The sequence below is a fragment of the Sporichthyaceae bacterium genome (genome assembly GCA_036493475.1).
In the GTDB taxonomy this organism is placed as follows: Bacteria; Actinomycetota; Actinomycetes; order Sporichthyales; family Sporichthyaceae; genus DASQPJ01.
This window is the reverse complement of record DASXPS010000147.1, coordinates 1-93,131: the sequence shown is the minus strand read 5'-3', so window position 1 is coordinate 93,131 and position 93,131 is coordinate 1. Positions and strand designations below refer to the sequence as shown.

Sequence of the window (93,131 nt, the reverse complement as noted above, 5' to 3'; positions counted from 1 at the left end):
GCGCCTGTGGGTGCGGCTGCGGTTGCTGCTGCTCCGGCGGCTGCTGCTGCGGTGGCTCCGGCGGCGCCGGCTGTTGGGGTGAAGGCGGCCAAGGCGGTGACCGCGGTCAAGGCCGCGAGCAAGGCGAGCAAGGCGGTCCCGGTGGCCAAGGCGGTCCGGGCGGGGGCGCAGGCCGGTGGCAGTGGGGATGGGGTGGGCGCGGCGGCTGCGGATAGCTCCGCGGAGAACCAGAAGATCTATGACGACAAGCAGGGTGCCACCGATGTCGGTGTGACCAAGGATGAGATCAAGCTGGGCTCGGTGAACATGCACGGCATGGCGCTGGGCAACTTGATCACCGCCCCGTTGGTGCGCGGTAACCAGGCCTCAGCGGCGGCGATCAACGACCGCGGTGGGGTGCTGGGTCGCCGGATCGTGATTCAGGACTGTGATGACGGTCCCGGTGAGGTTTCCCGGGCGAAGGCGTGCATCAAGAAGTTGGTCGGTCAGGACCACATCTTCTCCATGATCACCGGCATCGACTGGGCCACCGCCTCGATCCACGATGACCTCGCGCAGTACCACCTGCCCTATGTGGGGGCCTGGGCCTACTCCCAGACCGAGTGGCAGGACCCGTACATGTTCCCCACCCACATGTCGATGATCCACGAGGCGATGGCCGGGGCGCACTGGGCGGCGAACACCATCAAGCCGACCACCTACGGCCTGATCTGCCTGACCTCCCCGGAGATGCAGCTGGCCTGCAACACGGTGGAGAAGATCATGGACGCCGCCGGGTCGAAGCTGGTCAAACGCGCCGACGTGTCGATCTCGGAAACCTCGATGTCGGCCTACGTGCTCGCCTTCCGCGCCGCGGCCCCCGAGCACATCATTCACTACGTGATCAACCCCGCGACCATGGCCAAATTCATGGTCGAGTCCCAACAGCAGGGCTACTACCCACCCAAGGGCATCTCCGGTAACCACCTGGCCGGTGAGGTACTGGGTTCCCTGTTCGGCAAGTGGCCGGCCACCCGCTACTGGACGAATACCACCTACAAACTGTGGGGCGCGGAGTTCATGGCCACCATGAACAAATACGCCCGGGCCAACCGCGGCGGTAACCACCACATCGTGCAGTCCGGCTACGTGGGCATGAACATCTTCGCCCAGGCCGCCAGGGCCATCGGACCCAACCTGACCCGCGACCGACTCATGTCCGAACTGGACAACGGCACCGTGTGGAAGGCCGATGCCTCCCTGGACCAACGCTTCGCCTACGTCACCACCGAACGCACCGGTGACAACTGGAACCACGACAACGGCCAGGGCCGGGAATTCATGTACAAGTACAACAGCGAGAACACCGCCTCCAACCCCGACGGATCACCCAACGGCTGGACCCCCGACCCCGGCCAATTCGTCATCTACACCTGGCAATAACACCCAGGGTTCTGACGCCACGTCACAACCAACCCGCGGCCCCCGGCCCACTGGCCGGGGGCCGCGGCGTTCCCTAGATTGAGCGCCATGACGAACGTCCGGTCCAGCACGGTCGATGACATCCTGCGCCGCTCGGCCCTCCGGCAGCCCGATCGCACTGCGCTGATCTACGAGGACCGGGAGTGGACCTATCGGGACCTGGACGATGCGGTCACTCGTACCGCCGCGGTGCTGCTGGACCGCGGGCTGCGCAAGGGTGACCGGGTCGCCGCCTATGGCCAGAACAGCGACGCTTACCTGATCGCCTTCCTCGGCGCATGCCGGGCCGGGCTGGTTCACGTGCCGATCAACTACGCACTCACCGGCGAGGAACTCGCCTACCTGATCGAGCAATCCGGTGCCACGCTGGTACTGGCCGACCCGCACCTGGCACCCAACCTCGGCAAGCTCGCCCGGGTGCCCACCAGCATGCTGCTACACGGCGGCCCGGACGCACTGTTGGATGCCATGCGCAGCGGCCCCGTCCCGGTGGTCGATGTCGAGGTCAGCGACACCGACCTGTGCCAATTGATCTATACCTCCGGCACCACCTCACGCGCCAAGGGCGCGATGATGACCCACCGCGCCTATGTGCTCCACTACGCCTCGGTGATCATCGCGCTGGACGCCAAGGAGGACGACGCACCGCTGCACGCGATGCCGCTGTACCACACCGCGCAGATGCATGCGTTCATGCTGCCGTGGCTCGCGGTGGGTGCCCGCAACCGGCTGCTCACCAGCCCGGACATCCCGACGATGCTGGAGTTGGTGGAGCGGGACAAGACCCGCGCGCTGTTCCTGGCGCCCACCGTCTGGGTGCCGCTGTCCCAACACCCCGACTTCGCCACCCGCGACCTGTCCAGCCTGCGCAAGGCCTACTACGGCGCCTCGGTCATGCCGGGGCCGGTGCGCGAACGCATTGCCCAGGCACTGCCGGAACTCGGTTGGTACAACTGTTTCGGCCAGACCGAGATCGCTCCGCTGGCTACCGTGCTGCGGCCGGAGGAGCACGCGGCACGACCGGAGTCCTGCGGGCGGCCGGTGCTGTTCGTGGAGATGCAGGTGATCAACCCGGACGGCACCGCCGTGGCGGCGGGCGAGGTCGGGGAGTGCGTCTACCGCTCACCGCAGCTGTGCGAGGGCTACTGGGACAAGCCGGAGGAGACCGCCGAGGCGTTCGAGGGCGGCTGGTTCCACTCCGGCGATCTGGTGCGCATCGATGAAGAGGGCTACATCACCGTCGTCGACCGGATCAAGGACGTGATCAACACCGGCGGCGTGCTGGTGGCCTCGCGCGAGGTGGAGGACTGCATCTACTCCCACCCGGCGGTGGCCGAGGTCGCGGTGATCTCCACCCCGGACCCGAAATGGATCGAGGTGGTGACCGCGGTGGTCGTGCTGCGGCCGGGGCAGACCGCCACGGCGGAGGAGCTGATCGCCTACAGCAAGGAGCGGCTGGCCAAGTACAAGGTGCCCAAGATGGTGCACTTCACCGACGAGCTACCGCGCAACGCCTCCGGCAAGTTGCTCAAGCGGGTACTGCGGGAAAAGTTAAGCTGACGGATCGTCAGTAGAATGTGTAGTAGCCCTGCGCGATGCGGAAGCCGTGATCGGTGCGGGCATTACGGCAGGTGATGCCGTCCTGTTTGCTGACGCAGATCAGATCCTGGTCCTCAATCCGCTTGCCGTAGGGCAGTGTCTTCGTGGCCACGATCGCGTCGGTGGCGCAGACGAACGTCGGCTTCTTGGTCTCCAGTTCGACCGTCGAGCCCCACACGCCGTTGCCCTTGCACTGGTCCTTCTCGATCGGCTTGTAGGAGAAAATCGGCAGCTGGCAGGAGACACCGCGTGGCGCATCGGAGATCGAGCAGTTGATGTCGTGCGCCGGCGAGGTGAAGCTGACCAGGCCCGCCTCGTCGGTATAGGGCACCTCGTCCTGCAGCGTGCTGCCGAGGAAGTCGGCGTCCGGCTGGCTGCTCGGCGCCGCGGTGGACAACTCGGCGGCGGGCACCGGCTGGGGGGTGACCCGGGCTTTCGAACCGCCCCCGCCGCCGCAGCCCGCGAGGACCACCGTGGCCAGCAAAATCCCCACCCATCCACGGATCTGACGCATACTCAGGCCCCGAGCGTGGTACCCGCCGAACGTAAGGCCTGGCAGGCCTCGACCACCCGAGCCGCCATGGACCCCTCGGCCGCCTTGCCCCAGGCACGCGGGTCGTAGCTCTTCTTCGAGCCGACCTCACCGTCGACCTTGAGCACGCCGTCATAGTTGCTGAACATGTGCCCGGCCACCGCGCGGGTGTAGGCGTACTGGGTGTCGGTGTCCACGTTCATCTTGACCACACCGAAGTCCAGCGCCTCGTGGATCTCCGAGAGCAGCGAGCCGGACCCACCGTGGAAGACGAGGTCGAAGGGTTGGTCCTTGCCGACCTTGGCCCCGACCGCGTCCTGAATCTCCTTGAGGATGACCGGGCGCAGCTTCACGTTGCCGGGCTTGTAGACCCCGTGCACATTGCCGAAAGTGGCGGCCAGCATGTAGCGCCCGCTCTCCCCGGTGCCCAGCGCCTCGGCGGTGGCCAGGGCATCCTCGGGGGTCGTGTACAGCTTGTCGCCGCCGCCGCCCTCGACGCCGTCCTCCTCGCCGCCGACGACGCCGATCTCGGCCTCCATCACGACCTTGGCCGCCTTGCACGCGGCCAGCAGTTCCTGCGCGATCTGCAGGTTCTCGCCCAGCGGCACGGCGGAGCCGTCCCACATGTGCGACTGGAACAGCGGCTCCTCGCCGCGAGCCACTCGCTCGGCGGAGATGGCGACCAGCGGACGCATGAAGCCGTCCAGCTTGTCCTTCGGACAGTGGTCGGTGTGCAGCGCGATCTGCACCGGGTACTGCTTGGCTACCTCGTGCGCGTAGAGCGCGAAGGCCACCGAACCGGTGACCATGTGCTTCTGCGTCGGGCCGGACAGGTACTCCGCGCCGCCGGTGGAGACCTGGATGATGCCGTCGCTACCCGCCTCGGCGAAGCCGGCCAGTGCCGCGTTCAACGTCTGCGAGGACGAGACGTTGATCGCCGGGTAGGCGAAGGCGCCGGCCTTCGCGCGGTCCAACATCTGCGCGTAGACCTCGACGGTCGCGATGGGCATGAGCGCGCCTCCCTGACGTGGACGGCCGGACCCGTCGCAGTATTCCGCACCCGGCCGGCGGTCCATATCTCGGACTGGGCGGGGCCCACGGGCGCGACCTACGGTCTGCGCACAACGACGACGGAGGCAAGCGATGACCATCACGACACCGGCCACCGAGGCCGACCAAGCCCTGAAGGACCGGCACCGCACGATGTGGGCGCTGGGCGACTACCCGGCGCTGGCCGACGAGGTGATCACCGGTCTGGGCGCGCGACTGGTCGAGGCGGCCGGCGTGCACGCCGGGCAGCAGGTGCTGGATGTGGCGGCGGGCTCGGGCAACGCCTCGATCCCTGCCGCGCTGACCGGCGCCTCGGTGATCGCCTCGGACCTCACCCCGGACCTGCTCGCCGCCGGCCGCGCCCGAGCGGCCGCGCGCGGCGCACACCTGGACTGGCAGGCCGCTGACGCCGAGGCACTGCCGTGGCCGGCCCGCTCGTTCGACGTGGTGCTGTCCTGTCTGGGGGTCATGTTCGCCCCGCACCACGAGGTGGCCGCTGCCGAACTGGCCCGGGTGTGCCGCCCGGGCGGGCGGATCGCACTGCTCAGCTGGACCCCGTCCGGATTCGTCGGGCGCATGTTCGCCACCATGAAGCCCTACGCCCCGCCCCCGTCGCCCGGCGCGCAGCCCCCGCCGCTATGGGGCGACGAGCAGCACGTGCGCGGGCTGTTTGGCGAGGCGGTCGAGGTGACTCGGGTTATCTCCGAGTCGGTGCGGGTGGACTGCTTCGACGAGCCGGTGGATTTCCGGGAGTACTTCAAGGCGCGCTACGGGCCGACGATCGCCGTGTACCGGAACCTGGCCGACGACCCGGCCCGCGCCGCGGCGCTGGATGCCGGGCTGGACGCGCTGGCCGCCGACGCGGATTGCGGCGCGGACCGCTTCGTCATGAACTGGGAGTACCAGATCCTGATTGCGCAGCGTCGGTGAGTCATCCGCGCGGCGGCACCAGCGCGGCCAGCCCACCCAGCATGAGGTCCAGGCCGAACAGAAAGCGCTCAGCGGGCATCCCGGCGGTCAACTGCTCGACGTGCGCGAGGGTGGCCGGGAACTGCTCGGCGGGCAGGCTGCGGAAGTAGGCCTGCAACGAGCCGACCAACTCCTCGGGGTCGCCGACCATTGACTGCGGCCACAGCGTGGCCTCGTACGCGTCGGCGCTGACGTAGAGCGCGATGCGGTCCAGGAACCACGCGGCGGGCTGCGCGGGCACCCCACCCGCGGCCAGGATCTGCAGCAGCGCCTCGGTGACGCGCAGCGCGTTCGGACCGGTGGGGATGTTGGCCAGGGCGGCGCGGGCGATGTCGGAGTGCGCGCTCAACGTGCGGTGCATGGTGACCATCAGCTCGCGGGCCTGTTCCCGCCACCGCGCGGCGTCCGGCGGGCCGGGCAGCTCGACCTCGTCCATCACCCGGTCGTACATCAGGTCGAGCAGTTCCTGTTTGTTGGCCACATGGGCGTAGAGCGAAGCCGGGCCGGTGTCCAGCTCCTGGGCCACCCGCCGCATGCTCACCGCGTCCAGGTTCTCCGCGTCCAGCACGCGTAGCGCCGCGCCGACGATCGCGTCCTGGGTGATGGGCACCCGCGCTAGCACGGTCTTCGGGGGCGTCCGCCACGGTGGAACCGGAACCTCGACCAATGGAACCTCCGAACACTGTCCTTGCGTCGAACAACGTTAACATGTAGAACAGTGTTCGTTGCCTGGAACGCCGTTCCAGAAGCTGGCAGTCGGGGGATGCACGTGGACGAGGTCACTACCGGTTACGACAAGCGCTGGGCGGCGCTGTTCGTGATCCTGGGCATGGAGATCATGGATCTGCTCGATGCCCTGGTCACCACCGTTGCCGCCCCGACCATCCGGGGCGATCTTGGGGCCGGCGAGACGCTGGTGCAGTGGTTGGGCGCGGCGTACACCCTGGCCATGGCGGTCGGTTTGCTGATCGGCGGCCGGCTGGGCGACATGTTCGGCCGCAAGCGCATGTTCCTGATCGGCACCGCCGGGTTCACCACCGCCTCGCTGCTGTGCGCGGTCGCGCAGTCCCCGTCGATGCTGATCAGCGCGCGGGTGTTGCAGGGGCTGCTCGGCGCCATGGTGCTGCCGCAGGGCCTGGGCATGATCAAGGAGATGTTCCCGCCCGCGGAGACCGCGAAGGCCTTCGGTGCGTTCGGCCCGATCATGGGGCTGTCCGCGGTGGGCGGCCCGATTCTCGGTGGCTGGCTGGTTGACGTCGACCTGTTCGGCGCCGGCTGGCGGGCCATCTTCGCGATCAACATCCCGATCGGTGTGGTCACCGTGCTGGCCGCGCTGCGCTTCCTGCCGGCCGGCCGACGCGCGGAGGGGATGCGTCTGGACCTGTTCGGTGCGGCGCTCGGCGCGGTGGGTGCGGGCCTGGTGATCTACCCGCTGGTGCAGGGGCGCGAGCTGGGCTGGCCGGCCTGGACGTTCGCGATGATGGGCGCCTCGGTGCTCACCTTCGCCGCCTTCGCCTCCCACGAGCGGCGCACCGCGGTCGCCGGGCGGACCCCGTTGGTGGAGCCGAGCCTGTTTCACAAGCCTGCTTTCTCCGGCGGCATCGTGGTGGCGTTGGCGATCTTCTCCGCGATGATCGGCTCCGCGTTGGTCAGCACACTGTGGATGCAGCTGGGTCTGGGCTGGTCGCCGACCAAGTCGGCGTTGGCCTCCGCGCCGAGCGCGCTGGGCATGGTCGTCGGTTTCATCGTCGCGGGCGCGGGCCTGGCCGCGCGGTTGGGCCGGCGGCTGATGCACGCGGGTCTGACCGCGATGGCCGCGGGCATGCTGCTGCTGCTCGTCGTGATCCAGGTACTGGGGCACCAGGTCAGTTCGTGGACGTTGGCGCCCGCGCTGCTGCTGGGCGGGGTGGGCACCGGGCTCACCATGGCGCCGATGTTCGACATCGTGCTGGCCGGTGTCTCGGCCCGGGAGGTCGGTTCGGCCGGTGGCGTGCTCACCGCGATCCAGCAGCTGGGCGGTGCGGTCGGCATCGCGGTGCTGGGCACGGTGTTCTTCTCCGCCGGCCCGGCGGGCGGCTTCGGTGACCTCGACCACGCCTTCGCCCTCGCGCTCGGCGTGGAGATTGCGCTGATCGCGCTGGCCTTCGGCCTGACGTTCCTGCTGCCGGGTCGACCCCGCGCCGAGGGCGGCCTGCACGGCGCGCCGGCGATCGTCGAACCGCTCCCCGCCGCCGCGTAAACCTGCGCTTCTCTCCCGAGTGTGTAGTTGTGCAGGCTTTGCGGGCCGTTCTGGCTGCGCAACTACACACTCGGGGGAGTTAGGCAGCTCAGCTGCGGGCGGCGGTGGCGGCTTGGCGGGCGGCGACGGTGACCGGGTCGAAGGTCGGGGAGAACGGCGGGGCGTAGGACAGGTCGACGTGGGCCAGTTCGTCGGCGGTCAGTCCGGCCCAGATCGCGGTGGCGAAGGTGTCGATACGTTTGCCGGCGCCCGGGCCGTTGCCGACGATCTGCGCGCCGAGCAGCCGGCCACTGCCCTTCTCCGCGATCACCTTGCAGGTGATGTCGCCCGCGTCGGGCAGGTAGCCCGCGTGGGTGGTGGACTCGATGGTCGCGGTGACGACGTCAAACCCGGCCTGGGTCGCGGCCTTCTCCCCCAGCCCGGTGCGACCGATTTCCAGGTGGCACACCTTGCTGATCGCGGTGCCGATGACGCCGGGGAACGTGGTGTCCCGCCCGCCGAGGTTGGTGCCGATGACCCGGCCCTGCCGGTTGGCGTGGGTGCCCAGCGCGACCGTCAGGTATTGCCCGGAGATCCGGTCACGCACCTCAACGCAGTCGCCGCCGGCCCAGATGTTGTCGGTGTGCAGCACCCGTTGGTGGTCGTCGGTGCGCAGGCCACCGTGCTCCCCGATGGTCAGGCCCGCGTCCGTGGCCAGCGCCACCTCGGGGCGCACCCCGATGCCGAGCACCACCAGGTCGGCCGGTTCTTCACCGGTGTCCGTGGTCACCGCCCGCACCCGCCCGTCGTCGCCGGTCAAGAAGCCGGTGACCCTGGTGCCGGTGCGCACGGTCATGCCCATGCCGGCCATGGCCTTGGCCACCATCGCGCCGAGTTCGGGGTCCAGCGTGCTCATCGGTTGCGGCGCGCCCTCCAGCACGGTCACCACCTGCAATCCGCGGCGCACCATCGCCTCGGCCATCTCGATGCCGATGTAGCCGGCACCGACCACCACCGCGCGCTTCGCGCCGCGGTCCAGTTCGGCCTGGATGGCGATCGCGTCGGCGAGGGTCTGCACACCCAGCACACCGGGCACATCCACGCCGGGCAGGTCGGGACGCACCGGCCGGGCACCGGTGGTGATCACCAGGTGGTCGTAGCCGACCCGCAGATCGGTGCCGACGGTCAGATCACGCACCGCGACCTCACCGCGGGCGCGGTCGATGCCCTCGACCACGTGACGCATCCTCAGGTCAATGCCGTTGGCGCGGTGCTGCTCGGGAGAGCGCGCGATCAGCTCGTCGCGGTCGCCGACGTCGCCGGCGATCCAATACGGGATGCCGCAGGCGGAGTAGGAGCTGAACTCGCCGCGCTCGAACGCGATCACCTCGACGTCGTCACCGAGCATGCGCTTGACCGTCGAGGCGGCGCTCATCCCCGCGCCGTCGGCACCGATCACCACGATCCGGGTGGTCATGACTGCGTCCTTTCCGCGCTCTGCTCGAAGACATGCCGACGGATCCACCCGTGCATGGCGATGGCCGCCGCGGCGCCCGCGTTGATGGAGCGCGTCGAGCCGTACTGCGCGATGGACAACACGTGCGTGCACACCGCGCGGACCTCGGCGGACAGCCCGGGGCCCTCCTGCCCGAACACCAGCACGCAGTCCCGCGGCAGGTCGAAGGTCTCCAGCGGCACCGAGCCGGGCAGGTTGTCGATGCCGATCAGGGGCAGCCCGGCGGTGTCGGCCCAGGCCACCAGCGCGGCGGCGTCGGGGTGGTGGCGGACGTGCTGGTAGCGGTCGGTGACCATGGCGCCGCGCCGGTTCCACCGGCGCAGGCCGACGATGTGCACCTCCGCGGCCAGGAAGGCGTTGGCGGTGCGCACCACCGAACCGATGTTGAAGTCGTGCTGCCAGTTCTCGATGGCCACGTGGAACGGGTGGCGGCGGGTGTCCAGGTCCGCGACTACGGCATCGCGACGCCAGTACCGGTAGCGATCCACCACGTTGCGCCGGTCACCGTGCTCGAGCAACGCGGGGTCGAAGCGCTCGCCGGTGGGCCAGGGCTGGGGGTGCGGCCCGACGCCGACGTCGGACCACGACAGGTCCTCGGTCGGGGAGTCCACCCGGTCAATCTAAGCGGGCCGAGGCCGCCCGAACGCGTCGCGCGTGCCGGTGTGCGCCGATCGCCTCGTAACCGTCTGCCGCCTCGGCCAGGTTGCCACCGTCGAGGCGGATCCGTTCCTCAGCGAGGAAGGCGGCGTAGGTGCGCGCCTGAACCTCGTCGGCGAGGCCCTCAGCGGCAGACAACGCGGCCGCCGCCACCTCCCGGTCGGCCTCGCCCGCGGCGCTCTGCCGCCATATGCGGGCCCGTACCAATTGGACGTAGCACTCGACCACCTGCGCCCCCTGGGTGCGGGCTGCCACCAGTGCCTCCTGCGCGGTGGCGCGCGCTTGGGCCACCTCACCGCAGCCGAGCTGTGCCTGAGCCAGATATGCCAGCATGCCCGGTTCTTCGCACACCGCGGCCCGATGCTTGCGCAATATTTCCAGGCCGTCCTCCAACTGGCCGCACGCCTGCGCGTACTGCCCACGCAGCACGGACACGATGCCCCAGGCCTGCATGGCCCGCACCCGGCCCAGCGCGCTGCCCGCGTCCTCGGCCAGCCGCAACATCTCCTCGGTACCGACGTCTGCATCGAGGTCCGATGCCAGGCCGGTGGCTTCCGCGAGCGGTGCGAACAGCGCCAGCGTCCACACCTGCCAGTCCGCCATCGGCCGGATCCGGAAGGCGCCCAGCGCGGCCTGCAAGCCGGACCGGGCCGCGTCGAGCATCCCGGCGGGGATGCAGAACGACGCCCGCAGGAACAGCCCGGTGTCGAGCACGCTGTACCCGTAACCCATCCCCACTCGCGGATCACCCGCGCACAGTGTCACCCCGTGGTCCAGCCGCTGCAGTCCCGCCTGCAGTGGGCCGGTGTAGGCGAACGGTGCGGACCCCGAGGTGTAGGCCCAGGCACGCACCTCGACGTCGTCACTGAGGTCGGCCTGTCGCGCGGCCTCCACCATCGCATGTCGACCCTCGCCGGTGCTGACCGCGAACATCCGGTACACGCCGTTCGCCATCGACAGGGCCGCCGCCAGCACAGGAGCGTCGAGCTGTTGGACGGCGGCGTGCGCCTCCGCGTAAATCCGGTCGGCGTCCGCCGGATCCAGCCCGAGACGCGCACCGATCCGCAACAGCTGCACCCGGCCGCGTACCCCGAGGGCACTGACCTCCGGGGTCTGCGGGGCATCGGCAAGATGGCCGACCCCCGCCTGTAAGCGGCGGATCGCCTCGTTCAGGTCCGTCCGAGCGGCGGTGGTCGCAGCCCGGATCTGCCAGCGGGCCGCCTCCACGCGATCGGCCGCTGCCTCGAAGTGGCCGGCCACGACCGCTGCCAGTTCATCGTGCCGGGTGGCGTCGGTATCCAGCAGGGCGTGCGCCGTCGCGCGGTGGTGACGACGGCGGGTGGCGCTGAGCAGGCTGGCGTAAGCGACCTCCTGGGTGAGGGGGTGCCAGAACCGGTAATCCCCGTCCTCGGTCTGCTGCAGCAGTTCGGCCGAGCACAGCGCGTACAACGCGTCGTCGACACGTGGGGCACCGGCGACGGCGGCCAGCAGATCCGCGGGGAACGAACGGCCGATAACCGCGGCGGTCTGCACGAGCGCCTTCTCGGTGGCCGATAACCGATCGATGCGTCCGGCGAGAACAGAGTGGACCGACGCGGGTACCCGCACTGCCTCCGCCGGGCGCGCCAGGCAATATCCGCCGGGCATGCCGGCCAGCGTGCCGTCCTCGATCCAGGAGCGCACGATCTCTTCGACGAAAAACGGGTTCCCGCCGGAGCGTTCGGCAACGTCCTCGGCCAACGCAGTCAAGGACCGATGGGTGCCCAGGAGATCAGCCAGCAGCGCACGCACGTCGTCCAGGCCCAGGCCGGACAGCGGCAACTGCCGGTAGTAGGAGCGGCTCGCCCACGGCGGGCGGAACTCGGGCCGGAAGTTGGTGACGATCAGCGTGCGGGTGCCGGGGAAAGAGGGCAGCCACTCATCGAGGAACGCGAGACTGTGTTCGTCGAACCAGTGCAGGTCCTCGAAGAGGAATACGAAAGCGGCGCGTTCGCTGCGCCGCCGCGTCATCCGACGGATGACCTCCAGGACGCGGCGCCGCCGTGCGTCGGGCCCCAGGTTGGGAGCGGGCCGATCCGGATCGGGCACCTCAAGGAAGTCGAAGATCAACGGCAGATCGTCAGCGAGGAACGGGTCGAGGTCGAGCGCCCGGGCGGCAACCTTCGTTCGAACATCGGCGGCAGAATCGCTGTCGGAGATCGCGAAGTAGTCGGCGAGCAACGCGCGGATCGGCAACAGCGGCGCGGACGTGGCGTGCGAGACACCGGCCGTGCGTCGAACGCCCATGCCGAGTTGTGTCGCGCGCGCGGCGAGTTCCTCGCACAACCGGCTCTTGCCCGCGCCGGCCTCGCCGACGATGCCGATCACCTGAGCCTGCCCACGGTCCGCCGCGGCCAGCGCGGCCTCGATCGCATCCCACTCCGCCTGGCGGCCCACCAGGCGCGCAGTGCCGGCGCGGCTGCGGGTACGGCCGGTCGCCGCATCGAGTTCATAGGCATGCATCGGCTCGGCCGCGCCGGCGATCTGCACCACGCCGAGATCCCGCAACCGGAACGCGTCGCCCACCAATCGCGCGGTGCGCTCGGTAAGTCGGACGCTGCCGGGGTTCGCACCGGACTCCATGCGTTGCGCCAGTCCCACGGCGTGCCCCACCGCGGTGAACCCCGAACTCGCGACGTCCCCGGCAACCACCTCACCGGAGTTCAGTCCGACCCGTACCGCCAGCTCCACGCGGTGCTCGGCTTGCACTACCGCGGCGTATTCGGTCGCGGCGGTGATCAAAGCGAGCGCGGCGTGGCAGCCGCGGGCGGCGTGGTCCTCCTGCGCGACCGGAGCGCCGAAGACCGCCATCAGGCCGTCGCCGGTGAACTTGTCGACGGTGCCGCCGAATCGGGTGACGGCGTCCGCGGCCACCCGGAACAGACCGGTGATGATGGAGGTCCACTCGTCGGCATCGAATCGCTCGGCCAGGTCCATGGACCGGGCGACATCCGCGAACAGCACAGTGACCTGCTTGCGTTCACCCTCTGGCCCACCGTCAGTTGGCACGGCCAAGGCGGTTTCCGCCGGAGGCCGTAGGTCCTGCCCACACTCGCCGCAGAATTTCTGGCTCGCGGGGACCGGCGACGCGCACCGTGAGCACACCGCGGACAGCGAACTCCCGCACTCAATGCAGAACTTGGCCGTGGCGTCGTTGTGCTGACCGCACGCGGAGCAAGGACGGCCCGTCACGGCAGGAAGCGAATCGGTAAATGACCGTCGGCGTCAATGCCCACCGCTGTCACCCGGACGGCGTAGTGCGGCTGGAACGCCGACGGGGCCGCATTTACGTTGCAGGCACGGCTCCGCGGTCATCGACGCAGGGCTTTGCAACGGGGGATCAACAGCCTCCGGGGCCGGTGGGGGGACTCAGTTTTCCCAATCCCGCGGCCCCGGTGCCGGTGGCCGACTTCTGACCCGCAGTCGCCACCGCAAGGCGCGGTCGCCCCGCCGGCGACCCCGGCGGGGCGACCGCAGCTGGTCCCTCAACTTGAATAGAGCGCGTCGATTCGATCCGAGTAAGCGCACAGGGTTTCGTCGTCGAGCGTGGCCCACTGGCCGCGGCGGTGCGCGCTCATCGGAATCCCCTGTCAGGTCAGACCGAGATCCGCCAATTCGTAGGCCGCGACGTACGGCAGTCCCTCGGCCTCAATCGCCGACCGGGCACCGCGTTCCACGATGACCGCCACGCCCACCACCTCGGCGCCCGCCTCGCGCAGGGCCTGAACTGCGGTGAGCACGGAGCCGCCGGTCGTCGAGGTGTCCTCGACGGCGAGCACCCGGCGCCCGGCCACGTCCGGACCCTCGATGCGCCGCTGCAGGCCGTGGGCCTTACCCTCCTTGCGCACCACGAACGCGTCCAGCACCCGGCCCTGCGTGGCGGCGGCGTGCAGCATCGCGGCGGCGACCGGGTCGGCGCCCAATGTCAGGCCGCCGACGGCCTCGTAGTCCAGATGCGCGGTGGCCTCCAGCATGACGTGGCCGACCAGCGGCGCGGCCTGCCCGTCCAGCGTGATCCGGCGCAGGTCGACGTAGTAGTCGGCCTCCCGGCCGGAGGACAGCACCACCTTGCCGTGCACCACGGCGCGTTCGGTGATCAGCTTCTGCAGTTCGTCACGGGCGCTCACTGGCGCTCCTTCCGGGAGAATCCCCGTCCGCTCATGGCGTGGGGGCTATCAAACGCGCGGGATGGCCCCACACGCCATGAGAGGTTGAGAAAACGGGTCAGCAGGCGAGCAGGTCGACGACGAAGATCAGCGTCTCGCCCGGCTTGATCGCGCCGCCCGCGCCGCGGTCGCCATAGGCCAGGTGCGGCGGGATCACCAATTTCCGCCGCCCGCCGACCTTCATGCCGGCCACGCCCTGGTCCCAGCCGGAGATGACCTGGCCGGCGCCGAGGCGGAAGTTCAGCGGTTTGCCGCGGTTGTAGCTGGCGTCGAATTCCTCGCCGGTGGAGAAGGCAACGCCGACATAGTGCACCGAGACAGTGGCGCCGGACGTGGCCTCCGCGCCGTCGCCCACCTTGAGGTCGGTGATCACCAGATCCGCGGGCGGTTCGCCACCGGGGAAATCGATCTCGGGCCGGTCGTCAAAGCTCATGCTCTCTCCCGGAGGGCCAGCGCGGCAGTGCGCGCGTCGTCGGAGTAGGAGTCCTCAACGAACTCGGGCAGCCTGGTCCGGAACAACGCGCGATTGACCGCAGCGTACGCGGCCAGAATCCGGGCCCTGGTCTGCGGCCGGAGGAACTGGTTGCCCGCGGGTGGGCCGGGAAAGTTCTCGGCGACGAACTCGCGCACCAGCACCCGCTCCTCGGGTCGGATGTGCGCGTTCAGCGCACGGGCCACCCGTACGCCACGGGCGGAAAACGTCGGCGGGGTGGGCACGGGCGCAGTGGCTGCCGGCTCGGCCATGCCGGCCAGCGCCAGCAGGTCCGCGGCGAGCAATTCCGGCCGGGCGCGGAAGGACTCCACCGGACGCACCAGCACCTCGGCCACGCCCGGCACCGCGGCCACCCGGTCGGCCAGGTCCTGCCAGTCCAACACCGGCTCGTAGGCCCGCGGGAACTGCTCGGCGAACGGCACCACGCTGCCGCCGCGCACCGCGTGCAGGTGGGCGTGCTCCATCAATCGGTCCTGCCGTCGGGCGTCCAGCACCACCAACGCCTTGCCCGCACCGAGGGAGGCCAGCGCCGCCGCCACCGCGTCGGCGGCACCGGGGCGCAGGCACTCGGCGTCCTGCGGGCCCAGCAGGTCGTCACCCAACAGGTGCGGCCCGGACAGCAGCGGCACCGCCGCCGGCGGGTTGAGCGCGGCGAGGATCTCCGCGATCTGCTCCGATCCGGTCGCGGGCATCGTCAGGTGCAGCACCGCGTCGAAGTTCATGCGCTGCCCACCAGGTCCTCGTAGTCCTCGCGGTAGTGCTCCCACAAGGCGGTGCGCCGCTCCTCGCCGAGCAGCACCGGCCGCGGGAAGTCCACGTTGGAGAAGTGAGTCTGCAGGAACCCGCGCAACGCTCGCCGTTCCGCGCCGGTGGCCAGGTGTTGGTTGGCGGCCAACGCCATTTGCAGGCCGCGCTCGGAGATGGATCGGTTGCGTGCCTCGGGATAGTGGATCTCCACATCCCACTGCGGATCGATCCGGTGCAGCAGGTGGCGCAGATAGGCCTCCTGGCCGTGGGAGATCCGTCGGAAATCCACCACCTCGACACGGTCGGGACCGAAGGTCCGCTGCAGCGCGGAAACGATCGGTCGCCAGGACAGCGCGTCCAGATCCACCCGGGCCAGCCAGTCCTCGAAGGGCTCGTCGCGGCCCTGATGCACGGTCTGCAGGTAGTAGGACTCCAGGAAGTCCGGCTGCGGGCGCACGGTGAGCAGGATCTTGCAGCCGCTGCCGCGCAGCGCCGCACCCAGCGCCGCGGCGTTGCGACTCACCTGCGGGTACAGCCGGCCGTCGCCACCCCGCGGGAACGGACGGCCCATCAGGTTCTCGTTGGATCCGATGAGCACGCGGAACCGCGGATCGACGCGAAACTTGCGCAACCGGGCCCGCAGCGGTGCGGGATCCTCGGCCAGCCGCTCACCCCAGCCGGCGTAGCGGGCCAACTCCGAGCGCCGCAGGTAGTACACGCCGCGGCGGCGCAGCTCGGCCTCGTGCTCGGCCAGGTATTTCTGCAGCACGGTGGTCCCGGTCTTGTGGGCGCCGACGTGCAGCGCCGCGACCTTGCCGTGCAGGTGCATGCTGTGCAATTTACTCCGGCTGACCGGGCGTCAGACCACCGGCGCGACGGCGTCCGCAGTGCTGTCAGGAACTACACAGCCGCCGCGTCGCAGTCGCTCGCGCCAGGCCCCGGCGGAGTGTTCCGCGGCAGGTGTGCTGGTCATGAAATCGGTGAGGACCTGCAGGAAACGCACGGGGTCCGCGCGGTGCGGGAAATGACCGGTGCCGGGGAACAACTCCAGCCGAGCGGCCGGCATGGCCACCGAGGCGGCGTGCGCGTGCGCCACCGGCAGCACCGGGTCGCACTCGCCCCACACGATCATGGTGGGCACCGCCTCGGCCAGGTAGCAGTATTCGAGCAGGCTGGCGGCCTGCCCGGACATGTCACAGCTGGCGCGCAGCGTGCGGCAGAACGCGGCCCGCTTGCCCGCGGTGGTCATGGCGTCCAACGTTTCCAGCATTTGGTCGGCATCGGTGGTCAGTCCGCCGACCGGGCCGCGCAGCGCACGCAGCGCGAGGCGGGTCATGCGCCGCCCCAGCGGGTTGTTGAGCAGCGGCAACACCTGCTCGGCGCCGGGCAGCGCGGCCAGCCGCAGCGCGGGGTGCAGCTCGCGGGCCACGCCGCCGGCGGCCTCCAACACCAGTCGTTCGACCAACTCCGGGTGCTGGTAGGTCAGTTGGGCGGCGATCGCGCCACCGAGGGAATGCCCGACCACGGTGGCCCGCTCCACGCCGAGCAGGGCGAGCAGGTCCCGAACACCGCAGGCGTAGGCGGCCACCGAGTAGTCCGCGCGGGGGGCATCCGAGGCGCCGTGCCCGAGGAGGTCGGGCGCGATCACGGTGAACCGCTCGGTGAGCATCGGAATCAACCCCGACCAGGTCGCCGAGCTCGCGCCGATACCGTGCAGCAGCACCAGCGCGGGTCCGTTGCCCGCTTTGATGAAGGCTCTTCGATGACCGTGCACCGTGAGGTGCTGCACCGCGAACGTGCTCGCCCAGTCGTCCTCGACGGCGCGCAACCTGGCCTCTGGCATCGTCCCGGCCCCCCGTTCATTGCCGACGGCACCGTCCCCCACGGTCACCTGCCGGCTCCTTGGTTGTAGCGGTTTTGCCAGTGTGTGCACACCCCGTTCTGCGCGCATGAGCGTTTCGGATGCGGTATACCCGGCCTTTCGGTTGATATGTCGAATGACGCCCGTCACCGCGTAGCGTGTGACCGTGTCCCGCCGCGTGCGTCTCGCCATCGGCCTGCTGCTGACCGCGCTGCCGGTGTTCATCGTGTCTGGCCCGGCGCCCGCCGCTCACGCCGATGTGCTGCAGCACCTGCTACGGATCAGCCTCGGCTCGGTCGAGGCGAACGACGCCAGCTTCACCCCGGCGGTGTCCGCCGACGGGCGTTGGGTGGCGTTCGGCTCCGACGCCTCCAACCTGGTGCCGGGCGACTACAACCACGCCCGCGACATCTTTCTGCGCGACACCCAGACCGGCCACATCCGCCGCATCAGCGTGAGCAACACCGGGCAGCAGGGCAACGCCGACAGCTACAACCCGACGATCAGCGGCGACGGCCGCTACGTCGTCTACGACTCCTACGCGTCCAACCTGGTGGCGGGTGACACCAACCGGCAGGGCGACGTGTTCCTCTACGACCGGGACAACCGCAGCACCACCCGCGTATCGGTGAGCTACGACGGGTCGCAGACCGACGCCGAGAGCGGGTTCGGGGTGATCAGCAAGGACGGCAACGTCGTTGGCTTCGAGTCCCGGGCAACCAACATCATGAAGGGCGTCAAGAGCGCCGCCACCCAGCTATACGCCGTTGACCGCATGAAGAAGACCACGGACCTGGTCACCGCGGCGTTCTTCGGCGGGCCGGCGAGCAGCGGCAGCGGCGCGCTGTCGCTGAGCGACGACGGCCGCTACCTCGCCTTCTCCTCCAGCTCCACCGACCTGGTGCCGTATGACGTCAATCAGCACGACGACATCTTCGTCCGCGACCGTCAGACCAACACCACCCGCCGGGTGAGCGTGAACAGCGTCGGCGGGGAGTCCAACGGCACCAGCGCGGAACCGGCGATCAGCGGCGACGGCCGCTACGTCGCCTTCGAGTCCGAGGCGACGAACCTGTTGGGCATCGACCCGACGTTCCAGGACGACCCGAAGAGCATCATCAACCCCGAGGGGAAGCTGGACACCGGCGACACCAATGGCGTGCCCGACGTGTTCCTGCACGACATGCAGACCGGATCCACCGAGCGGGTCAGCGTCTCCGCCACCGGCGAGCAGTCCAACGCGGACTCCTACGCCGCCTCGGTCAGCGAGGACGGTCGGTACGTGGCGTTCGTGTCACTGGCAACGAACCTGGTGCTGGGCGACACCAACAACGTGCGCGAGGTGTTCGTGCGCGACCGGACGAAGAACACCACGATCCGTGTCGCGATGTCCGACGCCGGTTTGCAGGGCAACAAGCTGTCGGTGATGCCGGCGATCAGCCGGGACGGTTCGGTGGTGGTGTTCGCCTCGGACGCCTCGAACCTGGTGCTCGGCGACACCAACCATGACACCGACATCTTCCTGCGCCACCTCTGAGGCCGTTCAACTAGAGGTGGCCCGGCGGGCCAGCGCATTGCGCAGTTGTTCGCCGGAGATGCGGGCCGACGCGGGCCCCGCCGGGTTGATCTCCAGCGCATGACCGACCGGCCAGGCTGCGGCCAACTCGTGGCCGAAGCGGCGTTGCCAGCCGGTGATGTCCTCCGGGGTGTGCTCGGAGGGCCGGTCCCGGGTGGCCGCCTCGGCGTGCTCCTGCGAGCTGAACGCGTGGATCACCCAGCCGCCGCGTTCATCGGGCACGCTGAGCAGGCCGGGCCGCTCGGAGGACTGCAGCCACAGCTCGGTGATCAATACCGCGTCGACCACCTCGGTGTCGTCGGCCAACTTGTAGGCGGCGCGTTGCAGTACCTCGTCCAGCGCATCGGTGGGCGGCGGCAACCGCAGCGCCCCGGCCGAGGGCACGTAGTCCGGGTTGTGCCGGAACTCCCCGGTGAGCCGGCCCAGGCCGTCCACCCGCCAGGCGCCGATGATCCCCTGCCGGGGGACGGCACCGGCGCCCTCGTGCTCGGGGTCGATCGCGTAGACCCAACCGCCGGGCCGCTTGCGCGCGGCCTCGCGGATCTCCTCGGTCAACGGCGGCAGCGGCCGGCTGTGGTCAACCACCGTGCGCCTCCATGCCGAGAGTCTGACGCATGCCGATCAGCCGCGCAGCCGTGGCGCAGGCGAAAGCTCACCCCTTGGTGGTGATCTCCAGCGAATCGCCGTCCGGTTGGCGGTCCACCACCACGGTGCTGCCGTCGCGGATCTCGCCGGCGAGCACCTTGCGGGCCAGGTGATCGCCGATCGCGGTCTGGATCAACCGGCGCAGTGGCCGGGCGCCGTAGATCGGGTCGAATCCGCTCAACGCCAGCCATTCCGCCGCGGCCGGCGTTAGTTCCAGCGTGATACGCCGATCGGCCAATCGCTTGGCCAGTCGCGCCACCTGGATGGTCACGATCCTGGTCAGGTCCTCGGTGCTCAGCGCGCTGAACACCACGATGTCGTCCAACCGGTTGACGAACTCCGGCTTGAACTCCGCGCGCACCGCGGCCAGCACGGCGTCACGTCGGGTGTTTTCGTCCAGCGTCGGGTCGACCAGGAACTGCGAACCCAGGTTGGAGGTGAGCACCAGGATCACGTTGCGGAAGTCCACCGTACGGCCCTGACCATCCGTCAGTCGCCCGTCGTCGAGCACCTGCAACAGGATGTCGAACACCTCCGGGTGGGCCTTCTCCACCTCGTCGAGCAGCACCACGGTGTACGGCCGACGACGCACCGCCTCGGTGAGCTGACCGCCCTCGTCGTAACCGACGTAACCGGGCGGGGCACCGACCAGGCGGGACACCGAGTGCTTCTCGGAGTACTCGCTCATGTCGATGCGCACCATCGCGCGCTCGTCGTCGAACAGGAAGTCGGCCAACGCCTTGGCCAGTTCGGTCTTGCCGACACCGGTCGGGCCCAGGAACAGGAACGAGCCGACGGGCCGGTCCGGGTCGGAGATGCCCGCGCGGGAACGACGCACCGCGTCGGAGACCGCGCGCACCGCCTCGGTCTGCCCGATCAGCCGCTTGCCGAGCTCCTCCTCCATGCGCAGCAGCTTGGCGGTCTCGCCCTCCAGCAACCGCCCGACCGGAATCCCGGTCCACGCCGCGACCACCTCGGCCACGTCGTCCGGACCGACGTACTCGGAGACCATGACCGAACGGTCGGTGTCGCTCTCCTCCGCGGAGGCCTCGGCCAGCTCCTTCTCCAGCGTGGGGATGTCCGCATAGAGCAGCCGGGAGGCGCTCTCCAGGTCCCCGTCGCGCTGCAGCCGTTCGGCCTGCCCACGCACGTCGTCCAGCCGCTGCTTGAGCTCCCCGACCCGGTTCAGGCCGGACTTCTCCTGCTCCCAACGCGCGGTCAGCGCATCCAGCTGTTCCTGACGGTCCGCCAGTTCCTTGCGCAGCAGGGTCAATCGCTCCATCGAGGCGGGGTCGTCGGCCCGGGCCAGGGCCATCTCCTCCATCCGCATGCGGTCCACGCCGCGGCGCAGCGTGTCCAACTCCACCGGGGAGGAGTCGATCTCCATGCGCAGCCGCGAGGCGGCCTCGTCGACCAGGTCGATCGCCTTGTCCGGCAGGAACCGCCCGGTGATGTAGCGATCGGACAGAGTGGCCGCCGCGACCAACGCGGCGTCGGCGATGGCCACCTTGTGGTGCGCCTCGTAGCGCTCCTGCAGGCCGCGCAGAATGCCGATGGTGTCCTCCACGCTCGGCTCGCCGACCAGCACCTGCTGGAAGCGGCGCTCCAGCGCCGGATCCTTCTCGATCCGCTCGCGGTACTCGTCCAGCGTGGTCGCGCCGACCAGGCGCAGCTCCCCGCGGGCCAGCATCGGTTTGAGCATGTTGCCCGCGTCCATCGAGCCCTCGGCGTTGCCGGCCCCGACCAGCGTGTGCAGCTCGTCGATGAACGTGACGATCTGTCCCTCGGAGTTCTTGATCTCCGCCAGCACCGCCTTCAGCCGCTCCTCGAACTCCCCGCGGTACTTCGCGCCGGCCACCATCGCCGCCAGGTCCAGGGAGATCAATCGCTTGCCGCGCAGGGATTCCGGCACGTCGCCGGCCACGATGCGTTGCGCCAGGCCCTCCACCACCGCGGTCTTGCCGACGCCGGGCTCCCCGATCAACACCGGGTTGTTCTTGGTGCGTCGGGCCAGCACCTGGACCACGCGGCGGATCTCGGCGTCCCGGCCGATCACCGGGTCCAGCTTGCCGTCCCGGGCAGCGGCGGTCAGGTCGACGCCGTACTTCTCCAACGCTTGGTAGGTGGCCTCCGGGTCCGGGCTGGTCACCTTGGCGTTGCCACGGATCGCGCCGAAGGCGTCCAACAGCTGCTGCGGGGAGATCTGATGCTGCTTCAACAGCTCCGCGACGTCGGAGCCTCCGGACGCCAGGCCGACCAGCAGATGCTCGGTGGACACGTACGCATCGCCGAGCTTCTCCGCGGCCTCGGCCGCGGCCTGCAACGCGAGGTAGGTCGGCCGGGCCACGCCCGGCGAGGCGACCGTGGCGCCACTGGCGGCCGGCAGTCGCTCGAGCATCGCCTCGGCCGCGGTGTTGATCGCGGCCGGGTCGGCGCCCGCGGCGGTGAGCAGCGGGCGGACCGTGCCGTCCGGCTGGGCCAGCAGGGCGAGCAACAGGTGCACCGGCTCCACCTGGCTGTGCCCGGCGGTAGCTGCCCGGCGCACTGCGGTGGAGAAGGCCTCTTGGCTGCGGGTGGTGAGTTTCTCGGCGTCCATGTCCTCGGTTCTCCTCGAAGTGCGACCGACATGGCTGGGTGCGGTGTCGGAACGGCGCCATCTCCGTTGCGCATGACATGCGCAGGAACGGGGGGCGTCAGCGGGGCGGGCGGGGCTTGTTCGTGGGGTGCCAGACGACGACGGTGGAGGGCGGCGGCTCGTAGACGGCGGGCAGGTTGATCCGGCGGTAGATCGGCGAGGTGGCCTCGGACTGCTTCTCGCGCAGCGCGGCCACGACATAGTTCAGTTCGGCCTCGAGTTGGGCGACCCGTTCGTGCAGGGCGTCGGCCGTGCGCTCCAGGTCCAGGATCCGTTTGATCCCGGCCAAGTTCACGCCCTCCTCCTGGGAGAGTCGGGCCACCTCGCGCAGGCGCAGGATGTCCCGGCCGGAGTAGCGCCGGCCGCGGCCGGAGGTGCGGCCGGGCGAGACCAGGCCGAGCCGGTCGTACTGCCGCAGGGTCTGCGGATGCAGTCCCGACAGCTCCGCGGCCACCGAGATCACGTAAACCCCGATCTCGAAGTCCTCGTGCGGGTTCATCGCGCCTCCTCCTCTCCAAAACCCTCCGGGTGTCCGAACAACGGTGAGCTATAGGTCACGGTTGTTCGGACGCCTGCGTGGTTGCGGCGGCCATCAGGTCGGCGCGCGGGTCACCCGGCGTGGCGGCAGCGAAGGCCTCCAGGGCTTCGGTCGCCTCCGGGCTGAGCGATTTCGGCACCACCACGTTCACGGTGACCAACAGGTCACCCCGGCTGCCGTCCTTGCGTGCGGCGCCGCGTCCGCGCACCCGCATGGTGCGTCCGTTCGCGGTGCCCGCCGCCAGCCGCAGCGTGACCGGTGCCGCGTTCAGCGTGGGCACCTTCACCTCCGCGCCCAGCGCTGCCTCGGCGAAGGTCACCGGCAGGGTGACCGTCAGGTGTTCCCCGCGGCGGCCGAAGACCGGGTGCGGGCGCACGTGCACGGTGACGAACAGATCGCCGGCCGGGCCGCCCCGCTCGCCGGGCGCGCCCTTGCCTTTCAGTCGGATCTTCTGACCATCACTCACCCCGGCCGGGATGCGGGTGTTCATCGTCCGGGTGCTGGTTCCGCGTCCACTGCCGCGGCAGGTCGGACACGGGTCGTCCACCACCATGCCCCGGCCACGACAGGCCTGGCACGGCTCGGACATGGCGAACCCACCCATGTTGCGACTGGTGTGCCCGCTCCCCCCGCAGTGCGGGCAGAGCGTCGGCGTGGTGCCCGCCCGCGCCCCGGTGCCCGCGCAGGAGGAACACGCAGCCTCGCTGCTCAACCGCAGCGGCACGGTGGCGCCCTCGACCGCGTCGGCGAAGTTCAGCGTCACCTCTGTCTCCATGTCGGCACCGCGCCGGGCCCCCGTGCCCCGGCCCCGGCCTTGACCCCGGTTGAAGATGTCGCCGAGCACGTCGCCCAGCCCACCGTCGCCGAAGGAGAAATCGAAGTTCGCCCCGCCCGGCGCGCCCCCGCCACCACCGCGGCGCGGGCCGAAGCCGTTGTTGAAGCCGGCGGAGCCGTACAGTTCCCGGCCCTCGTCGTACTCCTTGCGTCGCTCGGCGTCGCCGAGCACGGAGTAGGCCTCGGAGACCTCCTTGAACCGCTCCTCGGCCTCCGCGTTGTTCTTGTTCTGGTCCGGGTGCAGTTCCCGGGCCAGCTTCCGGTAGGCCTTCTTGACCTCGGCGGCCGCAGCGCCCTTCTTCAGGCCGAGGACGGCATACAGGTCCTTGTCGAGGTACTCGCGCGTGCTGTTACTCATGCCGTCCCCCTCTCATGACGCTTCGTCAGTTCTCCTCGGGCTCAGCAACCCGTACCCGGGCCGCCCGGATGACCCGCTCGCCCACCTTGTAGCCGGGCTGGAACACCTCCACGCAGGTCGGTTCGCTGACCTCGGTGGAGAACTCGTGCAACAGCGCCTCGTGCACCTTGGGGTCGAACGGGTCACCCACCTCGCCGTAGGGCACCAGCCCGAGCTTGCCGAGCGCGGCCTCCAGGGATTCCGCGACGACCTTGAAGCCGCCGACGAGCTCCCCGTGCGCCCGCGCCCGCCCGACGTCGTCGAGCACCGGCAACAGTTCGTTCAGTGCAGCGATCACGGCGAGTTCGCGTACCGCCTCGCGGTCCCGTTCCACCCGACGGCGGTAGTTCATGTACTCCGCCTGCAGACGTTGCAGGTCCGCGGTGCGCTCGGCCAGTTCGGCCGCGCTGCCATCCCCTGGAGGAGATGGAACAGGCGACGCTGCCTCGACGACCGGGCCGGCGGCCGCGGCCGGGGGCACGATGGCCCCCGGCCGCAGCTCACCGGTGACCGGATCGAGGCGCCGCTTGTCCCGGATCACCGGTTCTTCGCGCTCGGTTTCACCTGTGTTCTTTCCGAAGAGGTCGCTTCGCTCCGTCACTTGCCGTCCTCATCGATGATCTCGGCGTCCACCACATCCTCGTCGGCGTGGGTGTGGTCACCGGTCGGCCCGGCCTCCGCGGTCGGGGCGGCACCGGCGTACATGCCCGCGCCGAGGGTCTGGCTGGCTGCGGCGACCTTTTGCGTGGCGGTCTTGACCGCCTCGTCGTCGTTGCCCTCCAGGGCCTTCTTCAGCTCGGCGACGGCCGATTCGACCTCGGCCCGGTTGGCCGCGCTCGGCCCCTCGGCGAGGGAGTCCGCGTTGTCCGCGATGAACTTCTCGGTCTGGTAGACCAACGCCTCCGCGGTGTTGCGGTTCTCCACCGCCTCGCGCCGCTTGCGGTCGTCCTCGGCGTACTGCTCGGCGTCGCGGACCATCTTGTCGATGTCCTCACGCGGCAGCGCGGAGCCACCGGTGACAGTCATCGACTGCTCCTTGCCGGTGCCCAGGTCCTTGGCGTTGACGTGCACGATGCCGTTCGCGTCGATGTCGAAGGTGACCTCGATCTGCGGCACGTTGCGCGGCGCCGGGGGCAGGCCGGTCAGCTCGAAGTTGCCGAGCGACTTGTTGTCCCGGGCGAAGTCCCGCTCACCTTGGTAGACCTGGATCAGCACGGAGGGCTGGTTGTCCTCGGCCGTGGTGTAGGTGCGTGAACGCTTGGTCGGGATCGTGGTGTTGCGCTCGATCAGCTTGTCCAGCACGCCGCCCTTGGTCTCAATACCGAGGGACAGCGGGGTGACGTCGAGCAGCAGAACGTCCTTGACCTCGCCCTTGAGCACGCCGGCCTGCAGGGCCGCGCCGACCGCGACGACCTCGTCGGGGTTCACGCCCTTGTGCGGGTCCTTGCCACCGGTCAGTTCCTTGACCAGGTCGAAGACGGCGGGCATCCGGGTGGAGCCACCGACGAGCACGACGTGGTCGATGTCCTTGACCGAGACCGCGGCGTCCTTCATGACCGAGGCGAACGGCTTGCGGCAGCGGTCGAGTAGATCCGCGGTGATCTTCTGGAACTCCGCGCGGGACAGCGTCTCGTCCATGAACAGCGCGTTCTTCTCCGCGTCCTGCGTGATGTAGGGCAGGTTGATCGCGGTGGACTGGGCCGAGGAGAGCTCGATCTTCGCCTTCTCCGCGGCCTCCCGCACGCGCTGCATGGCCATCTTGTCCTTGGCCAGGTCGATGCCGTGCGCGGCGCGGAACTTCTGCACCAGGTGATCGATGATCCGCTCGTCCCAGTCGTCACCACCGAGGCGGTTGTCACCGCTGGTGGCCTTCACCTCGACCAGACCCTCGTCGATCTCCAACAGCGAGACGTCGAAGGTGCCACCGCCGAGGTCGAAGACCAGGATGCGGTGCTCGGAGGTGTCCTTGTCCAGCCGGTAGGCCAGCGCCGCCGAGGTCGGCTCGTTGATGATGCGCAGCACGTTGAGGCCCGCGATCTCACCGGCCTCCTTGGTGGCTTGGCGCTCGGCGTCGGAGAAGTACGCGGGCACGGTGATGACCGCGTCGGTAACGGTCTCGCCGAGGTAGGACTCGGCGTCCCGCTTGAGCTTCTGCAGCACGAACGCGGAGATCTGCTGCGGGGTGAAGGTCTTGCCGTCGATGTCCTTGGACCAGTTGGTGCCCATCTCGCGCTTCACCGAGCGGATGGTGCGGTCGATGTTGGTGACCGCCTGACGCTTGGCCACCTCACCGACCAATACCTCGCCGTTGCGCGCAAACGCGACCACCGACGGAGTGGTCCGGGCGCCCTCGGCGTTGGCGATAACGGTGGGCTCCCCACCTTCAAGAACGGCGACGACGGAGTTCGTCGTACCCAGGTCGATGCCGACCGCACGAGCCATCTTGTGTTCCTCCTGTTGAAGCTGAGCTGACTGCGCTCAAGGCTGCCAGATGGATGCTTCCATCGTCAATTCACTTGAGTCTGATTGGCTCAACTCTGCTCGACCGTCGAATGTTCCCGAGAGGGGGCCGCGGGCGAGTGTCGATCGGCATCCGAACACCGCCGGCTCGGTACCGTCGGGGAAGGTGTGACGAAAGGGGTCAAAGTGTCCGGTGGGAGTGCTCGCAAGCTGCGGCGGAAGGCACGACGCGCCGGGTCGCTACTGCTGTGTACCGGTCTGGCCCTGATCGGGGCGACCACGGCGGCGGACGCCGCCACCACCACCGCCACGGCCACCGCCCCGTTCCCGTGCCAAACCTCGAAGATCTACCTGGCGCAGGGCACGACCCCGCCGGGCAGCGTGCTGTACCAGAGCCTGGGCGGACCGGGGGCCGTCACGTTCAACCCGGTCGGCATGGCCGCAGGCGGCACCTACAACGCCATCGGGATGAATCCCGTGGAGAACCTGCTCTACGGCGTGGTCACCGCCACCCCCCGGGGCGGCCCGCTCGGACTGGGCCACCTGGTGCAGGTGGACGCCAACGGCGCGGTGGTCGACCGCGGCCCGTTGTCCGGGGAGAGCACCCCGCTGCAGCCGGGGACCGACGCCGGGGCGTTCGACGGCCTCGGGCACTACTACGTCTACGCCTCGGGCGGGGACAAAGTGCTGCACGCGATCAACGTCAACGACAACCCGGTCTCGGAGATCGCCGAGAAACAGCTGACCGGCACGCTGCCGGCCGACGTCACGTTCATCGGACCGATGTTGTGGGGCTACGCGGGGGAAAGCCTGGTGCGCATCGACCCCGCCACGGGGGTGGTGACCAACTTCCCAAAAGTACTGACCGGCAACATCACTGCCGGCGCGGCGTGGACCTACGGCAACGGCAACCTGGGCCTGCAGGACAACGCGACCGGGATCCTCTACCAGATCCACATCACTGACCCGGCGGGCGTGAAGCCGTACTTCACGCTGATCTCCAACGAGACGGGTCCGCTGCCACAGGGGCAGACCGACGGCGCCGCCTGCTCCGGTCAACCGGTCGACCTCGGCGTCACCACCGGCTCCAAGGTGATCGGCGGCACCATCACCTGGACGCTGAGCGTGCACAACGCCTCGACGACCGACAGTTCCGGGTTCACCCTCGCCGACGCGGTACCTGCAACGGTCACCGATCTGGACACCGACGCCGCGGGGTGCGACTTCACCGGGCAGACGCTGAGCTGCGTGCAGGGCACGTTGATGGCCGGGCACGACCAGACGATCACGTTCACCGGCGCCACGCCGGTCGACGGATCGGCGGTGACCACCAACCCCGTGGTGGTCGGCAACGAGTCCGACCGCAACCGGACCAACAACACCGCGACCGACACCACACCCCGACAGGGCGCGGACCTGTCGCTGATGGAGTCGTCCAATCCCGATCACGCCAAGGCGGGCGACCCGGTGACGTGGACACTGCGGGTGCACAACAGCGGGCCGGCCAACAGCCGGGGGTTCACCCTCACCGACCCACTGCCCGACGACGTCAGCCACCTGGCCACCACCACACCGGGGTGCGCGTTCGATCGGCAGACGTTGACCTGCAAGGAGGGTCGGCTGCCGATCAATCAGAACTTCACGATCACCTTCACCGGCACGGCGCCGGACCGGGGGCGCGTGGACAACACCGCGATCGTCACCGGCCTCGACCCGGACCCGAACCACACCAACGACAGCGCCACCGCACGCACGCACATCGTGTCCACCAAGCCGCACGGTGGAGTGCCGCGGGCCGAGGACTACATCCCGAAACAACCCGGCGAGCACGCCGGGCACGACCGGCGAGCACGCAACTGTTCGCGGCACGCCGGACACGGCTCCTGCCAGAGCGATGTGCCCGGCAAGGACGCCGGCCAGGGCGACGGGGCACCGAAGAAGGACAGCGGCCTGGGCGGGCTGATTCCCTCGACCACCCCGCCCGGTTCGATGTTGCTGCCGGTTACTTGGGCACGCCGCTCCTGGTGACGTGCGGGCCCGCCCCGCCGGCCGCGTAGGGCGTCACGGTGAACGTGTACTTCTTGCCCTTCTTCAGCCCGTGGAAGGTGGTGGAGCGCACCTTCGGGTCACGGGTGCGGCTGCCCGCGCTCGCCTCGTGGATCTTGTACTTCGTGATGCCGGTCGGCGTCGGGTAATACGGCTCGTCCCAGGCGACCTTGATGGCCTGCTTGCTCGCCGAGGCGGTGGCGTGCGCCACGCTGCTCGGTGTCTTGCCGCCACAGGTGAACCAGCGCACGTCGTCGACGGTCCAGCCGTCCACGGCGGTCTGCTTGTCACCGAAAATGCGCCAGCGGAAGTAGGCGTTCTTGCCGGCCAGGAAGTTGAGGTTCACCTTGCTGGACAGGTAACCGTGGCTGTCACCGCCCCAGCCGGTGTAGGCCGAACCGCCCGCCGGGGTGATCTTGTTGGTCGGGCCGTTCTGCCAGGACTTCGCGGACAGCGTGTGCCAGGTGGAATCCCCGGACACCCGGTACTCCACCCGCACCCCGTCGTAGTACGGGCCGTTGAACAAACCCGCGTCCAAGCGGTACTGGTGGGCGAAGCGCAGGTACGTGGTCACCCCGTGCGGCACCGAGATCGGCGTCTTGAGCGTCATCGAACTCGACGTGGCATGGTCGGGCTCCACACCGTAGACGCTGTACTTCCCGTTCTCCGCGTAGTCCGGGATCTTGATCCACTGCCCGCCCAGCGACCAGCGCTTGGTGGAGAGGTTCTCGAAGCTGTCGTAGAGGATCGTCGCCCGATGCTGCCCGCTCGGGCAGAGCGACGCCTCGGGCGCGGCCGCGTTGGGCACCACCGGCTGCTTGGCCATCTCGGTGGCCAGCACGGTCGCCTTCACCTGCGCGCAGGTGTTCGTGGTGAAAGCGTGATGCCCAATCAGATCGCTGCATGCCTGGTTCAGTGTGTTGCCCAGGTCGTTGTAGTCCGCGCCGGAGGTGAGCATGTTCTCCACGCGGAAGTACAACGTCGCGGTCTTGCCGTAGCCGATGCCGGAGATGGCTTGGCCGTTGAAGGTGGCGCCGTGCGCGATGAGGTAGGCGGCCTTGTTGCCCACCCCGCTGTTGTCGTGCACTGCGCCGTTGTCGGTGAAGGTCAGATCCGCTTTGTAGTACGAACTGGTCATCTTGTCCGGCTGGGCGTCGCCGAGGGTGGACGTCGGATCAGCCATGTTGCGCAACGGGACCGAGACCAGCGGCGCGTCCTCGCCGATCACCCATGGGGTCTGGATGCCGGTGCCGTCCCAGCCGTCGGTCAGGTCGGTGAGCTCACCGAAGACGTCGGACATTGATTCGTTGATTGCGCCGGACTGGTAGAGGTACAGCAGCTTGGAGGTGCGCTCGGTGACGCCGTGCGTCAGCTCGTGGGCGACCACATCGTCGCCGGCAGTCCAGCCGTTGCCGTAGTACATGCCGCGGCCGTTCCAGAACGCGTTGGACAGCAGCCCGCCGGACAGCGCGCAGGTGTCGTCGTCCGGGCAGAAGCGCACCGTGGACCGGATCTTCTTGCCGTCCCCGGCGTCCAGGCCGAGCAACGAGGTCAGGTCGGTGTCGACGTAGTTCTGGTAGAACGTCGCGGTCCGGGCGCCGTTGTCATAGGACTGATCGACCTCGGAGTTCTTGGTCGCGGTCTGCCCGGTGACCCGGACGTATTTGGCCTTCACGCAGTCCGGCCCGGTGAGGTTCTTGTCCGGCTTGTTGCTGCCGTCGCAGACCGCCTCCTGCAACGCGTCGTTGATCATGTTCCAGTGCAGCGGCACCCGGCCGGTCTGCGAGTCGACCAGCACGCTCTCGCGCACCGCGCCGCCGTCGGCGACCTCCAGGCGCCACACCGGACCGGCGAGCAGGTGCTCGGCCGCGGGCACGCCGATCAACGCGGGGTCGAACCACCACCGTTGCGGGGTGCTCGTGCGCAGCCAGGTGCGCGGGGTGTGCGGGTGGTCGCGGGCGACCAGGGCCAGCGCGATCTGCTTCGCCCGCGCCGCGGTCGTGGTCGCGGCGGGCGGGGGTGCGGCCGTCGGCAGCGTCTCCCCGGTGACCGACTTCAGCGCACCGGCCGGGTCCAGCACCACGGACAGTTCGCCGCCGAGCACCGGCAACGCACCGCGCAGCTGCTGGAAGCGCACGATCAGGTCCTCGTCGGGCCGGCTGGGCAGCCCGTCCGGGCGCGGCTCCAGAACCACGTCGTGGGTGACGTCGGTGAGCCCGAACAGCGGCGCAACCCGGGCCAGTTGGGCACGGGCCATGGCCTGCGGGCTGCTCACCGCCGCACCCGCGGGCAGCGCCAGCGGATGCAATGGAGACGTGCCGAACGTGTGGGCCAGCCCGCGGGCATCCCGGACAATGGTCAGCGGAGCGCCGGCCACGCCCTCCAGCACCCGTTGCGCGGCCAACGAGGCCGCGGACGGGGCGCCGACCGGGAGCAGCGATGTCGGGCTCTGCGCGGGCCCGGGATCGGCATGTACCACCTGATTACCCCAAGCCACCGCGGCGAGCACCGCGGTCACCGCGAGCAGCCGGCGTGGGTGCATCGGTGGTTCTCCTTGCCGGTCGCGTGGCGCATGAGCGTTTGCGGGGAGTTTGGCATGCGACCCGGGGCGAAAGGCAACGGTTAGGAGATTTCGGACATAACGCAGGCTTTCTGCGGGCGCCAGGGCTTGACCGCGAGCAGGGTTTTCCCGGGAAAAACCGCCGTTATCCTGCGGTTGTGCTGCGGACCATGCGCGCCTCGAGCGGTGGACCGGCGCTGCGCACGCGGGCGATCGCGTTGCTGACGGCGCTCGGCCTGCTGGTCGGAACCGCGCCGTTGTTGATCCCGATCGCCCGGTGGGTCTTCTCCGGCGTCATCTGATCGACAGCGTCATCGGATGGGGTGGCCGTCCTGCCACACCCCGGCGACCATCGCCACCCCCGGCCGGTAGGCCAGGTACCCCGCGTCGGGGGCGGCCAGCATCACCAGGTCCGCCCGCGCTCCCGGACGCAGCACGCCGATGTCGTCGCGGCGCAACGCGCGGGCCCCGCCGGCGGTGGCCGCATGCACCGCTTCGTCCGGGGTGAAGCCCATCTCCCGCACCGCCAGCGCGATACAGAACGGCATCGAGGTGGTGTACGAGGAGCCCGGGTTGCAGTCGGTGGCCAGCGCCACCGTGACGCCGGCGTCCAGCAGGCGCCGGGCGTTCGGGTAGGGCGCGCGGGTACTGAACTCCGCGCCCGGCAGCAGGGTGGCCACGGTGGTCGAGTGCGCGAGCGCGTCGACGTCGGCGTCGGTGAGGTGGGTGCAGTGATCGGCGCTGGCCGCGTCGAGTTCGACGGCCAGCAGCGCGCCGGGGCCGGGTTGGAGTTGGTTGACGTGCATGCGCAGGCCGAGCCCCGCCGCCTGTCCGGCCAGGGCCACCGCCCGGGCCTCCTCGACGTCGAACGCGCCGCGGTCGCAGAACACGTCGATCCAGCGAGCGTGCGGTCTCACCGCAGCCAGCATCGGACCGGTGACCAGGTCCAGGTAAGCCGCGCGGTCCTCGGCGTACTCGGCGGGCACCACGTGCGCACCGAGGAAGGTGGTCTCCTCGGTGAACTGTCCGGCCACGGCCAGACAGCGCGCCTCGTCGGCGACCGACAGCCCGTAGCCGGACTTGATCTCCACGGTGGTCACGCCGCTCGCCTGCAGTTCCCCGATCAGCCGCGCGGTGTGCGCGAGCAGCACCTCATCGGGGGCGGCGCGGGTGGCGGCCACCGTGGTGGCGATCCCGCCGGCTTCATACCGGCGGCCGCTCATCCGCGCGGTGAACTCGGCGAGCCGGTCGCCGGCGAATACCAGGTGGGTGTGCGAATCCACGAAACCGGGCAGCACCGCCCCGCCGGCGGCGGATAGCCGGGCGTCGCAGGCCGGGGCGCCGCGCGCGGGCCCCACCCACGCCACCTTCCCCGCGACCACGACCAGCGCCGCGACGGGTACCTCACCGAGCAGACCGGGCCCGGCGGCCGGGTCGTTGGTGACCAGCCTCGCGATGTCCGTCAGCAGCACCGAACTCATGGCGCCACCCGTTGCTCATTCATGATCTGGCGGAGTTCTGTCATACCCGGGGCGTCATGGAACCGGGGCAATTCGGGCACGGAAATGACGCCCCGCTCATGAATGAGCGAACGGGGGGCGCTCACCACAGGGGCTCGATAGCGGTGCGCAGGGCGGCGGGGACGTCGTCGAGCAGAGTGTGTCGGCCGTCGGCGACGATGACCCGGCCCGACGCGATCACGTGCCGCACATCGGCGGCGGTCGCGGCGAACACCGCGGTGCGGGCGTCCGGGGGGCCACCGGCGGTGCGTACCGAGTCCAACGCGACGCTGACCAGGTCCGCACGCGCGCCGACCTCCAGCCGGCCGGCGTCCGGCCAGCCCAGGCAGGCGTGCCCGGCCACGGTCGCGGCGCGCAGCAGCGCGTCGGCGTCGAGGTGGCCGCGGGTCCCGCTGACCAGGCGTTCGTGCATCTCCACCGCGCGGGCCTCCTCGAACACGTCGATCACCGCGTGGCTGTCCGAGCCCAGGGTCAGCGTGACGCCGGCGGCGTGCAGCGCGGCGGTCGGGCCGATGCCGTCGGCGAGGTCGCGTTCGGTGGTGGGGCACAGGCACACGGCTGACCCGTTCAACCCGAGCAGCTCGATGTCGCCGGCGGTGAGGTGCGTGCCGTGCACCGCGGTCAGGTTGCTGGCCAGCGCGCCGGCCCGATGCAGCACCTCGGTCGGGGTGCGGCCATACGCCGCGCGGCAGGCCTCGTTCTCCGCGGCTTGTTCGGAGACGTGTGCATGCAACGGGACGCCGCGGGCGGCCCATTCGGCGACCAGCTCGATGGCGTCCAGCGGCACCGCCCGCACCGAGTGCACCCCCGCACCCAGCCGGGCTCCGGCACCGGGGTTGAACCGGGACACGCGGTCCAGCCAGCTGTGAATATCGCCGTCGGAGAAGCGGAGCTGAGCTGGCGTCAGGTCCGCGCCGAAGCCACCGGACAGGTAGCAGGTGTCCAGTACGGTGATCCGGATGCCGGCCTCCCGCGCAGCCTGCGCGACCGCGTGGCCCATCGCGTTCGGGTCCACGTAGCGGTCCCCGTCGGACGCGTGGTGCAGGTAGTGGAACTCCCCGACACAGGTGACGCCGGCCAGTGCCAGCTCGGCGTACACCGCGCGGGCCAGCGCCAGGTAGGAGTCCGGGTCCAGGCGCTGGACGATGGCGTACATGCCGTCGCGCCAGCCGAAGAAGTCCGCGCCGCCGCCGCGGGCCCGCAACGCCCGGTGGAAGGCGTGGGAATGGGCGTCGGCCAGGCCGGGCAAACTCAGGCCGCGCAACACCGTCGCCCCGGCGGGCGCGGCCACCACGGGCTCGACGGCACTGAACCGCCCGTCGCTGATCTCCAGCAGCAGGCCGTGATGCACCACATCCGGCGGCGTCCACGCGTGCTCGCACCAGTAGTGATGGGGGGTCATCCGGCGAGCTCGCTGATGCAGGCGGCCAGCGCGGCGACCCCGGCCAGGCAGTCGTCCCGCTCGGCGTGCTCGGCGGGGGCGTGCGAGACGCCGGTGGGGTTGCGCACGAACAGCATCGCGGTCGGCACCCCGGCCGCGGCGAGCACCCCGGCGTCGTGCCCGGCGCCGGAGCCGAGCACCGGCACCCCGCCCAGTCGCGCTGCCAACCGACCGGCCAACCCGGGATCAAAGTGCACCGCGGGGGACCAGGACTCCTCGACCAGGTCGACGCTGATCCCGTCGAGCGTGGCGTGCGCCGCGACGCGGCCGACGACGTCGTCGACCACCGCCCGCACCGTGGCCTCGTCGCCTGCCCGGGCGTCCAGCCAGACCTCGACCAGCGACGGGATGACATTGGTGGCGTTGGGCACCACCCGGATGCGCCCGACGGTGGCCACCGCGTTGTGCCGCGTCGCCGCCTCGCGCACGTCCATGACGCACCGCGCCACCGTGAGCATCGGGTCCATCCGGTCGACCAGCGCCGTGGTGCCCGCATGGTCGGGTGCGCCGTGGAAGCTCAGCCGCCACCGTCCGTGCGGACGCAACCCGGAGGCGAGCCCGAGGGCATGCCCGGTGTGCACCAGTCCGCGGCCCTGCTCCACATGCAACTCGAGGTACGCGCCGATCCGCGCCAACCGTTGCGGGTCCGGCCCGGGGTTTCGCGCGCCGAGCGCGGCCCACACCTCGGCCAGCGCCGTCCCGTCCGCGTCCCGCCGGGCGAGTACCGCATCCGCGGGCAGGGCGCCGGTGAGCAAGCGGGACCCGAGGCAGGGCACACCGAAGCGAGCGCCCTCCTCCTCGGCGAACGCCGCGATCGCAAACGGCACGACGGGCAACGCGTCGCGAGCGGCGAGGGCGTCGAACGCGGCGAACGCGGCGATCACCCCGAGCGGACCGTCGTAGGCCCCGCCGTCGGGCACCGAGTCCAGGTGCGAGCCGGTGACGATCGCCCCGCCCGGCGCGTCGGGGGCGTGCCAGGCCCACAGGTTGGCGTTGCGGTCGGTCTCCACCACCAGGCCGCGCGCAGCGGCCTGCTCGTCGAACCATTCGCGGCAGGTCAGCTCCGCGGTGGTACCGGTGAACCGGTAGTAGCCACCTGACGTGGCATCACGTCCGACGTCGAGCAGGTCATCCCACAGCGCGTCGAACGACATCGACGGTTCAGTAGCCGGGCGTGGCCGGAACCGGCGGGACATAAGGCTCGGCGATGCGCGGCTGGATCTCCTTCAGCGCCGCCGACGGAGTCGCGTACAAGCCGGGCGGGACCAGTGAGCGGCCGAACGCGTCGATGATTCGGTCCAGCACCACCGCGAGCACGGCGACCAGGAAACCGCCGGTGGCCACCATGCCGTAGTCGTGCACATCGGGCTGCTGCCCATCGATGATCAGCCGACCCAGGCCCTTGGCGCCGGCGTACGCGGCCACCGCGGCCATCGACACGATCGCCACCGCGGCCCGGCGCACCCCGGCGATCAACTGGGGCATGGCCATCGGCAGTTCGATCTCCCGCAGCACGTGCATGGGCACCATGCCCGACGCGCGGGCAGACTCGATCACCGCACGGTCCAACAGACGCACTCCGGCGTAGCCCGCGGACATGATCGGCGCCATCCCCAGCAGCACCAACATGACGAACGCGGGCCCGGTGCCGGTCTCGGTCTTCATCGCGAAGTAGGCGAACACCCCGAGAGGCGGCAACAGTCGGCCGAGCACGCCGAACAGGATCGGCAGATCGTCACCCTTGCCGCTGTGCCCGACCGCGATGCCCAACGGCAGCGCGACGACAGTGGCGATCAGCAGCGCGCCGATGGACATCGCGACGTGCTCACCGAGCCGCTGCGCGATGCCGTCGGTGGCCTTCCAGTGATCCAGGTCGGAGATGTAATTCCACCAGAGGTTCATTGCTCACTCGCCTCCGGCTCACTCGCGTGGTTCACGAATCCCTCACCGCACCGGGGCCAGCGTCGACCAGGGCAGGAAGTAGCGCTGCGCCCGCACCAGCAGGTTCTCCGCCGCGACCGCGAGCACCACCACCGCGACCACCGAGGACAACACCTCGGGGTCCGAACCGGTCGAATAGCCCTCGGTGATCACCCGGCCCAAGCCGCCGACGCCGATCAGCGCAGCCAGCGTGACCAGGCTGATGCAGGACACCGCGGCGGTGCGCAGGCCCGCGATCACGCCGGGCATTGCCACCGGCAGATCCACCTGAAAGGCCCGGCGGAACGTGGAGAAACCCAGGCCCTCGGCGGTGGCACGCAATTCGTCCGGCACCGCGGCCACGGCCGCCGAGATGCACTGCGTCATCATCGCGAACACCACGAGGGTCAACCCGACGAGCACGTTGGTCCGCTCCGGCAGCGTGGTGTCGATGATCGCGGGCAGGAACACGAACCAGCTGAGCACCGGGATCGCCTCGAGCAGCACACACAAACCGAGCACCGCCGGCCGCCCCCAGCGCGCGCGGGCCAGGAACAGGCCCAGCGGCACCGCGAGCAGGAAGCCGATCAGCAGCGGCACCAACGCCAGATAGAGGTGCTCCCCCGTCATCCGCCCCAGAAAGCTGCGGTTCTCCCAGGCCCAGCTCACGTCTCCGCCTCGGAGCGCTCCGAGTCGGCGAGCTGAACCCACTCACCGGTCTCCGCGTTCCACTCCCACCGGCCGGCGGCGAAGTTCTGCGACGAGGTCGTGGTTCCGGCGGACGCGGTTTCCGCGGGCGCAGCCTCTGCCTCGGCCTCCGCGGGTTCGGTGCGGACCGCGACCGGCTCGGGGACGGGCGCCGGCGTCGCGGGCTTGGGCACCGGGGCCGGCCGCGTCTCCTTGACCACCGGCACGGGAGCGGTCTGGGTTGCCTTGCGGACGGGGCTGACCGGCCCGGCGGCCTCCTCGACGACGGGCAGCACCGCGGTGGCCGGCTCCTCGGCGGCGTCGTCCTCGAACTCCTCAGCCTCGACCTGCGCCTGCGCGGGCGGTGGTGCCGGGGGCGGTTCCGGCGCGGGCGGCGGTTCCGGAATCGGCGCGGGTGCTGGGATCGGGGCGGCGGCGGTGGCCGCGGGCCCACTGACCGGGAAGGGGTTGGACACCGGCACGGCGGGTCGCTGCCCGGTCAGGTACCGCGCGATCTCGGTGTGGCTGACCACGCCGAGGATGCGGCCGTCGTCACCCAGGCAGACGGCCAACCCGGCCGCGGACAGGATCGCTGCGTCCAGCGCGGCGAGCACCGATTCGTCGGCGTAAAACGTGCCACCGAGCGGGTGCACCACGGAGCCGGAGATGATCTCGTCCGGCCCGAGCACCGCGCTGTCCACCCAGCCACGCGGGCGACGTTCCGGGTCGAGCACCAGCAGCCACCGCTCCCGATGGGAGTCGGCGATGGCCCGGGCACGGAAACCGGTGGTGCCGGCCTGCACGGTGGCCGCCGGGGACAGCGGCAGCTCGCCGGCCGGCAGGAACGTCAGCTTGCGGATGCCGCGGTCACGGCCGAGCAGGTCGGCGACGAAGTCGCTGCCGGGGTGGGACAACAGCGTCTGCGGAGTGGCCAACTGCACCATGCGGCCCTCGGACATGACCGCGATCTGATCGCCGAGCTTGATGGCCTCGTCGATGTCCTGCGTGGTGAACAGGATGGTCTTCGGGGCGATGCGCTGCAGCTCCAAAAGGTCGTCCTGCAGGTCACCGCGCACCGCGGGGTCCAACCCGGCGAACGGGTTGTCCATCAACAGCACCGGGGGGTCCGCGGCCAGCGCACGGGCCAACCCGACCCGGGCCTGCTGGCCGGCGGAGAGCTGACCGGGGTACTTGTCGGCGAACACCGAGGACAGGCCGACCCGCTCGAGCAGGGCCAACGCGATCTGTCGCGAGGTGGACCGGTCGGCGCCGGCCAACAGCGGGACGGTCTCCACGTTGTGGGACACCGTGCGGTGCGGAAACAGGCCGCCCTGCACGAAGTAGCCGACGCCGCGACGCAGCTGCGAACGGCGCGCGGTGGTGTTCGGTGCGCCGTCCAACAACACCCGGCCGGCCGACGGATCCAGCATCCGGTTGACCATGCGCAGCAGCACAGTCTTACCGCTACCCGGCGGCCCGATCACCACGGTGGTGCGGCCTGCGGGCGCGACCAGGCTGAGATCCTCGACGGCGACGGTGCCGCCGGAAAAGACCTTCGTGACGCCTTCGAACTCGATCACCGGACAGACCACCGGAGGAATCGGACGGGGCGCCGGCGGGCCGGCGCACACATGACGGTCCCAACGTATCTCCGCCCGGCGTTCGGAAGGCCGCGGGCACGCGGACGAATCGCGCTCATCTTCACTGCAGGTCAGACGCCATCGGGATGGGCAGGCCGCGTTCGGTGGCCACCTCGCGGGCTCGCGGGTAGCCGGCGTCGACGTGCCGGATCACTCCGGTGGCTGGATCGTTGGTGAGCACTCGCTCCAGCTTCTCTGCGGCCAGCTCGGTGCCGTCGGCGACGATCACCTGCCCGGCATGGATGGAACGGCCCATGCCGACCCCGCCGCCGTGATGGATGGACACCCAGGTGGCCCCGGACGCCACGTTCACCATCGCGTTGAGCAGCGGCCAGTCGGCGATCGCATCGGAGCCGTCGGCCATGGCCTCGGTCTCCCGATACGGCGAGGCCACCGAGCCGCAGTCCAGGTGGTCGCGGCCTATGACGATCGGCGCCTGCAGTTTCCCGTCGGCCACCATCTGGTTGAACGCCAACCCGGCCCGGTCCCGCTCGCCGGCACCCAGCCAACAGATGCGCGCGGGCAGGCCCTGGAAGCGCACCTTCTGCCGGGCCTGCTCGATCCACCGGGTGATGCGGTCGTTGTCGGCGAACATCGCGCAGATGGCATCGTCGGTGGCCGCGATGTCGGCCGGGTCACCGGACAGCGCGACCCAGCGGAACGGCCCGCGGCCCTCGCAGAACATCGGCCGGATGTAGGCGGGCACGAAGCCGGGAAAGTCGAACGCGCGCCGGTAGCCGGCCGCCTGCGCCTCGGCGCGGATCGAGTTGCCGTAGTCGAACACCTCGGCGCCCGCGTCGGAGAACCCGACCATCGCCTCGACGTGCTCGGCCATCGACTGCCGGGCGCGGTCCGCGCACGCCCGCGGGTTCTCCGCGCGAAGCTTGGCCCACGACTCCAGCGTCAGGCCCACCGGCAGGTAGGCCAACGGGTCGTGCGCGGAGGTCTGGTCGGTGACGATGTCGATGCCCGGGCCGCGGCCGACCAGGTCGGGCAGCACCTCGGCGGCGTTGCCCAGAACCCCGATGGACAAGGGTTTTCGGGCTGCGCGGGCCTCTTCGGCCTGCCACAGCGCGTCGTCCAACGACGATGCGTACACGTCGAGGTATTGCTGTTCCAACCGTCGAGAGATGCGCGACGGGTCGCACTCCACGACGATCGCCACTCCGCCGTTCATGGTGACGGCCAGTGGCTGCGCGCCGCCCATGCCGCCCAGGCCGGCGGTCAACGTGACGGTGCCGGCCAGCGTGCCGCCGAAGCGTTTGGCGGCGACCGCGGCGAACGTCTCGTAGGTGCCCTGCAGGATGCCCTGCGAGCCGATGTAGATCCACGAGCCGGCGGTCATCTGCCCGAACATGGTCAGCCCGGCGGCTTCCAGTCGGCGGAACTCGTCCCAGTTGGCCCAGTCGGGGACCAGGTTGGAGTTGGCGATCAGTACCCGCGGTGCCCATTCGTGGGTGCGCAGCACCCCGACCGGACGGCCGGACTGCACCAGCAGGGTCTGGTCGGTTTCCAGATCGGTGAGGGTGCGGACCAACGCCCGGTAACTGGGCCAGTCCCGGGCGGCCTTGCCGCTGCCGCCGTAAACAATCAATTCCTCGGGGTGCTCGGCGACCTCAGGGTCCAGGTTGTTGTTGAGCATGCGCAGCGCGGCCTCGGTCTGCCAGCTGAGCGCAGTGCGCTCGCTACCGCGCGCCGCCCGTATCCCGCTCACTGCAGCTCCCCCACCACGGCCAGCAGGGTGCCCCGGCGCACCGCGGTTACCGCCGCCTCGATGTCCGCGGCCAGGTAGCGGTCCGGGCCGGGGCCGGGCACCACCCGGCGCAGCGCGTCGCGGGCGGCGCCGGTGCGCGGGGCGGGTGACAACGGCGCGCGCAGGTCCAGCGCACGGGCGGCGGTCAGCAACTCGATGGCCACCACCCGGGTCATCCCGTCCAGCCCGCGGCGCAGTTTGCGGCCCGCCGCCCACCCCATCGACACATGGTCCTCCTGCATCGCCGAGGACGGAATCGAGTCGACGCTCGCGGGCACCGCCAGCCGTTTGAGTTCGGCGACGATCCCGGCCTGCGTGTACTGGGCGATCATGTACCCGGAATCCACGCCGGGATCGTGGGCGAGGAACGCGGGCAGGCCGGCGGAGCGGTTGCGGTCCAGCATCCGGTCGGTACGGCGCTCGGACATCGAGGCCACGTCGGCGACCGCGATCGCCAGGAAGTCCAGCGCGTAGCCGACCGGGGCGCCGTGGAAGTTGCCGTTGGACTCGACACGGCCGTCCGGCAGCACCACCGGATTGTCGATGGCCGCGGCCAATTCCCGCTCGGCGACGGCGCGCGCGTGGTCCAGGGTGTCCCGGGCCGCCCCGTGCACCGCGGGCGCGCAGCGCAGCGAGTACGCGTCCTGCACCCGGGCGTCCTCGGCGCCGGCGTGCGAGGCCACGATCGGCGAGCCGACGAGCAGGTCGGACAGGTTGGCTGCGGACGCGGCCTGACCGGGGTGCGGGCGCAGCGCGGACAGGTCGTCGGCGAACACCCGGTCGGTGCCGAGCAGGGCCTCGGTGCTCATCGCGGCGGCCAGGTCCGCGTGGCGCAGCAACCCGAGCAGGTCGTGGCAGGCCAACGCGAGCATGCCGAGCATCCCGTCGGTGCCGTTGATCAGCGCCAGGCCTTCCTTCTCGGCCAGCGTGATCGGGTTCAGGCCGGCCGCGGCCAGCGCCTCGTCGGCAGGGAAGAGGTCCTCGGCTGCGTCGCGCACGGTGCCCTCACCGGTGAGCGCGAGCGCGACGTGGGCGAGCGGGGCGAGGTCCCCGGAGCAGCCCAGGCTGCCGTACTCCGGGACCACCGGGGTGAGCCCGGCGTTCAGCAACCCGGCCAACGCCAGCGCGGTCTCCGGGCGCACGCCGGTCCGGCCGGTGGCCAGGGTGCGCAGCCGGAGCAGCATCAGCGCGCGCACCACCTCCCGTTCCACCTCCGGCCCACTGCCCGCGGCGTGCGAACGGATCAGGCTGCGTTGCAGCGCGACCCGGTCGGCAGGCGGGATGTGCCGGGTGGCCAGCGCGCCGAAGCCGGTGGAGATGCCGTAGACGGGGGTGTCGGAAGCGGCCAGTTCCTCAACCCGGGCACGCGTCGCCGCGATCGCACTCAACGCCTCGGCGGTGAGGGCGACGGCGGCCTCGTCCCGGGCGACGGCCACCACCCGGGCGATCGGCAGTGCCCGCCCATCGATCTGGATGGCCTCCGGCACCTGCACATTCCAGCACCAGTGCATCGGTGCGGACCCGCTGACACCCGGGACGCGCGACGAACGTCCGGGTTAGCATGATTCGCGGCGTTTTTTGAGGCTCGCATCTGCCACGGGCGCACGCCCTTCTACGCACCCAATTGACCTGTCACAAGCCTCATAGAGGAGGGCACGTGCCCAGATTCGTTCCGCTCGCCCTGACCGCCGCATTGCTGTGTGCTGGCGGCGTCGCCGTCGCCCAGACCAGCGCGAATGCGTCCGCGGACGCGCACGGGGGCGCCGCCCGGGTCACCGGGCAGGTCCGCCACCCGTTGACGCTGACGCGGGCCGACCTCGCCAAATACAAGCAGCACACGGTGAAGGTCACCTACCTGGGCGGCATGCCCGCCGAGGTGCTCCGGCACCACACGTTCAGCGGCCCCCTGTTGCTCGACGTCCTGTCCAAGGCCGGGCCCAGGTTCAGCGCCGGAAAGAACGACGCGTTGGGCTGGGGGATCCTGGTAACCGGTTCCAACAACTACCGGGCGTTGATCGCCTGGGGCGAGATCATGCCCGAGTTGGCGAAGACACAGATCGTGCTGGCCATCAGTGAGGACGGCAAGCCGTTGACGACGCCCCGACTGGCGGTGCCGGGGGACAAGGGCGGCGGCCGGTACGTCGACGATGTCGAGACGATTCGGGTCACCGGACCCTGATCTGACGCCAGGTCAGCAGGGGCCCTGCTCCCCGGTTAGTTACTGACGAGTACTATTCGTCGGTCGCGCCGTCCTCGGCGAGAGTTCACCGAGCGATAGCGTCGCGGCAGTTCGGGCTGTGCGCCCGACAGTCGAGCCCGGATACAGGGAGTAGGCGCATGACGGCGACCCGCATCATCATCGGCCTGGGTATGACCCTGGCCGTACTCCCGATTGCCGGGCGGCGGTCGCTGTGGCTGTACCGGCTGGCGATGACCGGGCAGCCGGCCCCGGACCGGTTGACCAACATCGAGCGGCCGAAGATCGGTGCGGCGATCAAGCGTCAGATCGTCGAGGTGTTCGGGCAGCGCAAGCTGCTGAAGTGGTCGATCCCCGGTGCCGCGCACTTCGTCGTGTTCTGGGCGTTCGTGATCCTGGCGACGGTGTACCTGGAGGCCTACGGCTCCCTGTTCAAGGAGGCCTTCCACATCCCGCTCGTCGGGCACTGGGACGTCCTGGGCTTTGCGCAGGACACCATCGCGCTGCTCGCGCTGCTCGGCATCATCGTGTTCTCGATAATCCGGTGGAAGGACTCCCCGGCGCGGCTGGACCGCGAGTCCCGGTTCAAGGGCTCGCACACCGGCGGCGCCTGGCTGATCCTGTTCATGATCTTCAACGTCATCTGGACGATGTTCTTCTTCCGCGGCGCGTCCTACGCCAACGGCAATTTCCCTTACGGCAAGGGCGCCTATGCCTCACATGCGGCGAGCAAGATCTTCGACCACGCGAGCGGCGACACACTCGACGTCCTCGAGACCATCGGCCTGATGGCGCACATCGGGGTGATGCTGAGCTTCCTGGTGATCGTCGTCTACTCCAAGCACATGCACATCTTCATCGCGCCGCTGAACGTGGCGTTCGCGCGCAAGCCCGACGGCCTGGGGCCGCTGCTGCCGATGCAGTCCGCGGGCAAGGAACTGGACTTCGAGGAGGCCGACCCGGACGTCGACATCTTCGGTCGGGGGAAGATCGAGGACTTCACCTGGAAAGGATTCCTCGATTTCGCGACGTGTACCGAGTGCGGGCGGTGCCAGTCGCAGTGCCCGGCGTGGAACACCGGCAAGCCGCTGTCGCCGAAGATGCTCATCCTCGATCTGCGCGACCACGCGTTCGCCAAGGCGCCGTGGTTGTTGACCCCGGAGGAACAACGCGACTCGCTGCCGGACGCGGTGAAGGCCGAGGCGGAGCGGCCGCTGGTGGCCCCGCTGTCCGAGGGCGGGGTGATCGACCCGGACGTCCTGTGGTCGTGCACCAACTGCGGTGCCTGCGTGGAGCAGTGCCCGGTGGACATCGAGCACATCGACCACATCGTCGACATGCGCCGCTACCAGACGATGATCGAGTCCTCGTTCCCGGCCGAGGCCGGCGGGATGTTGAGGAACCTGGAGAAGGCCGGCAACCCGTGGGGCATGCCCGCGCGGATGCGCACCGAGTGGACCAAGGACCTCGGGTTCGACGTCCCGGTGCTCGGTGAGGACGTCGAGGACGCCTCCGAGCTGGACTACCTGTTCTGGGTCGGCTGCGCCGGAGCGTTGGACGACAAGGCGCAGAAGACCACCAAGGCCGTCGCCGAGCTGCTGAATATTGCCGGGGTGAAGTACGCGATCCTCGGGCAGGCCGAGACGTGCACCGGTGACCCGGCGCGGCGAATGGGCAACGAGTTCGTGTTCCAGATGCTCGCCCAGCAGAACGTGGAGACGCTGAACGAGGCCAAGGTCACCAAGATCGTGGCGACCTGCCCGCATTGCTTCAACACCATGGGCCGGGAGTACGAGCAGCTCGGCGGCAACTACGAGGTCGTGCACCACACCCAACTGCTCAACGACCTCGTTGCCGCGGGCAAGTTGGTGCCGCAGCAGCAGGTCACGTCGACCGCGACCTACCACGACCCGTGCTTCCTCGGTCGGCACAACAAGGTCTACTCCCCGCCGCGCGAGCTGATCGCGAAGGTCGGCGGGCTGCAGTACAAGGAGATGGAACGGTCGAAGGAGCGCTCCTTCTGCTGCGGCGCGGGCGGCGCGCGCATGTGGATGGAGGAGACCATCGGGCAGCGGATCAACGACAACCGCACCGAGGAGGCGCTGGCCCTGTCGCCGGACGCGATCATCACCGGTTGCCCGTTCTGCAAGACGATGATCTCCGACTCGGTGGCCGGCAAGCAGTCGTCGGGGGCCGCGCCCGCACACGTCGAGGTCATCGATGTGGCGCAGCTGATGGTGCGGGCGATGAAGCCGGTTAGGGTGGGCATGGCGGCTGACGGGCCGTCAGAGACTGATACCGCCGAACCCGCCGTCGTGGAGCCGACGGGTGCCACCGACGACGACCCGGGTGCGGGCACCGACGGGTGATCGGCGACCGGTGGGGGGTGAGCGACGCAGAGGTCGCTCGGCCTTACCCGTGCGACGCGTTCGCCTCGGGGCCGGCACCGGCCGCGTGGCGCGGTGTCACCGTGCGGGCCCCGGCGGCTGCGGTGTGGCCGTGGGTACGGCAGATCCGGCTGGCGCCGTACTCCTATGACTGGATCGACAACCTGGGGCGTCGCTCGCCGCGGGAGTTGAGGGACCTGCCCGACCCGGTGCCCGGCGACCGGCTCACTGCTTCCGCGGGGCGACCCATCGGACGGGTGCTGGCAGTGGAGCCGGGGGTGCACCTGACCGGCCGGATCATGGGCGCATTGATGTCCTGGGTTCTGGTGCCGGTCCGGGACGACGCGAGTCGGCTGTTGTTGAAGGTGGTGTTGCCGCCTCGCCGGGTGCAGGCGCAGCTGATCGCGGCTGGTGATCTGGTGATGTCGCGGCGCCAGTTGCTGAACCTTGCCCGGCTGGCCGAGGGCCGACCGGGCCCCTCCCCAACGCCTCAATCGAAGTGATCGATGATCAGCCCGCGGGGTTCCGGGGCGCGTGGCACCGGGCGTAGGAGCTCATACCTCGGTGCGGTGGAAGTTCTGGAAAGACCGGGACGCGGTGGGGCCGCGCTGACCCTGGTAGCGGGAGCCGTGCTTGGCCGAGCCGTACGGGTGCTCGCTCGGTGAGGACAGCTGGAAGAAGCACAGCTGGCCGATCTTCATACCCGGCCACAGCTTGATCGGCAGCGTGGCCACATTGGACAGCTCGAGGGTGACGTGCCCGGTGAAGCCGGGGTCGATGAACCCGGCGGTGGAGTGGGTGAGCAGGCCGAGCCGGCCGAGACTGGACTTGCCCTCCAGCCGCGCCGCGATGTCGTCGGGCAGCGTGACGCACTCGTAGGTGGAGGCCAGTACGAACTCGCCGGGGTGCAGGATGAACGGCTCGTCGGCGGCGGGCTCCACCATGCGGGTCAGCTCGGGCTGCTCATCGGCCGGGTCGATGTGCGGGTAGCGGTGGTTCTCGAACACCCTGAAGTAGCGGTCGAGACGGACATCCACGCTGGACGGCTGGATCATCGCTGCGTCGAACGGATCCAGCACCACCCGGTTGTTCTTGATCTGGTCGTGGATGTCGCGATCGGAGAGCAGCATGCGCCGAGGATATGCGGTGCGCCCCGTATCCCCGAAAGCGCAGAACGGTACGTCGAAAGGCGCCCGGAGGCGTACGGTTCTGCGCTTTCGGGAGAGGTGCTGCGACGTGTGGGAACGGTGGGACGGCGGCAAACGTACGGGCGATATCCACAGGCGCCGAGAACGCCTGCGCGGAGGCCATTGTTTGCGCCAACCTCCGCGCTGTGGATGACACTTCTCGCGCGCTGGACGGGCCGACGCTCACACCGACAGCCCGTGCCGGTGGCTTCACCCGTCGACGGTTGGAGAACCGTCGACGCAATCGCCAGGTCGCCCGGTCGCTATGGGTGCCCGCAAGCACACGGAATGACCTGGTCGAGCGCTGCCGCGCGCTGCGACTGTTGTTGCCCGACGATGCCGTTTTCAGCCACTACACCGCCGCCGAACTGCTGGGCATCACAGTCCCGGCCGATCCGCTGATCCACTTCTGCACGCAGCAGCTGATCGAACCCCGGATCGCGGGCGTCGTTGGTCATCGGATCGGCGGATACGGACCGCCGACGTGGCGCAACGATCTGCCGGTGACGACGCCCGCGCGGACCTACCTGGACCTTGCCTCGCGGTTGGACTTGATGGCGTTGGTGCAGGCCGGCGACGGCTTGGCCGCCCTGTGCCCGGGCCGCGTCGAGGAGTTGGAGCGCGGCCTGCGTCTGGGGCGCGGGCGACGCGGCGTCGTCCTCGCGCGCGAAGGCCTGAAGTGGCTCGATCCCGCATCGAAGTCACCGATGGAATCACGACTCCGCTTCCTATTGGTGTCGGCCGGCTTTCCCGAGCCGAAATCGAACGAGGCGGTCTACGACGAGGACGGTGAATGGCTGGCGGAACCGGATCTTCAGTGGGACTGGATCCGCATCGCCCACGAATACGAGAGCGAGCGCCATCGTGAGCGCCGCCAGTGGGAGCTCGACATCAAGCGGGACGAGGGGCTAATTCGCAACGACTGGATCCTGCTGAAATCGACGTCGACCGATCTATTGCAGCGACCGGCGACCGTGATCGAGCGCACCAGGGACGCCTTCGCCCGCCGCGGCGTCTACATCCCTCATTGAGCACGGGCACCACAAGCCCCGCGAGCAACACTCGTTCTCCCCGAAAGCGCAGAACCGTACGCGAATCCCGCGTCCTATCCGTACCGTTCTGCGCTTTCGGGGGTACTCCGCGGACCGCTCAGGTGCCGCAGAAGGTGCGGTAGGGGCCGAAGTTGTCGGGGGCCGGCTGGGCATAGGCGTCCAGGCCGGGACGGCGGTCGTAGGGGTGGGTGATGGCGTCGATGAGGTCGTGCAGTGGGGTGAGGTCGTCGGACTCGGCGGCGCTCAGCGCGGCCTCGACGAGGTGGTTGCGCGGGATGTAGAGCGGGTTGATCCGGTCCATCGCGGCGGCTGCGGCCTCGGGCACGATCCCGGCGCCGTCCAACGCGACGCGCCAGTCGGCCACCCAGGCGCGCACCGGGTCGGGGTGGAAGAACGACGCGTCGGGGTCCTCCCCACGCAGCACGTCGGCCAGGGCGCGGAACGAGCCGGTCCAATCCGCGCGCTGTCCGGCGAGCGTGCCGAGCAGGCCCTGCACCAGCGCCATGTCACCGCCGTCCGCCGGCAGGCCGATCTTGCCCAGCATGAGGCGGAGCCAACGCTCCTCGAAAAGCCCGGCGAAGCGCTCCAGTTCGGCCTTGGCGATCTCAATGTCCGCCCCGTCCTCGGCGAGCAGTGGCAGCAGCGCTTCGGCGAACCGGGTCAGGTTCCACAGGGTGATCGCGGGCTGGTTCTGGTAGGCGTAGCGGCCGCCGGAATCGATCGAGGAGAACACCGCGGCGGGATCGAAGCCGTCGAGGAACGCGCAGGGCCCGTAGTCGATGGTCTCGCCGGAGATCGTCACGTTGTCGGTGTTCATCACCCCGTGTACGAAGCCGACGCCCATCCACTGCGCGACCAGCGCGGCCTGCACCTCGATGACGCCGCGCAGCAGCGCGGCGTAGGGATTCGGGTCGGCGGTGGCAGCGGGGTGGTGGCGGATGATGGCGTGCAGCGCGAGACGACGCAGCAGGGTGTCATCCTCGGCGGCGCGGGCGTACTGGAAGCTGCCCACGCGCAGGTGGCTGGCCGCGACCCGGACCAGGACGGCGCCGGGCACCAGGCCGGTGTCTCTGGCGATGTGCTCGCCGCTGAAGACCACAGACAGCGCGCGGGTGGTCGGGATGCCCAGGGCGTGCATGCCCTCGCCGATGATGTATTCGCGCAGCATCGGGCCGAGCGCGGCGCGGCCGTCGGCGCCGCGGGAGTAGATGGTGCGTCCGCTGCCCTTCAGGTGCAGGTCACGGCGGTTGCCGTTGGTGTCGAGAATCTCGCCGAGCAAAAAGGCCCGCCCGTCGCCCAGCCGCGGGGAGTAGCCGCCGAACTGGTGTCCGGCGTAGGCCTGCGCGACGCTCGCCGCGCCGTCCGGCACCGTGTTGCCGGCCAGGATCTGCACGCCGTCGGGTGCGGCCAGCGCCGCGGGGTCGAGGCCGAGTTCGCGGGCCAGCGGCTCGTTGAGCACGATCAGGGCGGGCTCGGGCACTGCCTGCGGCTGCCAGGGGGTGAACAATCCCGGCAGGTCACGCACGAAGGAGTTGTCGAACTCGAACTGCACGCCCGTCGCGACACTCATGCCTTCGAGGCTAACCCGGCGACGGCACGGCATGCTGCGCGCGTGGGGTTCACCCGGGCGCAGCTGGAGTCATTCCGCGGCACGCGGTTGCCGGACCTGCTCGGGCCGTCGACGAAGCTGCTGTTCGTCGGGATCAACCCGGGGCTGCTGACCGCGGCGGTGCAGGCGCACTTCGCCCGGCCGGGCAATCGGTTCTATCCGGCGCTGTACCGGGCCGGCATCAGCGACCGGCTGATCGCGGCGGGCACCGGGTATCGGCCGGAGGACCTGGCGCACCTGCAGGACCGCGGGGTGGGGATCACCAACATCGTGCCGGTGGCCACCGCGCGGGCCGACGAGTTGAGCCGCGAGGAGTTGGTGGCCGGCGAGCGGGCGCTGCTGCGCCGGGTGCACCGGATCCGCCCGGTGGTGGTGGCGGTGCTCGGGGTGACGGCGTACCGCGTGGCGTTCGACCGGCCGCGGGCCCTCTCCGGCCGGCAGCCGGAGGACCTGGGTGGGGCGCAATTGTGGGTCGCGCCCAATCCCAGTGGGTTGAACGCGCACGCGCGGTTGGCGGATCTGGCCGCGGCGTACCGGCAGATCGCGGTGGCGGCGGGCATCGACGTCTACCCGCCGCCGTCGTGAATCAGCTCACCGGTGAACCACGACGCCCTCGAGGTCGTCGGTCCAGCCCAGATACCGCAGGTTCCACGCCTCGTCGAGCGCGCTGATCGTCACCTTCGTGACGTGACCGCGCGAGGGGTAGTCGCTGGTGAGCACCCAGCCATTACCCAGGGAGAGGGCCACGTGGCCGGGTCCGCCACCCGCCCAGAACACCGGGACCCCGGCCGGCGGCCGAGGATCCCCGCGGTGCTTGGACCGGGACTCATGCCAGGCGACGATTGCGCTGCGGTCGCGCGCGTCCAGCCCGTAGACCTTGCGCACGAACCGCAGGCACAGGCGCGACCACGGACCCGTGGTGCCCATGTAGTGCTGCGCGCGGCGCAGCGCCGCCAAGTCGAGCCCGGGCGCCTGCGGTGGCTCGAACCCCGGCGTGGTCTGCGCGGCACCGACCTTGGCGGGGGCCTTGAGCGCCAGCGGCGGTCGGCCCCATCCGCGGCTCGCCGGCTCGGGCATGACCCGCACGTCGGCCTGCGCGAGGGCCGGCGTTTGGTCCGGCGCAGCGGCCAACACCGGCGCCCGGGGGACGGTGCACGCCCCGGCGATCACGGCCAGCACCAGGCCCGCCCCCGCGGCGGTCCGGCGCAGCCCGACAGTTTTTGGCTTGCGGTGACCGCTTGTGCCGGCGGTCCTTGGCTTGCGATGGCCGCTTGTGCGCGCCAAAAAATCCACCTGCTCGTGCCCGTGAAACGAGCCACGAACAGACGCCGGCGTCGCTTCAACCTCGCCGAGCGCAACCCCTGACACTCGGCGTCCGAAAGGACCGGAGTGATTTGAACATCCGTCATGGCAGAAACCAAATCGGCGCGCCGTTAGGTTTCTCACAGGAATTGCCTACCGGTGAGCAACCTGATGTAGCGTCAGAATACATGTCAGTTCCGAGGGGCACTCCGGTTCGGTCACAGACACAGCGGCTTCTGCCCCGCTTCCCTCCCCCCGCAGGGGGAGCACGGGGATGAAATGTGAGGCGGACTATCGTCGCGGACCCCGCCACCGCCATAGCCTGTCCGTCATGTCCGCGCCGAGCGCATCGTCGGTTGCCACCGGGCAGCGCCCGGCGCTGCGACTGGTGCTCGTCGACGACCACGAAATGGTGCTGCACGGCCTGACGGCGATGCTGGCCCACTTCTCCGACCAGGTGGTGATCGCGGGCACCGCCACCACCTACGACGACGCGCTGGCCGTGGTCGCGGACACCCAGCCCGATGTCGTGCTCTGCGACGTCCGGCTGGGGCGGGCGAGCGGGATCGACCTGTGCCAGGCGATCACCACCCGCCATCCGAACATCTGTGTCGTGCTACTGACCGTCTACGACGACGAGCACTACCTGTTCCAAGCGCTACGGGTCGGCGCGTCCGGCTACATCCTCAAGCGGGTGGACGCCACCGAACTGGTCGGTCATCTGCGGCGCGCCCGGGACGGGGAGACCGTCGTGGATCCGGCGTTGGCCGGGCGGGTGGCGCTGTCCGCGGCGCGCATCTCCGCCGGGGAGTTCTGGCCAGGTGCGCACCTGGGCCTGACCCAACGCGAATCGGAGGTGCTTGCCCTGCTCGTGGCCGGCCACTCGAACAAGGCGATCGCGGGCACGCTGGTGATCAGCGAGGACACCGTCAAGACGCACTTGCGCGGTCTGTATCGCAAGCTCGAGGTGGCCGACCGGGCGGGTGCCGTCTCGGTCGCACTGCGCGAGGGTGTCTTTCGTTGATTGTGCGTCAGAACGCAGCCCCGCCTGACTGTGACTACCTGCTGGAGCATCTGTCCGCGGACAGCGTCGTGGTTTTCGCGGTGGACAGCGATGACCTGTTCGTCGCGGCCTGCGCACCCCGTGACGCGCGGATCGCGGAATCCCTGCGGATCCCGCTGGGTTTCGGCGTGACCGGTCAAGTGGCCCGAGACGGTCGACCGGTGCGCATAGTGCGGGACTCGCCGCGGAACCTGACTCATCGCCGCCTGGTGGGCATGGGGCCGGCCGACGCCATCAGCCGCATCTGCGCGCCCATCCCGGGACTGTATGGGGAAATCGTCGGTGTCCTCGCCGCCTACCGAAGTGCCGCGCGGCCGTTCACCGAGGACGAACTGAACCGGGCCATCGAACTGGCCGCACCGCTGGGCCTGCGCATGCACACCGAGCAGCTGTGGCAGGCCGTCGGGCGGCATCGCGCCGAACGCGATCGGCTGATCGCGGCGGCCATCTCTGCCCAGGAGGACGAACGCCGTCGGATCGCCTTCGACCTACACGACGGCGTGATCACGGTGCTTGCCTCGTTGGCCTTCCACCTCAACGCGGCGGATCTGGCGGTGCGGGATCTCGGGGCCGCCGCAGTGGCCCAGACGCAGATCGCGGCTGCCCAGCAGTTGGCCGACCTGGCCTATCACCAGACCCGGGCGGCCATCTCCGGACTGCACAGCCTGGTGCTGGAAGATCTCGGTCTGGTGGCCGCGCTGGAATCCCTGATCCAGTCCTCGACCCCGGCCGCCGGCACCGAGGTGGAACTGCTCACCGACCCGCCCGCGATGCTGGGCGAGGTCCCGGCACACGCCGCCGCCGCGCTGTACCGCATGGCGCAGGAGGCACTGAGCAACGCAATCCGGCACGCCGGCGCGGCACGCATCGTGGTGTCGCTGCGACGAGCGGGCGACGCGCTCGTGCTGGGCTGCACCGACGACGGCCAGGGGTTCGCGCTGCAGGAGGCGCGCACCACCCGGACAAAGCCCGAGGACCCGACCCGGCAGCACTTCGGGTTGTCCTCGATCGAGCAACGCGCCGCGCTGCTGGGCGCCGAACTGCGGTTGGAGAGCTCACCGGGACGCGGCACCCGGGTGTTCGTCGAACTTCCGGTGGACTGAGCGCAGGTCAGGCAGCCAATCGATGGCGGTGCTCCACCAGGCGCAGGATCATCGGGGTGAGGATCAGCTGCATCGCGAGCTCCATCTTTCCGCCGGGCGCGACGATCACGTTCGGCCGGGACATGAAGGAGTCGTGCAACATCGACAGCAGGTAGGGAAAGTCGATGCCGCGGGGCTCGCGGAACCGGATCACCAGGAAGCTCTCGTCGGCCGTGGGGATGTGCCGGGCGATGAATGGATTCGAGGTGTCCACCGTGGGCACCCGCTGGAAGTTGACGTGGGTGCGGGAGAACTGCGGACAGATGTAGTTGATGTAGTCCGGCATGCGCCGCAGGATCGTGTCGACCACCGCCTCACTGGAATATCCGCGGGCGGTGCGGTCCCGGTGCAGCTTCTGAATCCACTCCAGGTTGATGATGGGCACCACGCCGATCAGCAGGTCGACGTAGCGGGCGATGTCGACCTCGTCGGTGACCACGCCGGCGTGCAGGCCCTCGTAGAAGAGCAGGTCGGTGCCCGCGGGGATGTCCGCCCAGGCGGTGAACGTACCGGGCGGTTGGCCGAACGACGCGGCGTCGGCGTCGTCGTGCAGATAGCGTCGGACCAGTCCGGTGCCGGTCTCGCCGTAGCCCCGGAACAACGTCTGGAGTTCCGGGAGCAAATTGGCCTCCGGGCCGAAGTGGCAGAAATGACGGTTGCCGACCTCCTCCGCCTCGGCCATGGCGCCCTTCATCGCGGCGCGGTCGTAGCGATGGAAGGCATCGCCCTCGACCAGCGCTGCATCGATGCCCTCGCGGCGGAAGATGTGTTGCACCGTGCGGGTGACCGAACTGGTCCCCGCGCCCGAGGATCCGGTGATGGCCATTACCGGGTGCCGCGGCGACATCACCGCCCCCGGAACAGGGTGCGACTGTTGAACAACGGCGATTCCTCACGGCCGAACCGCTCCTCGCGGTGGTCGTTCCCCGCCATTGCCATCTCGACCAACCCGGAGCGGACGCACGCCGCTGCGGCGCGCGCGCAGTTCTCGGCCAGCCGCTGCTGCGCCGCGGCCACCGCAGCTGGATCACCCCGCCAGGTGCGCAGCGCGTCGCCGACCAGCGCCCGACCGAAGGAGAAGGTCAGAGCCCACGGCACCGCCGGGCCCGCCAATTCATTGATCGCCGCAAGATTGGCGCAGGCGCGTGCGTTCGATTGGCCGCCGGAGAGGAACGCGACGCCGGGCACGCCCGCGGGCACCTGCGCCTCGAGCACCTTGAGCGTGCGTCGGGCCACGTCCTCCGGTCCACAGCTGCGCTGGTGGCAACCCGTACCGGGAACGACCATGTTCGGCTTGAGCACGATGCCGGCCGGGTCGACACCCATGACGTCCAATTGCTCGAACAGCTCTCCAAGTACCGCGTGCGTCAGAACCTGACAGATTTCGATCTCGTGGCGGCCGTCCATGAGAATCTCCGGCTCCACGATGGGCACGATCTCGTGTTCCTGGCACAGCGCCGCGTAGCGCGCCAGTGCGTGCGCGTTGGCTCTGATCGTGCGGGTGCTGCTGCCCGTTGCCTCGAGCACGGCGCGCCACTTCGCGAAGGTCGCACCGAGCTCGCGATACTCCGCCAACCGACGGGCCAGGCCGTCGAGGCCCTCGGTTATCCGGCCGCCGGCGGTGAACGGCAGCGGCACCGCTCCGGTGTCGACCTTGACGCCCAGCTGGATGTCGAGGTCGCGCGCGGCCACCACGAACGGGGTGCCGTCGGGCAGGGTCTGCCGAAGCGTCTCGTCGCACAAAATCATGCCCGAAACCCAGCTGGACAGCTGACGGGTCGTCAGTAGGAGCGCGCGGTAATCCCTTCGGGTGGCCTCCGATGCCGGCACTCCGACGGCGTCCAGCCGGGCGGACATCGTGGCGATGCTCTCGTCTGCGGCGAGGATGCCGCGGCCGGGTCGCACCAGGCGGCGCGCGGTCGTCACGATGTCGGGCACGCGGGCACTCCTGCGGTCGGGGGGCGGGTGTCAATGGCGAGGCGCGCATCCCCGGGGAAGGGCCAACAACCCCGGAGATGCGCCCTCCGTCCCGGACGCTATGCGCTGTCGCGGCCGGGCTCCCTCACCCGCGCGGGCGATCTGCGGGGTGGACTGCGACCCGCTTCACGGGGTGTGGTCGACCGGCCCGGAAGGCCACCGCACCGGCCACCGTCGGGTCGCACACGTGGGTGAGGAACAGGCGGGTGGTGGGGTTGGGCAGCGGCCGGGCGACCACATGCCAGGGACGGGTGAGCGGGGTGCCCGGCGCGCTGATGGTAACCAATCGCCCGTCCTCCAGGAGGTGCGCCACCGCATCCGCGGACACCAACGTCACACCCAGGCCCTGCACCGCCGAGGCAACCACCGCCCCGTGCGAGCCGAGGGTGAGCGTGGGCGGCTGCAGTCCCCGCGACTGCAACCAGGTGAGCGCAGCATCGCGCGTGCCCGAGCCGGGTTCACGCAACAACCAGGTGGCGGTGCCGAGACCGGTGGTGCGTTCCGCGCCGACCACCACCAACGCATTGGGACGCCAGGCCCAGGTGCGCAACCCACTGCCGGTCGGTGGACGTCCACCGATGACCACGTCCACCGCGTGCTCCGCGATCCGGCGCAGCACGTGGTCCCGCGCGCCGATCTCCACCGACAGACGAACGGTGGGATGTGCCCGCCGGAACCCGGCGAGCAGGGGTGGCAGCAGGTACTCGCCCGCGGTGGTCACTGCGGCCAACCGCAAACCTCCCCGCTCGGGGTCGACGTCCTGACGGGTCGATTCGACCGCTTCGGAGATCAAGCCCAGGATGCGCCGCGCATAGCCCGCGAACACCAGGCCCGCGGGCGTCACCCGCAGCCCGCGCCCCTCCCGTTCGACGAGGGCGACGCCCAGGTCCTTGGTCAACGCGGCCAACGACGCGGAGACCGCCGACTCCGTCACATGCAACTGTGCGGCCGCCGACCGCGCCGAGCCGGCATCGACCACGGCCAGGAAGGTGCGCAACCGGGCGGGCGTCACGGGCGACCACAATACATGAGCTATTGCTCATGCTTTGCCGAAAACACTTGATAGACGGCGCAGGATTCCCGACCCAGGATGGGTTCAGGTCGACAACCGAGGAGGTGCCGTGGCCGACACGCGGAACGGTGAGCGGGAGCGGTGGGATCCGGGCGTGCACAGCTATGCCGCGATGGGGTACTACCAACCGGATTACATACCGAAGCCGACCGATGTGCTGGCGGTGTTCCGCATCACCCCGCAGCCGGGTGTCGCGCCGCACGAGGCAGCCGCGGCGGTGGCCGGGGAATCCTCCACCGCGACCTGGACCGTGGTCTGGACCGACCGCCTCACCGCCAACACGCATTACCAGGCAAAGGCCTATCGCGTGGAACCTGTGGCGGGCCGCGAGGGGGAATACCTGGCGTACGTGGCTTACGACCTCGATCTGTTCGAGGAGGGCTCGATCGCCAACCTCACCTCCTCCATCATCGGCAACGTCTTCGGGTTCAAACCGCTCAAAGCCCTGCGCCTGGAGGACATGCGCATCCCGGTCGCGTATGTGAAGACATTCCAGGGGCCGGCACACGGCATCGTCATGGAACGAGAACTGCTCAACAAGTACGGCCGGCCCCTGCTCGGCGCGACGGTCAAACCGAAGCTGGGTCTGTCCGCACGCAACTACGGACGCGTGGTGTACGAAGCGTGCCGGGGCGGACTGGACTTCACCAAGGACGACGAGAACATCAACTCGCAGCCGTTCATGCGCTGGCGGGATCGCTTCCTGTACTGCATGGAGGGGGTGAACCGCGCCGTTGCCGAGACCGGTGAGATCAAGGGCCACTACCTGAACATCACCGCGGCCACCGTCGAGGGAATGTATGAGCGCGCGGAGTTCGCCAAGGAGCTCGGCAGCGTCGTGGTGATGATGGATCTGACGGTTGGTTACTCGGCGATGCAGTCGATGGCCCGCTGGGCCCGGCGCAACTCCGTGCTGCTGCATCTGCACCGGGCCGGCCACTCCACCTACACCCGACAGAAGACCCACGGCGTCAGCTTCAGGGTGATCGCCAAGTGGTGCCGGCTGATCGGGGTGGACCACGTTCACGCCGGCACCGTGGTGGGCAAGCTCGAGGGCGACCTGGACACCACTCGCGGGTTCTACGACACCCTGCGCCGCGACCACATCCCGTTGAATCCCGGCCACGGCATCTACGTCGAGCAGGACTGGGCGAGCATGCCGGGCGTGCTGCCGGTGGCCTCGGGCGGCATCCACGCCGGCCAGATGCATCAACTGCTGGACTACCTCGGCGAGGACGTGGTGTTGCAGTTCGGCGGTGGCACGATCGGCCATCCGATGGGCATTGCCGCGGGCGCGGAGGCCAACCGGGTGGCGCTGGAGGCGATGGTGCAGGCCCGCAACCGCGGCGCCGATCTGCTGCGTGAGGGGCCGGACTTGCTGCGCGCGGCCGCGCGGCACTGTCCGGCGCTGGACGCCGCGCTGACCACCTGGGGCGACGTCACGTTCGACTACGCCTCCACCGACGCCCCCGACGTTCTCGCCGTCGCGACCGCCTAGGAGAGTCATGTACCTGCGCCACGGAACGTTCTCCTACCTGCCTGCGCTGCAGGAGGTGGAGATCGCCGAGCAGATTCGCTACGCGCTGGATCGGGGTTGGCCGCTGTCCGTCGAGTACACCGACGATCCGCACCCACGCAACGTGTACTGGGACATGTGGGGCCTCCCCCTGTTCGATCTCGATCAGCCGGACGGGGTGCTGCGGGAGATCGAGGCCTGTCGGGCGGCGTTCCCGCAGCACTACGTCCGCGTCATGGCCTACGACCCGAGCCTGGGACGGCAAACCACGGCGCTGAGCTTCCTGGTGCAACGCCCCGCGGAGGAGCCCGGCTTTCGCCTCGACCGCGTCGAGGTGCACGGCCGGGTGCAGCGCTACGGCGTGCACTCCTATGCCACGGAGCGCCCCGGTGGAGCCCGGTACGGCGAGGGCTGAGGCGTGGGCTTCGACATGCAGCGGCCCGGATCGACCCCGCCCGCCGCCGGCGACGAGGCCGTGGAGCCGACAGCGCTCACCGCCGAGGACCTGATCGACCTGCGCGCGGACCCGGCCCGCACCCGGGTCGACGACGTCCTCGCGACGCTGGACGCCGAGTTGGTCGGGCTGGCCGCGGTCAAACAACGCATCCGGGAGATCGCCGCGCAGCTCACCGTGGGCCGCGCCCGGACCCGATTCGGTCTGGCCGCCGGGCTTCCCTCGCTGCACATGAGCTTCACCGGTGCGCCCGGCACGGGTAAGACGACGGTGGCGTTGCGGATGGCGGAGATCCTGCACGCCCTGGGCTATCTCCGCGTGCCGCGGGTGCATGCCGTCACCCGGGAGGACCTGGTGGGCCAGTTCATCGGGCACACCGCACCGAAGACCAAGGAGGCGATTGCCCGCGCCGCGGGCGGGGTGCTGTTCATCGACGAGGCGTACTACCTGTACCGGCCGGACAACGAACGCGATTACGGGCAGGAGGCGATCGAGATTCTGTTGCAGGAGATGGAGGCGGCGCGCGGAGCCATGGCGGTGATCTTCGCCGGTTACCCGGATCGCATGGAGACCTTCTTCGCCTCGAATCCGGGGTTGAGCTCACGCGTCGCTCATCACGTCGAGTTCGCCGACTACTCCCCGGCGGAGTTGGCCGAGATCGCCGAGTTGATGTTGTCCCGTGATCAGTACGCCTTCGACGACGAAGCCCGGGCGACGTTCGCGGAGTACCTGCAGTTGCGGATGACCCAGCCCCGGTTCGCGCAGGCGCGCAGCGTGCGCAACGCCCTGGAGCGGGCCCGGCTACGCCAGGCGCATCGGCTGGTTTCCCTGGACACGGCGATCTCGCGCGGGGACCTGATGACCCTGACGGCTCCGGACATCCGGGCCAGTCGGGTGTTCCCGCGCCGCGAGGGCCTGCCGCCGGTGTAAGGATCGCGGTGGCGAACCCGCGCGAGCATTTGCCTCAAGCTCGGCGTGGCACGCCGGGGCGACGCGGGCCGGGCCGGTGCCCGGATGGTTTCCCTGTGTACCGGCGCCTTCGTGCTCGCTGCAGTGGGCCTGCTCGAACCGGGGAGCCTGTTTGTGTCGGGTACCGGCGGGCATCGCTATCACATGGGTTCGCCTCAGGCCGACGGCACCGCCGTGCCGACACGGTCGATGGAGTTCGACGAATGGTTCTCGGACGTGCCGAGGCACTACGCCGGCGATGGCGACGTCCTGATCAGTCACCTGTTCGCGGTGCAGTCGTCGGTGTTCCCCGAGGGAGAGGCCTATTTCATCCGGTCCGTACGGTCCGTGCGCTCCCGGATCACCGAATCCCGCCTCCAGGAGGCGGTCGACGGTTTCATCGGGCAAGAGTCGATGCACGGCCTTGAGCACCGAGCCTTCAACGAACACCTGGCGACGCTGGGATACCCGACGCGCCCGATCGACACCTACATCCGTGGGCTGACCCGGCTCCGAGAGCGGTTCCTGAGCGAGACAATGAATGTGGCCATCGTGGCCGCGCTCGAGCACTACACCGCGACGCTCGCCCGGACGGTGCTCGCCGACGCCGAGGCTCGAGCCGCCCTCGGACACCGGGCCGTCCGTTATCTCATGGTCTGGCACGCACTCGAAGAGCTGGAGCACAAGGCGGTCGCCTTCGACGTCTACCGGGCGCTCGAGGGCACCGAACGGATGCGGGTCACTGCGATGTGGCTCGTCCACGTGAACTTCGTGCTCGAGACGGGCATCTGGACCCTGGTGTCGCTTGCCCGGGATCCCTCCGTCCGACGGCACCCCGGCCGCCTGGCACGGAACCTCTGGGCATTGCGGCGCTCGCCGTTCATCTCCGTTGACGCCCTGCGGCGGCTGTCGAGCTATCACCGCAGGGGCTTCCACCCCGACGAATGTGACGACACCGAGTTGATCGGTGCTTGGCGGACGGAACTTTTCGGCGTCGATGGGGCACTTTTCGATCTGCGTCGGAGCTGAGGCCGAGCTACCCGACCGGAAGCGCGGGTAGGAGCGAGCCGGGAAGAAGGTAGGGACCTACTCCTGCGCTTCGGCCGCGATCGGCGTCTGCTGGAGATAGCGAAGTCCCGGAAGAATCCACGCAATGAGGCGATGGACATGTGCGATCACGAACCCCGATGCCCGAGTGTTGGCACCGCAGAGCAGAACGCGGCGCACCGCTGCGCTTCTCACCCCGAGCAGGGCTGGGCACTGCTGTGCAATGGCCTGATCCTCTTCGAGGACGGCGGGGCGATTCTGCCCACGGGTGATGCGGTCGCTCCCCCGGTGCGCCGCACGGCGATGCGGGCCCTCGCGGCCTGATCGCCGGGGCCAGTGCAGGCGGACCTAGGCATCGCGGGCAAAACAGCGGCACCAAGGGGGCAGACTCCGCGGACCGGACCGGCGGCGTGAGGATGGATACCCAATCCGGGGTTCCGTCGCGGGCGGCAGGTCCGGATGTGGCCGAGGAGGGCAGTACCCATGCACGTCGGGATGACGACGGTGTTCCAGGCCTTCGCCGGCACATTGAGCGATCGGGAGGTGTGGGCGGCAGATCTGGCGTTGGCTGATCTCGCCGAGCCGCTGGGTTTCGACTCCGTCTGGGGGCTGGAGCACCACTTCACGAACTACGCGATGTCCCCGGACGTCCTGCAGTTCCTGTCCTACCTGGCCGGGCGGACCACGACCGTGAAACTCGGATCGATGGTGATGGTGCTGCCCTGGCACGACCCCCTGCGCGCCGCCGAGCAGATCCTGCTGCTCGACCACATGTCCCGCGGCCGCGTGATCCTCGGCATCGGACGCGGCACCGGCAAGGTGGAGTTCGACGGACTGCGGGTACCGATGTCGGCCGCGCGGACCTCATTCAAGGAATCCGCGCTGGCCATCATGCAGGCGCTGGAGACCGGCGTCATGGAGTTCGACGGCGAGATCGTCAAGCAGCCGCGGGTCGAACTGCGACCGGGCCCGTACGCGTCGTTCAAGGACCGCATCTACTCCGCAACAATCTCCCCGGAGTCCGCGCAGATCATGGCGCAACTGGGCACCGGGGTGCTGATCATCCCGCAGAAGCCGTGGCACCTGGTTGCGGAGGATGTCGCGACGTACCGGCAGACCTACCTGCAGGCCATCGGGGCCGAGCCGCCGCCACCAATCGTGGGGCAGTGGGTGTTCGTCGACGAGAACGCCGAACGTGCCGAGCAGATGGCGCGAAAGTACATCGGCGCGTACTGGGCCTCGGTCGTCGACCATTACGAGTTCGACAAACCGCATCTGAAGGCCACGCCCGGCTATGAGTTCCACGGGCTGATGTATGACCGGCTCACCGCGCCCGGCGGCATGGAGCGGATGACCGACTTCTACATCGGGCTGCACGCCTGGGGCACGCCGGAGCAGGTCCTCGAGAAGATCGTGGCCTTTTCCGATCTCGTCGGATCCGACAGCGTCGTGGGAGTCTTCCGGTACGGCGGCATGCCACCGGAGGAGGCCGAGCGGAACATGCGCACCTTCGCCCGCGAGGTCATGCCGAGGCTGAAGTCCTTAGCGCCACGGGCACCCGGCCGCTCGGCGGCTGTTCCTGAGTGGAGCGGGTAGCGGGAATCGAACCCGCACTGTGTCGAGGGATGTTCTGACCAGCAATCATTTCCCCGTTCAAAGGCAATGCCTGCCGCCGGTACCGGCACGACCACCACATCTTCGGACGGGCCACGGCACGCTGAGGCGGCACTGAAGGACGCCAAGGCCGTTCGTGGTGTCGGAGAACCACCCCACCAGCAGCGCCGTCATTCACTCCGGACCGGCGGCGCACGGCGGGGGTGCTATCGGGTGCCGGTGACGGGCTCGTCCAGCGACCCTGGCGGCACCACCCACTCCACCGCCTGGCCGGTGACCGCGGCGATCCGCTCGAAGTCAGCGTCGTAGTGCAGCACGGTGACCCGGTGCCGGGCGCCGACCGCGGCGATCAGCAGGTCCGGCAACGGCACCGCCCGGTGATGCCCGGTCCGCGCGAGCTGCGCCTGCACATCGATCGCGGCAGCGAAGTCCTCATCCTCGGTCGCCAGCCACTCGTGAGCCCCCAAACCGTCACGGATGCGTTCGTGGTCGGGCCCGTTGCGCGCGGAGAACAACAACTCCAACGCGACCATCCCACAGGTCGCCGTGCGACCGGCGGCCACCAGCGGACGCAGCCTGCCCGCCACCGGCTCGACACCGATACGCGCCAACGCGCTCTTGTCGAGCAGGTAGTCGGCTACCGCCATGCCTGCTTCATCACCGCCGGGTCACTCGCGTCGTCCAGACCCCCGGCCCGCGCGAACTCCACCGCGTCGTCGAACGCGGCCGCCCGCAACACCAACTCCAACGCCCGGGTCACCGTGTCCTTCTTCGTCCGCGTCCCCAGTTGCGCCGCGACCCGCTCCAATAGAGCCTCGTCGATGTCGATCAACGTCTTCGCCATAATCACCCCATATATACAAGACGTCGAGGCAGTATATACATTGTTGGAGTGTCGCGCTCGTCCGACGACCCGGGACGTGGACCGAACGCGGACCAAAACACGGTCCATAGGGGCCCTACAAGGGCCACTCGCAGCCATGGCCAGCGACTATGAGGGAGAGAGAAAAAGCCCAGTTCAGCTGGAGCGGGTAGCGGGAATCGAACCCGCACTGTCAGCTTGGGAAGCTGATGTTCTGCCATTGAACTACACCCGCAGGACTGCGGGAGCAGTGTAGCGCCGCCTGCCCCGACGATCAGTGGCGGAACCAGAAGGCCAACCGGCCGGAGCGCCGCGTGTGCGCGGCGGCGAGCCCGGTGCGCGCGCCCTCGACGAGCACCAGCGCATCCACCTGGGCGGCCAGGGGCACGTCGAACGTGGTGTAGCCGAGGTAGTCCTCCGCCATCCGCAGCACCTGGTCTCGGTGTTCGGCCAGTTCGGTGAGGCCACGCACCGCGTCAGCGACCGGAACTCGCTCCAGCGCCTTGCCGATCGCCCGACGCGCGAGGTCGTATCCGGCCTCGACCAACTCCGCCGAGCTTTCCCGGCCGAACAACGTCGGCGGGCTGACGGGGGGAGCAACCCGGACCCGTAGTCCGGTGTGATCGGTGTCTCTTCCCTGCGCCATGGTCGTCATGGGGTCCTCCTAGCCTGACTGCCCGCCCAGTTTCGGAAGGCACTGGGGAAACATCAGGCGCAGAAGCCTTGTTCCGGAAAAGAGGTCTCACGGCAGGTGACTGCCGTCACGTGTGACGTAGCGTCAGTTAGACGTCACCCACCGGTCCGGCCCGCTGCCGTCCTCCTCGGCCTCGAGCACCTCATGGGCGCGACCGACGATGCGCCGGTCGGGATCGCCGACGACCCCGAAGTCCTTGTTCGGGTAGTCGAACCGGGCCAGCACATGCCGGATGGCCTCGACCCGGGCGCGGCGCTTGTCGTTGCTCTTCACCACGGTCCACGGCGCGTCGTCGGTGTCGGTGTGCTGGAAGATCGCCGTCTTGGCCGCGGTGTAGGCATCCCACCTGTCCAGGGAGGCCAGGTCCATCGGGGACAGCTTCCACTGGCGCACCGGGTCGATCTGGCGGATCAGGAAACGGGTGCGCTGCTCGTTGCGGGTGACGGAGAACCAGAACTTCACCAGGTGCGTGCCGGACCGGATCCACATCCGCTCCAGCTCCGGGACCTCGCGCATGAACTCGAGGTACTCATCGGGGCCGGCGAACCCCATGACCCGCTCCACACCGGCCCGGTTGTACCAGGACCGGTCGAACAGCACGATCTCCCCGGCGGCGGGCAAGTGGTGGATGTAGCGCTGGAAGTACCACTGCGCGCGTTCCTTCTCGGTGGGCTTCTCCAACGCCACCACCCGCGCCCCACGCGGGTTGAGGTGTTCCATGAACCGCTTGATGGTGCCGCCCTTGCCCGCGGCGTCGCGGCCCTCGAAGGCGATCACCAGCCGCCCACCGGATTCCTTGATCCACGTCTGCAGCTTGAGCAGTTCGATCTGCAGCGTTCGCTTGGTGAGCTCGTACTCCAGGTTGTTCATCCGCTGGGAGTAGGGATAGTCCTCGCGCCAGGTGTCCACCACCCCCCCGTCCGGCAGGCGCAGCACCGGCTCGCCGTCCTCCTCGTACTCCACCCGCAGGTCGCGCGGGTCCTGCCCGAGGGCGTCGGCAACCTCGATCAGTTGGCTGGGCAAAACGAGGGCGGGATGATCAGTGGAGGGCATGTCCGCATCCAACGGAGCCCCGGCGGATTCGAGGTCAACCTCAGGCATACCCCGGGGGTCCGGAAGGCAGACGATGTCCGAACACGGGTCACGCCGGCGAGGCGCCGAAGAAGGCCGAGGGTGCCCGGGTCTCCGCTGAACGGGCGGCGCGTGGCTTGCACGCCCAATCTCGTGGGTAGGCCCCGAACATGCACGAGTGTGGCTCCGATTGTGCGGACCCATCGGTGATCGTGCTCCCGCCGGTGCCGGAGTCCGTGCGTACGGCACGCCAGTACGTGCAGCGGCGATGCCTCGAGGCCCAGTTCCCGCCACGGCTGTGCGCCGAGGCCATCCTGCTCACCGGCGAGGTCGTCTCCAACGTGGTGTGCCATGCCCGGACCGAGGCCCGGGTCCGGGTGAACATCAGGAGCGACCGACTGGAGGTGGAGATTTCCGACGCCGGCGACGCCACGGCTGCGGTAACGCCGGTGCAACCAACCACGCAGGGCGGACGGGGCCTACGCATCGTCGAAGCCATTGCCACGTCCTGGGGGGTCCGCCGCTGCCCCCGCGGGAAGACGGTGTGGTTCCGACTCTCCCGGCCGTAGCGGCCGAATTACGGGGCGAGAACCGCGACCCCGGCCGGCGGTTCCACGATCGCGCCGGCCTCCACTTGCACGGGCACCCGGCGCACCACCAGCACCGCGGTGTCGTCGTTGGTGGGCTCGTTACCGATGAGCCGGCCCATGATGTTGCGGCAAACCGTCTCCGCCGGGCCCGATTCGGTCGCGGCACACAGCCGGTCCAGAGTCACGTCCAGTGAGATACCGCGGCGCTCCACCAGACCGTCGGTGTAGAAGCACAGCAGCGAGTCCTGCGGTAGGTCGAACTCGCACACGCGCCGCGCCTGGAAGTTGATGCCGATCGGCGGATCGGCGGGGACCGCCACGGTCCGCGCGACGGCGCCCGGTACCGCCAGCACCGGCGGCGGATGACCGGCTGAGGAGAGCTGTATGCGGTCCAACGACGGCTCGATGATCGCCATCAGCACCGTGGCGAGCATCTGTGCACCGTCGAAATGCCGCACCTGCTCGGTGAGTCGGCTCAGCGCCTCCGCGGCGTCGCCGCTGTACATGGCGTGCGCGCGCAGCGCCGTGCGCAGCCGACCCATCGCCTCCGCCGCGATGAAGCCGCGTCCCACGACGTCCCCGATCGCGATACACCAAGCACCGCTCGGCAGCATGAAGACGTCGTACCAGTCCCCACCCAGCCCGCCGTACTCGCTGGGCGCGTACCGCGACGCCAGCTCCAGGCCGGGGATCTCCGGCAGCCGGGCGGGCAGCAGGCTGCGCTGCAGCAGGGCGGCCGCGGCGGTTTCGGCCTTCGAGTACTGGACCTGGATCGCCGAGGCAACCCGATCGGCCGCGATCTGCAGGAGCTGCACGTCCTCCTCGGTGAACTGACGCGGGCTGATCGATCCGACGTGCAGCACGCCCAGCACGGCGCCACCGGCGAGCAGGGGTACGCCGAGCAGGGACGAAATGCCGTGCTCCCACAGGATCGGGTTCAACACGGTGGTGTGATCAACCTTGGGGAGAATCACCGGGTGGCGCTCGGCCGCGACCCGACCGGCGAAGCCGTGACCCAGCGGGATACGCACGCCTTGGCGAACCTCGGCCTCAATACCCTTGGCCGCCCTCGCCACCAATTGGTCCGCCTGGGGGTCCAGCAGCAGGACCGCCACCGTGTCGACGCTGAGCAGGCCCTGGACCCGGTCCAACAACTCGGCCAGCAGATCTTCCACACTGAGCTGCGCCAGCTCGGTGTCGGTCACCGTTTCGATCCGTCGCAGCTGCACGTTCGCCGCGAAGCCATCGCTGCCGGTGGTGGTGGTCATTGCACGCAGTTTATTGCGACTGCCCGGGCGTTCGGAAAGAGAAGCCTGCATACGCACCGTCAAGGCGCACCACTTCGTTTGCCGGCCGACGACGCGGACACGTGTTCTGGCCGAGTTCGCCGAGAGCCGCGACCGCGGCGTCTCTAGGGTCAAGGGCGAGCACCGGACACGACCCACCGGCGCCTGATTTCGCCAATCCATGGAGGATGCGGCCCATGAGTGTGTCCCTGCAGATCGACGGCACCGTCGCGATCATCACCCTCGACGACCCGTCGACCCGCAACGCGCTGACCGGTGAATCCGCCGAGGCCTTGCTGGACGCGGTGGCAACCGTGCAGAACGACCCCGGCGTTGCTGCGCTGGTACTGCGCGGTGCGAACGGTGCGTTCTGCTCCGGCGCGGCCCGGCACTTGCTGGCCGCGGCTCGGCAGAACCCCACCGACTCCGCAGTGCTGGCCGCGTTGGGCAAGGTCTACCAGTGCTTTGTCGCGGCCGGGACCCTGGACGTGCCCGTCATCGCGGCCATGCGCGGGGCCGCCGTCGGGGCCGGGATTAACCTCGCACTCGCCGCAGACGTGCGCATCGTTTCCATGGAGACCAAACTGCTCTCCGGGTTTCTGCGCATCGGCCTGCACCCCGGTGGCGGCCATTTCATGCTGCTCGACAAGGTCGCCGGCCCGCAGGCATCGGTGGCCATGACGCTGCTCGGCGAGGAGGTGGTCGGGCAGCGACTCGTTGATCTCGGGCTGGCCTGGGAGGCCCTGCCGGACGATCAGGTCGACGAGCGCAGCCTGGAACTCGCCCGCCGGTGTACCGATCCGGAATTGGTCCGCGCCGCGATGCAAACGTTCCGCGCGCAGAACGCGTCGCGGTCGCTGCCCTGGCACAGCGCGTTGCGTGCCGAGCAGGCCGCGCAGATGTGGTCGCTGGGCCGCACGGTCTGACGGCGGGGTATGGCCGTGGTTGGTCGTTTGCTGATCTAGCGCAAATCCCCGAAGCTGTCGAACCGGACCCGGGACAGCGACACCCCGCTGGTCAACAACCGGTCGATCGACCCGCGCACCATCCGTGCCGACCCCGACACGTACACGTCGTGGTTCGCCCACGACCCGTGCCGCAACGCCGCGTCCACGACCAGGCCCTGCTCGCCGTGATACCGCGGCTCCTCGGACACCACCGGGATCACCGACAGCCATTGGTGCTGCTTGGCGATCGCGTCCAGCACGGTCATGTCGTACAGCTCATCGGGACGGCGCACCCCGACGAACAGGTGCACCCTGCGGTACCAGTTCCACCGCGTCATGTCCTCCACCACCGCCCGCAGCGGCGCCAAGCCCGTGCCACCGGCGATGCACACCACGTCACGGTCGGAGTTGCGCTCCGCGGTCATCGTCCCGGTCGGATGTCCGAGGCGCACCACATCGCCGGGGCGGGCACTGCGCACCAACGAAGTGCTCACCCACCCGGCATCGATCTTGCGCACCTGCAGCTCGATGAGGTTGTCCTCACGGGGCGCATTCGCCATCGAGTAGGACCGCCACACCCGCGGCCACCACGGGGTCTCGATCGAGCAGTACTGCCCGGCGGTATAAGGGAAAGGCTGATCCGGGCGCAGCTGCAGCACGGCAATGTCCGAGGCACGCAGCTCGTGGGAAACGACCTCGGCCAGCCACCAGTCCGGGCTGTCCAGCGCGGCCTCGCGCGCGGCCTCCAACATGGTGCGCGCGGCGCGCGCGTAGGCCGCGACCCAGGCCGCCTCCACCTCCGGGGTCCACGCGTCGCCGGCATAGCGGGCGATCGCGGCCAGCAGCGCCCGGCCGAGCGCCTCGTAGTGCGCCGCCTTGACGCCGAACTTGCGGTGGTCGCGACCCAGTCCATTGAGGAACCAGTCCAGGAACTCGGGCTGGTCGGCGCCCTGCACGATCTGCACCACGGCGCCGAACAACCGGTCGCGTTGCACGTCCATGGCCGGCGGGAACATCTGGCGCAGCTCCGGGCTCTCCACGAACAGCCGCGCGTAGAAGTAGGCGGCGACCCGGTCGGCCTGCGGTTCCACCACCGCGAAGCTCTCCTTGATCAGTTCCCGTTCCATACCTCACCCGCTGTCCCGCCGCTTCGCCCGTGTGGCGGGCGACCTTATTTACCAGGAATCCTTGATTTTATTATGCGGGCGAAGGCTGTGAGTCAGAATCCGATGCGCCGGAAGGGGGAATCTGTGCCGCGGGGCGATAGAACCGACGTTGTGAGCGAACCTCGACGCACCGATCCGCCGTTCGGCGCCCGGATCAGCCCACGCCGCGGCGCGGTGCTGGACGCTCTGCGCGCGGCGGGCGTCGCAGTGACGGCGGAACAGATCGCCGCAACCCTGGACATTCACCCCAACACCGCACGCTTCCACCTGCGTGGCCTGGTCTCCGACGCGATGGCCGAACAGGCCAGCGAACCCCGTGCGGTGCGCGGCCGACCCCGGGCCCTCTACCGCGCCCGCACCGAGGTCGCCGGCGGTCGCAGCTATCTGATGCTGGCTCAGATGTTGGCGCAGAGTATGGCCGCCACCGGCGACCGGGCGGCCGTCGAGCGCACCGGTCGGGCCTGGGGCGAGCACCTGCTGGCCGAGTCCGGTCCGGCGATGTCCAGCACCGAACCCAAGGAGGTCGCGGTCCGACTGGAGTCGGTGTTGGATTCCATCGGCTTCGCCCCACAGATCGCCGTCGAGGGCAGCGACATCGAGGTCACTCTGGGCCACTGCCCGTTCCTCGAGGTAGCTCGCCGCCAACCCGATCTGGTGTGCGGAATGCACGAGGCGCTGATCCAGGGTGTGCTCAATGGGCTGGACTCCGGCATGCAGGTGCGCCGGTTGCTGCCGTTCGTCAGCCCCGGCCGGTGCACGGCCACCGTCGGCCCGGGCACGGGCTGATTCCACCGGACCAGGACGTGTCCTAGCCTCGCCGCCATGGATCTCGACGACGGTCCGACCGTGCAGCTGCACCGGTGGACCGGGCCCTGGGCGGCCGATGACCCGGATGCGAACTTCAAGGCCGAGGTCGCCGATTACTGCCGCCTCGACCCGCTGCACACCCTGCGCGGCATGTCCGAGAGCCTCGACATCCCGGTCGGCGCGCTGGCGCGCTACGTGCTGGCGCGGTGGGCCACCGCGGGCAGCGGTGGTCTGCTGGAACTCGGCCCGGTGATTGTGCCCCGGCTATGGGATCCGGTGGAACGAGCCGAGACGATCGGTACCGACGAAGCACGCCTGGCCGCCTACACGGAACTGAAAACCCTGATCTCCTGGCTCAAGCTCCCGCTGGAGCACCCGGAGGTCTACGACAGCTGAGTAACGCGCGGTCAGGTCGCGGCGATGTGCCGTGAGGGGTGGGAGCCTGCATGTCCGACAGGCTCCCACCCACGGCGGGCCGGATGCATCGATAACGAGGTCCCGGCACGCACGGGTGGTTGGCGTCCCGACCACACACCACCCGCGTGGCCCCCCGCTCTGCGCCCCACCGAATTTGCACTTGGTGCGCCGGACGGAGTTGCGTGCGTAATTATTCCGCAGATCAGGTACGAATTGCCAGCACCGTTTCCAAGAATTCCACTAAAGATTCAGCGCGCGGTTCGAGCTGCCCCGCTGGTTTGATCATCTGATCCGCCGAAGGACAGAGCCGCAGGTCAGAGGGCTAAATCAGACCTGCAATCTCAAATTGCGGTGCGGTAACGCCCGTTATCGAGCGGCGTCGTTATTCCTCAATGCGCCGGCGATAATCCACGCCGGTGTGGACAATCCAAGCGCGGCAATGGGGGCCGAACCGCGGGTGCACCGGCGCCCGCGGGACAATCGCCCGCATGGACTCCACCTCCGCCGACCTGCTGGAAACCGTCGAGTTCGCCACCGGGCCGCAGCCCAGTTGGACCGTCCTGGTGCTGCACGGACTCGGCGACAGCGGAGACGGATGGGCCCCGATCGCGCCGGAATTGGTCCGCCCAACGTGGCCGGAGGTGCGGTTCGTCTTCCCGCACGCCCCGGTCCGGCCGGTCACCATCAACGCCGGCATGCGGATGCGCGCGTGGTTCGACATCCTCGATTTGGCGGACATCGATGCCCGGGTGGACGAGGCAGGCATCGCGCAGTCCGCCGCCGCCGTCGAGGCGCTGATCGCCCGCGAGGCCGAACGGGGCGTGCCGCGCTCGCGGGTGGTGCTCGCCGGGTTCTCCCAGGGCGGCGCGATCGCGCTCACCGTTGCGCTGCGCAGCCGGGACACCCTGGCCGGCCTGGTGGCACTGTCCAGCTATCTGCCGCAAGGCGCGGCGCTGGTTCGCGATGCCACGCCGATGCCGCAGACGCCGCCGGTCTTCATGGCCCACGGCCTGCATGACCCGGTGCTGCCGCACCGAGCCGGTGAACTGGCCGCCGAGCAGTTACGCGCGGCGGGCTACACAGTCGAGTGGCACTCGTACCCGATGGCACACGAGGTTTGCCTGGAGGAGATAGCGGCACTGGGCGACTGGCTGTCACAACGGTTCGCCGGCCGCTGACGCCGCTCCTGTCGCCGGCGCGACACGCCGCGGCGGGAACACCTCGCGGAAGCCACCCGTTGACATCAGTACAGGGGAGGGAGCACGACGTGGGTGTACTTCAGGGGGAACAAGCGCGACAGGCCATGGCGCGGCTGCGTCATCGCAGCATCGGCGAGCAGGAGTCGGTCACCGCGCCGCTGGAAGAAGACCGCAAGGACCTCGCTGCCGATCAACTCGACGTGGGCCAGGCCGGATAAATCATCCTCGCCAGGGCACGCCGGCACGCCTCATAGCCCGAGAAGGTTTGCCGGGGCGCAGGGCGGACAGGGTGAAGCATGCGGGCATGGCCGGCGATGGCGACGGCCGCCGTCCTGGTGTTGGCCGGCTGCGGACAGGGCCTCAACGCCGTCGCCCGTGGCGACAACCCGTTGGTCGTCGCGATCAGTGGCCAACCCGACCAACTCGACCCGCACAAGACCACGGCGTACGCGAGCTTCCAGGTGTTGGAGAACGTCTACGACACCCTCGTCGTGCCGAACGCCACCGGCGGCGGATACGCCCCGCAGCTCGCGGTGTCCTGGACCACCGCTGACGACCGGACCTGGACGTTCCACCTGCGCACCGGTGTGCGGTTCGCCGACGGCAGCGACTTCGACGCCACCGACGTCGTGTACTCCCTCAACCGGATTCGTAACGGCAAGCTCGCCAACGCGTTCCGCCTGGAGCCGGTGACGGACGTTGTCGCGGTCGACCCGCACACCGTCCGCCTCGACCTGAAGCGCCCCACTCCCTATCTGCTCGCCGAACTGGGCGGGTTCAAGGGCACCGCGATACTCCCGCAGGGCGCCGCAGAACATCTCGATCTCGCCCGACAGACCGATGGCACCGGGCCGTTCCGGGTCGCTCGGGTCACCGCCGCGGCCATCACGTTGCTGCCCAATGAGTACTACTGGGGCGACGGCCCGCAGGTGAGCTCGGTGGAGTTCCGGTTCATCAGCGAACCAACCACGGCGCTGGTCGCGCTGCAGACCGGCGAGGTGGACTGGACCGACAACCTGCCGCCGGCCCGGGTCGGCAAGCTCGCGCACGACAAGCACCTGAGGCTGGGTCAGGTCCCCAGCGTGGACTACTGGTATCTGGCCCCCAACTTCAAACGGCCGCCGTTCGACGACCCGAGAGTGCGTCAGGCCATCAACCTCGGCCTGGACCGCCCAGCCATCGCCGAGGCCGCGCAGCCGGGGCTGGCCGCCCCCATCCAGACCGCCATCCCGCCCGGTGTGTACGGCCACACCGATTACGCGCCGGTCACCCGCGACGTGCCGCGGGCGCGCGCATTGCTGGCCGGGGCCGGCCACCCGAGGCTGTCGATGGGGCTGATGGTCACCAGCGAATACCCCGAGACGGTCCAGGCCGCGGAGGTGATCGCGTCGAACCTGCACGAGATCGGCATCGACGTCCGGATCGAGGTGGAGGAGTTCGCCACCTGGCTGGACCGCGAGGGCAAGGGCGACTTCGACACCTACCTGCTGGGCTGGCTCGGCGACATCGACCCGTTCGACTTCTATCAGTCCCAGCACGCCTGCAATGGCTCGAACAACTACCAGAAGTACTGCGACCCGCAGACCGATCAACTGTTGCAGCAAGCCGCAACCGAGACCGACGCCGCCCGCCGCGCGGCGCTGTATGGCGAGGTCGCGAAACGCATCGTGGACGCCAACAGCTACATCTACCTCTACAACCCGAGAGTCGTGCAGGCCTGGTCACCGAAACTGACCGGTTATCAGATTCGGGCGGACCGGGCGGTCAACCTCGAGACCGTGGAGTTCGCCCGGTGAATGGTTACCTGCTGCGCCGGGTTGCCGCAACGGTGGCGGTGCTGTGGGGCGTCAGCGTCGCGGTGTTCGCGCTGATCCACCTGGTGCCCGGCGACCCGGTCCGGCTCGCGCTGGGCACCCGCTACGACGCGGCGACCTACGCCGCGCTGCGCCACCGGGCAGGTCTGGACCGGCCGCTGCTCGCGCAGTACGTGCACTGGCTCGGCGGCGCGTTGCACGGCGACCTCGGGGTCAGCTTCCGCAGCGAGGACCCGGTGTCCACCGTCATCGGCGAACGGCTGCCGGCCACCGCGTCGCTGGCCGTGGCGGCCATCGTCGTGGCGCTGGGCATCGCGGTGCCCCTCGGCCTGCTATCCGCGCTGCGCCCGCAGTCGGTATTCGACCGCGCGGCGACCGTGCTCAGCCAGGTCGGCATCTCGGTGCCGGACTTCTGGCTGGGCATCCTGGCCATCCTGGTGCTGGCCGGATTGCTGGGTTGGTTCCCCGCCGGCGGCTACGTCCCGCTCACCGAGGACCCGGCCCGGTGGTTCGACCACCTGGTACTGCCCGCGCTCACCGTCGGCGTGGTCTCCGGCGCGGTGCTCACCCGGTTCGTGCGCGCCTCCGCGCTGGAGGTGCTCAACGAGGACCACGTCCGCACGGCGCGCGCGAAAGGCCTGCCGGAGTGGACGATTCTGCGCCGGCACGTGCTGCGCAACGCCGCGGTGCCGGTGCTCACCGTCATCGGCATCCAACTCGCCTACCTGCTCTCCGGCGTGGTCGTGGTGGAGATCGTGTTCTCCTGGAACGGACTCGGCCAGCTGGCGCTACAGGCCGTGCAGTCCCGCGACTATCCCGTGCTGCAGGGCGCGGTGCTGTTGTTCGCGCTGGTGTTCCTGGTCGTCAACCTGGTGGTGGACCTGCTCTACGCCATCCTCGACCCCCGGATCAGCCTGACATGACGCTGCGTCAGGGAGGACGCCGACGGCGGGCCCGGCCACCCCGACGGGGCACGCTGCGGGTGGTGCTGGGCAATCCGCTGGGTGTCGGCGGCGGCGTGGTGCTCGTCGGGTTTGTGGTGGTGGGCATGCTGGGCCGGCGACTCGCGCCCTACGCCCCCAACCAGGTCGACGTCGTCCGCGGGCGACTGGCCGCACCCAGCGCGCACCACCCGTTCGGCACCGACCAACTCGGCCGCGACATTCTCTCCCGGATCCTGGCCGGGGCGGCCGTCTCACTGCGCGTTTCCCTGCTGGCGGTGGGCATCGCGGCCGTGGTCGGGGTGACCGTGGGGCTGCTTGCCGGCTATTACCGCGGCCGGCTGGACGCGCTGCTGATGCGCACGATGGACGTGCTGTTCGCGTTCCCGGCGATTCTGCTGGCCATCGCCATCCTCGCGGTGCGCGGTCCCGGCCCGGACAACGCCACGATCGCGATCGGCGTGGTCTATGTGCCGATCTTCGCCCGGGTCGCCCGGGCGGGCGCGCTGTCCGTGCGGGAAACCGTCTACGTACGCGCGGCGCGCTCGTTCGGCGCCTCCGATACCCGGATCATCACCCGGCACGTGCTGCCCAACGTGGCCGGCCCGATCATCGTGCAGATCTCGATCAGCCTGGCCTTCGCACTGTTGGCCGAGGCGGCACTGTCGTTCATCGGCCTGGGCACGCAGCCGCCGGAGCCGTCCTGGGGCGGGATGCTCGCCGAGGGCCGCGACTACATGCAGGGCCACTGGTGGGTGGCCGCCTTCCCCGGCCTGGCCATTTTTGCCGTGGTGCTTGCCTGCAACCTGGTCGGCGACGCGCTGCGTGATGCGCTGGATCCCCGCACGCGGGGCGCGATCGAGGCCGGTGGGCGATGAATCCGGTGCTCGCCGTGCGTCACCTGCAGGTCACCTTCGCCACCCCGCGTGGGCCGGCCCGGGTGGTCGACGGCGTGAACTTCGACGTGGCGGCCGGGGAAACCCTGGCCGTGGTCGGGGAGTCCGGCAGCGGCAAGAGCGTGACCGCGTTGGCGCTGCTCGGCCTGCTCCCGCCGCGCGGGGTGACCGTGCGCGGCTCGGTTCGGTTCGGCGACGTCGATCTGCTGACGGTGCCTCGACAACAGCTGCGCACGGTCCGCGGTCGGGGTATCGCGATGGTGTTCCAGGACCCGATGACCGCGCTGAACCCGATGCTCACCGTCGGCCGCCAACTCACCGAGGGCATGCGGGTGCACCTCGGGCTGGGCCGGCGGGCCGCACAGGCCCGGGCCGCCGACCTGCTCGCCGAGGTCGGTGTGCCCGACCCGCGCAACCGGCTGCGCGCGCACCCGCACCAGCTGTCCGGCGGGCTGCGGCAACGGGTGATGATCGCGATGGCGCTTGCCTGCGACCCCGCCGTGCTCATCGCCGACGAGCCAACCACCGCCTTGGACGTCACCGTGCAGGCGCAGATCCTCGAGGTGGTCGACCGGCTGCGGCAGCGGCTCGGCACCGCGGTGATCTGGATCAGCCACGACCTCGGTGTGGTCGCCGGCATCGCCGACCGCGTCGCGGTGATGTACGCGGGCCGCATCGTCGAGGAGGCCGGCGTGGACGCGCTGTTCGCCGACCCGCGGCATCCCTACACCCGGGCGCTACTGCGCGCCCGCCCGGTGCTGGGACACCGCCGCACCTCGCTCGACGCCATCGCAGGCCGCCCACCGGACCCGCTGGACCACCCGCTGGGCTGCACGTTCCGCCCACGGTGCCCGATCGCCGCGGACCCACGGTGCGCGACGCAACTTCCACCGCTGCGCGAGGTCGCCCCCGGCCACCGCGCCGCGGTCTTCTACGACATCGCGGGGACCGCCGATGACTGAGACACCGCTGCTGGAACTCGACGACCTGCATGTGCACTACCCCGGCCGGCGCGGATCCGCGCTGCGCGCGGTGGACGGCGTGAGCCTGCGTCTGGACCGCGGCACCACCCTCGGCCTGGTTGGCGAATCCGGCTGCGGCAAGTCCACGCTCGGCCTGGCCGCGTTGCGCCTGATCGAACCCACCGCCGGGCGGGTGCGGTTCGACGGCACCGACGTCAGCACCGCATCCCGGCGGGCGCTGCGCGCGCTGCGCCGACGCACCGCCGTGGTGTTCCAGGACCCCTACGCCGCACTGGACCCACGACACACCATCGGCGCGAGCATCGCCGAACCGCTGGCCGTGCACGGACTGGTGCGCGGACGAGCGCGCACCGAACGCGTCACCGAGTTGCTGGAGCTGGTCGGGTTGGACCCCAGGGGCGCAGGCCGGCGCCCCCACGAGCTGTCCGGCGGACAACGCCAACGCGTGGGCATCGCCCGGGCGTTGGCCGCCCGGCCCGAGCTGCTGGTCTGCGACGAACCGGTGGCCGCCCTCGATGTGTCCGTGCAGGCCCAGGTGCTCAACCTGTTCACCGAGTTGGTCGCCGAGTTCGGACTGACCAGCGTGTTCATCGGGCACGATCTGGCCGTCGTGGAGCACGTCAGTGACCGAGTCGCGGTCATGTACCTCGGGCGGATCGTGGAGACCGCCGACGCTGAGGACATCACCCGCGAACCGCTGCACCCGTACACGCAGGCATTGGTCGCCGCGGTGCCGGAGGCGGATCCGGTCCGGGCCCGCTCCCGCGGCCGGATGGTGCTGCCCGGCGAACCCCCGAGCCCGCTCGCGCCGCCGTCCGGTTGCCGCTTCCGCACCCGCTGCCCGCATGCCTTCGCGCCGTGTCCCACGTTCGACCCACCACTGGTGGAGGTGGCGCCGGGTCGTTCGGTGGCCTGCCACCTGTACCCGCCACCCGATGCCCTATCAGCTACGGCAGGTGCACATGTAACCGGGTCAACGTCCCCCACGGACCGGACCGGGTCTCCACCAGATCACACAGCTGGTTGACGATCCACAGCCCCCGCCCACCACCGGCATCTCTGGGCAATTCCCGGCCGACCAGCGGGTCGGTGATGCACCCGGCCGTGGCGACCTCCACCACCAACGACCCCTCGTCCCGGTCGCGCCCCCGCCTGACGACGGCGGGATGCGGGGAGTGGACCAGCGCGTTGGACACCACTTCGTTGACCGCCACCACGAACTCGTCGCGGCGCCGTGCGGACAGCCCGGCGTCCTCAGCGATCTCCCCCACCCGGGTCCGCAGCCGGGCCGAGCCGGCCAGGTCGACGATGACGGCGAGTGGTTCGGCGAGCGGATCGCGCTGCGGCGGCGGATGGCCCCCGATCAACAGCTCGTCGATGTCGTACTGCGGGCAGTCCGCGTGCCCGTGCGCGGTCCACATGTGCGGGTGCACCCGTCGGGCCTCTGCCAGGACTTCCGCGGGCAGCACCGACGTGTCGTACGGACACAGAAAGCTCACCGGGCAGTCGGCGAAGGCGAGATTGGCCACGGCCTCGTGCGCGATCACCTCACCGCGCTGCGCCGGGGTCCGACCCGGCCACATCAGCGCGGCCAGCGCGCGCACCCGACGGCCCCCGCCCGCGGCGACGAACGCGCGGACCGCCGCGATGGTCCGGGCGGGATTCGCGCCCACCACGGCCGCGTCCGCGAACTGCACCGCGTAGGCGGCCGGGCCCAGCGCCCCGCGGATCGCTTCGTTGTCGGCGGCGTCGGCCGTGATCAGCACCGGCTCCCCGGCGGCCAGGCCCTCGGCGACCCAGCGCCCCACCCCCTCCAGGTACTGGACGGGATCGTCGTGGAAGAAGACCGCGTGCAGCATGCGATCCCGTACCGCCATGTGCGGCTTCATACCCGACCCTGGCCGCCGAAACGTGCGGTGCCACTCTCCATGAACGACACCGGTCGGCACCTGCAGGCCGGACTGGCCGGCCGCGTCGCCGTGCTCTACCCCGACGTCGCCTGATATTAGAACTGACCGCTTGATCACTATTGATACTTTGATCAGTTCAGGTCTACAGTCCTCCTCAACTCCAGGAGGATCCGATGGCCGTCGCCGCCCCCGAGCTCACGCTGGATGCCAGCGACCCGCGCTTCTACACCGAGCAGAACCGTCCCGCCTACCTGCAGATCCACGCCACCGACCCGGTGTACTGGGTCGAGGCCGAGCACACCCAGTCCTTCTGGAACGTCTGCCGGCACGACCTGATCCGCGAGGTCGGGCAGGACGGCGAGCTGTTCACCACCGAGTTCGGGGTGTTCCTCAACGCCGCGGCGTTCGAGGTACGGCAGGCCGCCGGGATGATCGCGCAACTGCCGGTGGCACTGCGTCCGGCGAACTGCGTGGACGCGGTGACCCACCGCCGACTGCGTGGTCCGATCAACCAGCACTTCCGGCCCGGTGCCGCCGAGATGCTCGAACCCGCGGTGCGCACCGAGATCGGCCGCATCCTGGACGCCATCCCGCCGGGCACCGAGACGGATTTCGTCCGGGCGTTCGCCACCCGGGTGCCGTTGCTGGTCACCACCCGCCTGCTCGGCGTCAGCACCGACCGGGAACACGATTTCGAGCACTGGGCGAACATCGTGCTGGAGTCCTTCGAGCCCGGCGCCACCCCGGATTTCGCCGCGCTCGGGGAGATGGTGGCGTTCTTCGCCGCCGAGGTGGCCGCCCGGCACAGCGCCCCGCGCGAGGATCTGATCACCCGGCTGGTGCACAGCGATCTGGCCGACGACGAGGTGGTGATGTGGTGCTGGCTGCTGCTGGTGGCCGGACTGGAGACCACCGGCAACCTGATCGCCGCCGGCCTGGATCTGATGCTGCGTCACCCTGACGCGCTGGAGGCCGTCCTGGAGGAACCGGGGCTGATCCGCCCGGCGGTGGCGGAGATGCTGCGGGTGATCACCCCCGGCCGGTACATTCGCCGCACCGCGACCGCGGACACCGAGATCGGCGGGCACGCCATCAAGGCCGGCGACACCGTGGTCATGAACTTCACCGTGGCGAACTTCGACCCCGCGATGTTTCCCGACCCGTTGCGCTTCGACATCACCCGGCTGCCCAGCGAGGCGCTGGCCTTCTCCTGGGGCCCGCACAAATGCATCGGCGCCTCGGTGGCGTTGGTCGAGGCACGAATCGCCTTCGAGGAGCTGCTGGCCCGGTTCCCGGCCATCGCCGCGCGTGGTCCCGCCGTGGTCCGGCCCAGCCTGGCGACCGTGGTCGTGGAGTCGATGCCGGTATCTTTCGGCCGTGTCGAGTGAGCTCGGGCGGGTACAGCGTCGACAACAACGCACCCGCGCCCAACTGACCCGGGCGGCCGCGCAGATCATCGCCGAGAAGGGCGTCGAGGGCGTACGGCTGCGTGAGGTCACCGACGCCGCCGACGTCGGCTTCGGCTCGTTCTACAACTACTTCGGCTCCAAGGAGGACCTGGTCGAGGCCGTCGTCCTCGACCTGATGTCCACCCTGGCCGGGACACTGATCGCGCACGTGGCCCGATTCGATGATCCGGCCGAGGCGGCCAGCGCGGCGCACCGCTGGTTCGTGCGCAATGCCACCGAGGACCCGGCCACGGCGCGGCTGATGGTCAACCTGGACCAGGCGGACGTGCAGTTCCAGCAGCGGATCCTGCCGTTCGGCCGGCGGCTGCTGGAATCCGGCGTCGAGCAGGGCCGGTTCATCCCGATGTCCTCGCCGGTGACCACGCTGACCTACGTGGTGGGCGCCACGATCGCGGTCACCCGGGCGGTGCTGGACGGACGCTTGGGTGCGCAGGCCGAGTCGGAGACCGCCGAGGTGTTGCTGCACGCGCTGGGTCTGGACGCCGCGCAGGCGCGGGAGATCGCCTACCGGGAGCTGCCCAGCGTCGCGCTGCTGCCCAGCACCTGACGTTGCGTCAGCGGAGGCGCGTGCCGACCCGCGGTGGCCCGCCCGGGAGACTGAACCATGTCCGCCGCAGGGCCCAGCCTCGATGAGATCGCCGACGAGCTGTACGGGCTGCCGCTCGCTGATTTCACCGCGGCCCGGACCGGGTACGAGAAGCAGGCCCGGCAGGCCGGCGACAAGGAGTTGGCCGGGCGGATCAAGGCGCTGGCCAAGCCGAATGTGGTGGCGTGGCTGGCCAACCAGTTGGCCCGCGCGCACGCCGATGAGTTGGCGCCGCTGATCGAGCTCGGCGCGGGCATGCGGGAGGCAACTCGGGCGCTGGCCGGGGACGAGCTGCGCGCGCTGGCCAAGCAGCGCGACGAGGTGGTGCGTGCGCTGATGAGTCAGGCCCGGGCGCTGGCCAAGCAGGCCGGACAGGCGGTCAGTGACTCCACGGCCGGTGGGTTGGCGGACACCCTGCACGCAGCGCTGGTCGACCAACATGCCGCGGAGGCGTTGCTCGCCGGGCGGCTGGTCGAGGGCCTGTTCCGCAGCGGGTTCGGCGACGTGGAGGCCGCCCCACCGAATCGGTCGCCGGCGAAGGTCGCGCGCCTGGACGACGTCCGGCTGCGGCGCGCGGAGCAGGACCTCGTCGAGGCCGCGCGAGCGCTCGCCGAGGCCGGCAGCGTCCGCGACGACGCGCAATCCGTCGCCGCCGACGCGGACGCCGCGGCGCAGGCCGCGGGCCGGCGGGTCGAGGAGCTGCGCGGTGAGCTCGATGACGCGCGCACCGCGGCCGCCGAGGCCGAGCGCGCCCGCAAGGACAGCGCCGCCGCGGTGCGCGAGGCGGACAAGGCCGTGCGCGCCGCGCAACGTCGGCAGGCCGACGCGCAAGCCGAACGCGACCGGATCGCCGGGGTCGACGGGTGACCGCCGGGTCGTTGACCCGACTCGTCGGCGCGGTCCGGGATTCGCCGCGGCTGCGGATGATCCTGGTGCTCGCCGCGGTCCTCGCCCTGGACGGCGCCGACAAGGGCACCGTTGCGGCCACCGCGTCGGATTTGCAGCGCTCGTTCCACATCGACAACACCCGCATTGGCCTGTTGTCCGCGGCCACCACGCTGGTCGGGGCGTTGACCACGCTGCCCATCGGCGCGCTCACCGACCGGGTGTGCCGCACCCGCTTGCTCGCCGGGTCGATCGCGCTGTGGTCGGTGGCCATGGTGTTCGGCGCGCTCGCCCCGTCCTACGGCTGGCTGCTGGTGTCCCGGCTGGCGCTGGGCGCGGTCAGCGCGACGGCCGGGCCGACGGTCGCCTCGCTCACCGGCGACCTGTTCCCGGCCGGGCAGCGCGCGCGCATCTACGGGTTCATCCTGGTCGGCGAGTTCGCGGGCACCGGGTTGGGTTTCGCGGTGTCCGGGGCGCTGGGCGGGCTGGTCGGGTGGCGGGCCGCGTTCGCGTGGCTGGTGCTGCCCGGCCTGGCTCTGGCCGCGATCGTCTGGCGGCTCGACGAACCGGCCCGCGGGCGGGCCGGGCGGGTGCAGACCAAGCGGCGCGGCGCCGCCGGGGCCGTGGCCGCTCACGGCGTCGAGCCCTACCCGGAGCAGGTGCTGCACACCGACCCGCAGCGGGCCGGGCTGTGGTGGGCGGTGCGCTACGTGCTGCGGGTGCGGACCAACCTGGTGGTCATCGCGGCGTCCGCGCTGACGTATTTCTACTTCGCCGGGGTGCGCACGTTCGTGGTGTTGTTCGCCCAGCACCACTACGGCATCGGCAGCGCCGCGGCGTCGGCGCTGTTGCTGGTCATCGCGGTCGGCGCGGTGGCCGGCGCGTTTTTCGGCGGCCGGTTCACCGACAACCTGCTCGCCCGTGGGGTGCTCACCGCGCGCATCCTGGTGCCCGCCGTGTTGCTGTTCGTTCTTCCGGTGCTGCTCGGCGCGGGGTTCGCGCTGCACACGCTGTGGCTGTCCGTGCCGCTGCTCGGCGCCGGATCGGTGCTGCTCGGGGCGGGCAGCCCGGCGCAGGACGCGGCGCGGTTGGACATCATCCATCCGCACCTGTGGGGACGGTCCGAGGCGGTGCGCACCACGTTGCGGTTGCTGTGCGAGGCGGCCGCCCCGCTGGCCTTCGGGTTGGTCGCCGACCACCTGTTCGGCTCGCACGTCAGCGTCGGCGACGCCGCCACCAACACCTATACCGCCGGGCAGGGCCACGGACTGGCCCCGACCTTCCTGCTGTTCCTGGTGCTGCTGCCGGTGGCCGGCGGCGTGGCCGCGATCGGTCTGCGCACCTATCCCCGCGACGTCGCCACCGCGGCGGCCTCCCTGGCGAATACCTCAGCGGCGTGAGCTGGGAAAATGGTTTACTGGTAAGCTGGCTCGATGAAGACGACCATGGACCTCCCCGCGGACCTGGTGCGCCGACTCAAAATCAAGGCCGCCGAGGACAACCGCCGCCTCAAGGACCTCGTCGCCGACCTGCTGCACCGCGCCCTTGACGAGGACCGCGGGCCCGGACCCGCGCCGGCCCGGGTCCGGCTGCCACTCATCCACGCCGCCCATCCGGCGGATTCCGACCATGAGCTCACCCCTGAGCGGGTCGCGGCCCTGCTGGCCGCCGAGGAGGCCACCGCGCTCCCGTCGGGCGAGCGGTGACCACCTACCTGTGCGACGTCAATGTGTGGCTGGCCCTGAGCATCTCCGCCCACACCCACCACGCGGGCGCGGTCGGCTGGCTCGACGGGCTGTCCGAGCCCGGCACCGTGGTGTTCTGCCGCACCACCCAGCAGGCGTTCCTGCGGTTGCTCACCAACCCGGCCGTGCTGGGCGCCTACGGGAACCCGCCGTTGACCAATGCCGAGGCCTGGACCGTGCACGACGCGCTCTTCGCCGACGAGCGGATCACCCTGCAGGACCGTGAGCCCACCGGGGTGCAGGCCCGCTGGCGCAGCTACGCCGCCCGGGACAGCGTCTCTCCCAAACTGTGGACGGATGCCTGGCTGGCCGCGTTCGCCGCCACCGGCCGACACCGGCTGGTCACCATCGACACCGCCTTCGCCCAGTTCCCCGGCCTCGACCTGCTCACCCTCACCGTTTAGCCGGCCCGGAGCCGTGGGGTGGTAGCGGCCTGACGACCACTCACCTCCCGGTCCACACCGGCGGTCGCTTGTCCCGGAACGCGGCCGGGCCCTCCTGCGCGTCCGCGCTGCGGTACACCGGGTCCCAGATCTTCTCGGCCTGCGCGTAAGCCTCGCTCAGCGAGTGTTCGGCGCACAGCCGCACCGTCGCCTTGCCGGCCAGCACCGACAGCGGAGCGTTGGCCACGATGCGCTCGCCCAGCGCCTGGGTCGCGGCCACCAACTCCGCGGCCGGCACCACCCGATTCACCAGACCCACCTCGAGCGCCCGCGCGGCGGTCAGCGGATCGCCGGTGAGCACGATCTCCATGGCGATCCGCGGCGGGATCAGCCACGGCAGCGGTGCGGCCCACGGCGACCCGCGGCCCACCTTGGCCTCGCTGATCGCGAAGCTCGCCGTGTCCGCGGCCACCACCAGGTCGCATTGCTGGGCGAGCAGGAAACCGCCGCCGAGGGCCACGCCGTTGACTGCCGCGATGGTCGGCTTGGGCACCTCGATGTTGCGACCGAACTGCGGGAGGAAATCGACGGGCGGCACCTTCAACCGCAGGGTGGCCATCTCCTTGAGGTCACCGCCCGCGCAGAAGGCCCGGTCGCCGGCCCCGGTGAGCACCAGCACCTTGGCCCCGGTGTCCTCGTTGAACCGCCGCACGCCCGCGTACAACCCGTCGCGCACTGCCTGATTCAGCGCGTTGCGCGCCTGCGGGCGGTTGATGGTCAGCCACGCGACCCCGTTGACGAGGTGGTAGGTGACGACGTCCTGCTCGAGTTCCACTGCGGTCTCCTCCCGGCCGGCGGGTTAAATTACTTCATCCACCATCTCGGGAGGCGCGCTGATGTTGATGACCGCGGCGGAGTACCGGGAGTCCCTGCGCGAATACAAGCCGCGGGTGTTCCTCGACGGTCGCACCGTGGACGTGGTGGCCGATGATCCGGCGCTGCTGCCCGGCATCAACGCCATCGGCGTCACCTACGACCTGGCGCACCAGGCGCAGTACGCCGAGGTGATGACCGCGCGCACCCCCGATGGGCGCACGGTCAACCGGATGACGCACCAGGACACCAACGGTGCGGACCTGTTGGCCAAGCTGGAGGCGGTCCGGCTGGTCTGTCAGGAGTCCGGGTGCGCGCAGCGCTACCTCACCCACGACTCGTTGGCCGCGCTGGCCCAGGCCACCTTCGCCGCCGACGCCGAGCACGGCACCGAGTACGGCCAACGCTTCGCCTCCTACCTGGCCCGGGTCCAGGACGAGGACCTGACCCTCGGCGTGGCGATGACCGACGCCAAGGGCGACCGCTCGCAGCGCCCCGGCAAGCAGGCCAATCCCGATGTGTACGTGCACATCAGCTCCCGGCGCAGCGACGGCATCGTGCTGCGCGGCACCAAGGCCATCGTCACCGGCGCCCCGTACGTGCACGAGTTCCTGGTCATGCCGTGTCGCACCATGACCGCCGAGGATGCCGACTTCGCGGTGTGCGCCGCGGTGCCCGTCGACGCCGACGGGGTAACCATCGTGGCCCGCCCGGCCGGGCGGCCCGGCGAGCGGGCGGCCACCTTCTCCAACCGCTACGGCCAGTCAACCGGCGTGGTGATCTTCGACGACGTGTTCGTGCCGTGGGAGCGGGTGTTCCTGGCCGGCGAGCACGAGGTCGGCGGCCTGCTCACCACCTCCTACGCCACCCATCACCGGCACACCTGCATCGGGGCCCGGGCCGGGTTCGGCGATCTGCTCATCGGCGCCGGCGTGCTGATGACCGAGGCCAACGGCCTGGACACCGAGCGGCATGCGCACATCCGCGACGCCATGGTCGAACTGATCACCCTGGTGGAGGGCTTCTACGCGTGCGGCGTGGCCGCGTCCAGCTATGCGGTCGAGGACCCGTCGGGCATCTTCATGCCGGATCCGGTGTTCGCCAACATCGGCAAGCTACTGCTGGCCAACGGCATCTACGACATGCACCGCCTGGCGCACTACGTCTCCGGCGGGCTGATCGTGGCGCTGCCCGGCCCGGACGAGGACCACAACCCGGAGACCGCGGCCGCACTGGACGCCGTGTTGGGTGCCCGCGCCGACATCCCGAGCCGGCAACGGCTGGAGGTCGCCCGCCTGGTGGAGGACCTGACCGCGTCCTATCAGGGCGGCTGGTACTCGGTGATCTCGCTGCACGGCGGCGGGTCACCGGAGGCGATGAAGCGGGAGATCTGGCGCAACTACCCGCTGCCGGAGAAGACCGAACTGGTGCAACGACTGTTGGAGCGCGGCGTGGCCGGTGGCCGTCCACTGACCAGCCGGCAACCCGGCAAGTGCTGCTCGACGGGTTGCCAACCGCCGCAACCCGAGCAGACCTGAGCGCATGGGGTTGTTCACGCTGGAGGAGGCCCGGGCCGAACTCGCGCGGCTGCTGCCGGTGCTCGACGAGATCGTCACGTTGCGCGCCGACGCCGCCGAACTGGCCACCGCGCAGAACGCGGGCACCCGCAGTGAGCTCGGCGGCCTGGCGGAGTTCAAGGCCGCCCAGGCCCGGCTGGACGAGTTGTTGACCGAGGTGCAGCAGACCGGTGCGCACCTGAAGGGCGTCGCGCCGTTGTTGATCGACTTTCCCGGCGAGTTCGACGGCGTCGAGGTGATGTTCTGCTGGTTGGAGGGCGACCGCGAACTCGCCTGGTACCACCGCAGCGACCTCGGCTTCCCCGGCCGCCGCCCCCTCACCCCGTAACCCCCGGTCGCTGCGCAAAGTCGGCGCGGGCGGTTTGGGCGGGTTCGGGGGGTTACACGCCATTTCGCCCGCGACGTCCCATGGAACCGAATCGCGGCTTTCGTGACTCCAAGTCCCGCCCGACCACGTCACGTTTGCCGTCCGCGGTCGGGCGCACCACGGGCGCCCGGGTGACGGGCATCGGGGGTCGACCCGGACCGAGAAAACGGGCCGCGCCCTTGGCATCCGGGCGCCCCTCGGCACTCACGGCCGCGTCAGAGCGCCACCAGGCCCTCGGCCACCTCGACCAGGTCCTCGCCCATGACGTCGGCCGGGGTGAAGATCTCCCCGTACTTGCCCTCGGCGCGCGCCGCCCAGCCGGCCATCAGCCCGGCTTTCTTCGCTCCGTGACAGTCCCAGGCGTGCACCGCCACCAACGCCACCTGATGGGGCATCAGACCGAGCCGGGCGCAGCCGTGGTGATACACCGCCGCGGGCGGCTTCCAGGTACCCACCTCGGCGGTGGTCGCCACCGACTCGATGTAGTCGCTCAGCCCGTTGCGGTCCAGGAAATTGCCGGTGATCTCCGCGGACCCGTTGGTCAGGCAGATCATCCGTACGCCACCGGAGGCCAACGTCTTCATGCACGCCGCCACGTCCGGGTGCGCGGGCAACTCCTTGACGCCGGCCAGTACGTGGGCGACCTGGTCATCGCTCAGCGTGTGCCGGCTGACCGCGCGCAGCGACTCCGCCGCGGCGACCGGGAACGGGATGTAGTCCCCGACCACGGACAACCCCAGCCCGTACAACAAGGTGCGCGGGAACCACGCATGCACGGCGTTGGCGGGCAACCCGACGTCGGTCAACCGCTCACCCAGCGGCTCCAGCGAGATCAGCGTCTCCATCACGTCGAAGGCGACGGCTTCCGGCTTCACAGTTCCTCCTCGATCGGCTCGTCGACCAGTACGGCATCCAGATTGCGCAACACCACGTGCCAGGCGTGCTCATGCTCCCGGCTGGCGGCCTCGGTGAGGAAGCCGGCATGCGCCAGGCGCACGTGGGTGCCCGAGTGGGCCGGGGTGAGCTCGATGCTCAATACCGTCTCCACGCCCCCGGTGCCGTTCGGCCCGGTCACCCAGGTCAGCACGATGCGCCGGTCCGGCTCCAGCACCAGGAACCGGCCGTAGTGCGGGTAGCGCCGGTTGTTGAACTCGGTCTCGAAGTAGAACGGCTCCCCGACCTCGGCCCGCATCAGCGCCCGGCCGGGCAGCGACAACCAGCGGTCGCAGTGCACGGTCCAGGCTCGGTAGATGGCCGGCGCCGAGGCGACCATGTCGCGCTCCACCACGTGCGCATGCGGCCGGCCGCTCAGGTCGGGCCAGGGAATCGCGTGGTGGTTCACAACTCCGGGACGCCCAGGACCTTTTTCAGCGCGGCCAGGTCGGGCGAGCCGAACACCACGCGGTCCCGGGTGGCCACGTACACCACTTCCAGGTTGACGCCGGCCTCGGCAATCTTGCGGGCCAGGTCCGCGAGCACGCCGGGTCGGTCGACCACGTCGACCACCACCACGTGGTGCTCGTGACTGACTGTGAGCCCGGAGATGGACAGCGCGTGCTTCGCCGCCTCGGCATGCGGCACGAGGATGTGCATCTCCGCCTGCTCGTGCTTGCCCACGCAGGTCGCCGCCGCGATGTTCACCCCCGCATCACTGATCGCGGCCGCCACCCGGGCCAGGGCTCCGGGGCTGTTCACCACGTCGATGACCAGGTCCACTGCCATATGTGCCATACCGCGGCAGGCTAGTCCGTGCGCCCCGGCGCTGTGCAGGCATACTCCCGGTATGGATGAGGACATTCTGGCCAAGGTCGCTGCGCTGGTGAGCGAGGAGAAGGCGCTGGCCGTCGACACCGAGACCAGCGCGGAGCGGCAGGCCCACCGGGCCCGGGTCGAGCAGCAGCTCGACCAGTGCTGGGACCTGCTCCGGCAGCGTCAGGCCCTGCGCGAATTCGGCAAGGACCCGGCCGAAGCGCATGCCCGCCCCATCCCCGAGGTCGAGCAGTACCTCCAGTAATCCCCGGCACCGCCCACGTCCGCCGGGCGTCCGCTCCACCGTGAGCTATAGCTCACTGTTGAGCGGACGCCTGCGGGTCAGGCGGCCAGGGCGGCAGCGTCCACCTCGGTCAGCGCCAGGCGCAGCACGTCACGGACGTCGCTGACCGGGTGAATGGTCAGCTTCTCCCGCACCGCCTCCGGCACGTCGTCCAGGTCCGGCTCGTTGCGCGCCGGGATCAGCACCGTGGTGATACCGGCCCGGTGCGCGGCGAGCAGCTTCTGCTTGACGCCACCGATCGGCAGCACCCGCCCGGTCAGCGACACCTCACCGGTCATCGCGACGTCGGAGCGCACCGGACGGCCGGACAGCAACGAGGCCAGCGCCGTGGTCATGGTGATGCCGGCGCTCGGGCCGTCCTTCGGCACCGCACCCGCGGGCACGTGCAGGTGCACGCTGCGGTCGTGCAGCTGCGCGGTGGGCACGCCCAGCGCCGCGCCGTTGGAGCGCAGGAAGGACAGCGCGATCTGCGCGGACTCCTTCATCACCTCACCGAGCTGACCGGTGATGGTGACCCCGGTCGTGCCGGTTTCCGCCTCGGCCAGCGACGCTTCGATGAACAGCACGTCGCCGCCCGCGCCGGTGACCGCCAGGCCGGTCGCCACGCCCGGTAGGGCGGTGCGTTCGGCCGACTCGGGCAGGTGCCGCGGCCGTCCGACGTAGGTCGCCAGGTTGTCCGGATCGACGGTGACCGGCTCGGCGTCCTGCGGCCGGGCCGCGACCTTGCGCAGCACCCGGGCGATGGACCGCTCCAGGTCCCGCACCCCGGCCTCGCGGGTGTACTCCGCGGCCAATCGACGCAACGCCTCGTCGGTGATGGACACCTCGTCCGCCGTCAGACCCGCCCGCTCGATCTGACGTAGCATCAGGTGATCGCGGGCGATGACGACCTTCTCCTCCTCGGTGTAGCCGTCCAGCCGGATCAGCTCCATCCGGTCCAGCAGCGGACCGGGGATGGACTCCAAGGTGTTGGCCGTGGCCAGGAACAGCACGTCGGACAGGTCGAGCTCGACCTCCAGGTAGTGGTCCCGGAAGGTGTGGTTCTGCGCCGGGTCCAGCACCTCCAACAGCGCCGCGGTCGGATCGCCGCGGTAGTCCGCGCCGAGCTTGTCCACCTCGTCGAGCAGCATGACCGGGTTCATCGACCCGGCCTCTTTGATCGCCCGGGCGATGCGGCCCGCCATGGCGCCGACGTAGGTCTTGCGGTGGCCACGGATCTCGGCCTCGTCCCGCACCCCACCCAGCGCCACCCGGACGAACTTGCGTCCCATGGCCCGGGCCACCGACTCACCCAGCGACGTCTTGCCCACACCGGGCGGGCCGACCAGCGCCAGCACGGCACCGGACCGCCGTCCGCCGACCACGCCGAGCCCCCGGTCGGCGCGCCGCTTGCGCACCGCCAGATATTCCACGACGCGGTCCTTCACGTCGTCCAGCCCGGCGTGGTCCGCGTCGAGCACCGCCCGCGCGCCCGCCATGTCGTAGGCGTCGTCGGTGTGCTCCCCCCACGGCAGGTCGAGGATCGTGTCCAGCCATGTCCGGATCCAGCCGACCTCGGGGGATTGTTCGGAGGTGCGCTCCAGCTTGTCCACCTCGGCCAACGCGGCCTCACGCACCTTCTCCGGCAGCGCCGCGGCCTCGACCCTGGCGCGGTAGTCCTGCTCCTCGGTCGCCGGGGCGCCGGACAGCTCGGCCAGCTCCTTGCGGATCGCGGCCAGCTGCTGGCGCAGCAAGAACTCGCGCTGCTGCTTCTCCATGCCCTCCGCGACGTCCTTGCGGATGCTCTCCGCGACGTCGAGCTCGGTCAGGTGCTCCCGGCTCCACGCGACCAGCTTGGTCAACCGCTCGGCGACGTCGGTCGTCTCCAGCAGCACGATCTTCTGATCCCGCGTCAGGTAGGGGGCGTAGCCGGCCACGTCGGCCAGCGCGGACGGGTCGTCCACCCCGGGCAGCGCGTCCACGAATTGCCAGGCGCCGCGCTGCTGCAGGATCGAGGTGGCCAGCGCCTTGTACTCCCGCGCCAGCACGGTCGCCGACTCCTCGACGACCTCCGGCAGTTCGGTGACCTCGACCCACAGCGCCGCGCCCGGCCCGGAGGTCCCGGTGCCGATGCGCACCCGCCCGGTGCCGCGGACCACCGCGACGTGCTCCCCGCCGCGCATCCGGCCGACCTGCTCGATCACCGCGACCGTGCCGACCGTCGTGTACTTGCCGTTCAGCCGGGGAACGAGCAGCACCCTGGCCTGGGCCTCCGGGGCGGAGGCCTGCGCCGCCTCGACGGCGGCGCGGGTCTCGGCGTCGCTCAGGGCCAGCGGCAGCACCATGCCGGGCAGCACGACCAGGCCGTCCAGCGGCAACAGCGGCAGCGTCATCTCGCTCATGGGACCCCTTAATTGAGCCGTTCAAGACTTGCGTCAACACGACTCAACCCGGCTTCATTCCGACCGGATTCCGCTGTCAGCGGACGCGTCCGGAATGCTGTGCGCCATGCCCGTCGACCCCCCCTCCCTCCGCTCATTCATGAGCGCAGCGGGCACTTTCATACGCGAGGCGTCATCGCCGGGCCCTTTCGGCCGCCGAAAGTGACGCCCCACGTATGAGAGAACTCCGCCAGATCATGAATGAGCGAAAGTTCGCCGCCGATGAGTGACGCCCTGGCCGCCGCGGGCCGCACCATGCGGACGCGGGCGGACACCGCGCTGCGCCGCTTCCTGGGCACCGAGACCAGTTCGGCGGTAGTGCTGTTCGCCGCCGCGGTCGCCGCGCTGCTCTGGGTGAACGTCGACGACGGCTCCTACCTGCGGGTTTGGCATTCGACGCTGTCCATCCGGATCAGCGACTACGGCGTGGCGATGGAGCTGCGGGACTGGGTCAACTCCGGGGTGATGACCTTCTTCTTCCTGGTCATCGGCCTGGAGGCGCGCCGCGAGTTCGACCTCGGCGAGTTCCGGGAGCGCAACCGGGTGGTGCTGCCGGTGCTGGCCGGCTGCGGCGGCATGCTCGGCGCGGTCGGGATCTACCTGGCGTTCAACGCGGGAAAGGCGGGCTCGCACGGCTGGGGCACGGCGATGTCCACGGACACCGCGTTCGCCCTCGGCGTGCTGGCGCTGGTCGGCAAGCGGGTGCCGGACCGGCTGCGCGGGTTCATCCTCACCGTGGTGGTGGTCGACGACCTGCTCGCACTGTTGGTCATCGCCACCGTCTACGCCGGCGAGGTGCAGTGGGAGAAGTTCTGGATCTCCGTGGGGTTCTTCGCCGGGATCGTGCTGCTGGCCCTCGCCCGGCTGCGGCTGGGGCTGTTGGTGTTCGCCCTCGGCGTGGCGTCCTGGGTGGCGATGCTCAAATCCGGCGTCGACCCGCTGGTGGTGGGGCTGGCCGCGGGGCTGCTGGTCTACGCCGCCCCGGCCTCACGCACCGACCTGGAGCTGGCCACCGAGAGCTTCCGCGGCTTCCGCGAGCAACCCACCCCGCAGCTGCTGCGCGAGGCGTCGGTGGCGTTGAACGCCTCGGTCTCCCCCAACGACCGGCTGCAGCAGCTCTACCACCCGTGGACGTCCTACGTGCTGGTGCCGCTGTTCGCGCTGGCCAACGCCGGCGTCCACCTCGACATGGGCTTCATCGCCGACTCGTTCCGGTCCCCGATCACCCTGGGCATCCTGCTCGGGTACCTGGTCGGCAAGCCGGTCGGGGTGACCGCGACCTGCGCACTGGTCACCAAGCTGACCCGCGGTCGGCTGCGTCCGCCGGTCGGCTGGGGCGCGGTCGGCGGCGGCGGCGCGATCACCGGGGTCGGGTTCACCGTCTCGCTGCTGATCGCCTCGTTGGCCTTTCACAGCACCGACCTGGACCGGGCCAAGTTCGGCATCCTGTGCTCCGCGGTGTTCTCCTCCGCGCTCACCTGGATGTGGTTCGTGCTGGTGAGCCGGCTGCCGAAGTACACGCGGATTCGCTGGCTGTTCGGCGGCTCAACCATGATCCTCGACCTGGCCGACCCGGTGGACGACGGCCGCGACCACATCCGCGGGCCGGCCGACGCCCCGGTGACCCTGCTCGAGTACGGCGACTTCGAGTGCCCCTACTGCGGGCTGGCCGAGGAGTCGGTGCGCGAGCTGCTCGCCGAGATCGGCGACCTGCGCTACGTGTGGCGGCACCTGCCGCTGGACGACGTGCACCCGCGGGCGCGGCTGGCCGCCGAAGCGGCCGAGGCGGCCGGCGCGCAGGGCGCGTTCTGGGAGATGCACCGGGTGCTGTTGACGCACCAGGATGCGCTGACGCCGAAAGACCTGCGGCGCTACGCCGATGACCTCGGCCTGGACGGCGAACGCGTGGTGACGGAATTGCGCGAGCACAAGTGGGCCGACCGGGTGGCCGCGGACGTGGACAGTGCGGATGAGTCCGACGTGGCCGGCACCCCGACGTTCTTCGTCAACGGCGTCCGGCACACCGGGGCCTACGACCTGGACTCGCTGCTGCGCGCGGTGCGCGAGGCGCGGGCGCGGGCGGCGTTGCCCGCCCGCAGCTGACGTACTATCAGATGGGGTCCGGGGGCACTCGGCCCCACTTACGAAGACGTTACGACCGGGCTGCAGGTCTAGGTCGGGCGCGGATCCCGACGCAGGATCGATAACGGGAATCCACCCGATTCGTCGCTGCAGGGCTGGTGTCGATGGTCGTGCTGTTGCTGGTCTCCCTGCTGGTGGGCGCGGCATCGGTGCTCACTCCGTGCGTGCTGCCGTTGTTGCCCGCGATCCTCGCGGCCGCAACCGGCGGCCGGCGGTCCCGGTCGTGGGGCATCGTGGCCGGGATCGTCGCCACGTTCGGGCTCTCGGTGCTCGCCCTGGGCGAGGCCATCTCCGCGTTGGGTTTGCCGGCCAACACGCTGCGCTGGATCGCGGTGGTGATCCTGGTCGGGTTCGCGGTGGTGCTGCTGATCCCGCCACTCGAGCAACGCTTCACGACCCGAATGCAGTCGGTGGTGGCGCGCGGTCCGCGCGACGGTGCCGGGCGGACCGGGTTCGCCGGGGGGGTGCTGCTGGGCAGCGGGTTGGGCCTGGTGTGGTCGCCCTGCGCCGGCCCGCTGTTCGCCTCGGTGACCGCCGCCACGGCCACCGGCACCGACTTCGGCGAGCGGGTGCAGATCACCCTCGCCTACGTGCTGGGCATGAGCCTGCCGCTGGCCGCAATCGTGCTCGGTGGTGCCGGGGTGAGCCGCCGACTGATGCAGGCCTCGCGTGGCGGCAGCCTGGTGCTGCCGGCAATGGGCGTCGTCCTGCTGATCACCGGCGTGCTCATCGGCACCAAGTCCGACACCCGGCTCAACGCCTGGGTCTCCACCCACACCGCGTGGTCGGCCACCCCGTTCGCCGGGCTGCAGCAGCACGTCGCCTCGAACAGCCGGGGTGGCGGTGGCCGGTCCGCAGCGTTGGTCGCCGATCAAGCCGCGGCGGCCCGGTCGGCGGCGGGGGAGGCGGGCCTCACCGACGCCGACAGCGACCACCTCGTGCGGTTCGACCCGGACGAGCTACGACACAACGGCTACCCGCAGACCGACGTCATCCGCGACTTCGGCCCGGCGCCGGAGTTCGGTGGGATCTCCCGCTGGTACAACACCGCCGACGGGCAACCGCTGACGATGGCCGCGCTGCGCGGCAAGGTGGTGCTGGTCGACTTCTGGACCTACTCCTGCATCAACTGCCTGCGCGCGCTGCCGCACGTCAAGGCACTGTGGGACCGCTACCACGCCCGGGGCCTGGTGGTGGTCGGCGTGCACACCCCGGAGTTCAAGTACGAGGCCGACCCCGGCAACGTCGCCGACGCCATCAAACGTCTCGGCGTGCGATACCCGGTGGCGCTGGACCCGGACGACACCACGTGGGGTCAGTTCCACAACCAGTACTGGCCGGCGCAATATCTGATCGATCAGCAGGGCCACATCCGCGCCACCCACTTCGGGGAGGGCGACTACGACCGCACCGACGCCCTGGTCCGCCATCTGCTCGGGGTCAACGGCGCGGCGGGCGGTGTGGGACGACAGCAGTGACGGGCACTCGTCGATGCGCGGGCCCGGTGGGTCACGCGCCGCCGAGGGCGAGGAGACCGTTGGGGGTGCCCATGCCGGTGGGGCCGTCGTACCCGGGCATGGCTTGGCACAGGTACGCGGTGTCGCAGTCGTCGGTCTGACCCGTCGTCACGTCATTGAGGCCCGCTGCGTTGGCGGTGTCGTAAAGGGGCTGAGCGCTGGGGTATGGGTTGCCGGCGAGGGCGTACATCCCGGCGAGGATCGGCGTCGAGGCACTGGTGCCGGCGATGACCGTCCACCCGCCGCTGAACGAGTCATACACGGCGGGGCCGGTGTTGGGGTCCGCCACGGCCGCTACGTCGGTCACGGTCCGACTGTGACAACCGGGGTCATGCTGCCAGGCGGGCTTGGGCCGAAACGGCGAGCATCCGCTGCCCGCGTCGATCCACGCGGATTCGGTCCAGCCGCGGCCGTTCGCCGCCCGATCCAGGCGAGTGCCACCGACCGCGATGACTCCCGGCGCCGCCGCCGGGAACTCCACCCGGAAGCCGTCGTCGCCGGACGCGGCGAGAACGGCGATGCCCGGATGGTCGAAGTACCGCCTCGCTTGGCTGACACCGTCGGGGAATTCGGTGCCGCCGTAGCTGTTGGAGATGGCGGCCACGCCCTGCGTGGCCGCGTAGTTCTCCGCGGCGCCCAGATTGTCGTAGTCGGTGTCGTCGGCCTCGACGAGCAGGATCTTGCACCGGGGGCACGCCGCGGACACCATCTGCAGGTCCAGGGAGATCTCGCTGGCCCATCCCGAATCGGTCGACGGCAGCGACCCGGTGTCCCCGTCCTGGTTCACCTTGCGGAAGCATCCGTCGCCGCTGCCGCACGGTGGCAGCCCCCACGTGTTTCGGTAGACGGCCAGATCGGCCTCGGCGTTCGGGTTGTCGAAGGCATCCACAATGGCCACCGTCGCCCCGGCGCCGAGCTCGGTCGGAATCGCGTAAGCGGCTTTCAGGTCCGCCGGGGAGTAGCCCTGGATCGCCGCGGGTGAGGCGACGTGGGAACGCGACATT

87 protein-coding genes and 1 tRNA gene are annotated in these 93,131 nt (G+C 70.0%); 42 read left to right on the top strand and 46 right to left on the bottom strand.

What is annotated here, in order from left to right; all coding sequences use genetic code 11:
- Both VGJ14_15385 and VGJ14_15380 read left to right on the top strand, forming a co-directional pair.
- Positions 1-1,422, top strand: a 1,422-nt coding sequence (locus tag VGJ14_15385) for an ABC transporter substrate-binding protein (protein ID HEY2833812.1), incomplete at its 5' end; no start/stop codon positions are given.
- 87 nt (positions 1,423-1,509) lie between these two features.
- Positions 1,510-3,021, top strand: a complete 1,512-nt coding sequence (locus VGJ14_15380) for a fatty acyl-CoA synthetase (GenBank protein HEY2833811.1) — start codon at positions 1,510-1,512, stop codon at positions 3,019-3,021.
- A gap of 7 nt (positions 3,022-3,028) precedes the next feature.
- Here VGJ14_15380 and VGJ14_15375 read toward each other — a convergent pair whose 3' ends face one another.
- Together VGJ14_15375 and fbaA are read right to left on the bottom strand one after the other, a co-directional pair.
- Positions 3,029-3,553, bottom strand: a complete 525-nt coding sequence (locus tag VGJ14_15375; protein ID HEY2833810.1) for a DUF6636 domain-containing protein — start codon at positions 3,551-3,553, stop codon at positions 3,029-3,031.
- Between the two features lie 23 nt (positions 3,554-3,576).
- Entirely contained in the window at positions 3,577-4,602 is a 1,026-nt protein-coding gene (gene fbaA, locus VGJ14_15370) for a class II fructose-bisphosphate aldolase (protein ID HEY2833809.1), read from the bottom strand.
- Between the two features lie 133 nt (positions 4,603-4,735).
- On the opposite strand from fbaA, the gene VGJ14_15365 reads away from it, so the two are divergent.
- Complete coding sequence (locus tag VGJ14_15365) at positions 4,736-5,572, top strand: class I SAM-dependent methyltransferase (protein ID HEY2833808.1); 837 nt, start codon at positions 4,736-4,738, stop codon at positions 5,570-5,572.
- A gap of 1 nt (position 5,573) precedes the next feature.
- Here the strand turns inward: VGJ14_15365 and VGJ14_15360 are convergent, their stop codons facing one another.
- The gene (locus tag VGJ14_15360) at positions 5,574-6,221 is read right to left on the bottom strand and encodes a TetR/AcrR family transcriptional regulator (protein ID HEY2833807.1); all 648 of its coding nucleotides are present in this window, start codon (positions 6,219-6,221) and stop codon (positions 5,574-5,576) included.
- A gap of 159 nt (positions 6,222-6,380) precedes the next feature.
- Between VGJ14_15360 and VGJ14_15355 the strand changes: the two genes are divergently transcribed.
- Entirely contained in the window at positions 6,381-7,850 is a 1,470-nt protein-coding gene (locus VGJ14_15355; GenBank protein HEY2833806.1) for an MFS transporter, read from the top strand.
- Between the two features lie 88 nt (positions 7,851-7,938).
- Here the strand turns inward: VGJ14_15355 and VGJ14_15350 are convergent, their stop codons facing one another.
- From VGJ14_15350 to VGJ14_15315, 8 genes are all read right to left on the bottom strand, one after another.
- On the bottom strand, positions 7,939-9,306 hold the full coding sequence (locus tag VGJ14_15350; GenBank protein HEY2833805.1) for an FAD-dependent oxidoreductase: 1,368 nt from the start codon (positions 9,304-9,306) through the stop codon (positions 7,939-7,941).
- Positions 9,303-9,956, bottom strand: coding sequence for a TrmH family RNA methyltransferase (locus VGJ14_15345; GenBank protein ID HEY2833804.1), 654 nt, complete (start codon positions 9,954-9,956; stop codon positions 9,303-9,305). Before VGJ14_15345 ends, VGJ14_15350 begins: the two co-directional genes overlap by 4 nt.
- A gap of 4 nt (positions 9,957-9,960) precedes the next feature.
- Positions 9,961-13,050 carry an adenylate/guanylate cyclase domain-containing protein gene (locus VGJ14_15340; protein ID HEY2833803.1) on the bottom strand — a complete coding sequence of 1,030 codons (3,090 nt, stop codon included), beginning with the start codon at positions 13,048-13,050 and terminating at the stop codon, positions 9,961-9,963.
- 581 nt (positions 13,051-13,631) lie between these two features.
- Positions 13,632-14,168, bottom strand: a complete 537-nt coding sequence (gene pyrE, locus VGJ14_15335; GenBank protein ID HEY2833802.1) for an orotate phosphoribosyltransferase — start codon at positions 14,166-14,168, stop codon at positions 13,632-13,634.
- Positions 14,169-14,265: 97 nt separating this feature from the next.
- Positions 14,266-14,640 carry an FKBP-type peptidyl-prolyl cis-trans isomerase gene (locus tag VGJ14_15330; protein ID HEY2833801.1) on the bottom strand — a complete coding sequence of 125 codons (375 nt, stop codon included), beginning with the start codon at positions 14,638-14,640 and terminating at the stop codon, positions 14,266-14,268.
- On the bottom strand, positions 14,637-15,422 hold the full coding sequence (locus VGJ14_15325; protein ID HEY2833800.1) for a hypothetical protein: 786 nt from the start codon (positions 15,420-15,422) through the stop codon (positions 14,637-14,639). Before VGJ14_15325 ends, VGJ14_15330 begins: the two co-directional genes overlap by 4 nt.
- Entirely contained in the window at positions 15,419-16,276 is an 858-nt protein-coding gene (locus VGJ14_15320; GenBank protein HEY2833799.1) for a hypothetical protein, read from the bottom strand. The genes VGJ14_15325 and VGJ14_15320 overlap by 4 nt, the downstream gene beginning before the upstream one ends.
- Before the next feature lie 30 nt (positions 16,277-16,306).
- Entirely contained in the window at positions 16,307-17,338 is a 1,032-nt protein-coding gene (locus VGJ14_15315; GenBank protein HEY2833798.1) for an alpha/beta hydrolase, read from the bottom strand.
- Between the two features lie 136 nt (positions 17,339-17,474).
- Here VGJ14_15315 and VGJ14_15310 point away from each other — a divergent pair, with 136 nt between their 5' ends.
- Positions 17,475-18,845 carry a hypothetical protein gene (locus VGJ14_15310; GenBank protein HEY2833797.1) on the top strand — a complete coding sequence of 457 codons (1,371 nt, stop codon included), beginning with the start codon at positions 17,475-17,477 and terminating at the stop codon, positions 18,843-18,845.
- A 6-nt stretch (positions 18,846-18,851) separates the two neighbouring features.
- Here the strand turns inward: VGJ14_15310 and VGJ14_15305 are convergent, their stop codons facing one another.
- From VGJ14_15305 to dnaK, 6 genes are all read right to left on the bottom strand, one after another.
- A complete protein-coding gene (locus tag VGJ14_15305) occupies positions 18,852-19,469 on the bottom strand; it encodes a type VII secretion system-associated protein (GenBank protein HEY2833796.1) in 618 nt (205 codons plus the stop codon).
- A 67-nt stretch (positions 19,470-19,536) separates the two neighbouring features.
- Positions 19,537-22,125, bottom strand: a complete 2,589-nt coding sequence (clpB, locus tag VGJ14_15300) for an ATP-dependent chaperone ClpB (protein ID HEY2833795.1) — start codon at positions 22,123-22,125, stop codon at positions 19,537-19,539.
- Positions 22,126-22,222: 97 nt separating this feature from the next.
- A complete protein-coding gene (locus tag VGJ14_15295) occupies positions 22,223-22,663 on the bottom strand; it encodes a helix-turn-helix transcriptional regulator (protein HEY2833794.1) in 441 nt (146 codons plus the stop codon).
- Between the two features lie 55 nt (positions 22,664-22,718).
- Positions 22,719-23,894, bottom strand: a complete 1,176-nt coding sequence (gene dnaJ / locus VGJ14_15290) for a molecular chaperone DnaJ (protein ID HEY2833793.1) — start codon at positions 23,892-23,894, stop codon at positions 22,719-22,721.
- Between the two features lie 25 nt (positions 23,895-23,919).
- Positions 23,920-24,474 carry a nucleotide exchange factor GrpE gene (gene grpE / locus VGJ14_15285; GenBank protein HEY2833792.1) on the bottom strand — a complete coding sequence of 185 codons (555 nt, stop codon included), beginning with the start codon at positions 24,472-24,474 and terminating at the stop codon, positions 23,920-23,922.
- Between the two features lie 56 nt (positions 24,475-24,530).
- Positions 24,531-26,375 (bottom strand): molecular chaperone DnaK, encoded by a 1,845-nt coding sequence (dnaK, locus tag VGJ14_15280; GenBank protein ID HEY2833791.1) that lies wholly within the window; start codon positions 26,373-26,375, stop codon positions 24,531-24,533.
- A gap of 204 nt (positions 26,376-26,579) precedes the next feature.
- On the opposite strand from dnaK, the gene VGJ14_15275 reads away from it, so the two are divergent.
- A complete protein-coding gene (locus tag VGJ14_15275) occupies positions 26,580-28,421 on the top strand; it encodes a DUF11 domain-containing protein (protein ID HEY2833790.1) in 1,842 nt (613 codons plus the stop codon).
- Here the strand turns inward: VGJ14_15275 and VGJ14_15270 are convergent.
- A complete protein-coding gene (locus tag VGJ14_15270) occupies positions 28,396-30,981 on the bottom strand; it encodes a M4 family metallopeptidase (protein HEY2833789.1) in 2,586 nt (861 codons plus the stop codon). The genes VGJ14_15275 and VGJ14_15270 overlap by 26 nt on opposite strands.
- Before the next feature lie 176 nt (positions 30,982-31,157).
- Between VGJ14_15270 and VGJ14_15265 the strand changes: the two genes are divergently transcribed.
- A complete protein-coding gene (locus tag VGJ14_15265) occupies positions 31,158-31,301 on the top strand; it encodes a hypothetical protein (protein ID HEY2833788.1) in 144 nt (47 codons plus the stop codon).
- A gap of 9 nt (positions 31,302-31,310) precedes the next feature.
- On the opposite strand, the gene hutI is transcribed toward VGJ14_15265, so the two are convergent.
- The 8 genes from hutI to hutH all read right to left on the bottom strand — a co-directional run bounded on the left by hutI (position 31,311) and on the right by hutH (position 41,447).
- The gene (gene hutI, locus VGJ14_15260) at positions 31,311-32,480 is read right to left on the bottom strand and encodes an imidazolonepropionase (protein HEY2833787.1); all 1,170 of its coding nucleotides are present in this window, start codon (positions 32,478-32,480) and stop codon (positions 31,311-31,313) included.
- 121 nt (positions 32,481-32,601) lie between these two features.
- Positions 32,602-33,921, bottom strand: coding sequence for a formimidoylglutamate deiminase (locus VGJ14_15255; GenBank protein ID HEY2833786.1), 1,320 nt, complete (start codon positions 33,919-33,921; stop codon positions 32,602-32,604).
- Complete coding sequence (locus VGJ14_15250; GenBank protein ID HEY2833785.1) at positions 33,918-35,114, bottom strand: allantoate amidohydrolase; 1,197 nt, start codon at positions 35,112-35,114, stop codon at positions 33,918-33,920. The genes VGJ14_15255 and VGJ14_15250 overlap by 4 nt, the downstream gene beginning before the upstream one ends.
- 7 nt (positions 35,115-35,121) lie before the next feature.
- Positions 35,122-35,862 carry an ABC transporter permease gene (locus tag VGJ14_15245; protein ID HEY2833784.1) on the bottom strand — a complete coding sequence of 247 codons (741 nt, stop codon included), beginning with the start codon at positions 35,860-35,862 and terminating at the stop codon, positions 35,122-35,124.
- Positions 35,863-35,904: 42 nt separating this feature from the next.
- A complete protein-coding gene (locus VGJ14_15240) occupies positions 35,905-36,549 on the bottom strand; it encodes an ABC transporter permease subunit (protein HEY2833783.1) in 645 nt (214 codons plus the stop codon).
- The gene (locus VGJ14_15235; GenBank protein ID HEY2833782.1) at positions 36,546-38,147 is read right to left on the bottom strand and encodes an ABC transporter ATP-binding protein; all 1,602 of its coding nucleotides are present in this window, start codon (positions 38,145-38,147) and stop codon (positions 36,546-36,548) included. The genes VGJ14_15240 and VGJ14_15235 overlap by 4 nt, the downstream gene beginning before the upstream one ends.
- Positions 38,148-38,268: 121 nt before the next feature.
- The gene (hutU, locus tag VGJ14_15230) at positions 38,269-39,921 is read right to left on the bottom strand and encodes a urocanate hydratase (GenBank protein HEY2833781.1); all 1,653 of its coding nucleotides are present in this window, start codon (positions 39,919-39,921) and stop codon (positions 38,269-38,271) included.
- Positions 39,918-41,447, bottom strand: coding sequence for a histidine ammonia-lyase (gene hutH / locus VGJ14_15225; GenBank protein HEY2833780.1), 1,530 nt, complete (start codon positions 41,445-41,447; stop codon positions 39,918-39,920). The genes hutU and hutH overlap by 4 nt, the downstream gene beginning before the upstream one ends.
- A 170-nt stretch (positions 41,448-41,617) precedes the next feature.
- On the opposite strand from hutH, the gene VGJ14_15220 reads away from it, so the two are divergent.
- The 3 genes from VGJ14_15220 to VGJ14_15210 all read left to right on the top strand — a co-directional run bounded on the left by VGJ14_15220 (position 41,618) and on the right by VGJ14_15210 (position 45,047).
- The gene (locus VGJ14_15220) at positions 41,618-42,139 is read left to right on the top strand and encodes a molybdopterin-dependent oxidoreductase (GenBank protein ID HEY2833779.1); all 522 of its coding nucleotides are present in this window, start codon (positions 41,618-41,620) and stop codon (positions 42,137-42,139) included.
- 158 nt (positions 42,140-42,297) lie between these two features.
- Positions 42,298-44,526 (top strand): (Fe-S)-binding protein, encoded by a 2,229-nt coding sequence (locus VGJ14_15215; GenBank protein HEY2833778.1) that lies wholly within the window; start codon positions 42,298-42,300, stop codon positions 44,524-44,526.
- Between the two features lie 17 nt (positions 44,527-44,543).
- The gene (locus VGJ14_15210) at positions 44,544-45,047 is read left to right on the top strand and encodes a hypothetical protein (protein ID HEY2833777.1); all 504 of its coding nucleotides are present in this window, start codon (positions 44,544-44,546) and stop codon (positions 45,045-45,047) included.
- A gap of 51 nt (positions 45,048-45,098) precedes the next feature.
- Here VGJ14_15210 and dcd read toward each other — a convergent pair whose 3' ends face one another.
- Positions 45,099-45,674 (bottom strand): dCTP deaminase, encoded by a 576-nt coding sequence (gene dcd, locus VGJ14_15205; protein HEY2833776.1) that lies wholly within the window; start codon positions 45,672-45,674, stop codon positions 45,099-45,101.
- Positions 45,675-45,877: 203 nt separating this feature from the next.
- On the opposite strand from dcd, the gene VGJ14_15200 reads away from it, so the two are divergent.
- Positions 45,878-46,762: a hypothetical protein gene (locus tag VGJ14_15200; protein ID HEY2833775.1), complete on the top strand. Its 885-nt coding sequence runs from the start codon at positions 45,878-45,880 to the stop codon at positions 46,760-46,762.
- Between the two features lie 118 nt (positions 46,763-46,880).
- On the opposite strand, the gene VGJ14_15195 is transcribed toward VGJ14_15200, so the two are convergent.
- The gene (locus tag VGJ14_15195) at positions 46,881-48,353 is read right to left on the bottom strand and encodes a YdiU family protein (protein HEY2833774.1); all 1,473 of its coding nucleotides are present in this window, start codon (positions 48,351-48,353) and stop codon (positions 46,881-46,883) included.
- Between the two features lie 42 nt (positions 48,354-48,395).
- On the opposite strand from VGJ14_15195, the gene VGJ14_15190 reads away from it, so the two are divergent.
- Positions 48,396-48,977, top strand: coding sequence for a mismatch-specific DNA-glycosylase (locus tag VGJ14_15190; GenBank protein ID HEY2833773.1), 582 nt, complete (start codon positions 48,396-48,398; stop codon positions 48,975-48,977).
- Positions 48,978-48,983: 6 nt separating this feature from the next.
- Here VGJ14_15190 and VGJ14_15185 read toward each other — a convergent pair whose 3' ends face one another.
- A complete protein-coding gene (locus tag VGJ14_15185) occupies positions 48,984-49,571 on the bottom strand; it encodes a hypothetical protein (GenBank protein HEY2833772.1) in 588 nt (195 codons plus the stop codon).
- A 454-nt stretch (positions 49,572-50,025) separates the two neighbouring features.
- On the opposite strand from VGJ14_15185, the gene VGJ14_15180 reads away from it, so the two are divergent.
- Positions 50,026-50,718 carry a response regulator transcription factor gene (locus VGJ14_15180; GenBank protein ID HEY2833771.1) on the top strand — a complete coding sequence of 231 codons (693 nt, stop codon included), beginning with the start codon at positions 50,026-50,028 and terminating at the stop codon, positions 50,716-50,718.
- Positions 50,719-50,720: 2 nt separating this feature from the next.
- A complete protein-coding gene (locus tag VGJ14_15175; GenBank protein HEY2833770.1) occupies positions 50,721-51,860 on the top strand; it encodes an ATP-binding protein in 1,140 nt (379 codons plus the stop codon).
- A gap of 7 nt (positions 51,861-51,867) precedes the next feature.
- Here VGJ14_15175 and VGJ14_15170 read toward each other — a convergent pair whose 3' ends face one another.
- The 3 genes from VGJ14_15170 to VGJ14_15160 all read right to left on the bottom strand — a co-directional run bounded on the left by VGJ14_15170 (position 51,868) and on the right by VGJ14_15160 (position 54,888).
- Positions 51,868-52,746, bottom strand: coding sequence for a phosphoribulokinase (locus tag VGJ14_15170; protein HEY2833769.1), 879 nt, complete (start codon positions 52,744-52,746; stop codon positions 51,868-51,870).
- Positions 52,746-53,837 (bottom strand): class I fructose-bisphosphate aldolase, encoded by a 1,092-nt coding sequence (locus tag VGJ14_15165; GenBank protein ID HEY2833768.1) that lies wholly within the window; start codon positions 53,835-53,837, stop codon positions 52,746-52,748. Before VGJ14_15165 ends, VGJ14_15170 begins: the two co-directional genes overlap by 1 nt.
- A gap of 124 nt (positions 53,838-53,961) precedes the next feature.
- A complete protein-coding gene (locus VGJ14_15160) occupies positions 53,962-54,888 on the bottom strand; it encodes a LysR substrate-binding domain-containing protein (GenBank protein HEY2833767.1) in 927 nt (308 codons plus the stop codon).
- A gap of 109 nt (positions 54,889-54,997) precedes the next feature.
- Here VGJ14_15160 and VGJ14_15155 point away from each other — a divergent pair, with 109 nt between their 5' ends.
- The 5 genes from VGJ14_15155 to VGJ14_15135 all read left to right on the top strand — a co-directional run bounded on the left by VGJ14_15155 (position 54,998) and on the right by VGJ14_15135 (position 60,509).
- On the top strand, positions 54,998-56,446 hold the full coding sequence (locus VGJ14_15155; protein ID HEY2833766.1) for a ribulose-bisphosphate carboxylase large subunit: 1,449 nt from the start codon (positions 54,998-55,000) through the stop codon (positions 56,444-56,446).
- A 7-nt stretch (positions 56,447-56,453) separates the two neighbouring features.
- Positions 56,454-56,879: a ribulose bisphosphate carboxylase small subunit gene (locus VGJ14_15150; GenBank protein ID HEY2833765.1), complete on the top strand. Its 426-nt coding sequence runs from the start codon at positions 56,454-56,456 to the stop codon at positions 56,877-56,879.
- 3 nt (positions 56,880-56,882) lie between these two features.
- The gene (locus tag VGJ14_15145) at positions 56,883-57,848 is read left to right on the top strand and encodes an AAA family ATPase (GenBank protein HEY2833764.1); all 966 of its coding nucleotides are present in this window, start codon (positions 56,883-56,885) and stop codon (positions 57,846-57,848) included.
- A 45-nt stretch (positions 57,849-57,893) separates the two neighbouring features.
- Positions 57,894-58,895: a metal-dependent hydrolase gene (locus tag VGJ14_15140; protein HEY2833763.1), complete on the top strand. Its 1,002-nt coding sequence runs from the start codon at positions 57,894-57,896 to the stop codon at positions 58,893-58,895.
- A gap of 501 nt (positions 58,896-59,396) precedes the next feature.
- Positions 59,397-60,509 carry an LLM class flavin-dependent oxidoreductase gene (locus VGJ14_15135; protein HEY2833762.1) on the top strand — a complete coding sequence of 371 codons (1,113 nt, stop codon included), beginning with the start codon at positions 59,397-59,399 and terminating at the stop codon, positions 60,507-60,509.
- A gap of 224 nt (positions 60,510-60,733) precedes the next feature.
- Here the strand turns inward: VGJ14_15135 and VGJ14_15130 are convergent, their stop codons facing one another.
- The 5 genes from VGJ14_15130 to ppk2 all read right to left on the bottom strand — a co-directional run bounded on the left by VGJ14_15130 (position 60,734) and on the right by ppk2 (position 63,136).
- Positions 60,734-61,174, bottom strand: a complete 441-nt coding sequence (locus tag VGJ14_15130; GenBank protein HEY2833761.1) for a PIN domain nuclease — start codon at positions 61,172-61,174, stop codon at positions 60,734-60,736.
- Complete coding sequence (locus tag VGJ14_15125; protein HEY2833760.1) at positions 61,165-61,371, bottom strand: type II toxin-antitoxin system VapB family antitoxin; 207 nt, start codon at positions 61,369-61,371, stop codon at positions 61,165-61,167. Before VGJ14_15125 ends, VGJ14_15130 begins: the two co-directional genes overlap by 10 nt.
- 179 nt (positions 61,372-61,550) lie before the next feature.
- Positions 61,551-61,624: transfer RNA gene (locus tag VGJ14_15120), tRNA-Gly, on the bottom strand.
- 39 nt (positions 61,625-61,663) lie between these two features.
- Positions 61,664-62,044: a hypothetical protein gene (locus VGJ14_15115; GenBank protein ID HEY2833759.1), complete on the bottom strand. Its 381-nt coding sequence runs from the start codon at positions 62,042-62,044 to the stop codon at positions 61,664-61,666.
- A 123-nt stretch (positions 62,045-62,167) separates the two neighbouring features.
- A complete protein-coding gene (ppk2, locus tag VGJ14_15110) occupies positions 62,168-63,136 on the bottom strand; it encodes a polyphosphate kinase 2 (GenBank protein ID HEY2833758.1) in 969 nt (322 codons plus the stop codon).
- Between the two features lie 224 nt (positions 63,137-63,360).
- Here ppk2 and VGJ14_15105 point away from each other — a divergent pair, with 224 nt between their 5' ends.
- A complete protein-coding gene (locus VGJ14_15105; protein ID HEY2833757.1) occupies positions 63,361-63,723 on the top strand; it encodes an ATP-binding protein in 363 nt (120 codons plus the stop codon).
- Positions 63,724-63,731: 8 nt separating this feature from the next.
- On the opposite strand, the gene VGJ14_15100 is transcribed toward VGJ14_15105, so the two are convergent.
- Positions 63,732-65,012, bottom strand: coding sequence for a GAF domain-containing SpoIIE family protein phosphatase (locus VGJ14_15100; protein ID HEY2833756.1), 1,281 nt, complete (start codon positions 65,010-65,012; stop codon positions 63,732-63,734).
- 215 nt (positions 65,013-65,227) lie between these two features.
- On the opposite strand from VGJ14_15100, the gene VGJ14_15095 reads away from it, so the two are divergent.
- Positions 65,228-65,956 (top strand): enoyl-CoA hydratase-related protein, encoded by a 729-nt coding sequence (locus VGJ14_15095; GenBank protein ID HEY2833755.1) that lies wholly within the window; start codon positions 65,228-65,230, stop codon positions 65,954-65,956.
- Between the two features lie 35 nt (positions 65,957-65,991).
- Here the strand turns inward: VGJ14_15095 and VGJ14_15090 are convergent, their stop codons facing one another.
- Positions 65,992-67,104 carry a globin domain-containing protein gene (locus tag VGJ14_15090; protein ID HEY2833754.1) on the bottom strand — a complete coding sequence of 371 codons (1,113 nt, stop codon included), beginning with the start codon at positions 67,102-67,104 and terminating at the stop codon, positions 65,992-65,994.
- 150 nt (positions 67,105-67,254) lie between these two features.
- Here VGJ14_15090 and VGJ14_15085 point away from each other — a divergent pair, with 150 nt between their 5' ends.
- The 9 genes from VGJ14_15085 to VGJ14_15045 all read left to right on the top strand — a co-directional run bounded on the left by VGJ14_15085 (position 67,255) and on the right by VGJ14_15045 (position 75,227).
- Positions 67,255-67,929: a helix-turn-helix domain-containing protein gene (locus VGJ14_15085; protein HEY2833753.1), complete on the top strand. Its 675-nt coding sequence runs from the start codon at positions 67,255-67,257 to the stop codon at positions 67,927-67,929.
- Between the two features lie 36 nt (positions 67,930-67,965).
- Complete coding sequence (locus tag VGJ14_15080) at positions 67,966-68,346, top strand: DUF6027 family protein (protein ID HEY2833752.1); 381 nt, start codon at positions 67,966-67,968, stop codon at positions 68,344-68,346.
- A gap of 509 nt (positions 68,347-68,855) precedes the next feature.
- On the top strand, positions 68,856-69,545 hold the full coding sequence (locus tag VGJ14_15075; protein ID HEY2833751.1) for an alpha/beta fold hydrolase: 690 nt from the start codon (positions 68,856-68,858) through the stop codon (positions 69,543-69,545).
- An 89-nt stretch (positions 69,546-69,634) separates the two neighbouring features.
- Positions 69,635-69,784 (top strand): hypothetical protein, encoded by a 150-nt coding sequence (locus tag VGJ14_15070; GenBank protein ID HEY2833750.1) that lies wholly within the window; start codon positions 69,635-69,637, stop codon positions 69,782-69,784.
- A 78-nt stretch (positions 69,785-69,862) separates the two neighbouring features.
- Positions 69,863-71,362 carry an ABC transporter substrate-binding protein gene (locus tag VGJ14_15065; protein ID HEY2833749.1) on the top strand — a complete coding sequence of 500 codons (1,500 nt, stop codon included), beginning with the start codon at positions 69,863-69,865 and terminating at the stop codon, positions 71,360-71,362.
- Positions 71,359-72,303: an ABC transporter permease gene (locus tag VGJ14_15060; protein ID HEY2833748.1), complete on the top strand. Its 945-nt coding sequence runs from the start codon at positions 71,359-71,361 to the stop codon at positions 72,301-72,303. Before VGJ14_15065 ends, VGJ14_15060 begins: the two co-directional genes overlap by 4 nt.
- Positions 72,300-73,199, top strand: a complete 900-nt coding sequence (locus VGJ14_15055) for an ABC transporter permease (GenBank protein HEY2833747.1) — start codon at positions 72,300-72,302, stop codon at positions 73,197-73,199. The genes VGJ14_15060 and VGJ14_15055 overlap by 4 nt, the downstream gene beginning before the upstream one ends.
- Positions 73,196-74,179: an ABC transporter ATP-binding protein gene (locus tag VGJ14_15050; protein ID HEY2833746.1), complete on the top strand. Its 984-nt coding sequence runs from the start codon at positions 73,196-73,198 to the stop codon at positions 74,177-74,179. The genes VGJ14_15055 and VGJ14_15050 overlap by 4 nt, the downstream gene beginning before the upstream one ends.
- Positions 74,172-75,227 carry an oligopeptide/dipeptide ABC transporter ATP-binding protein gene (locus VGJ14_15045; GenBank protein HEY2833745.1) on the top strand — a complete coding sequence of 352 codons (1,056 nt, stop codon included), beginning with the start codon at positions 74,172-74,174 and terminating at the stop codon, positions 75,225-75,227. Before VGJ14_15050 ends, VGJ14_15045 begins: the two co-directional genes overlap by 8 nt.
- Here VGJ14_15045 and VGJ14_15040 read toward each other — a convergent pair.
- Complete coding sequence (locus tag VGJ14_15040; GenBank protein ID HEY2833744.1) at positions 75,148-76,077, bottom strand: anti-sigma factor RsbA family regulatory protein; 930 nt, start codon at positions 76,075-76,077, stop codon at positions 75,148-75,150. The genes VGJ14_15045 and VGJ14_15040 overlap by 80 nt on opposite strands.
- On the opposite strand from VGJ14_15040, the gene VGJ14_15035 reads away from it, so the two are divergent.
- The 7 genes from VGJ14_15035 (at position 76,078) to VGJ14_15005 (ending at position 81,199) form a co-directional block, all read left to right on the top strand.
- Complete coding sequence (locus tag VGJ14_15035) at positions 76,078-76,203, top strand: hypothetical protein (GenBank protein HEY2833743.1); 126 nt, start codon at positions 76,078-76,080, stop codon at positions 76,201-76,203.
- An 80-nt stretch (positions 76,204-76,283) separates the two neighbouring features.
- A complete protein-coding gene (locus tag VGJ14_15030) occupies positions 76,284-77,498 on the top strand; it encodes a cytochrome P450 (protein ID HEY2833742.1) in 1,215 nt (404 codons plus the stop codon).
- Entirely contained in the window at positions 77,488-78,126 is a 639-nt protein-coding gene (locus tag VGJ14_15025) for a TetR/AcrR family transcriptional regulator (GenBank protein HEY2833741.1), read from the top strand. The genes VGJ14_15030 and VGJ14_15025 overlap by 11 nt, the downstream gene beginning before the upstream one ends.
- Before the next feature lie 57 nt (positions 78,127-78,183).
- Positions 78,184-79,032: a hypothetical protein gene (locus VGJ14_15020; protein HEY2833740.1), complete on the top strand. Its 849-nt coding sequence runs from the start codon at positions 78,184-78,186 to the stop codon at positions 79,030-79,032.
- Positions 79,029-80,450, top strand: coding sequence for an MFS transporter (locus VGJ14_15015; protein ID HEY2833739.1), 1,422 nt, complete (start codon positions 79,029-79,031; stop codon positions 80,448-80,450). The genes VGJ14_15020 and VGJ14_15015 overlap by 4 nt, the downstream gene beginning before the upstream one ends.
- Before the next feature lie 33 nt (positions 80,451-80,483).
- The gene (locus VGJ14_15010) at positions 80,484-80,756 is read left to right on the top strand and encodes a hypothetical protein (protein ID HEY2833738.1); all 273 of its coding nucleotides are present in this window, start codon (positions 80,484-80,486) and stop codon (positions 80,754-80,756) included.
- Positions 80,753-81,199: a TA system VapC family ribonuclease toxin gene (locus VGJ14_15005; GenBank protein ID HEY2833737.1), complete on the top strand. Its 447-nt coding sequence runs from the start codon at positions 80,753-80,755 to the stop codon at positions 81,197-81,199. Before VGJ14_15010 ends, VGJ14_15005 begins: the two co-directional genes overlap by 4 nt.
- 40 nt (positions 81,200-81,239) lie before the next feature.
- On the opposite strand, the gene VGJ14_15000 is transcribed toward VGJ14_15005, so the two are convergent.
- The gene (locus tag VGJ14_15000) at positions 81,240-82,013 is read right to left on the bottom strand and encodes an enoyl-CoA hydratase-related protein (protein HEY2833736.1); all 774 of its coding nucleotides are present in this window, start codon (positions 82,011-82,013) and stop codon (positions 81,240-81,242) included.
- 61 nt (positions 82,014-82,074) lie between these two features.
- On the opposite strand from VGJ14_15000, the gene VGJ14_14995 reads away from it, so the two are divergent.
- Both VGJ14_14995 and VGJ14_14990 read left to right on the top strand, forming a co-directional pair.
- On the top strand, positions 82,075-83,589 hold the full coding sequence (locus tag VGJ14_14995) for a 4-hydroxyphenylacetate 3-hydroxylase N-terminal domain-containing protein (GenBank protein HEY2833735.1): 1,515 nt from the start codon (positions 82,075-82,077) through the stop codon (positions 83,587-83,589).
- Positions 83,590-83,593: 4 nt separating this feature from the next.
- Entirely contained in the window at positions 83,594-83,956 is a 363-nt protein-coding gene (locus tag VGJ14_14990) for a DUF2203 domain-containing protein (GenBank protein HEY2833734.1), read from the top strand.
- A 254-nt stretch (positions 83,957-84,210) separates the two neighbouring features.
- Here the strand turns inward: VGJ14_14990 and VGJ14_14985 are convergent, their stop codons facing one another.
- From VGJ14_14985 to VGJ14_14975, 3 genes are read right to left on the bottom strand one after another with little or no spacing between them, the layout of a single operon-like run.
- Positions 84,211-84,870, bottom strand: coding sequence for a haloacid dehalogenase type II (locus VGJ14_14985; protein ID HEY2833733.1), 660 nt, complete (start codon positions 84,868-84,870; stop codon positions 84,211-84,213).
- Positions 84,867-85,337 (bottom strand): SRPBCC domain-containing protein, encoded by a 471-nt coding sequence (locus tag VGJ14_14980; GenBank protein ID HEY2833732.1) that lies wholly within the window; start codon positions 85,335-85,337, stop codon positions 84,867-84,869. The genes VGJ14_14985 and VGJ14_14980 overlap by 4 nt, the downstream gene beginning before the upstream one ends.
- Positions 85,334-85,726, bottom strand: coding sequence for an ACT domain-containing protein (locus VGJ14_14975; GenBank protein ID HEY2833731.1), 393 nt, complete (start codon positions 85,724-85,726; stop codon positions 85,334-85,336). Before VGJ14_14975 ends, VGJ14_14980 begins: the two co-directional genes overlap by 4 nt.
- A 52-nt stretch (positions 85,727-85,778) precedes the next feature.
- On the opposite strand from VGJ14_14975, the gene VGJ14_14970 reads away from it, so the two are divergent.
- The gene (locus VGJ14_14970; GenBank protein HEY2833730.1) at positions 85,779-86,009 is read left to right on the top strand and encodes a DUF2630 family protein; all 231 of its coding nucleotides are present in this window, start codon (positions 85,779-85,781) and stop codon (positions 86,007-86,009) included.
- 77 nt (positions 86,010-86,086) lie between these two features.
- Here the strand turns inward: VGJ14_14970 and lon are convergent, their stop codons facing one another.
- Positions 86,087-88,429: an endopeptidase La gene (gene lon, locus VGJ14_14965; GenBank protein HEY2833729.1), complete on the bottom strand. Its 2,343-nt coding sequence runs from the start codon at positions 88,427-88,429 to the stop codon at positions 86,087-86,089.
- Positions 88,430-88,690: 261 nt separating this feature from the next.
- On the opposite strand from lon, the gene VGJ14_14960 reads away from it, so the two are divergent.
- On the top strand, positions 88,691-90,571 hold the full coding sequence (locus VGJ14_14960; protein HEY2833728.1) for a Na+/H+ antiporter NhaA: 1,881 nt from the start codon (positions 88,691-88,693) through the stop codon (positions 90,569-90,571).
- A 143-nt stretch (positions 90,572-90,714) separates the two neighbouring features.
- The gene (locus tag VGJ14_14955) at positions 90,715-92,088 is read left to right on the top strand and encodes a cytochrome c biogenesis protein DipZ (GenBank protein ID HEY2833727.1); all 1,374 of its coding nucleotides are present in this window, start codon (positions 90,715-90,717) and stop codon (positions 92,086-92,088) included.
- A 31-nt stretch (positions 92,089-92,119) separates the two neighbouring features.
- On the opposite strand, the gene VGJ14_14950 is transcribed toward VGJ14_14955, so the two are convergent.
- The coding region (locus tag VGJ14_14950) for a S53 family peptidase (protein HEY2833726.1) at positions 92,120-93,131 on the bottom strand (1,012 nt) is incomplete at its 5' end.

Excerpts from the sequence above, each read along its gene's own strand:
- hutI (HEY2833787.1), bottom strand. The coding sequence starts at position 32,480 with ATGAGTTCGGTGCTGCTGACGGACATCGCGAGGCTGGTCACCAACGAC.
- VGJ14_15350 (HEY2833805.1), bottom strand. The coding sequence starts at position 9,306 with ATGACCACCCGGATCGTGGTGATCGGTGCCGACGGCGCGGGGATGAGC.
- VGJ14_15095 (HEY2833755.1), top strand. The coding sequence starts at position 65,228 with ATGAGTGTGTCCCTGCAGATCGACGGCACCGTCGCGATCATCACCCTC.
- VGJ14_15130 (HEY2833761.1), bottom strand. The coding sequence starts at position 61,174 with ATGGCGGTAGCCGACTACCTGCTCGACAAGAGCGCGTTGGCGCGTATC.
- VGJ14_15125 (HEY2833760.1), bottom strand. The coding sequence starts at position 61,371 with ATGGCGAAGACGTTGATCGACATCGACGAGGCTCTATTGGAGCGGGTC.
- VGJ14_14975 (HEY2833731.1), bottom strand. The coding sequence starts at position 85,726 with ATGGCACATATGGCAGTGGACCTGGTCATCGACGTGGTGAACAGCCCC.
- dcd (HEY2833776.1), bottom strand. The coding sequence starts at position 45,674 with ATGCTGCTCTCCGATCGCGACATCCACGACCAGATCAAGAACAACCGG.
- VGJ14_15250 (HEY2833785.1), bottom strand. The coding sequence starts at position 35,114 with ATGTCGTTCGACGCGCTGTGGGATGACCTGCTCGACGTCGGACGTGAT.
- VGJ14_15010 (HEY2833738.1), top strand. The coding sequence starts at position 80,484 with ATGAAGACGACCATGGACCTCCCCGCGGACCTGGTGCGCCGACTCAAA.
- VGJ14_15195 (HEY2833774.1), bottom strand. The coding sequence starts at position 48,353 with ATGAGTGTCGCGACGGGCGTGCAGTTCGAGTTCGACAACTCCTTCGTG.
- VGJ14_15075 (HEY2833751.1), top strand. The coding sequence starts at position 68,856 with ATGGACTCCACCTCCGCCGACCTGCTGGAAACCGTCGAGTTCGCCACC.
- VGJ14_15080 (HEY2833752.1), top strand. The coding sequence starts at position 67,966 with ATGGATCTCGACGACGGTCCGACCGTGCAGCTGCACCGGTGGACCGGG.
- fbaA (HEY2833809.1), bottom strand. The coding sequence starts at position 4,602 with ATGCCCATCGCGACCGTCGAGGTCTACGCGCAGATGTTGGACCGCGCG.
- VGJ14_15245 (HEY2833784.1), bottom strand. The coding sequence starts at position 35,862 with ATGAACCTCTGGTGGAATTACATCTCCGACCTGGATCACTGGAAGGCC.
- VGJ14_15170 (HEY2833769.1), bottom strand. The coding sequence starts at position 52,746 with ATGTCGCCGCGGCACCCGGTAATGGCCATCACCGGATCCTCGGGCGCG.
- VGJ14_15150 (HEY2833765.1), top strand. The coding sequence starts at position 56,454 with ATGTACCTGCGCCACGGAACGTTCTCCTACCTGCCTGCGCTGCAGGAG.
- VGJ14_15325 (HEY2833800.1), bottom strand. The coding sequence starts at position 15,422 with ATGAACTTCGACGCGGTGCTGCACCTGACGATGCCCGCGACCGGATCG.
- VGJ14_15180 (HEY2833771.1), top strand. The coding sequence starts at position 50,026 with ATGTCCGCGCCGAGCGCATCGTCGGTTGCCACCGGGCAGCGCCCGGCG.
- VGJ14_15100 (HEY2833756.1), bottom strand. The coding sequence starts at position 65,012 with ATGACCACCACCACCGGCAGCGATGGCTTCGCGGCGAACGTGCAGCTG.
- VGJ14_15215 (HEY2833778.1), top strand. The coding sequence starts at position 42,298 with ATGACGGCGACCCGCATCATCATCGGCCTGGGTATGACCCTGGCCGTA.
- VGJ14_15270 (HEY2833789.1), bottom strand. The coding sequence starts at position 30,981 with ATGCACCCACGCCGGCTGCTCGCGGTGACCGCGGTGCTCGCCGCGGTG.
- VGJ14_15030 (HEY2833742.1), top strand. The coding sequence starts at position 76,284 with ATGGCCGTCGCCGCCCCCGAGCTCACGCTGGATGCCAGCGACCCGCGC.
- VGJ14_15115 (HEY2833759.1), bottom strand. The coding sequence starts at position 62,044 with ATGACGACCATGGCGCAGGGAAGAGACACCGATCACACCGGACTACGG.
- clpB (HEY2833795.1), bottom strand. The coding sequence starts at position 22,125 with ATGGACGCCGAGAAACTCACCACCCGCAGCCAAGAGGCCTTCTCCACC.
- VGJ14_15020 (HEY2833740.1), top strand. The coding sequence starts at position 78,184 with ATGTCCGCCGCAGGGCCCAGCCTCGATGAGATCGCCGACGAGCTGTAC.
- dnaK (HEY2833791.1), bottom strand. The coding sequence starts at position 26,375 with ATGGCTCGTGCGGTCGGCATCGACCTGGGTACGACGAACTCCGTCGTC.
- VGJ14_14960 (HEY2833728.1), top strand. The coding sequence starts at position 88,691 with ATGAGTGACGCCCTGGCCGCCGCGGGCCGCACCATGCGGACGCGGGCG.
- VGJ14_15135 (HEY2833762.1), top strand. The coding sequence starts at position 59,397 with ATGCACGTCGGGATGACGACGGTGTTCCAGGCCTTCGCCGGCACATTG.
- VGJ14_15090 (HEY2833754.1), bottom strand. The coding sequence starts at position 67,104 with ATGGAACGGGAACTGATCAAGGAGAGCTTCGCGGTGGTGGAACCGCAG.
- VGJ14_15065 (HEY2833749.1), top strand. The coding sequence starts at position 69,863 with ATGCGGGCATGGCCGGCGATGGCGACGGCCGCCGTCCTGGTGTTGGCC.
- VGJ14_14955 (HEY2833727.1), top strand. The coding sequence starts at position 90,715 with ATGGTCGTGCTGTTGCTGGTCTCCCTGCTGGTGGGCGCGGCATCGGTG.
- VGJ14_15365 (HEY2833808.1), top strand. The coding sequence starts at position 4,736 with ATGACCATCACGACACCGGCCACCGAGGCCGACCAAGCCCTGAAGGAC.
- VGJ14_15045 (HEY2833745.1), top strand. The coding sequence starts at position 74,172 with ATGACTGAGACACCGCTGCTGGAACTCGACGACCTGCATGTGCACTAC.
- VGJ14_15050 (HEY2833746.1), top strand. The coding sequence starts at position 73,196 with ATGAATCCGGTGCTCGCCGTGCGTCACCTGCAGGTCACCTTCGCCACC.
- VGJ14_14970 (HEY2833730.1), top strand. The coding sequence starts at position 85,779 with ATGGATGAGGACATTCTGGCCAAGGTCGCTGCGCTGGTGAGCGAGGAG.
- VGJ14_14990 (HEY2833734.1), top strand. The coding sequence starts at position 83,594 with ATGGGGTTGTTCACGCTGGAGGAGGCCCGGGCCGAACTCGCGCGGCTG.
- VGJ14_15055 (HEY2833747.1), top strand. The coding sequence starts at position 72,300 with ATGACGCTGCGTCAGGGAGGACGCCGACGGCGGGCCCGGCCACCCCGA.
- ppk2 (HEY2833758.1), bottom strand. The coding sequence starts at position 63,136 with ATGCCCTCCACTGATCATCCCGCCCTCGTTTTGCCCAGCCAACTGATC.
- lon (HEY2833729.1), bottom strand. The coding sequence starts at position 88,429 with ATGAGCGAGATGACGCTGCCGCTGTTGCCGCTGGACGGCCTGGTCGTG.
- VGJ14_15330 (HEY2833801.1), bottom strand. The coding sequence starts at position 14,640 with ATGAGCTTTGACGACCGGCCCGAGATCGATTTCCCCGGTGGCGAACCG.
- VGJ14_15040 (HEY2833744.1), bottom strand. The coding sequence starts at position 76,077 with ATGGCGGTACGGGATCGCATGCTGCACGCGGTCTTCTTCCACGACGAT.
- VGJ14_15255 (HEY2833786.1), bottom strand. The coding sequence starts at position 33,921 with ATGACCCCCCATCACTACTGGTGCGAGCACGCGTGGACGCCGCCGGAT.
- dnaJ (HEY2833793.1), bottom strand. The coding sequence starts at position 23,894 with ATGAGTAACAGCACGCGCGAGTACCTCGACAAGGACCTGTATGCCGTC.
- VGJ14_14995 (HEY2833735.1), top strand. The coding sequence starts at position 82,075 with ATGTTGATGACCGCGGCGGAGTACCGGGAGTCCCTGCGCGAATACAAG.
- VGJ14_15320 (HEY2833799.1), bottom strand. The coding sequence starts at position 16,276 with ATGCACCTGCACGGCAAGGTCGCGGCGCTGCACGTCGGCGCCCACAAG.
- VGJ14_15380 (HEY2833811.1), top strand. The coding sequence starts at position 1,510 with ATGACGAACGTCCGGTCCAGCACGGTCGATGACATCCTGCGCCGCTCG.
- VGJ14_15295 (HEY2833794.1), bottom strand. The coding sequence starts at position 22,663 with ATGAACCCGCACGAGGACTTCGAGATCGGGGTTTACGTGATCTCGGTG.